The sequence below is a fragment of the Paraburkholderia terricola genome (assembly GCF_900142195.1).
Classification (GTDB): domain Bacteria; phylum Pseudomonadota; class Gammaproteobacteria; order Burkholderiales; family Burkholderiaceae; genus Paraburkholderia; species Paraburkholderia terricola.
This window is the reverse complement of sequence record NZ_FRAB01000011.1, coordinates 55,381-167,795: the sequence shown is the minus strand read 5'-3', so window position 1 is coordinate 167,795 and position 112,415 is coordinate 55,381. Positions and strand designations below refer to the sequence as shown.

The 112,415-nt window shown below is 63.6% G+C and carries 109 protein-coding genes and 1 pseudogene (2 of these 110 only partly in view); 58 read left to right on the top strand and 52 right to left on the bottom strand.

Annotated features, from left to right (window positions below; translation table 11 throughout):
- Window positions 1-541 carry the 5' portion of an SDR family NAD(P)-dependent oxidoreductase gene (locus BUE39_RS12510; protein ID WP_073428971.1) on the bottom strand. 248 nt of this gene lie to the left of the window's left edge, so 541 of the gene's 789 nt are visible here — the first part of the coding sequence; it begins with the start codon at window positions 539-541; its stop codon lies beyond the left edge, outside the window.
- Between the two features lie 67 nt (window positions 542-608).
- Entirely contained in the window at window positions 609-1,703 is a 1,095-nt protein-coding gene (locus tag BUE39_RS12505; protein WP_073428970.1) for an alkene reductase, read from the bottom strand.
- Window positions 1,704-1,931: 228 nt separating this feature from the next.
- Here BUE39_RS12505 and BUE39_RS12500 point away from each other — a divergent pair, with 228 nt between their 5' ends.
- The 11 genes and pseudogenes from BUE39_RS12500 (at window position 1,932) to BUE39_RS36050 (ending at window position 11,987) form a co-directional block, all read left to right on the top strand.
- A complete protein-coding gene (locus BUE39_RS12500) occupies window positions 1,932-2,513 on the top strand; it encodes a TetR/AcrR family transcriptional regulator (RefSeq protein ID WP_073428969.1) in 582 nt (193 codons plus the stop codon).
- Between the two features lie 361 nt (window positions 2,514-2,874).
- Window positions 2,875-3,906, top strand: coding sequence for an ABC transporter permease (locus BUE39_RS12495; protein WP_073428968.1), 1,032 nt, complete (start codon window positions 2,875-2,877; stop codon window positions 3,904-3,906).
- Window positions 3,900-4,733, top strand: a complete 834-nt coding sequence (locus BUE39_RS12490) for an ABC transporter ATP-binding protein (protein ID WP_073428967.1) — start codon at window positions 3,900-3,902, stop codon at window positions 4,731-4,733. Before BUE39_RS12495 ends, BUE39_RS12490 begins: the two co-directional genes overlap by 7 nt.
- Window positions 4,734-4,776: 43 nt before the next feature.
- Window positions 4,777-5,820, top strand: a complete 1,044-nt coding sequence (locus BUE39_RS12485; RefSeq protein ID WP_073428966.1) for an ABC transporter substrate-binding protein — start codon at window positions 4,777-4,779, stop codon at window positions 5,818-5,820.
- 161 nt (window positions 5,821-5,981) lie between these two features.
- The gene (locus BUE39_RS12480; RefSeq protein WP_412534861.1) at window positions 5,982-6,989 is read left to right on the top strand and encodes an aliphatic sulfonate ABC transporter substrate-binding protein; all 1,008 of its coding nucleotides are present in this window, start codon (window positions 5,982-5,984) and stop codon (window positions 6,987-6,989) included.
- A gap of 205 nt (window positions 6,990-7,194) precedes the next feature.
- Window positions 7,195-7,467, top strand: coding sequence for a hypothetical protein (locus BUE39_RS12475; protein WP_073428965.1), 273 nt, complete (start codon window positions 7,195-7,197; stop codon window positions 7,465-7,467).
- Window positions 7,468-7,574: 107 nt separating this feature from the next.
- Window positions 7,575-8,663, top strand: coding sequence for a TIGR03118 family protein (locus BUE39_RS12470; RefSeq protein WP_073428964.1), 1,089 nt, complete (start codon window positions 7,575-7,577; stop codon window positions 8,661-8,663).
- 276 nt (window positions 8,664-8,939) lie between these two features.
- Window positions 8,940-9,458, top strand: coding sequence for a YcbK family protein (locus BUE39_RS34150; protein ID WP_235004868.1), 519 nt, complete (start codon window positions 8,940-8,942; stop codon window positions 9,456-9,458).
- A gap of 162 nt (window positions 9,459-9,620) precedes the next feature.
- Window positions 9,621-10,208, top strand: a complete 588-nt coding sequence (locus BUE39_RS12460; RefSeq protein ID WP_159442562.1) for a DUF1007 family protein — start codon at window positions 9,621-9,623, stop codon at window positions 10,206-10,208.
- Window positions 10,209-10,402: 194 nt separating this feature from the next.
- On the top strand, window positions 10,403-11,326 hold the full coding sequence (locus BUE39_RS12455; RefSeq protein ID WP_159442561.1) for a nickel/cobalt transporter: 924 nt from the start codon (window positions 10,403-10,405) through the stop codon (window positions 11,324-11,326).
- A 113-nt stretch (window positions 11,327-11,439) separates the two neighbouring features.
- Window positions 11,440-11,987, top strand: a pseudogene (locus BUE39_RS36050) (DUF1007 family protein).
- Here the strand turns inward: BUE39_RS36050 and BUE39_RS12440 are convergent.
- Window positions 11,988-12,659 carry a response regulator gene (locus BUE39_RS12440; protein WP_073428959.1) on the bottom strand — a complete coding sequence of 224 codons (672 nt, stop codon included), beginning with the start codon at window positions 12,657-12,659 and terminating at the stop codon, window positions 11,988-11,990.
- Window positions 12,660-13,091: 432 nt separating this feature from the next.
- Between BUE39_RS12440 and BUE39_RS12435 the strand changes: the two genes are divergently transcribed.
- The gene (locus BUE39_RS12435; protein WP_073428958.1) at window positions 13,092-14,219 is read left to right on the top strand and encodes a porin; all 1,128 of its coding nucleotides are present in this window, start codon (window positions 13,092-13,094) and stop codon (window positions 14,217-14,219) included.
- A gap of 609 nt (window positions 14,220-14,828) precedes the next feature.
- On the top strand, window positions 14,829-15,992 hold the full coding sequence (locus BUE39_RS12430) for a pectate lyase family protein (RefSeq protein WP_159442559.1): 1,164 nt from the start codon (window positions 14,829-14,831) through the stop codon (window positions 15,990-15,992).
- 71 nt (window positions 15,993-16,063) lie between these two features.
- Here the strand turns inward: BUE39_RS12430 and BUE39_RS12425 are convergent, their stop codons facing one another.
- Window positions 16,064-18,265: a coiled-coil domain-containing protein gene (locus BUE39_RS12425; RefSeq protein ID WP_090518755.1), complete on the bottom strand. Its 2,202-nt coding sequence runs from the start codon at window positions 18,263-18,265 to the stop codon at window positions 16,064-16,066.
- Window positions 18,266-18,729: 464 nt separating this feature from the next.
- Here BUE39_RS12425 and BUE39_RS12420 point away from each other — a divergent pair, with 464 nt between their 5' ends.
- From BUE39_RS12420 to BUE39_RS12410, 3 genes are all read left to right on the top strand, one after another.
- Entirely contained in the window at window positions 18,730-19,776 is a 1,047-nt protein-coding gene (locus BUE39_RS12420; RefSeq protein WP_073428955.1) for a sensor histidine kinase, read from the top strand.
- 179 nt (window positions 19,777-19,955) lie between these two features.
- Window positions 19,956-20,804 (top strand): oxidoreductase, encoded by an 849-nt coding sequence (locus BUE39_RS12415; RefSeq protein ID WP_073428954.1) that lies wholly within the window; start codon window positions 19,956-19,958, stop codon window positions 20,802-20,804.
- 86 nt (window positions 20,805-20,890) lie between these two features.
- Window positions 20,891-21,277 carry a BON domain-containing protein gene (locus BUE39_RS12410; RefSeq protein WP_083081529.1) on the top strand — a complete coding sequence of 129 codons (387 nt, stop codon included), beginning with the start codon at window positions 20,891-20,893 and terminating at the stop codon, window positions 21,275-21,277.
- Between the two features lie 76 nt (window positions 21,278-21,353).
- On the opposite strand, the gene BUE39_RS12405 is transcribed toward BUE39_RS12410, so the two are convergent.
- Window positions 21,354-22,742 (bottom strand): aminotransferase-like domain-containing protein, encoded by a 1,389-nt coding sequence (locus tag BUE39_RS12405; protein WP_073428952.1) that lies wholly within the window; start codon window positions 22,740-22,742, stop codon window positions 21,354-21,356.
- A 157-nt stretch (window positions 22,743-22,899) separates the two neighbouring features.
- Here BUE39_RS12405 and BUE39_RS12400 point away from each other — a divergent pair, with 157 nt between their 5' ends.
- From BUE39_RS12400 to BUE39_RS12390, 3 genes are all read left to right on the top strand, one after another.
- Window positions 22,900-24,186, top strand: a complete 1,287-nt coding sequence (locus BUE39_RS12400; protein WP_073428951.1) for a hydroxymethylglutaryl-CoA reductase, degradative — start codon at window positions 22,900-22,902, stop codon at window positions 24,184-24,186.
- A 209-nt stretch (window positions 24,187-24,395) separates the two neighbouring features.
- Window positions 24,396-24,893 carry a hypothetical protein gene (locus tag BUE39_RS12395; protein ID WP_083081525.1) on the top strand — a complete coding sequence of 166 codons (498 nt, stop codon included), beginning with the start codon at window positions 24,396-24,398 and terminating at the stop codon, window positions 24,891-24,893.
- On the top strand, window positions 24,893-26,272 hold the full coding sequence (locus BUE39_RS12390; RefSeq protein WP_073428950.1) for a tripartite tricarboxylate transporter permease: 1,380 nt from the start codon (window positions 24,893-24,895) through the stop codon (window positions 26,270-26,272). The genes BUE39_RS12395 and BUE39_RS12390 overlap by 1 nt, the downstream gene beginning before the upstream one ends.
- A gap of 72 nt (window positions 26,273-26,344) precedes the next feature.
- Here the strand turns inward: BUE39_RS12390 and BUE39_RS12385 are convergent, their stop codons facing one another.
- Complete coding sequence (locus BUE39_RS12385) at window positions 26,345-26,908, bottom strand: thioredoxin family protein (protein ID WP_073428949.1); 564 nt, start codon at window positions 26,906-26,908, stop codon at window positions 26,345-26,347.
- A 12-nt stretch (window positions 26,909-26,920) separates the two neighbouring features.
- Between BUE39_RS12385 and BUE39_RS34145 the strand changes: the two genes are divergently transcribed.
- The 3 genes from BUE39_RS34145 (at window position 26,921) to BUE39_RS12375 (ending at window position 30,306) form a co-directional block, all read left to right on the top strand.
- Complete coding sequence (locus BUE39_RS34145) at window positions 26,921-27,130, top strand: hypothetical protein (protein ID WP_143031929.1); 210 nt, start codon at window positions 26,921-26,923, stop codon at window positions 27,128-27,130.
- 111 nt (window positions 27,131-27,241) lie between these two features.
- Window positions 27,242-29,014 (top strand): cytochrome c biogenesis protein DipZ, encoded by a 1,773-nt coding sequence (locus BUE39_RS12380; protein ID WP_073429006.1) that lies wholly within the window; start codon window positions 27,242-27,244, stop codon window positions 29,012-29,014.
- 122 nt (window positions 29,015-29,136) lie between these two features.
- Window positions 29,137-30,306 (top strand): ABC transporter substrate-binding protein, encoded by a 1,170-nt coding sequence (locus tag BUE39_RS12375; RefSeq protein WP_073428948.1) that lies wholly within the window; start codon window positions 29,137-29,139, stop codon window positions 30,304-30,306.
- Between the two features lie 52 nt (window positions 30,307-30,358).
- Here BUE39_RS12375 and BUE39_RS12370 read toward each other — a convergent pair whose 3' ends face one another.
- The 7 genes from BUE39_RS12370 to BUE39_RS12340 form a co-directional block, all read right to left on the bottom strand.
- Entirely contained in the window at window positions 30,359-30,808 is a 450-nt protein-coding gene (locus tag BUE39_RS12370; RefSeq protein WP_073428947.1) for a universal stress protein, read from the bottom strand.
- A 118-nt stretch (window positions 30,809-30,926) separates the two neighbouring features.
- Window positions 30,927-31,256 carry an anti-sigma factor family protein gene (locus BUE39_RS12365; protein ID WP_090518754.1) on the bottom strand — a complete coding sequence of 110 codons (330 nt, stop codon included), beginning with the start codon at window positions 31,254-31,256 and terminating at the stop codon, window positions 30,927-30,929.
- 15 nt (window positions 31,257-31,271) lie between these two features.
- Complete coding sequence (locus BUE39_RS12360) at window positions 31,272-31,787, bottom strand: RNA polymerase sigma factor (protein WP_073428945.1); 516 nt, start codon at window positions 31,785-31,787, stop codon at window positions 31,272-31,274.
- Window positions 31,788-32,022: 235 nt separating this feature from the next.
- Window positions 32,023-32,868: a CPBP family intramembrane glutamic endopeptidase gene (locus tag BUE39_RS12355; protein WP_073428944.1), complete on the bottom strand. Its 846-nt coding sequence runs from the start codon at window positions 32,866-32,868 to the stop codon at window positions 32,023-32,025.
- A gap of 155 nt (window positions 32,869-33,023) precedes the next feature.
- On the bottom strand, window positions 33,024-34,295 hold the full coding sequence (locus BUE39_RS12350; RefSeq protein WP_073428943.1) for an epoxide hydrolase family protein: 1,272 nt from the start codon (window positions 34,293-34,295) through the stop codon (window positions 33,024-33,026).
- A gap of 169 nt (window positions 34,296-34,464) precedes the next feature.
- On the bottom strand, window positions 34,465-34,752 hold the full coding sequence (locus BUE39_RS12345) for a hypothetical protein (protein WP_073429005.1): 288 nt from the start codon (window positions 34,750-34,752) through the stop codon (window positions 34,465-34,467).
- 109 nt (window positions 34,753-34,861) lie between these two features.
- Complete coding sequence (locus tag BUE39_RS12340) at window positions 34,862-35,107, bottom strand: DUF4148 domain-containing protein (protein WP_073428942.1); 246 nt, start codon at window positions 35,105-35,107, stop codon at window positions 34,862-34,864.
- Between the two features lie 692 nt (window positions 35,108-35,799).
- Between BUE39_RS12340 and BUE39_RS12335 the strand changes: the two genes are divergently transcribed.
- Both BUE39_RS12335 and BUE39_RS12330 read left to right on the top strand, forming a co-directional pair.
- Window positions 35,800-36,831 (top strand): alpha/beta fold hydrolase, encoded by a 1,032-nt coding sequence (locus tag BUE39_RS12335; RefSeq protein WP_073428941.1) that lies wholly within the window; start codon window positions 35,800-35,802, stop codon window positions 36,829-36,831.
- 22 nt (window positions 36,832-36,853) lie between these two features.
- The gene (locus BUE39_RS12330) at window positions 36,854-37,363 is read left to right on the top strand and encodes a cytochrome P460 family protein (protein ID WP_073428940.1); all 510 of its coding nucleotides are present in this window, start codon (window positions 36,854-36,856) and stop codon (window positions 37,361-37,363) included.
- A 138-nt stretch (window positions 37,364-37,501) separates the two neighbouring features.
- On the opposite strand, the gene BUE39_RS12325 is transcribed toward BUE39_RS12330, so the two are convergent.
- Window positions 37,502-38,089: a TetR/AcrR family transcriptional regulator gene (locus tag BUE39_RS12325; protein ID WP_073428939.1), complete on the bottom strand. Its 588-nt coding sequence runs from the start codon at window positions 38,087-38,089 to the stop codon at window positions 37,502-37,504.
- A gap of 63 nt (window positions 38,090-38,152) precedes the next feature.
- On the bottom strand, window positions 38,153-39,115 hold the full coding sequence (locus BUE39_RS12320) for a LysR family transcriptional regulator (RefSeq protein WP_073428938.1): 963 nt from the start codon (window positions 39,113-39,115) through the stop codon (window positions 38,153-38,155).
- A gap of 176 nt (window positions 39,116-39,291) precedes the next feature.
- Here BUE39_RS12320 and BUE39_RS12315 point away from each other — a divergent pair, with 176 nt between their 5' ends.
- From BUE39_RS12315 to BUE39_RS12285, 7 genes are all read left to right on the top strand, one after another.
- A complete protein-coding gene (locus BUE39_RS12315; protein ID WP_073428937.1) occupies window positions 39,292-40,626 on the top strand; it encodes an MFS transporter in 1,335 nt (444 codons plus the stop codon).
- The gene (locus tag BUE39_RS12310; RefSeq protein ID WP_073428936.1) at window positions 40,623-42,131 is read left to right on the top strand and encodes a M81 family metallopeptidase; all 1,509 of its coding nucleotides are present in this window, start codon (window positions 40,623-40,625) and stop codon (window positions 42,129-42,131) included. The genes BUE39_RS12315 and BUE39_RS12310 overlap by 4 nt, the downstream gene beginning before the upstream one ends.
- 273 nt (window positions 42,132-42,404) lie before the next feature.
- Complete coding sequence (locus BUE39_RS12305) at window positions 42,405-42,740, top strand: DUF4148 domain-containing protein (RefSeq protein WP_073428935.1); 336 nt, start codon at window positions 42,405-42,407, stop codon at window positions 42,738-42,740.
- Between the two features lie 85 nt (window positions 42,741-42,825).
- Entirely contained in the window at window positions 42,826-43,605 is a 780-nt protein-coding gene (locus tag BUE39_RS12300; RefSeq protein WP_073428934.1) for an alpha/beta fold hydrolase, read from the top strand.
- Window positions 43,606-43,836: 231 nt separating this feature from the next.
- Window positions 43,837-44,679: an alpha/beta hydrolase gene (locus tag BUE39_RS12295; protein ID WP_073428933.1), complete on the top strand. Its 843-nt coding sequence runs from the start codon at window positions 43,837-43,839 to the stop codon at window positions 44,677-44,679.
- A gap of 236 nt (window positions 44,680-44,915) precedes the next feature.
- A complete protein-coding gene (locus BUE39_RS12290; protein WP_084561399.1) occupies window positions 44,916-45,839 on the top strand; it encodes an SMP-30/gluconolactonase/LRE family protein in 924 nt (307 codons plus the stop codon).
- Entirely contained in the window at window positions 45,836-46,774 is a 939-nt protein-coding gene (locus BUE39_RS12285) for a YncE family protein (protein ID WP_073428932.1), read from the top strand. The genes BUE39_RS12290 and BUE39_RS12285 overlap by 4 nt, the downstream gene beginning before the upstream one ends.
- 76 nt (window positions 46,775-46,850) lie before the next feature.
- Here BUE39_RS12285 and BUE39_RS12280 read toward each other — a convergent pair whose 3' ends face one another.
- Window positions 46,851-47,789, bottom strand: coding sequence for a LysR substrate-binding domain-containing protein (locus BUE39_RS12280; protein ID WP_073428931.1), 939 nt, complete (start codon window positions 47,787-47,789; stop codon window positions 46,851-46,853).
- A 177-nt stretch (window positions 47,790-47,966) separates the two neighbouring features.
- Here BUE39_RS12280 and BUE39_RS12275 point away from each other — a divergent pair, with 177 nt between their 5' ends.
- From BUE39_RS12275 to BUE39_RS12265, 3 genes are read left to right on the top strand one after another with little or no spacing between them, the layout of a single operon-like run.
- On the top strand, window positions 47,967-49,142 hold the full coding sequence (locus BUE39_RS12275) for an L-rhamnonate dehydratase (RefSeq protein WP_073428930.1): 1,176 nt from the start codon (window positions 47,967-47,969) through the stop codon (window positions 49,140-49,142).
- A gap of 22 nt (window positions 49,143-49,164) precedes the next feature.
- Complete coding sequence (locus BUE39_RS12270; protein ID WP_073428929.1) at window positions 49,165-50,775, top strand: aldehyde dehydrogenase (NADP(+)); 1,611 nt, start codon at window positions 49,165-49,167, stop codon at window positions 50,773-50,775.
- A 26-nt stretch (window positions 50,776-50,801) separates the two neighbouring features.
- Entirely contained in the window at window positions 50,802-51,800 is a 999-nt protein-coding gene (locus tag BUE39_RS12265; RefSeq protein WP_073428928.1) for a 4-hydroxythreonine-4-phosphate dehydrogenase PdxA, read from the top strand.
- Between the two features lie 60 nt (window positions 51,801-51,860).
- Here the strand turns inward: BUE39_RS12265 and BUE39_RS12260 are convergent, their stop codons facing one another.
- The 5 genes from BUE39_RS12260 to BUE39_RS12240 all read right to left on the bottom strand — a co-directional run bounded on the left by BUE39_RS12260 (window position 51,861) and on the right by BUE39_RS12240 (window position 57,120).
- On the bottom strand, window positions 51,861-52,796 hold the full coding sequence (locus BUE39_RS12260; protein WP_073428927.1) for an amidohydrolase family protein: 936 nt from the start codon (window positions 52,794-52,796) through the stop codon (window positions 51,861-51,863).
- A 94-nt stretch (window positions 52,797-52,890) separates the two neighbouring features.
- Complete coding sequence (locus BUE39_RS12255) at window positions 52,891-54,177, bottom strand: MFS transporter (RefSeq protein ID WP_073428926.1); 1,287 nt, start codon at window positions 54,175-54,177, stop codon at window positions 52,891-52,893.
- Window positions 54,178-54,233: 56 nt separating this feature from the next.
- Window positions 54,234-55,166, bottom strand: a complete 933-nt coding sequence (locus tag BUE39_RS12250) for a YncE family protein (protein WP_073428925.1) — start codon at window positions 55,164-55,166, stop codon at window positions 54,234-54,236.
- A gap of 258 nt (window positions 55,167-55,424) precedes the next feature.
- Window positions 55,425-56,117 (bottom strand): NnrU family protein, encoded by a 693-nt coding sequence (locus tag BUE39_RS12245; RefSeq protein ID WP_073428924.1) that lies wholly within the window; start codon window positions 56,115-56,117, stop codon window positions 55,425-55,427.
- 85 nt (window positions 56,118-56,202) lie between these two features.
- A complete protein-coding gene (locus tag BUE39_RS12240) occupies window positions 56,203-57,120 on the bottom strand; it encodes a LysR family transcriptional regulator (RefSeq protein ID WP_073428923.1) in 918 nt (305 codons plus the stop codon).
- A 125-nt stretch (window positions 57,121-57,245) separates the two neighbouring features.
- On the opposite strand from BUE39_RS12240, the gene BUE39_RS12235 reads away from it, so the two are divergent.
- Window positions 57,246-57,950: an SDR family NAD(P)-dependent oxidoreductase gene (locus BUE39_RS12235; protein WP_073428922.1), complete on the top strand. Its 705-nt coding sequence runs from the start codon at window positions 57,246-57,248 to the stop codon at window positions 57,948-57,950.
- 182 nt (window positions 57,951-58,132) lie between these two features.
- Window positions 58,133-60,697 carry a hypothetical protein gene (locus tag BUE39_RS12230; RefSeq protein ID WP_073428921.1) on the top strand — a complete coding sequence of 855 codons (2,565 nt, stop codon included), beginning with the start codon at window positions 58,133-58,135 and terminating at the stop codon, window positions 60,695-60,697.
- A 124-nt stretch (window positions 60,698-60,821) separates the two neighbouring features.
- Here the strand turns inward: BUE39_RS12230 and BUE39_RS12225 are convergent, their stop codons facing one another.
- Window positions 60,822-61,496, bottom strand: coding sequence for an HAD family hydrolase (locus BUE39_RS12225; protein ID WP_073428920.1), 675 nt, complete (start codon window positions 61,494-61,496; stop codon window positions 60,822-60,824).
- Window positions 61,497-61,641: 145 nt separating this feature from the next.
- Between BUE39_RS12225 and BUE39_RS12220 the strand changes: the two genes are divergently transcribed.
- The 10 genes from BUE39_RS12220 (at window position 61,642) to BUE39_RS12175 (ending at window position 69,437) form a co-directional block, all read left to right on the top strand.
- Window positions 61,642-62,523, top strand: a complete 882-nt coding sequence (locus tag BUE39_RS12220; protein ID WP_073428919.1) for an RNA polymerase sigma-70 factor — start codon at window positions 61,642-61,644, stop codon at window positions 62,521-62,523.
- A gap of 181 nt (window positions 62,524-62,704) precedes the next feature.
- The gene (locus BUE39_RS12215) at window positions 62,705-63,184 is read left to right on the top strand and encodes a carboxymuconolactone decarboxylase family protein (protein WP_073428918.1); all 480 of its coding nucleotides are present in this window, start codon (window positions 62,705-62,707) and stop codon (window positions 63,182-63,184) included.
- Window positions 63,185-63,274: 90 nt separating this feature from the next.
- The gene (locus BUE39_RS12210) at window positions 63,275-63,682 is read left to right on the top strand and encodes a cupin domain-containing protein (RefSeq protein WP_073428917.1); all 408 of its coding nucleotides are present in this window, start codon (window positions 63,275-63,277) and stop codon (window positions 63,680-63,682) included.
- 106 nt (window positions 63,683-63,788) lie between these two features.
- Entirely contained in the window at window positions 63,789-64,811 is a 1,023-nt protein-coding gene (locus BUE39_RS12205; RefSeq protein WP_073428916.1) for a LysR family transcriptional regulator, read from the top strand.
- A gap of 234 nt (window positions 64,812-65,045) precedes the next feature.
- Entirely contained in the window at window positions 65,046-65,801 is a 756-nt protein-coding gene (locus tag BUE39_RS12200) for an SDR family oxidoreductase (RefSeq protein ID WP_073428915.1), read from the top strand.
- 23 nt (window positions 65,802-65,824) lie between these two features.
- Window positions 65,825-66,340, top strand: a complete 516-nt coding sequence (locus BUE39_RS12195) for an Ohr family peroxiredoxin (RefSeq protein ID WP_073428914.1) — start codon at window positions 65,825-65,827, stop codon at window positions 66,338-66,340.
- Between the two features lie 311 nt (window positions 66,341-66,651).
- Window positions 66,652-67,191, top strand: a complete 540-nt coding sequence (locus tag BUE39_RS12190) for a sigma-70 family RNA polymerase sigma factor (protein ID WP_073428913.1) — start codon at window positions 66,652-66,654, stop codon at window positions 67,189-67,191.
- Complete coding sequence (locus BUE39_RS12185) at window positions 67,191-67,976, top strand: anti-sigma factor family protein (RefSeq protein ID WP_073428912.1); 786 nt, start codon at window positions 67,191-67,193, stop codon at window positions 67,974-67,976. The genes BUE39_RS12190 and BUE39_RS12185 overlap by 1 nt, the downstream gene beginning before the upstream one ends.
- Before the next feature lie 132 nt (window positions 67,977-68,108).
- Window positions 68,109-69,053, top strand: coding sequence for a metallophosphoesterase family protein (locus BUE39_RS12180; RefSeq protein ID WP_073429003.1), 945 nt, complete (start codon window positions 68,109-68,111; stop codon window positions 69,051-69,053).
- Between the two features lie 30 nt (window positions 69,054-69,083).
- Window positions 69,084-69,437: a cupredoxin domain-containing protein gene (locus BUE39_RS12175; RefSeq protein WP_073428911.1), complete on the top strand. Its 354-nt coding sequence runs from the start codon at window positions 69,084-69,086 to the stop codon at window positions 69,435-69,437.
- A 69-nt stretch (window positions 69,438-69,506) separates the two neighbouring features.
- Here BUE39_RS12175 and BUE39_RS12170 read toward each other — a convergent pair whose 3' ends face one another.
- The 4 genes from BUE39_RS12170 to BUE39_RS12155 all read right to left on the bottom strand — a co-directional run bounded on the left by BUE39_RS12170 (window position 69,507) and on the right by BUE39_RS12155 (window position 74,321).
- Window positions 69,507-70,694 carry a hypothetical protein gene (locus BUE39_RS12170; RefSeq protein WP_176035743.1) on the bottom strand — a complete coding sequence of 396 codons (1,188 nt, stop codon included), beginning with the start codon at window positions 70,692-70,694 and terminating at the stop codon, window positions 69,507-69,509.
- 445 nt (window positions 70,695-71,139) lie between these two features.
- On the bottom strand, window positions 71,140-71,586 hold the full coding sequence (locus BUE39_RS12165; protein ID WP_073429001.1) for an SRPBCC family protein: 447 nt from the start codon (window positions 71,584-71,586) through the stop codon (window positions 71,140-71,142).
- 187 nt (window positions 71,587-71,773) lie between these two features.
- Complete coding sequence (gene ilvD / locus BUE39_RS12160; RefSeq protein ID WP_073428910.1) at window positions 71,774-73,636, bottom strand: dihydroxy-acid dehydratase; 1,863 nt, start codon at window positions 73,634-73,636, stop codon at window positions 71,774-71,776.
- Window positions 73,637-73,925: 289 nt separating this feature from the next.
- Window positions 73,926-74,321, bottom strand: coding sequence for a response regulator (locus BUE39_RS12155; RefSeq protein WP_073428909.1), 396 nt, complete (start codon window positions 74,319-74,321; stop codon window positions 73,926-73,928).
- 223 nt (window positions 74,322-74,544) lie between these two features.
- Here BUE39_RS12155 and BUE39_RS12150 point away from each other — a divergent pair, with 223 nt between their 5' ends.
- Window positions 74,545-74,853 carry a hypothetical protein gene (locus tag BUE39_RS12150; RefSeq protein ID WP_073428908.1) on the top strand — a complete coding sequence of 103 codons (309 nt, stop codon included), beginning with the start codon at window positions 74,545-74,547 and terminating at the stop codon, window positions 74,851-74,853.
- Window positions 74,854-75,027: 174 nt separating this feature from the next.
- Here the strand turns inward: BUE39_RS12150 and BUE39_RS12145 are convergent, their stop codons facing one another.
- The 4 genes from BUE39_RS12145 to BUE39_RS12130 all read right to left on the bottom strand — a co-directional run bounded on the left by BUE39_RS12145 (window position 75,028) and on the right by BUE39_RS12130 (window position 76,902).
- The gene (locus BUE39_RS12145; RefSeq protein WP_073428907.1) at window positions 75,028-75,507 is read right to left on the bottom strand and encodes a universal stress protein; all 480 of its coding nucleotides are present in this window, start codon (window positions 75,505-75,507) and stop codon (window positions 75,028-75,030) included.
- 111 nt (window positions 75,508-75,618) lie between these two features.
- A complete protein-coding gene (locus BUE39_RS12140) occupies window positions 75,619-75,822 on the bottom strand; it encodes a hypothetical protein (RefSeq protein ID WP_073429000.1) in 204 nt (67 codons plus the stop codon).
- A 68-nt stretch (window positions 75,823-75,890) separates the two neighbouring features.
- On the bottom strand, window positions 75,891-76,184 hold the full coding sequence (locus BUE39_RS12135) for a GYD domain-containing protein (protein ID WP_073428906.1): 294 nt from the start codon (window positions 76,182-76,184) through the stop codon (window positions 75,891-75,893).
- A gap of 262 nt (window positions 76,185-76,446) precedes the next feature.
- On the bottom strand, window positions 76,447-76,902 hold the full coding sequence (locus BUE39_RS12130) for an MEKHLA domain-containing protein (RefSeq protein WP_073428999.1): 456 nt from the start codon (window positions 76,900-76,902) through the stop codon (window positions 76,447-76,449).
- Window positions 76,903-77,151: 249 nt separating this feature from the next.
- On the opposite strand from BUE39_RS12130, the gene nosP reads away from it, so the two are divergent.
- The 3 genes from nosP to BUE39_RS12115 all read left to right on the top strand — a co-directional run bounded on the left by nosP (window position 77,152) and on the right by BUE39_RS12115 (window position 80,763).
- Window positions 77,152-78,312 (top strand): nitric oxide-sensing protein NosP, encoded by a 1,161-nt coding sequence (gene nosP / locus BUE39_RS12125; protein ID WP_073428905.1) that lies wholly within the window; start codon window positions 77,152-77,154, stop codon window positions 78,310-78,312.
- The gene (locus tag BUE39_RS12120) at window positions 78,305-79,477 is read left to right on the top strand and encodes a histidine kinase (protein WP_073428998.1); all 1,173 of its coding nucleotides are present in this window, start codon (window positions 78,305-78,307) and stop codon (window positions 79,475-79,477) included. Before nosP ends, BUE39_RS12120 begins: the two co-directional genes overlap by 8 nt.
- A 119-nt stretch (window positions 79,478-79,596) precedes the next feature.
- Window positions 79,597-80,763 (top strand): hybrid sensor histidine kinase/response regulator, encoded by a 1,167-nt coding sequence (locus BUE39_RS12115; RefSeq protein WP_073428904.1) that lies wholly within the window; start codon window positions 79,597-79,599, stop codon window positions 80,761-80,763.
- Window positions 80,764-80,784: 21 nt separating this feature from the next.
- Here the strand turns inward: BUE39_RS12115 and BUE39_RS12110 are convergent, their stop codons facing one another.
- The 4 genes from BUE39_RS12110 to nhaR form a co-directional block, all read right to left on the bottom strand.
- On the bottom strand, window positions 80,785-83,337 hold the full coding sequence (locus BUE39_RS12110; RefSeq protein ID WP_073428903.1) for an ATP-binding response regulator: 2,553 nt from the start codon (window positions 83,335-83,337) through the stop codon (window positions 80,785-80,787).
- 17 nt (window positions 83,338-83,354) lie between these two features.
- The gene (locus tag BUE39_RS12105; RefSeq protein WP_073428997.1) at window positions 83,355-84,581 is read right to left on the bottom strand and encodes a hypothetical protein; all 1,227 of its coding nucleotides are present in this window, start codon (window positions 84,579-84,581) and stop codon (window positions 83,355-83,357) included.
- Between the two features lie 289 nt (window positions 84,582-84,870).
- Window positions 84,871-85,965 (bottom strand): AI-2E family transporter, encoded by a 1,095-nt coding sequence (locus tag BUE39_RS12100; RefSeq protein WP_073428902.1) that lies wholly within the window; start codon window positions 85,963-85,965, stop codon window positions 84,871-84,873.
- Window positions 85,966-86,130: 165 nt separating this feature from the next.
- Window positions 86,131-87,027: a transcriptional activator NhaR gene (gene nhaR / locus BUE39_RS12095; protein ID WP_073428901.1), complete on the bottom strand. Its 897-nt coding sequence runs from the start codon at window positions 87,025-87,027 to the stop codon at window positions 86,131-86,133.
- A gap of 148 nt (window positions 87,028-87,175) precedes the next feature.
- On the opposite strand from nhaR, the gene BUE39_RS12090 reads away from it, so the two are divergent.
- Window positions 87,176-87,658, top strand: a complete 483-nt coding sequence (locus BUE39_RS12090) for a CBS domain-containing protein (protein ID WP_073428900.1) — start codon at window positions 87,176-87,178, stop codon at window positions 87,656-87,658.
- Window positions 87,659-87,750: 92 nt separating this feature from the next.
- Window positions 87,751-88,746 carry a Tim44 domain-containing protein gene (locus tag BUE39_RS12085; protein WP_073428899.1) on the top strand — a complete coding sequence of 332 codons (996 nt, stop codon included), beginning with the start codon at window positions 87,751-87,753 and terminating at the stop codon, window positions 88,744-88,746.
- Window positions 88,747-88,873: 127 nt separating this feature from the next.
- On the opposite strand, the gene BUE39_RS12080 is transcribed toward BUE39_RS12085, so the two are convergent.
- Window positions 88,874-89,659 (bottom strand): AraC family transcriptional regulator, encoded by a 786-nt coding sequence (locus BUE39_RS12080; protein ID WP_235004865.1) that lies wholly within the window; start codon window positions 89,657-89,659, stop codon window positions 88,874-88,876.
- 77 nt (window positions 89,660-89,736) lie between these two features.
- On the opposite strand from BUE39_RS12080, the gene BUE39_RS12075 reads away from it, so the two are divergent.
- Window positions 89,737-90,273, top strand: coding sequence for a peroxiredoxin-like family protein (locus BUE39_RS12075; RefSeq protein ID WP_073428897.1), 537 nt, complete (start codon window positions 89,737-89,739; stop codon window positions 90,271-90,273).
- 60 nt (window positions 90,274-90,333) lie between these two features.
- Here the strand turns inward: BUE39_RS12075 and BUE39_RS12070 are convergent, their stop codons facing one another.
- The 6 genes from BUE39_RS12070 to BUE39_RS12045 form a co-directional block, all read right to left on the bottom strand.
- Window positions 90,334-90,891 carry a histidine phosphatase family protein gene (locus BUE39_RS12070; protein ID WP_073428896.1) on the bottom strand — a complete coding sequence of 186 codons (558 nt, stop codon included), beginning with the start codon at window positions 90,889-90,891 and terminating at the stop codon, window positions 90,334-90,336.
- Between the two features lie 110 nt (window positions 90,892-91,001).
- A complete protein-coding gene (locus BUE39_RS12065; RefSeq protein WP_073428895.1) occupies window positions 91,002-92,765 on the bottom strand; it encodes a SulP family inorganic anion transporter in 1,764 nt (587 codons plus the stop codon).
- A gap of 98 nt (window positions 92,766-92,863) precedes the next feature.
- Complete coding sequence (gene arsH / locus BUE39_RS12060) at window positions 92,864-93,628, bottom strand: arsenical resistance protein ArsH (RefSeq protein WP_073428894.1); 765 nt, start codon at window positions 93,626-93,628, stop codon at window positions 92,864-92,866.
- Entirely contained in the window at window positions 93,625-94,050 is a 426-nt protein-coding gene (gene arsC, locus BUE39_RS12055) for an arsenate reductase (glutaredoxin) (RefSeq protein WP_073428893.1), read from the bottom strand. Before arsC ends, arsH begins: the two co-directional genes overlap by 4 nt.
- Window positions 94,047-95,132 (bottom strand): ACR3 family arsenite efflux transporter, encoded by a 1,086-nt coding sequence (gene arsB / locus BUE39_RS12050; protein ID WP_073428892.1) that lies wholly within the window; start codon window positions 95,130-95,132, stop codon window positions 94,047-94,049. The genes arsC and arsB overlap by 4 nt, the downstream gene beginning before the upstream one ends.
- Window positions 95,119-95,481 carry an ArsR/SmtB family transcription factor gene (locus BUE39_RS12045; protein ID WP_073428891.1) on the bottom strand — a complete coding sequence of 121 codons (363 nt, stop codon included), beginning with the start codon at window positions 95,479-95,481 and terminating at the stop codon, window positions 95,119-95,121. The genes arsB and BUE39_RS12045 overlap by 14 nt, the downstream gene beginning before the upstream one ends.
- 246 nt (window positions 95,482-95,727) lie before the next feature.
- Here BUE39_RS12045 and BUE39_RS12040 point away from each other — a divergent pair, with 246 nt between their 5' ends.
- The 5 genes from BUE39_RS12040 (at window position 95,728) to BUE39_RS12020 (ending at window position 100,783) form a co-directional block, all read left to right on the top strand.
- Complete coding sequence (locus BUE39_RS12040; RefSeq protein ID WP_073428890.1) at window positions 95,728-96,375, top strand: TetR/AcrR family transcriptional regulator; 648 nt, start codon at window positions 95,728-95,730, stop codon at window positions 96,373-96,375.
- 133 nt (window positions 96,376-96,508) lie between these two features.
- Complete coding sequence (locus BUE39_RS12035) at window positions 96,509-97,171, top strand: DUF3313 domain-containing protein (RefSeq protein WP_073428889.1); 663 nt, start codon at window positions 96,509-96,511, stop codon at window positions 97,169-97,171.
- A gap of 147 nt (window positions 97,172-97,318) precedes the next feature.
- Window positions 97,319-98,584, top strand: coding sequence for a paraquat-inducible protein A (locus BUE39_RS12030; RefSeq protein ID WP_073428996.1), 1,266 nt, complete (start codon window positions 97,319-97,321; stop codon window positions 98,582-98,584).
- Window positions 98,577-100,190: a PqiB family protein gene (locus tag BUE39_RS12025; RefSeq protein WP_412534860.1), complete on the top strand. Its 1,614-nt coding sequence runs from the start codon at window positions 98,577-98,579 to the stop codon at window positions 100,188-100,190. The genes BUE39_RS12030 and BUE39_RS12025 overlap by 8 nt, the downstream gene beginning before the upstream one ends.
- On the top strand, window positions 100,190-100,783 hold the full coding sequence (locus tag BUE39_RS12020) for a PqiC family protein (RefSeq protein ID WP_073428888.1): 594 nt from the start codon (window positions 100,190-100,192) through the stop codon (window positions 100,781-100,783). Before BUE39_RS12025 ends, BUE39_RS12020 begins: the two co-directional genes overlap by 1 nt.
- A gap of 46 nt (window positions 100,784-100,829) precedes the next feature.
- Here BUE39_RS12020 and BUE39_RS12015 read toward each other — a convergent pair whose 3' ends face one another.
- The 11 genes from BUE39_RS12015 to cpaB form a co-directional block, all read right to left on the bottom strand.
- Window positions 100,830-102,296, bottom strand: coding sequence for a sigma-54 dependent transcriptional regulator (locus BUE39_RS12015; RefSeq protein WP_176035742.1), 1,467 nt, complete (start codon window positions 102,294-102,296; stop codon window positions 100,830-100,832).
- A gap of 173 nt (window positions 102,297-102,469) precedes the next feature.
- Window positions 102,470-103,435 (bottom strand): type II secretion system F family protein, encoded by a 966-nt coding sequence (locus BUE39_RS12010; RefSeq protein WP_073428887.1) that lies wholly within the window; start codon window positions 103,433-103,435, stop codon window positions 102,470-102,472.
- A 49-nt stretch (window positions 103,436-103,484) separates the two neighbouring features.
- Entirely contained in the window at window positions 103,485-104,462 is a 978-nt protein-coding gene (locus BUE39_RS12005) for a type II secretion system F family protein (protein ID WP_073428886.1), read from the bottom strand.
- Window positions 104,463-104,513: 51 nt separating this feature from the next.
- Entirely contained in the window at window positions 104,514-105,881 is a 1,368-nt protein-coding gene (locus BUE39_RS12000) for a CpaF family protein (RefSeq protein ID WP_073428885.1), read from the bottom strand.
- A 21-nt stretch (window positions 105,882-105,902) separates the two neighbouring features.
- Complete coding sequence (locus tag BUE39_RS11995) at window positions 105,903-107,111, bottom strand: AAA family ATPase (RefSeq protein ID WP_073428884.1); 1,209 nt, start codon at window positions 107,109-107,111, stop codon at window positions 105,903-105,905.
- Between the two features lie 26 nt (window positions 107,112-107,137).
- Window positions 107,138-107,602 carry a TadE/TadG family type IV pilus assembly protein gene (locus tag BUE39_RS11990; protein WP_073428883.1) on the bottom strand — a complete coding sequence of 155 codons (465 nt, stop codon included), beginning with the start codon at window positions 107,600-107,602 and terminating at the stop codon, window positions 107,138-107,140.
- On the bottom strand, window positions 107,599-108,108 hold the full coding sequence (locus BUE39_RS11985) for a TadE/TadG family type IV pilus assembly protein (RefSeq protein ID WP_084561398.1): 510 nt from the start codon (window positions 108,106-108,108) through the stop codon (window positions 107,599-107,601). The genes BUE39_RS11990 and BUE39_RS11985 overlap by 4 nt, the downstream gene beginning before the upstream one ends.
- Window positions 108,109-108,146: 38 nt before the next feature.
- Window positions 108,147-109,409 (bottom strand): pilus assembly protein TadG-related protein, encoded by a 1,263-nt coding sequence (locus BUE39_RS11980; protein ID WP_073428881.1) that lies wholly within the window; start codon window positions 109,407-109,409, stop codon window positions 108,147-108,149.
- A gap of 24 nt (window positions 109,410-109,433) precedes the next feature.
- Window positions 109,434-109,736: a hypothetical protein gene (locus tag BUE39_RS11975; RefSeq protein ID WP_073428880.1), complete on the bottom strand. Its 303-nt coding sequence runs from the start codon at window positions 109,734-109,736 to the stop codon at window positions 109,434-109,436.
- Window positions 109,737-109,757: 21 nt separating this feature from the next.
- Window positions 109,758-111,770, bottom strand: a complete 2,013-nt coding sequence (locus tag BUE39_RS11970) for a type II and III secretion system protein family protein (protein ID WP_073428879.1) — start codon at window positions 111,768-111,770, stop codon at window positions 109,758-109,760.
- A 104-nt stretch (window positions 111,771-111,874) separates the two neighbouring features.
- On the bottom strand, window positions 111,875-112,415 hold the 3' portion of the coding sequence (gene cpaB, locus BUE39_RS11965; RefSeq protein WP_073428878.1) for a Flp pilus assembly protein CpaB. The gene runs 293 nt beyond the window's last position; the window shows 541 of its 834 coding nt (coding positions 294-834); its start codon lies beyond the right edge, outside the window; the stop codon is at window positions 111,875-111,877.

Genomic DNA, 112,415 nt, shown 5'->3' with positions numbered 1-112,415 from the left:
CGGCTTGCACATAAACGCCCTTGGGCGCCAGTTCCAGACTCATGCCCTGCGACAGGAACAGCACGTACGCCTTGGTCGCGCCGTAGACCGACATGCCGAACTCGGGCGCGAGACCGACCACCGAGCCGATGTTGACGATCGCGCCTTCGCCGGCCTGCGCGAGGCGCGGGGCGATGGCGGCCGCAAGCCGCGTCAGGGCGGTGATATTGAGCGTCACCAGACGGTCGATGGCGTCGGCGGTCTGCTCGACGAAGCCGCCTGATTGAGCGAGGCCGGCATTGTTGATCAGGATGCGGATACCGGCGTCTTCGCGCAGACGGGATTCGACCGCAGCCAGATCGGACGGCTGCGTCAGGTCGGCCCGGAGCACCTCGACGTCGATTTTCGTTTCGTCGCGCAGGCGGGCAGCCAGTGCATCCAGCCGCGCCTTGTCGCGCGCGACGAGAACGAGAGGATGGCCGCGGCGCGCGAGGCGCTCGGCATAGATCGCGCCGATGCCGGAGGAGGCGCCGGTAATGAGGACAGTGGGGAGGGTGTTCATCTTGTCGGTTCCGTGGGTTGGGTGTGGACCGTCGCCGCCCAGCAATCGGGGCGGCCGTGCCGGTTGATTAACTAGTGCTGGCTTCGGCCAGCGTGGGGTAGTCGATATAGCCTTCGGCGCCGCCGCCGTAGAGTGTGGCCGGGTTCAACGTCGCCAGCGGCGCGCCGGCTTTCAGGCGCCCCACCAGATCCGGATTACCGATGAACGGGCGGCCAAAGGCGAACAGATCGGCCTTGCCGTCATTGAGGCTGGCGGTGGCGAGGCCGAGGTCGTAGCCGTTGTTGGCGAGATAAGTCTGCTTGAAGCGGCTGCGCAGTGCGGCGTAGTCGAACGGCGCCACGTCGCGTGGGCCGCCGGTGGCCCCCTCGACGACATGCAGGTAGACGACGCCGAGCGCGCTGAGCTGCTCGACGATGTAGTCGTACTGTGGCTGCGGGTCACTGCAGGCGATGCCGTTGGCTGGCGACACCGGCGAGATGCGCACGCCCGTGCGGTCGGCACCGATTTGCTGAACGACCGCGGCAGTGACTTCCAATAGAAGGCGCGCACGGTTCTCGATGGAACCGCCGTATGCGTCGGTGCGGTGATTCGCCCCGTCCTTGATGAACTGCTCCAGCAGATAGCCGTTGGCGCCGTGGATCTCGACGCCGTCGAAGCCCGCCTCGATCGCGTTGGCCGCAGCCTGGCGAAAGTCGTTCACGATGCCTGGCAGTTCGTCCAGTTGCAGCGCCCGCGGCTCGGAAACATCGGCAAAGCCGTTATTGACGAAGGTCTTGGTCTCGGCGCGGATGGCCGAGGGCGCGACCGGCGCGGCGCCATCCGGCTGCAGATCGACGTGCGAGATACGGCCGACATGCCACAACTGCACGAAGATGCGGCCGCCCTGGGCGTGGACCGCATCGGTGACCTTGCGCCAGCCGTCGATCTGATGCTGGGTGTACAGGCCTGGGGTGTCCTGATAGCCCTGGGCCTGAGCGGAGACTTGGGTGGCCTCGGTGATGATCAGGCCCGCCGAGGCGCGCTGGGCATAGTAGGTGGCGGTCAGATCGGTGGGCACCAGCCCCTGGCCCGCACGATTGCGCGTCAACGGGGCCATGACGATACGGTTGGACAGCGTCAGCGCACCGAGAGTGCAGGAATCGAAGAGCGACTTGTGGGTCATGTCGTGCCTATAGCGTGGATGTCTGGAGAACCCGGGGCGCGGGATGCGCGCACATGTGAGCGCCGGAGTCGTTCTTCCGGCGCCGATAAACGAATGCATCGCCATTCCGATGCGATTCGCTTAATGATGATGCTCGTAATCAAAAATGTCAACGTCTTTGATGATGAGCGACATCAATGTATAGTGAGGACTTTAGCGTGGCGTTAGCCGAAGAGAGAGGCCCTGAACATGAAGGTCACTAAAGCGCAGGCGCAGGCGAACCGGGCGCACATCGTCGAGACCGCTTCGACGCTGTTTCGTGAGCGGGGCTACGACGGGGTGGGCGTGGCGGATTTGATGGCGGCCGCCGGCTTCACCCACGGCGGCTTCTATAAGCACTTCGGCTCCAAGGCCGACCTGATGGCGGAGGCCGCGGCCTGTGGTTTTTCGCAGTCGGCGGCCAAAACCGCGGGCGCCGACATTGCCGCGTTCATCAAGCAGTATTTGTCGCGAGAGCACCGTGACGATGCTGGCACCGGCTGCACGATGGCGGCGTTATCCGCGGACGCCGCGCGTCAGCCGAAGCAGGTCAAGCAAGCCTTTGCCGATGGTATTGAACGGCTGCTGGCGAGTTTTGAAAACGAACATGGCGCCAGGAAGGTGGCGGCTCGGCGAGAAGCGCGAGCGAGAGCAATCGACGCGATTGCGCAGGTCGTGGGCGCGGTCATGCTCTCACGAGCCTGTCCCGATGACTCGCCTCTGGCGGACGAAATTCTCGATGCCTGTCAGTCAGCAGCGCTTTCACGCCTGTGCGCGCCGAAGAAACCCTAGCGCGGTCGCAAGTCGGCAGCCGTGGTCGCTCAGCCGCGCTCCGTTAGAACGGCCTGCAGGTTTGCGGTAAAGCGGAAACCCCGCTTCGAATGATGCGCGTGCCGACCGAAGCACTCAACGAGACGTATGCCGCCGGCTCACAGGCCGTCGGCTCTCACGTTAAGTTCGCCGGTGCTCGAATCCAACCAATCATTGCACATAAGAAAATCAGCGGACGTTCGAATCCTGCTGCTCGCGCAGCGCGAAAAAGGCGCAAACGCGATTGCCGATTTGCATAGTCGAATTCGTCGTTTTGCACGCAGGAACGGCATGGCTACCATGCAAGGCTTCAGCCAAACCGGCAAGGAGGCCGCAGCCTTTTATGTCCACCCAGTTCGATTCGATCGCGGCGCGAGGCGAGGCCGGCGATACGGCTTCACGCGACGTCATCCGCGCCACCCTGATAGCCGGGCTCGCCGCGTTAGCCTGGTTGACCAGCGCGGCGCTGACCGAGTGGTGGCCGAGTCTCGACGACTGGCCGTACACGAACGAATTCATCGCGCTCAAACTGCTGCTCGCGGCATTCGCGGCGGCAACCGCGATCGCGGGATGGCGCGGTCCTTCCGCGACGGCGGCCACGCCCACGCGCATCGGCGCATGGCTTCGCGCGATGCCGTGGCTGCTCGCGCTGGCGCTCGGCGTGAGCGCATGGGAAGCCGTCACGGCGCAACTCGAATGGCTGCCGCGGCCGTTCTTCGCGCCGCCGCAAGCGCTGATCGGCGTGTATGCCGAGGACTATCCGCGGCTCGGCACGAGCGTCGTGCATTCGTTCGGTTTGCTCGCCTACGGCTACGTGCTCGGCGCGGCCGCGGGCTTCGTGACGGGCGTGAGCATCGGCTGGTCGCAGGCGGTGAGTTACTGGGTGCATCCGGTGCTGCGTCTGATCGGTCCGTTGCCGGCCACCGCATGGCTGCCGCTGGCGTTCTTCTTCTTTCCATCGAGCTTTAGCGCGAGCGTGTTCCTGATCGCGCTGGCGACCGCGTTCCCGGTCGCGGTGCTGACCTGGTCGGGCGTGGCCGGGGTGAATCCGGCTTATTACGACATCGCGCGCACGCTCGGCGCGAGACCCGCTTTTCTGATTCTGCGCGTGGCGATTCCGGCCGCGTTGCCATCGGTGTTCGTCGGTCTGTTCATGGGGCTGGGCGCGTCGTTCTCGGTGCTCATCGTCGCGGAAATGATGGGCGTGAAAGCGGGGCTCGGCTGGTATTTGCAGTGGGCTCAGGGCTGGGCCGCGTATTCGAATATGTATGCCGCGCTACTGGTGATGGCGCTGATGTGTTCCGGCCTGATCACGTTGCTGTTCCGTCTGCGTGACCGCTTGCTGGCCTGGCAAAAAGGATTGCTCAAATGGTAGCCGTAGCCGAAGCATTGAATCGGTCCGCCGCTGTCGCGGCTCCGCTCTCCGGCGGCGCGCGCATCGACGTGCGCCACGTCAGTCATCAATTCGCGTTGCGCGGCGCGGCGTTGCCGGTGCTGCACGATGTCAGCTTCACCGTGGAGCCGGGCGAGTTCGTCGCGCTGCTCGGCCCGAGCGGTTGCGGCAAGTCCACCTTGCTGCGGCTCGTGGCCGGACTCGATACGCCGACCCAAGGCAGCGTGCAGGCCGACGGCGCGGCGATCACGGGACCCGATCCGTCGCGCGTGGTGGTGTTCCAGGACCCCACGTTGTACCCGTGGCGCACGGTACGCGGCAACGTGGGGATCGGTCCGCAGGCACAACGCGCACGCTTTGCATGGCGCGGCGGCGCGCAGGAAGAACAGGCGCAACGGCGCATCGACGCCGCGCTCGAACTGGTCGGTCTCAGCGATTTCGCCGAGGCGTTTCCGCATCAACTGTCGGGCGGCATGGCGCAGCGGGTCGCGCTGGCGCGCGCGCTCGTCAACGATCCGGCGCTGCTGGTGCTGGACGAGCCGTTCGGCAAGCTCGACTCTCTCACGCGCATCCGCATGCAAGGTGAACTGGCGCGGCTCTGGCAGGACGCTCGTTTTTCCGTACTGCTGGTGACGCACGACGTGGAAGAAGCGCTGCTGCTCGCCGCTCGCGTGATCGTCTTCAGCGAGCGGCCGGCGCGTGTGATTGCCGAAGTGCGCAACGACGCGCCGTATCCGCGCCACCGCGACGATCCGAAACTGGTGGCGCTGCGCCGCGAGGTGCTCGCGCAACTCGGACTCGACACCTGAACGGCTACCACAATCGATAAACGACCAGAGGAACAACCCGACCATGAACCACCCCTACGATCGATCTCCGCTCAGTCCGGCCCGCCGCGCATGGTTGCGCAACACGGCCTGGCGCGCGGGCGCGGCGGCACTCGGCGGCGCGTCGCTGAGCCTGTCGAACCCGCTTGCGCTGGCGCAAACGCCGCGGGCTCCGCTCAAGCCGCTCAAGCTCTCGTGGAATGCCGGCGCGATCTGCACCGCGCCGGTGGCCGTCGCGGTGAAGCAGGGCTTTTTCGAGCGGCACGGCTTGCAGGTCGAACTCGTGAACTTCTCGGGCTCCACCGACCAGTTGCTCGAGGCAATCGCGACGGGCAAGTCCGACGCGGGCGTCGGCATGGCGCTGCGCTGGATCAAGCCGCTGGAGCAGGGCTTCGACGTGAAACTCACGGCCGGGATTCATGGCGGCTGCATGCGTTTGCTGGCGACGCGCGCGTCGGGCATCGTGGATCTCGCGGGATTGAAGGGCCGTACGATCGGCGTCAGCGACATGGCGAGCCCGACCAAGAACTTCTTCGCGATCGTGTTGAAGAAGCTCGGCGTCGATCCCGAGCGCGACGTGAACTGGCGTCAGTATCCGGCGAATCTGCTGGGCGAGGCGCTGAAGAAGGGCGAAGTACAGGCCATCGCGGACGGCGATCCGACCATCTGGACGATCCGCGAATCCGATCATCTGCATGAGGTGTCGAACAATCTGTGCGGCGAATACCAGACGCGCTCGTGCTGCGTGCTCGGCGTGCGCGGTTCGCTGGTGCGCAAGGATCGCGCCACCGCGCAGTCGTTGACGCAGGCGTTGCTCGAAGCCACCGAGTGGACCGCCAATCATCCGGACGACGCAGCCGCGATCTTTTCGGCCTACACGCCGTCCGCCGATGTCGGGCAATTGGCTGCTATGCTGAAGAGCCACACCGATCGCCATCATCCGGTAGGCGATGCGTTCAAGAAGGAAATCTCGCTCTATGCCGACGATCTGAAGGCGGTCGGCGTGCTCAACAGCGGAACGGATTCGAATCGTCTGGCGGAGCGGGTGTTCTCGAACGTGCTGGCGTAGCGTCGCGTTTCGAGCGGCATGTTTCATATGCCGCTGTTTGACGTTATGCGTTCCCCTGCTAAGCATAGTTGAAACGCTCGCTTATCCGCGCGGCCCGGCATTGCTACGATCGCAGCTTCATCGTACCCATCAGAGCGGAATTTCGAGCCGTGACATTTTCCATCTTTCGATTGCTCGCGCGAGCGGCGCTGATTTCGCTGCTCGTCGTGGGCGCCGCCCATGCGCAAACCGCCGGCACTGCCGCAACGCCGGTCAAGCTGCGGATCGGCTATCAGAAGTCTTCGACGCTCATCACCATCCTCAAGGCGCGCGGCTCGCTGGAGCAGGCGCTCGCGCCGCTGGGCGTGAGCATTAGCTGGAACGAGTTCGCGAGCGGCTTGCCGCTGACCGAGGCGCTCAACGCGGACGCGGTCGACTTCAGCGCCGACGTGGCCGATACGGTCCCGGTGTTCGCTCAGGCCGCTCACGCAAACTTCGTGTACGTCGCGCAGGAAGCGCCGTCGCCCGGCGCGCAGGCCATCATCGTGAAGCGTGACGGGCCGCTGCATACGCTTGCCGATCTCAAGGGCCGGCGCATCGCGGTGACCAAGGCCGCGGGCAGCCATTATCTGCTGCTCGCCGCGCTCGCCAAGGCGGGTCTCGCACCCGCTGACGCGCGCATCAGCTATCTGACGCCCGCCGACGGACGCGCCGCGTTCGAGCGCGGCAGCGTGGATGCGTGGGTCACCTGGGACCCGTATGTCGCGGCGGTCGATAAAACGCCGGACGTGCGCATTCTCGCAAACGGCGACGGGCTCGCGTCGTATCAGCGGTACTACCTCGCGTCCAGCAGCTTTGCCGCGGCACACCCCGAGGTGATCAGCACCGTGTTCGCGCAGTTGTCGTCGGCGGGAGCCTGGGTTCGCAGCCACCCCGAGGATGCGGCGAAGCTGCTCGCGCCCATCTGGGGCCTGGACGCGGCGACGATCGAGCGTGCGAATGGACGCCGCAGTTATGCGGTGCATGCGGTGGACACGCGGAATTTCGGTGAGCAGCAAAAGATCGCCGACACCTTCTATCGAGCGGGGCTCTTGCCGGCGCCGGTCGAGACGGCCACGGCGCTGCGCTGGAACTTCACCACGAAGCGGGCCGAAGCGGCGGGCGCCGCGGTCACCGCTTCCGGCGGATAGAAGCGCAAGGGAACATAACGCACACGATGCGCTGAGGCGCATCGCACGTCGAGCGATGGAGCGGTGGAGTGTGCCGCGTCGTCAAGCATCCGGCGCGATTAGCGTTCGACAGGTTCTCCGAATAACAATCCACAAAAGCTTGTTTGCGCTCGCGTTTCCGGCTGGCTAGATTCGTTCGCATGGCAATGAATCGACGGAGGCCGCCGTGACCGCACTTTCAGCGACGCTTATCTGGGGCGCGCTTCGACATCCTGTGCGAAGCCTCGCGAAGCACTGGCCGAAGCGAGCGGCCTATACGGTTGCCAAGTCTGAATCATCTTCCGACGTGACAGCCGCGGCCTATCGTTGCCAATTGCCCGAGCGGCCCGAGCGGCCCGAGCGCCTCGAACGCATCGCCGCTTACGCACGCTGCGGCTATTTCCATATGGCGTACATGCCGGGCCTGTTTGTCGTGCCGCTCGAGATTCCGCCGGAGTGACGTGCCATCGGCGGCGGCAGCGTTCGAGCATTTTTCCTTGCTGACGTAACTTTTAGTAAGTTGGGCGGTACTTACGCACGCGACAACTTATTAAAAAGGAAAAACTCATGGCTCTCGTGCGTTCGACGCTATTCAAATTGACCCTATCCGCCGCGCTCGCTGCAAGCCTCGCCGGCTGCGGCGGCGACGGCAATTCCGTTCAACCGGTCGGCTACAAGTCGAGCGTCGTGGTATCGGACGGCGGTGTTCCCGCTTCGAACACCGACGCGAACCTCAAGGACGGCTGGGGGATCGCGTTCAACCCGCAAGGCTTCGTGTGGGTCGCCGACGCGGGCTCGCAAAAGTCCACGCTGTATGACGGCAACGGCGTTCCGCAACAACTGGTCGTTTCGATCCCGGCGGGAACGAACGGCCCGGCAGGACCGACGGGAATCGTGTTCAGCGGGGCGAACAACTTCGCGGTGAGCCAGAACGGCGTGTCGGGAACGAGCGCATTTGTCTTCGCGACGCTCGCGGGCACGATCGCCGCGTGGTCTCCGACAGTCAATCTCACGTCGGCAGTCACTGTCTACGATGACGCGGCCGGCGCAGCCGAGTACACCGGTCTCGCGATCGGCGCCGACAACGGCGCCGGCCGTCTCTACGCTGCCGATTTTCACAACAACAAGATCGACGTGTTCGACAGCGCGTTCAACAAGCTCACGACGAGCGGCCGCTTCGTCGACCCATCGTTGCCCGCCGGTTTCGCACCGTTCGGCATTCAGGCCATCGGCAACAGTCTCTTCGTTGCATACGCGAAGCAGGACAGCAGCGCCAGGAGGTCCGTGCACGCGGCGGGTCAAGGCGTGATCGATGTATATGACATGAGCGGCGCGTTGCAGAAACGTTTCGCAACGGGTGGCGATCTGAACGCACCGTGGGGCATCACGATCGCGCCGTCGAACTTCGGGCCGTTCAGCAACAAGCTGATCGTCGGCAATTTCGGTGACGGCACGCTCCATGCCTTCGATCCGCAGACCGGTGCGGCAGCAGGCGCGTTGACGCAAAGGAGCGGGGCGCCGATCACGATTGCGGGTCTGTGGGGCATCGCCTTCGGCAACGGATTGAACGCTCAACCCACCAATACGCTGTTTTTTGCCGCCGGTCCCAATAGCGGCAGCAACGGCGCTTACGGACGACTCGACGTCGATCAGTAACGCTCGCAAGCATCGGGTTCAAGGTTAGAACCTGGCAGCCGGTCTCGGCGTCGCAGTGCGGGCGCCGGCCGGATCTGAGCTGTTTTGCATAAGCAAACCGACACGCCTAACCTTCGCGGCAAGCACACAAAATTCGCCCGTCCGTTTCGCACAGCGCATTGCGCGCGATACGGTTGGAAGCCTCGACACCCTGTTCAATAACACGGAGGCGTCGATCAGTAGATCGGCGAGCAGAATAAAGTGATTTCGCGGCGGGAATTTGTCAGGAAGTTCGCCTTGGCGGCCTGCGCGGCGCCAGCTTTGGCGCCCTTCGATGCGCGAGCCGACAATGCGGCTAATGCGACGAATGCTGTGCCGACTCTTCTCTGGCTGAGGCGGGGTAGCGAGGAACGGCAGATCGACTATTCGACCGCCGAGGGATATCGCGCGGTTTCCTGGTTGATGCGGGATGTGAAAGCCAACGTGGTCGGCAATCCGGACTGGAGGCTTTTGCAGCAGTGGTCATGGATGCAGGCCTGGCTCGCCGCGTATGGCCATCATGCGCGATTCGACGTCCATTCGGGCCTGCGGACACCGGCCACGAATACTTATTTCGAGGGTAAGCGGGCATCCTTCCATCTGCCTGACAGGAATATGGTTTTTCGCGCAGGCGACTTCAGCACGCCCGCGGCGCCGAGCGAATACATGGGGCGGCTGGCTTACCTTTCGCAACAGGGTGGCGTGGGTTTCTATCAAACGCGTGACTTCATTCACACTGATGTGCGGGGTCGAGTTGTAACGTGGCGCGCCAGGTAGCAATCAAAATCGCGGTTCCCTACCTATGCGTGCACTGCCAGTGGAAAAATGCTGCTACAGTGCCGCGCTATTACTTCGTCATCCCTTCGACGACACATAACGTTCCGACGGATGTTCATGCGCAACCGTGTTGCCCGCTCTCTGCGTGAGCGAGTGCTTCCTTTGATCCATGCGATTGCCGCTGCATGCTGCGCGGCTGCCGCGGCGCCGCTCGCCGCTCACCCGCATGTGTGGATCACTTACGAGAGCGTCGCGCGGATGAATGGCTCATCACTGGACGCCGTGCAGGAGAAATGGACCTTCTCGCAAGGGTTTCCGGTATCGATCGTCGGCGATCTGAAAGATATGCCGAAATCGGGACCGCTCGGCCCGAAGTACATCCGTATCTTCAGGCAGCAGGCGTTTGATTCGCTGAAGGGGGCCGACTATTTCGTGCATGTCTTTATCGACGGCAAGGCCGCGCGTTTCGGCGAGGTCCGCGACTTCGCCGTCTCTATCGAAGGCGGACGGATTGTTTACACGTTTGTGTTGCCGCTCGCGGATAAGGTCGACGTGAAGTTCGCTCAGGTGCAACTCGGCACATGGGACGAAACTTTCTTCGTCGATTTTCAGGCGCCGTCCAGAAACGGGGCGCCCGTCGTCTTCGATGCGACAGCGCAAAAGAACTGCACCGCGCAACCGTTCGAAGACAAGGTTCACACGCTATTCGGCGGCGCGATTTCTCCGCTTTCCACGAGGCTTTCATGCTGATCCCTGACGGGCGCCGCGGTATTCGCCGTGGTGCGTTCGCGCTCATGTTCCTCATGATCACGGTCGTGCAGACCGCGAGTGCTGAGACAGTCGATGTATTTGGCAGGACATCGTCAGGGGCGCCAGGCGCCGCCAATGTACCGGCGCCGATGTCGCACAGAGGCGCTGAGCAGCCTGTCGCGATGCCGGAGCCCGTGCGACGCGCGATTGCGGCAAGTGTCGCGCTGCAAGGCCGCCTGAACGCCCAGCTTCAGGAACAACTCGTCGAGCAGCGCAACGGCGCGAGCATGCTGGCCGCGTGGACCCTCATGCTGCTGTCGTTCGGCTACGGCGTCCTGCATGCGCTCGGACCGGGGCATGGGAAGATAGTCGTGAGCGCGTATCTGATGTCGCATCGCGCTCGCGTTGGGCATGCCATCGCGCTAAGCGTATGGAGCGCCTGCGTGCAGGCGATCTCCGCGATTTGTCTGGTCGGCGGTGCGGCGTGGCTCGCGCGCGAGGGCGTGGGCGGCGTGCTGACGCGAGCGGCGGCGCTGGATCTCGTCAGCTATGTCTCGCTGCTTTGCGTCGGCCTTATCACTGTCTGGTCAATCGTCACGCGTCGCGACTGCTGCGACGAGCGGCGCATCACGCTGATCCCCAAACGTCGCGCGGGCCTGTTTGCAACCAGGCGCGACGATAGCAACCTTCAGCACGGCCGTTACCTTGGTGCAAGTTCGCTGACGAGCCGGCGCGCGCAAGCCTGGACGAATGTCAACGAAAACGCGGGCAACGTCTGGATCGCGCGGCAGATTGTCATGACGGGACTGGCGGTGGGCGTGCGGCCCTGTGTCGGCGCGATCTTTGTACTCATTGCGGCGCTCGCCAACGGCATTTTCATGGTGGGCGTGTTGTCGGCGCTCGCCATGGCCGCAGGGGTTTCGCTAACGGTATTGGCCGTGGGCCTGGCAAGCCTCGGCATCAACCGGGCGGTGTCGAACCGTAGCCTTGCTCGCAGGCAGGTACTGGAAACGATCCGCACGCGCTTCGCGCTCGCGGGCGCACTGATCATCACGCTGTTCGCTGCATGGCAGGTGTTCGCGTTGCTGTCCGGCTTACAACTGGCTGCGCTCGCCTGAAAATCCGCAGCGCTTGCAGCGCACTCCCCGGTAAAATCCCGGACCTCTAAGCGGAGTAATTCTTGCGGAAACTGCTACCGTCGATCGTGCTGGCTATCTTGACTGCGTCGGCGATGATGTTGGGCCCGGTCGAGGCAGAAGCGCATCCTCACGTCTGGGTGCTGTACGCGCTGAACCTGCAGATGAACCGCGGTTCCGTGACCGCGATCGACGTGGAGTGGATGTTTACGAACGGCTTCCAGGCGCTGCTGCCGATCGACCTCTCCCGCTATCCGAAGAACGGTGTGCTGTCGGCGAAGGACATCGAATCGCTGCGTGCTTCGGCATTCCAGTCGCTCAAGAACGTTGGCTATTTCACGCATGCCTATGTGCAAGGACGCCGGTTGCGCTTGGCGAGCCGCAACGCTTCAGCATTGCGATGCGCGACGGCAAGCTCGTGTATACGTTCAGGATGATGCTTGCGCAGCCTGTGGACACGACGCGCACGCCACTAGAACTGGGCGTCTGGGACGACGAGTTTTTCGTCGACTTCGAAATGAAAAAGGACGGTGTGAAGCCCGTCGCGGCCAGTGCGGCATGCCGGGTCTTCTATACCCCGGACGCCGATCACGCCGTCTATTACGGCACTTATGCGCCGATGGCCGCGACCGTGGCCTGCTGATCAGGCATCGCGCGTTCGCAAGATATAGCCCAATCCTCGCAAGGTCATGATCTGCGCGGTCGAAACGGACAGATGCTTGCGCAGGCGGTGAATATAAACGTCGATTGCGTCGACGCTCGGCTCATCGTCGAGACTGAATACGTTCTCCATTAGCGTCGCCTTGGATACGGTTTTCCCATGTCTCAGCATCAGCGTTTCGAGAATCGCATGTTCCCGGCGGCGTAATGGCAGCGGTGCGTCGTTATGACGGAATTCGCGGCTATTGAATTGATAGTGCAAATCGCCGCAAACGAGCGACACGTGTCTTTCGGAACACTGCCTTCGCACCAGCGCCTTGATGCGCGCAACGAGCTCGCGCGCATCGAACGGCTTGACGACATAGTCGTCCGCACCGGCTCCAAAGCAGTCGACCTTGTCGTCTATCGATCCATGCGCCGTCAGCATCAGTACAGGGACATTATCGCCGCGCCGTCGCAAACGGGTGAGCAAGTCCTTTCCGCTCATGGCGGGCAAGCGCATGTCGAGCAGCACGACGTCGTAGCTCTGGTTGGCCAATATCGCCTCGGCTCGCTCGGCATCGGGCACGCTGTCCATCACGAAGTTCTCCGCACGCAACAGTTTGACGATCCAATGTGCGAGTTCGGCGTTATCTTCCACGAGCAATAGTTTCATCGCGATGTCCTCAATGGCGCCATGCCGCCCGAGTCGATCGCGCGCGCAAGCTCAGCGTCAATCCAAATCTCCGTTTCATTTCTCGACCTTGATCGCTGAAGATCGCATGCCTCGCGTCCATGGCGCGATTCTATGAGGCCGAACCCTTCTCGATGCTTTCGCATGGCAACGCTTTTCGTACGGGATTTCCATGACGCGGTTTCTTTCATTTAGTAATTGGAATTAATGCTGTCGTTGCGACGCAACCAGAGCCTTGTCACGTCTATCAGTGAAATCACCGAGCGATACAAACGGCGCGGGAAAGGCGGGTGAAGGGTTGGCCTATTTAGGATTGCGCACTGCGATGCCGAGCCGACTATCAGCGGAGCGGCCACACGCAGAGGCCTGAATAAAAAGAGCAGGCTTTCAACGTAGCAATTCGAGGAGACGGACTTGAGGAAAACATACTTCACGCTGGCTGTCGCGGCCACCGTATTCGGGGCGAGCGGCGCGTACGCTCAATCGAGCGTCCAGCTCTATGGTCTGATGGACCTGAGCGTGCCGACTTACCAGTCGCATGCGGACGCGAACGGCAATCATGTCATCGGCATGGGGATCGGCGGCGAACCGTGGTTCAGCGGCAGCCGTTGGGGCCTCAAGGGCGCGGAGGATATCGGCGGCGGCACCAGGATCGTCTTCCGTCTGGAAAGCGAATACGTCGTGGCCAATGGCGAAATGGAAGACCCCGGCCAGATTTTCGATCGCGACGCATGGGTCGGCATTGAAAACGACACGCTCGGCAAGATTACGGCAGGCTTCCAGAATAGCATCGCGCGCGACGCAGCCGCGATCTATGGCGACCCGTACGGCAGCGCGCAGTTGACGACGGAAGAGGGCGGCTGGACGAACGCCAACAACTTCAAGCAGATGATTTTCTACGCGGCCAGCGCGACTGGCACGCGCTATAACAACGGCGTGGCGTGGAAAAAGCTCTTCGGCAATGGCATTTTTGCGAGCGCCGGTTACGCGTTCGGCAATTCGACCAGCTTCGGCGCGAATTCCAACTATCAGGCGGCGCTGGGTTACAACGGCGGCCCGTTCAACGTATCGGGCTTCTACAGTCACGTGAACCGTGCCGGCATAACGAATCAGTCGTTTTCGGTGGGCGGCAACTACACGTTCGGTATTCTGCGCGCCAATGCCGGCTACTTCCGCTATCTCGGCAATCAGGCCGCGCTGGGTCAGCGCCAGGACAACGCATGGACCGCGTCGCTCAAGCTGTCGCCGAAGGGGCCGCTCGATTACGAGCTTGGCTATCAGCAGATGCGCGTGAAAAACGCCGCGTACAACGCCGACGGCGATATTCCGAACGCGAACATCGGCGCCTTCGACCCGAGTTCGGGCTTGCATAACGGTTACAAGGAAACGCTGTACTGGTCCGCGTTCTATCATCTGTCCAGGCGCACGGAGGTGTACCTGGCCGGCGACTATATGAGGCTGCATGGCGGCTATACGGTCGGCGGCACGTTCGGCGCGTCGAACCAGGTTGAGTTGACCACGGGGGTTCGGACACGCTTCTGATCAGGCTTCGCGCGGCGGTGCCGGCGTAGCGTTTCGCTACCTTCGCCAACTCTTCGTCGCGCGAGCGGAAAAGGAAAGACCCGTCCGTCATTGTCATCATCAGACGAAAAAGGCTGGGCGTCCGCTCAGCCCCGGCGGAACCCCGACGCTACCGACACTCGAGGCAGAGTAAGGGTCCCGAATCCCAACTGCTGCCTAACGAGGTGAATGATGAGTCTGCAAATCAGTCCGACCAAGGTCGTCCCCACATCGGAGAACTGGCATTCCAGTGCTTCGAGATCCGGCGGCGCCGGTAACCAGGGGATCGAAGCGATCCTCCAGAAAATTTTGCGCCTTCTCCAGCAATTGGCATCGAATCAGAATGGTGGCAGCCAGTCGGGCGAATCCAATGGAGGCGGAAGCAAGGGGCATCATTCGCACGCATCGCACCACGAACACAAATATGCTCGCGATGCCAATCAGGACGACGCAAGCTCGGGCGACAACGGCAATCGGACGTCCGCGAATAACGGCGCCGCGAATGATCCGAACACCCATTCGAGCAAATCGTCAGCCTCACCAACCGACAACGCGCACGGCAACAAGAACTCGGGCGCGAACGACCGGCGAGTGTCCGCCACTCCCACGACCAGCACCGCCGCGCCGCAATACGTGGCTTCCGGGCCGCAAGCCACGCCGTCCTCCACGGCGGCAAGCTCGGGCGATCATTCGCGCGAAACCCTGGCGGCGGGGCACGGCTGGGGCGCACAGAACGGTGGCGTCACGGGCGGGTCGAAGGCCGATGCGGCGCACGTGTACACGGTGTCGACGCGTGAGCAACTGCTTGCCGCGCTCGGTGGAAACAATGCGACGAACGGCTCCAACGCCACTCCCAAGATCATCCAGATCAAAGGCAACATCGATCTGAACGTCGACAGCAACGGCAAGGAATTGGCTAAGGGCGATTTCGCGAACGAGAAAGCGCAATTGGCGCACGACATGCTGAACGTGGGCTCCAACACCACGATCATCGGCCTGGGCGCCAACGCGGGCATCAGCGGCGGCGGATTCAATCTGAGCAATCAGCACAACATCATCGTGCGCAATCTGGCGATGACCTCGCCATTCGATTTCTTCCCCGGCAAGGACGCTGAAGGCAATCCGCATGGGCGCGTTTACAGCATCGAGGCGAAGGGCACGCAGAACCTGTGGGTCGACCACAACACGTTCAAGGACGGCGCGACGCCATCGGGCGCCATCAGCGGAGATCAACTGGATTTTACGGACGGCGCGAACTATGCAACGGTCTCCTACAACCAGTTCCAGAGCCATAACAAATCAATCCTGATCGGATCGAGCGACGGCATGACGAGCGACCGCGGCAAACTCAACGTCACCATCGATCACAACCTGTTCGCCGGCGTATCGCAGCGCGATCCCCGCGTGCGCTTCGGCAACGTCGAGGTCGCCAACAATCTCTACCAGGACAGCTCATCGCAAGCGAATCGCTTCCAGTACAACCTGGGCGTCGGTGTCGAGTCGAAGATCACGTCGCAGAACAATGCGTTCGAAACGAACGGCGTCAATGAGGAAAATCTCGTGAAGCGCTTTGGCGCCTCGGGCCATCTGACCGATTCGGGTTCGCTGGTGAACGGCCGGTCCGTCAATCTGTCGTCTTCGCCGACTGGAAGCGGCCCGGGAGCAGGATCGATCGCGCATCTCGATCCCACCAACGAGGTTGCGGCAATCGTGTTGGCTCAGTCGGGTGCGGGCAAGATCGACCTTGGAGCATAAGTAAAGATCAGAGCCGCGCGGACACACGCAATGTTTATCCGCGCGGCGTCGCCGCAAAACAACGGCGCACGTCAGTACGGCGATATCCACGGATGCAAATGGCTGATACGCGCGCCTTGGCCGCGCACCCATTCGAGTGCGTACTGGCTCGTGCCGGTGCGCGATTCCTCGACGCCGCGCGTGCTGTTGCGCACGCCGTGGCCGATGGTTCGGCCGTGATGGCACAGCGCGTCGATGCGCCCGCCCGGATAGCCTTGCGCAATCTGCTCGAAGGCTCCACGGTCTTGCGCAAGCAGCGCCGAGCGGGGCTGTTCGATCTCGTGACGCGCGACTTCGGCAATGACACGCAGCACCCCGGCGCGTGAAACGAAGGTGCCCGTGCGCATCACCTTGTTCATCCGCGTGTGCATCTGTTCGGTTGTCTGCCCGACGTGCACCTTGACCACGCGTTCAAGCGCGCCGCGTGAGATCACCTGCAATAGCGCCGGCTCGCGTGTGGCTTTGTCCCAGAGTCGACCGATGCGGTTTTCGAGCTGTTCGCTCTGATTGCTCCGGGCAGCGCGCTCGCGTATTTGTGTCTTGCTTCCTTCGCGCAGATGCTTCAGTGTCTGGTGGTGAGCCGACAGTTGCTGACCGATATCCTCCACTTCATCGGATACGGTCATATGGCGTGCGCTGAGCTTTGCGTAATGCTCGAACTCTTTCTTGTGCTGCTCCGCGTATTGAAGTATTTCGCCTTGCAGACGCCCGATGCGGATTTCCAACTGATCGATATCGACACGGCTCGGACCTGCTCCAACCGTATCGAGCTCATCTGTCTTCGGCTTCGGCGCGCCTTCGCGCGTGAGCCTGTTGCGCTCGGCGTTCACTTCGTTGATCTTGTCTTTGTAGTAGGCGTCGAGCCGGGGCGCCACGCGCTGGCCCAGCGCTTCAATGTCGTCGATGTCGATGATCCCGGCGAAGCGTTTCTCCACCGCCTCGATCATGGCCTGAAACGCCGGGCGATTCGCGGTGAGCGCGGCGGTCACTCTCTCGACCTGCTCCGCCGCGAGCGCGATGTCCGGACCGATCAGGCGCAACTCACCGAACGTCACGCCGGGCGATTGACGTTGCACCGCGGCCTGGAGGTTCTGCTGCGCGTTCCTGAACGAGCGAAGTACCTCGCGTGTCGCGATTTGCGCGGGTGTCACGCCCAGCCAGCGGCGAAACCCATTCATGTAGTCCATTGTCTTGCCTTGCCGCCGCGCAACCGTCGCCACGCGCAAGCAACGGGCGAAGTCCTCCACCAGTAAAGCCTCGACGACGGGATACAACGGCTTGAGCCGCGGATGCAACACGAGCGCCATGAACGCCTGCAACGCTTGTTCCGCGTCGACTTGCGGTTGCGCAGCACCGCTTTGCGCGATGCGATCGAGCGCGGTGGCGAAAGACTCCTCGAACTGGCGCTCGAGATCCACCGGACGGCGCGACCTTCGGCCTTGCGCGGGCTGCAGAGCGTGCAGCCATTCGGTGACCTTGCCCGCAAGTTCGGGACTCACGGTATCGATCATTTCGAAGGCGCCGACGTCCGCCAATGCGCGCAGCGCGTCGCGGCTCGCGACGGCTTGCACTTCATGCGCCGCCTTGCCGCGGCTGCTCTTCAGGAGTTGGGCCTGTTGTCCCAATGCGGCGATGCGTTGCTCGTGCGCGGCGCGCAGCTCGGCGCGGCTCGTGGCGACTGGCGACGGACGAGGTGCGGTGGGCGCGTCGGCGGTACGGGCTTCATGCAATTGTTCGAGGCGGCTCGACTTTTCCTCGAGTGACGCGTTCAGTTTTTCGACGGCCGCACGCGCGTGTTCGCACTGTTTGCCGAGCGTGTCGACCGTGCGCCGCGCAATGTCGCGGCGGGCTTCGAGCCGCGTGATGGCCTGCTGCACGTCGGCTTGCGACATCTCGGGCGCATCGGGCGCATCGGCCGCATCGGCCTGAGGCGGCGCCTTCAAAGCGAGCAATTGAGCCTCGGCTTCGCGGATTTCGTTGGCGAGTGCCAGCACCGCGTCGATATCGCGTTGCCTCGCCGCGAGCACGGTCGCACGGCTCGCAGGCTCCGGCGCTTGCTGCGCGAGGGGCGTCGCGTCGATCGAGGACGATGACGACGCGCCTTCAGCCGCCGGCGCACGCGCCGGCAAGCCGGCGATGAGCGGGTTTGCGCCGGCGCGCAAGCCGCGTCCCCGTGGCGTGGGCTGCCGCGCGCCGGGTTGTGCTCCGCTCGTCGCGGCTTCTTGCTCCGGCACTTCGTGAGGTCGTTGCGGTGATCGAATCGGCTGAACCATATGCATCCTTTCGTCGGGCGGCGGCTCACCGATGCTGCCGCCCGAAAGCAGAGATATCCGCGACGCATGAGCCTATGACGCGCCCATTGTGATGGCCGGCATTCCGCAAGCAACGAAGAGGCGGCGAACAGGCGGCGACGGTGGCGAACCGCCGAGCGAGCATCGGGCGGCATCTTTGCCGACAGCGCAGCCGTACCGCGTCCGCACCAGCACCGAATAACGAACTGCGCACTGGAACTGTCCGCGGCCAATGCGAACGGCATGCCCCGGAATCCAAGGTTTACCTGCGCTGCATGGCCAAGCCGTGAACTGTCACAGGTACAGTTGGCTGTCTGTAGTCGCTAACTGTACCTTTCAAAAGGGTACAAACCACCTATTATTCGCGCATCCACTTCCGGCAGAACGAGAGCACCAGGAGAACGAAGATGATCGCGTATCCGACCCATCCATGTGACGCGCTGTTGGAATCATTCGAGCGGGATCGCGCCAGTTCGGCTCGCCTTCCGCGAAGTCTGCCGGTGCGGGTATGGGGCGTGTGCGCGGTACTGTTGGTGGCCGGCATGGGCGTCTATTGCGTGCGTCTGGAGGAAGTGTCCGCGTGGCCGGTGCGGGCGAGCATTGCTCTGCCGCTCATCGTGATGACTGTTCTCGCGATGAGCGTTGCCACTCTGGCGAGCCTGAAGGTGTCCGAGCTTCTGGACTGTCTGAAGCAGCTCACCGCCGCAATCGAGGCGGAGGATGGCGAGGGTACAGGGGCGGCGCTATCCGAACACGGTCCGCGGGCCGTTGCGGATCTGGCTCGCGCGATCAACCGCTCCGCACGTCATCGCGCGGGGCGACAGGCGGAATTGCTTCAGGTGCTCGCCGCCTACGCGCACGATCAGCGCACACCGCTGACACGGATGGGCATGCGCTGCGAACTGCTCGACGACCCGGCGGCGCGGGAAGCCTTGCAACGCGATCTCGCGGAGTTGGCCGAACTGGTCGAGGCCAGCCTCTCCTGCGCGCGCATGCAGTGCAGCGCTGGAGAAAAGACCCAGCGCGTCGACGCGGACGATCTGCTGGGCGCACTGATCGGCGACTACCAGGACGCGGGCCGCACGGTTGCGCTGGAGGGACGCGTGGGGCGTCCGGTCGTCACCTGCCCGCATGCGTTGCGCCGTGTGCTCATGAATCTGATCGACAACGCGCTGCGCTACGGCGGCGACGCGCGCCTGTGCGTCCGGGTCGAAGCGCGCCGGCTGGTGCTGGCCGTGGTGGACTCGGGACCCGGTATCGTCCCCGCGCAGATGGATGCGGTGTTCGCGCCGTGGTACAGGTCGCCGGAGACCGCCGCGCGTGCGCCGGGTTCGGGATTGGGGCTGGCTATCGCACGGCGTCTGACGCTGGCGATGCGCGGCGAGCTTCAACTGGAAAACCGGCGCACGGGAGGTCTCGAAGCGCGGCTCACCTTGCCGCTGGTCGCCGCCTGAGTGCGCTCGCTTCAATTCTTTTTATCCTGCTTTGTCACGCGATACGTTTCGATACGCCGCGGACATACACGAGATACATGACCCACTTCTAATGGCTACATGGCGTCGGTTTAGCCAGATCGACAACGGCTCCGCGCATTCTCAGCAATATCGATCGGAACAGATAAGGGAGCTTAAACATGAGTGGCAGCAAAACCTGGTTCATCACCGGCTGCTCAGGCGGCTTGGGTCGTCAGCTTGCCGAGGCCGTACTCGCTAGCGGTCATACGCTGGTGGCAACGGCGAGGGACGTGGCGCGTCTGAATAGTCTGGTGGACGCATATGGCGATCGGGTTCGCGTGATTCCATTGGATGTCACCGATCCCGCCGCGGCGCGCGGTGCTCTTAATGTCGCCGTGGAGCAATTCGGCCGCCTCGACGTGCTGGTGAACAACGCGGGCTACGCCGATCTTGCGTCGATAGAAGATGTCAGCGACAAGGCGCTGCGCGACCAGATGGAGGTCAACTTCTTCGGCGTGTGCAATGTCAGCCGCGCGGCGCTGCCGATCATGCGCCAGCAACGAGCCGGCCACATCATGCAGATCTCCTCGGTCGGCGGACGAGTGGCGGGTCCCGGACTCGCCGCCTATCAGGCAGCCAAATGGGCAGTGGGCGGTTTCTCCGAAGTGCTGGCCAAAGAGGTGCGCGATTTCGGCATCAAGGTAACGATCGTCGAGCCGGGTTCGATGCGAACCCAGTGGGCCGGTTCGTCGATGAACATTGCGCCGATCAGCGACGCGTACAAGCCGGTCATCGAACCGGTTGCCGCACGGCTGCGCCGCATCGACGGAAATCAGCCCGGCGATCCTGCGCGGATTGCCCGGGTGCTGCTCGACATTGCCGGCTCGCCGACGGCGCCCTTGCGATTGCTGATGGGCAGCGACGCCGTCGCGGCTGCCGGCGAAGCGGCAAGATTCCGCGCGGAAGAGGACGCCCAATGGCGTGAAGTGAGCGAATCGGTTGCGTATCCGCCGGTTCACGCTGAATGAAGCTGGCCGGATGATTTGCTGGTGGCAATGGTGTACTGGAACTCGAACGACTTTTTCTCATACCTCGAATAAAGGATCATGAAATCATGAAACTCAGACTACTCGCCATGAGCAGCGGCCTTGCTATCGCTGTCGCGGCTTTCGCGTACACGCCGGCATTCGCGGCGGACGCGGCGGCTGCCGCATCGGATACCACCGTTGCGGCCGGCACGCAGGCAACGCCGACCAGGAAGTCGGTTCGCGCGGCCAATCGCGCATTTTCCAAAACGGTCCAGAAGGCTATTTTCAAAACCGCGGGTCTGCAGGACACGACGATCGCCGTTTTCGGCAATGCGAAAACCGGGCACGTGACGCTGGCCGGTCAGATCTCAAGCGAGGATCAGGACGCGCTGGCTGTGGATGCCGCCAGGAAAGTGCAGGGCGTTAGCTCGGTTAGCAGCAAACTGACGTTGCGCGAGCAAGGCGGCGGTTAAACGGTAGCCGCGGCGGTAGCGGCGTCACCGATACGCGATATCCGCAACTGCAATTGCGGATATCGCGTTGCGCCGTTTACGGCGCCACCGCACGCAGAGCGTTGACGAATCGTTCGTCGGCGAGATAGCTGACGTTGAATCTGCAATATGCCGACACCTGATCCGATGCCGGCGAAAAAACGGCGCCGGGCGCGAGGATCACGCCCCGTTCGAGCATGGCCTTCGCGAGCTTCATCGAGTCGGGCCATTCGGGCAAGGACGCCCACAAGTACATGCTTTGCTCGCTTTCCTTGAAGATCTCCGCGCCCAGTTTCTTCAATGAATTCTTCGCGCTCGCTGTCGCGCGCCGCAGCTTTTCCTGAAGCTGATTCGTGTGCCGCAGGAAATGACCGTCGCTGACGATAGCGGCCAGGGTTCGCTCGCTGTATTCGGAACTGCTCACGTGAATCAGCATTTTCACGTCGGCAAGATCGCTCGCGAGTGCCGCATTGCATGCCAGAAAGCCGACGCGCAACGCGGCGGAGACCGACTTCGAAAAGCTGCCGATGTAAATGGTGCGGCGTAACTGGTCGAGTGTGGCGATGCGCGTCAATGCGCGCGGTTTCAGATCGGCGAACGCGTCGTTCTCCACAATCACGGTGTCGTGCATTTCGGCGAGTTGCAGAATGCGATATGCCTTTGCCGCGCTCGTATCCGTGGCCGTGGGATTGTGTCCCACCGATTGCGTGAAGAACAGCTTCGGCCGATATTCGATCATGCAGCGCTCGAGCTCGGCGAGGTTGGGGCCGTCGACTTCGCGCGGCACGCCGATGATGTTGGCGCCGCTCAATTTCAGTTTGCCGAAGAGCGGGTAGTAACCGGGATCGTCCACCAGCACCGCGTCGCCAGGCCGCACGAAGTAGCGCAATACGAGGTCCATTGCCTGATTCGCGCCATGAGTGAGGACGATCTGCGAAGGCGGGGCCTCGATTTCGTATCCCGACAATTTCTGTTGCAACGACTGGCGCAGCGGCAGATAGCCGTAGCGGCTCCCGTATCGAAAGAGCGACGCGACGCCGGTGCGTACCACCCGTTGATGGTACTGATCGAGACGGGTCGCTTCCAGCCATTCGATAGGCGGGAAGCCTTCGCCAAGATTGAGCACCTCGGGCTTGACCTGCAATTGTTCGCGCATCAGCCAGACGGTATCCATCGCCCGGTCGAGCACGCCTGTTTCATCGGCCTCGGTGGCGGCCTTCACTCGCCGCGCGACATAGAAGCCCGAGCCGCGACGCGGTTCTATCAAGCCCCTAGCCGTGAGCATTTCGAATGCGCTGATGACGGTGTTCTTGGAGCACCCCGATGCGTCGGCATATTCCCTGATCGAGGGTAGCTTGGCGCCGGTGGGAATAACGCCTTCTTCAATCTGTTTGGCGAGATTGTCTGCGATGGAACCGGATAGGCTGACATTGGCGCGCAGGCTCATCGTCGCTCCGCGGGAAATGGAAAGTGTTATGGGTATGGCGCTGGAACTGTAAGCTCAAACTGTACCTTTAAAAGGGGTACGGTCTGCCTATTATTGATCCTTTAATTCATGGTCGCAAGCGCGAATCAATTCAGCGACCGTCACCGGAGGACAATTAATGGCAATCGATTCGACGCTTCCGAATTTCCGCTCACTCAGTCCCGAAGAACGTCTTGCGCAGGTCTGCAAGGCGGCCGGTCTCGACGCTTCGCAGCACGCGCAATTGGCCGGGCCGGGTGCGCTCTCGCTCGAAACGGCCAACGGAATGATCGAAAACGTCATCGGCACTTTCCAGTTGCCCATGGCGGTAGCCGGCTATTTCCGGATCAACGGAAAAGACGTGATCGTGCCGATGGTGGTCGAGGAACCTTCCATCGTCGCCGCTGCTTCATTCATGGCGAAGCTCGCGCGAGTGGGCGGCGGCTTCCATACCTCGAGTACGGGACCACTGATGCGCGCACAGGTACAGGTGGTCGGCATAAGTGACCCGCATGGCGCGCGACTCGCGATTCTCCAACGCAAGAACGAACTGATCGGCCTCGCGAATAGCCGCGACAAAGTACTGCTCGGTTTGGGCGGCGGCTGTCGCGACATCGAGGTACAGGTCTTTCCGGATACGCCGCGAGGCCCGATGATCGTCGCGCATCTGATTGTCGACGTGCGCGATGCGATGGGCGCCAACACGGTCAACACGATGGCGGAGTCGGTCGCCGAGCGCGTCGAGATCATCACCGGCGGCAAGGTGCGCTTGCGCATTCTCTCCAATCTCGCCGACTTGCGACTCGCGCGCGCCTATGTGCGGTATTCGCCGGACACGCTCGCCACGAAAGAGTATTCAGGCGAAGAAGTCATCGACGGCGTGATCGAAGCGTATCTGCTGGCCGCCATCGACCCCTATCGCGCGGCGACGCATAACAAAGGCATCATGAACGGCATCGATCCGGTGATCGTCGCGACCGGGAACGACTGGCGCGCGGTGGAAGCGGGGGCTCACGCCTATGCGGCCCGGAGCGGCCGTTATTCATCGCTCACGATATGGGAGAAAGCGGAGAACGGCGATCTCGTCGGGACGATCGAGATGCCGATGGCGGTCGGGCTGGTTGGCGGTGCAACGAAGACGCATCCGCTCGCGCGTCTCGCGCTCAGGATAATGGACGTCGACTCCGCGCAGGAACTCGCGGAGATTGCGGTCGCCGTCGGCCTGGCCCAAAACATGGGAGCCCTGCGTGCACTGGCGACCGAGGGCATTCAACGCGGTCATATGACATTGCATGCGCGCAATATCGCCTTGGGCGCGGGCGCGACGGGTGGGGATGTTGACTGGCTAGTCCAGAAAATGATAACTTCAATGGACTTTCGCACCGACTTCGCAAAAGAAGTACTCAACGGTCCACGCGATGCATGACATTTTCGACGGCTCGATTTGCCGGCGTCCGCAATGGGCGGTCTCCGGCAAGCGGGCGCGGCCAACGCATGGGTCGCGTTCGTCACCCATCACGATTTCCGATGGTGTTGTATTCAGCAGGAACCGGAGAGCAATGTAGCGAAGTGTTTGTCCGTCTCCGCGAAGAATGCGTACGCTTTGAATAAACACTTCGATCAGGAGAGAGACAATTGGAACAACCCAGTGCCAGTGCAACGCCGGCCGCGAGAGACGGTTCCGGCATTCGCGCGCGCGCCGACGCATCGGCTTTCGTGCTCGCCGAAGTATGGGGCGACACGGTCGACCTCCGGCATCTGGCGTGGTCCGTGGTACTGGGTGTAGCCCTGAGTGTCGCGGCGTTCGAGGCCGGTCAAGCGGTGTTGTCCTCGGCTGCGCGCGATCCGGCAATCGTGCGTGCCTATGCCATGCTGATCGGACTCGGCGGATGCGTGGCGGCGGGCGCGCTCAGTGCCGTTTTCTTCCCGCCAAAGCGCGTCGTGATCGAACACACGGTCGACGAATCGGACCGGCTGCGGGTGCTCGATCAACTCGGTGAAGAATGCGGCGGCATCGGATCGCTCTCCGATCTTCCGGCTAGCGCCGTGGCCGAATTGAGGGAGCTGGGGCTGTACGATCCGTTTGCCGCCTACGAGGCTTCCCGAGTAGCCGGGCACGAGGGGAAGCGCTGATGGACTCGCTGCTTCACGCGCTACCCGTGGCTCTCGCAATGGGACTGATAGGCGCCGTCGTGTTCGCCGCGATCGGCCTCGTCTCAGGCACCGACGAAACCACGACCATCGCGCCGCTGACCTTGCTCGTGGCCTTGCTCGGCGTGCCGCCGGCCGGGGTATTCACATTTTTCATGTCGGGCGCGATAGCCAAGCATATGACGCACGCCATTCCCACCGCGTTGCTGGGCATTCCGGGCGACACGATGGCTGCGCCGCTTCTGCAGCAAGCCGCGATGCTGCGCTCGCTGGGCGTGCCGCATATCGCCTTGCGCAAGATGATATCCGGCGCGATCGTGGCGGCCCTGGTCGCGGTGCCTTTCGCCGTGCTGTTCGCGGTCATGCTCGCGCCCTTCGGCGGGGTGATCGCGAGCGCCGCGCCGTGGGTGTTCCTGTTCGCGGCAGTGTGCATCGCCTATTGTTCGATGGGTCGATGGGCTTCGGTGCTGTTGCTGATTCCGTTTGTCTTGCTGATCGTCGGGCTTCAGGCGCTGACGCGCAGTCATGGGGTCAACCTGAGCGTGAGCTATTTTCTCGGCATTGCCATTGGTCCCTTGATTACCGACCTGTTCTCGATACTCTCGCCGGCGGAAAGGCGGCGCATGCGTCGCGATAGCATGTCGAGATTCGCGCTGGCACCGGACCTCAAGGGTTGGCGCGGGTACTTTCCCAATCCGCTCAAGGTGCTCGACCGGCAGCAGATTGCCTATACCGTGGCGACGGCAGCAGTGTCGAGTGCAACGTTTGTTTTCAGCCCGGTCGCAATGACGGTGCTCATGGGCGAAGTCGTCGGCGCGCGAATCCGGCACGCGTACCAGCGTCTGACCACCGTCATCGCCGTGCGGAACGGCGTGACCGAAGCCACTTATATTGCCGAGGCGCTGATTCCGCTCATCGCGTTCGGCTTGCCGCTCAGCCCGGTGGCGGCGGGGCCCGCCGCGCCGCTCTTCAATGCGCCTCCGCGCTTTACTGTGAATGAAGCAACCGGACACATCGACAACCTGCATACGCTGATGTCGACGTGGCAGTTTCTGGTGTTCGGCTTGCTGTCGGTTCTTCTGGCGGCATTGATCGCTTATCCGCTCGCCACGAACCATGCGCACCGCGCGGCTTCCTTCGTCGCGCGCAAGCTGAGTCATGAGGCGATAATCGCGACGTTTTCCGGCCTGATCGCGGTGATCGGTCTCTGGGAAGGACAGTTGCTCGGGCTTGCCGTGATTCTCACCGTCGGCCTTTTTGGCGGATTGCTCGCCCGGCTGTTTGCGTTTAATACCGGCGTCCAGTTCATGGGCTATTACGCCGCCGTGCTAAGCGTGCCGGCGATCAGCAAGCTGTTCTGACGCGCACGCCTCACGCCGCTGGCGGAGGCGCTTCGTGCGCGTTCATCGGTTCGATTCGATACCGCTGCGAAATCAGCCTTGTTTTCTGTCGAGGCCGAGCAAGCCGCGGATCTTGCCTTCCGTTTCCGCATAGCGGCCCTCGCCGAAATGGCTGTACACCAGTTTGCCGTTCTGGTCGAACAGATACAGCGCGGGCCAGTATTGATTGCCGTACGCATCCCATGTCGCGTACTGGTTGTCCTGCGCGACCGGGTACTCGATGCCGAAGCGTTTCACCGCATTCTTCAGATTGCCGGTGTCGCGCTCGAACGAGTATTCGGGCGTATGCACGCCGACGACCACCAGTCCCTTGTCGTGATAGCGGGCGTACCAGTCCTTGACGTGCGGGAGCGTGTGCGCGCAGTTGATGCAATCGAATGTCCAGAAGTCGACGAGCACGACCTTGCCGCGCAATTGCGCCTTGTCGAGCGGCGCACTGTTGATCCAGGTGCCAATGCCCGTGAAAGCCGGCGCGGACGCTCCGGTTTGCAGCGAGGACGTCTGGCCGGTCGCGCCGCCGGTATAGGCGAAGCCGGCGAGCAAGGCTGCGCCGGCCACGCCCGCGACGATGGCGGCCATCTTGAGACGATCGAACATGAAGAATCTCCAATGAGTCAGTACCTGAGCGTATTGGAGCGCATGGAAGTATCTGGCTTGTGTCTGCCGCGGGCCGGTGTGAAATTCTTCGTGTCGCCAGCGCGGGCAGATACGTTCGGATACAACGAGGACGGCGGCCCGCGGCCGGATGGCGGCGCTTTGTATCGCCATGTATCGCGGGCCGCAATCGATACATTGCGTTGCGCGTTGCCCGTTTGCTGAAATCCTCCTGATACATGAGAGCGGTGGAATACGGCTCATGGCCCGTTACGCCGTTTCACGCGGCGTTCGATGCCGGTCCGTCCAATTGCCTACTGTCTGGATACCGATCTCATGTTACTCATCGTCATCGCATTCCTCGCGGGCGTGTTCACTATCCTGAGCCCCTGCATTCTGCCCGTCGTGCCGTTCGTGTTCGCACGCTCCGACCGGCCGTTCGTGACGGACCGCCTGCCTCTTCTTGTCGGCCTCGCGGGCACCTTTGCGCTGGTGACCGGGCTCGGCACGGCCGGTCTGAGCGGCGCGGCGCAACTGAGCGAGTACGGGCGCTGGATATCGCTCGCACTTTTCGCGGTATTCGGCGCGGCGCTGCTGTTCCCGGAGATTGCGTCGCGCCTGTCGCGCCCGCTCTCCGGTCTCGCCGACCGCTTCGTCGCGAGTTCGCAAGGCCAGGGCGCGACGCGCCGGATCGGCTCGGCGGTGTTGCTCGGCGCGGCGACTGGCCTGCTGTGGGCGCCGTGCGCGGGACCCATTCTCGGCCTGATCCTGACCGGCGCCGCGCTGCATGGCGCGAGCTGGCAAACCGGGGCGGCGCTCGCCGCCTACGCCGGCGGCGCAGCGTGCTCGCTGGCGGTCGTGTCCGGGTTGGGCAAGCGCTCGCTGGATCTGCTCAAGCGTTCTTTCGGCCTCGGCGAGGGATTGCGCCGTGCAATGGGCGCACTGGTGCTGCTCACCGTGGGAGCGATCGCGCTGGGCATCGACACGCGGATTCTCGCGTACGTTCCGTCGGCTCCGACCAACGCTATCGAGAGCAGGCTGGTCAATCTGCTCGCAACGAAGAAGCCGGTGCCCGCAGCCGCGCAAGCGGACCGCATCGTGCGCGTGTCGAGTACGTCGAACGTGTCGACGCCTGCCGCTCTGCCCGTGCAGGGCCGCCTGCCCTCGCTCGACGGCGCGACCTCATGGCTGAACAGCGCGCCGCTTTCGAGCGACGCGTTGCGCGGCAAGGTTGTCGTGGTCAACTTCTGGACCTACTCGTGCATCAACTGTTTGCGGACCTTGCCGTATCTGAAGACATGGGCGCAGCGCTATCAAGACGACGGCCTCGTCGTGATCGGCGTGCATACGCCGGAGTTCGGCTTCGAGCACGACGCGGGCAACGTCGAACGCGCCCTGGGCGACCTGAACATCCACTACCCGGTGGCGATCGATAACGGCTACCGCATCTGGCAGGCGTTCGGCAACCAGTACTGGCCGGCGTTTTATATCGTCGATGCGCAGGGCCGCATCCGCTATCACCACTTCGGCGAAGGCGGCTATGACGAAGCGGAACAGGCCATCCGGCAACTGCTGGCCGACCACGGCGGTTCGCTGCTCGCTGCGGCCCGGCAGCCGGTGCAAGCAACCGGCGCGCAAGCCGCCGCGGACCCGGCGGATGTCGGCTCGGGCGAGACCTACGTGGGTTACCGGGAGGCGCAGGGCTTCGCATCGCCACAGCGCGTGAAGCGCGATGCCGCGTTCGCCTATACGCTGCCCGCGCAACTGCCGCTCAACAACTGGGGGCTGGCGGGCGAGTGGAACATCGGCGCGGAGTCCGCCGTGCCGACCGCGCGGCAAGGGCGCATCGCTTATCGCTTCCATGCGCGCGACCTGCACCTGGTGCTGGCGCCGACCGCGGATGGCAAGCCCGTGCGCTTCCGTATCACCGTCGACGGAGCGGCGCCCGGCGCGGCGCACGGTGCGGATGTCGCCAGCGACGGTACGGGTGTGGTGACGAGCGCGCGTCTGTATCAGCTCGTGCGTCAGTCGGGTCCGGTGAATGACCGCACGTTCCAGATCGAATTTCTCGATCCAGGCGTGAAGGTGTTCAGCTTCACATTCGGTTGATCATGCGGCAGCCTGGCAATCGAGGTGCCGCGATGGAATAAACCGATACGCTCGATTGTTATACGAGGCTCGATCCGCGCTTTCGCGACACGGGACTGTCTATTTAAATGAGAGCAATCAACATGAATTCGTTTTTTTCGTCCGTGCTCAGGCCGCTCCACGCCGCTTGTCTGATCGCCGGCGTATGGGGTCTTCAGGCGCATGCCGAAGTGAAAATCGGCGTAACCGTGTCGGCTACAGGGCCGGCTGCGTCGCTCGGCATTGCGCAGAAGAACACGATCGCCTTACTGCCAAAAGAAATCGACGGGCAGAAGATCGACTACATCGTGCTGGACGACGCTTCCGATCCTACCCTCGCGGTCAAGAACACCCGCAAGCTCACTAGCGAGGATCACGTCGACGCATTGATCGGCTCGACCATCGTGCCCAATTCGCTGGCGATGATCGACGTCGCGGCGCGGAGTGAGACGCCGATGATCGCATTGGCCGCCGCTGCATCGATCGTCGAGCCGATGGATGCGAAGCGTGCGTGGGTCTTCAAAACCCCGCAGAACGACGCGCTCATGGCCGGCGCGATCGTGCAGAACATGGTGGCGCATCACGTAAAGACCGTGGGCTTCATTGGTTTTGCGGATGCGTATGGCGAAAGCTGGCTCACTGAATTCAGAAAGGACGCTGAAAAGGCCAACATCAAGCTTGTCGCAAGCGAGCGCTTCGCGCGCAACGACACGTCGGTAACGGGACAGGTGCTGAAGATCGTCTCGCAGAACCCGGACGCCGTGCTGATCGCCGCGGCCGGCACACCCGCCGCGCTGCCGCAGAAGACGCTGAAAGAGCGCGGCTATAAAGGCGTCTATTACCAGACGCACGGCATCGCCAATAACGATTTCCTGCGGGTTTGCGGCAAGGATTGCGACGGCACGTTGCTGCCGGCCGGCCCGCTGCTTGTCTCCGATCAACTGTCGGATTCGAATCCCGTGAAGCGCAGCGCGCTTGCCTACCGGCAGGCATATGACACGGCATACGGCGCCAACACGGTATCGACGTTCGGCGGCAACGCATGGGACGCGGGCTTGCTGCTGCAACATGCCATACCGCAGGCGCTGAAAAAAGGCCAACCCGGTAGCGAGGCATTCCGCGAGGCGCTGCGCTCGGCGCTTGAAAACACCACCGATCTCCATACATCGCAGGGCGTCGTGAATATGACCGCGGCCGATCATTCCGGCCTCGACGAGCGAGCCCGCGTGATGGTGCGGATCGTTGGCGGCGCGTGGCGGCTCGCTGCGAACTGACGCCCGATGATCTATGTGCACGGCTCGGCGGGCAGACCGCTTCGGCGCGACGCTACGCCAATGGCAGCGTCACCGTGATGATGGTCGATCCGCACAGACGTTCGGCCAGATCGAGATGAATCGGCCGTTCTCTCCACCAGCGGGCCAGTCCTTTCTGCGTGCGATGTCCGACTACGACGATGTCCGAATTGAAGCTCGCCGCATGCCGGGAAACCGCGTCGACGGTTCGTCCGAAAACGATGTGCCCATGCGCGGTAATGCCGTTGTCGGCCAGCTTGCAGATCGCGGTTCCCAGGGTATGGCGGGCGAGTTCCTCCAGGCGACTATAGGCAAGCTCGCCGAGCATGCCCGCGGAATGCGCGTTCGCGCTGACCGAATCGACGACCGACACGACCTCGACCCGTGCCGACAACGCCAGGGATAGCTCCGAACAGCGTGTCAACGCGGCTTGCGCTTCTTCTGTTCCGTCGTACACGAGTAGCATTTTCGAAAAGGGTGACATGTTCTGTGTCTATTGCAGGTTGGGGCCGAGATCTGGCCGGAGCCCGATTTTTTGCCGGTGCTTTTTTCGCCGGCGCAAAGCGCGCGGTGGCTGACACAAAACACGTGATCCAATGGATTTATTCCCGACTGACCGAAGCCCCGCCGCAGAGCCCGCCCGCCATGAATGCCACCGCGAGCCACGGCGCCGCGGTGCGAAGGCGCGAGCGGTTCGAACGCACGGTGTGCGCCTGTGCGAGTTCGTCGATCTTGCGCGCAAGGCTATCCCGAACCGGCGGCAATGCCTGATGTTGAAACGCGCGTTGATACGGCAGCACCGACGCTTCGAGCAACGCAACGCGTTCCGCAATATCAGCCGATGTACTCATCGCCTTTTCGACTTCCTCGCGCTCCAGCGACGTAAGCTCGCCATCCACATAGGCCATGAGCACGATGTCGTCCATTTTCATGCCCCTTGGTCCTCGCTATCCGCCGCGCTTTTTTTGATCGCTGAACAGGGCGCCGATGGCCTGGCGAGCCCGCGACAGCCGGCTCATGATCGTGCCGATCGGCACGTCGAGCGCTTCGGCCGCCTCGTTGTAGCTGAGTCCCTCCACGCCCACCAGCAGCATCACCACGCGCTGCGCGTCGGGCAATTGCTGCACCGCCTTGACGATCTGCCCATGCATGGCCTGCTGTTCCGGCGTCCGCGCAGCCGGATCGGCGACGGTTTCGAGGAAGTCGTCGTCCCAATCGCTGCCCGAGCGGCTACGCACGCTACGCGCGCGCAATTCGTTGATCCAGGTGGACTGCACGATCGAGAACATCCAGCTAAGCGGCGCGGTGCCGGGTTGCAATTGATGTGCGCGTTCGAGCGCGCGCACGCAGGCGCGTTGCACGAGATCTTCAGCGTCGTGACGGTCGCCCGAAATGCGCAGCGCAAACGCCCAAAGACGCGGGAGCATCGACGGAAGCATGGCGGACAGGTCGGCTGCGGTCATCGACGTTGGCCCTCGTCCGATGCACGGCAGCCGGCGTTCATCGGCCCTGCGGAGATACGCCTGTCCATGAGGCGAAAGCACCGCTGTCGGCTTGATTCATGTTGCGGGCCCGGCGTCGGCTTCGAGCTTCGACGCATTGGGACTGGTTGCAATATCGGGTGAGTGTCCATGAGTTCAGACGAGTGGGGCGCGCTATCCTGCCTGGCCGCGAGTGCCGCGTTCCTATTCGCCGCGCTCAGGCGTGAGCGAGGAAGGGATAGGTGAACAAGCCGAACTGAAGCAGGTTCAGTCCGAAGTGCGTGAGCATCGCGGATTGCAACCCGCCGGCGCGATAGGCCAACCCGTAGCCGATGCCGGACAGGCCTGCCAGCAGAACCAGTTGAGCGCCGCCCTGATAGTGCGCGAGACCGAATAGAACCGCGCCGGCGACGAGCCCGAACCACTGGGCATGGCGTCGCGACTTCATCAGGCGGGTTATGCCTTCCTGGATATAGCCACGGAAAAAAGCTTCTTCGGCAAAGGCAACCAGCAGCAAATTGTTGAGTGCCCACAGCCACGCAAGATGCTGCCACTTCGGCGCCCACGCAACCGATCCGGCGTAAAACGCGATGGAGAGGCAGACAGCGGAAGTGACGGCGCAGGCAACAATCGCCGACATCGCCATAACGGAAAGTGGTTTCCTCGACTGCACCCACGGATAGGTCAGAAGCAGCCAGAATCCGATCAGCGGCTTGTCAAAGTTGAGGTACATCGTATAAGGCGCGGCATCCGGCGTGAAACGTGCGGCGTCGATGACTTTCAGGTTATGAAAGCCCGGCAGCCCATGTTGAAACAGACCGATTGCAACGACGACAAAAACGGCGTTGCAGAGCAACCTGCCGACCGGCGATGGATTGCGCCGCAGCAGAACGCCCGTGCCAACCAGAAGCGCGAGAGGAATAACCGCGAGTACCTGCAACTGTCCCAAGGCGAAGGCGAGTCCGTAGCCGATTGCCAGAAGAACCATCGTCAGTGAGCGAGGCGCTTGAAAAACCGCCGCGAAAGCGGCAAGAAACACGGCAATCCACGGCAATGCGGCCATTTGAAAAAACGTCCCGAGATTGATTAAGCGCTATTGATCGATCCGCGCCGTGTTGCCATGCGGCAAGACGGTCGTGCGATGGTAGCCGACTCCTTCATGAACCGGAGCGCTCACTCCAGCGCCGGTCGCGGCGATCGCCGCGACCGGCTGCCGGCCTAGCGCAGCGTGCGGAATGCCGCGCGCACTTCGGTGGCGAACAACTGCGGCTCTTCCCACGCCGCGAAGTGTCCGCCCTTGTTGACCTCGTTGAAATAGATGAGGTTGTGATACGCGCGCTCCGTCCAACTGCGCGGCGCCTGATAGATCTCTCCGGGGAAGATCGTCACGGCAGCCGGCATGGAGATGTCCACGGCATTGAAGTTGTTGGAATGATCTTCCCAATAGATTTGCGCCGCGGAGGTAGCGCTGTCCGTCAGCCAGTAGAGCGAGATGTCGTCCAGAATCTCGTCGCGCGTGAGTGAGCGTTCCGGTACGCCGCCGCTATAAGTCCATTGCGAAATCTTGTCGTACATCCATGCGGCCTGGCCCACGGGCGAATCGGCGAGCGCGTAGCCGACGGTCTGTGGCCGCGTCACCATCATTGCGGAATAGCCGCAATTGTCGCGATAGAAGACGTTCAGCGAGTCATAGGCGGCCTTCTCTTTCGGCGACAGATTGCGCGGCGCGGGTTCTCCGAGAGCCAGCAAGGTCGCGATATCCGGTGGCACGGTCGCGGGCATGTTCACATGAATGCCGATCAGCCCTTTCACCTTCTGCATGGCCATGCGGTGCGAAATCACCGAGCCGCAATCGCCGCCTTGCGAGACGAAGCGCGTATAGCCGAGCCGCGCCATCAGTTCGCCCCATGCGCGCGCGATATGGTTCGAGTCCCAGCCGGTGGTCTTCGGCTGTTCGGTGAAACCGAAGCCGGGTAGCGACGGCACGACGATATGAAACGCGTCGTCGGCGCTTCCGCCGTAGGCAGTGGGATCGGTCAGCGGCGCAATGACCTTGATCAGTTCGAAAATCGAGCCGGGCCAGCCGTGCGTCATGATCAGCGGCAGAGCATGCTCATGACGGGAACGCACGTGAATGAACTGCACGTCGAGGCCGTCGATTTGCGTCATGAACATCGGCAGCGCGTTCAGTTTCGCTTCGCCCTTGCGCCAATCGTAGTCGGTGCCCCAATACTTCGCGAGCGCCTGCATTCTGGCGAGCCGCACGCCTTGCGACTCATCGTTGACGGTCTCCTTGCCGGGCCAGCGCGTGGCCGCGATACGGCGGCGCAAATCGACGAGGTCGGCTTCGGGCACGTTGACCTTGAACGGGCGGATCGTGCTGTCGCCGGTGGCGGCGAACAAGGAGCCCGGAATCAGTCCCATCGCGCCGACTGCGACCGAAGCGGCGAGAACGTGACGTCGAGTTGGAGAAAACGGTGTTGATGACATGTTTGAAATCCTGGCGCTATGAAGGAGCCGGCGCACCGATCGCGACGCGCCGTGATGTTCACGAGGAGAGCGCCCCACTGCCGGGCTTGCCGATGGTCCGGCCGGCGTGGAGCGCTAGTCAGGCAACAGACGAATCGGCCGACCGTGACGAACGACCGGCGATCGACGATCAGTGATGCGCATACGACGAGAGCGACGCGTCGGGCCCGATGCGCGCACCCGATTGCGACGTGGTGTCGTGCATGCCGCCATAAGATTGCGCGGCGGCATCCGCACTGGCCATCGACTCGGCCTGTTCGGCGCGGACGGTCAGCGCGCTTTGGCCGCGCTGCGACGCAGGTGCGCCGACGAGCGGATCGTAGTGAGGGGCGGGACCGTAGCCGCTGCTGGCGAAAGCGGGGGAGACGATTGCAGCGCCGGCGGAGAGAACCGCGGCGAGAACGAGACGCTTGATCATGATGAAACCTCCACGAATCGAATCGAAAGAGAAGTGCTTGGTGATGGGATCGGACAAGGTTGAAAAGACACTGCCCGATCGTGAATGAATCCCCCTGACGGGGCGCGACTCAACTGCCTTGATAGAGCTTGTTGAGCGCCGCGAGTTGTCCGTCTTTCTCGGCGCGCACCAGTTCCTGACGAACCTCCGCACGCGTCTTTATTTTTTGAGCGCTCTGAACCGGCGCCCATTGATGAACTTGTTGAACGTCGTTCGCGCCGGCATTCACGTCGACGGAATTAGCCGCATAAGCGGAGGCGGTCGTGGCGAAAGCGGCAAAAGCGGCAAAAGCCAAAACGATCATCGATACTTTCATGTCATTCTCCTGAAGCAAATCAAGTGGGAAGATCCGCCCGGGCATCTGGGAAGCGGCGGCATGCGGTGATGTCTGCTTGCGCCTTGATCAGATTCCGTCGTTGGATGCATTAGAACCAGGCGACGTATCTGGCTTGTGTCGTGAGAACGGGCTATTGCAATGCTGTGTATCGCTCGGAACGTCGTACACATTGAGAAACAAATCGGGCGATTGCCGAGGGGCGAATAGATCGGGAATAGATATTCGGCGGCGCGTTGAACGAAGTCCGAACGGCCGCGTTTGTATCCCAATGTATCTGAGCACCGGCGCGTTACATAACGTTGCACCGGCGCGCATTGCGGACATAAGCCAGATACGTCCGCCGGGTTTAATTCATCCATGCCAGTTGATCTGGCCTGGCTAACCCGAAACGCAAACGGGCGTTTGCGTGAAAAGAACTTCTTTTGAGGCGGACATCATGAAAGTCATTCAATCGCTTATCGTCGCCGCGGCTGTTGCCGGCCCGATTTACGCCCGGCCGTAACGGCAAGCCTCGGGTTCAAACGCCGGCGCGCCGCGCCGACACCGTTCATATTCTTTCGCCCGCTTGTACTTGATTCGACCATCGGCTTGCTTCACCGCCCTGGTGGAGCGGGTCTCTCTCAAGTCCATGCAGGCTTTTCGAAGCTCTCGTACATAAGGGGAAATAAACCATGTCTGAACAGATCAATACCCGGAGACGGCGTCTCCTCGGCACGACGGTTGCGGGCGTCGGCCTGATGGAGCTGGGATTGAGCGGACTCGCGCAGGCGCAGTCCAGCGGCACGAAGTCCGGGGCGAGCGCCGCTTCGTTCGACGACCTGCGGCTGATCAACGCCGGCACGCTCAACGTGGGCTACGCGGAAGCGGGTCCGCGCAACGGGCCCGTCGTGATTCTGCTGCACGGCTGGCCGTACGATATCTACAGCTACGCCGAAGTCACGCCGTTGCTGGTCGCCGCCGGCTATCGGGTCATCGTGCCGTATCTGCGGGGCTACGGCTCCACGCGGATTCTTTCCGCGGACACGCCGCGCAACGGCCAGCAGGCGGTTATCGCGGTCGACATCATCAACCTGATGGACGCGCTGAAGATCGACAAGGCGATCTTCGGCGGCTTCGACTGGGGCGCGCGCACGGTGAATATCATCGCCGCGCTGTGGCCGGAGCGCTGCAAGGCGATGGTGTCGGTGAGCGGTTATCTGATCGGCAGCCAGGCCGCCAACAAGGGACCGTTACCGCCGAAAGCGGAACTGGCATGGTGGTATCAGTTCTACTTCGCCACCGAGCGCGGCTACGCCGGCTACGATGCGAACCGCCGCGATTTCAACAAGCTGATCTGGCATACCGCTTCGCCGAAATGGGATTTCGACGAAGCGACCTACGGGCGCTCGGCTGCATCGTTCGATAACCCGGACCATGTCGCGATCGTGATCCACAACTACCGGTGGCGTCTGGGGCTGGCGACGGGCGAGGCGAAATACGACGAGCTCGAAAAGCGTCTCGCGACCGGGCCGACCATCTCGGTGCCGACCATCACGATGGAAGGCGACGCCAACGGCGCGCCGCATCCCGAGCCGTCGGCCTATGCGAAAAAATTCACCGGCAAGTACGCGCACCGGAACATCGGCGGCGGCGTCGGGCATAACCTGCCGCAAGAAGCGCCGAAAGCATTCGCCGACGCCGTCATCGACGTCGCCCGTTTCTGAGCAGCGAACGGGAGACCGACAAATGCGAAGAATCCGGACTGCGCATGTCGTGCTCAACGCGGCGCTTCTGCTTGGCGCCGTGGCGAATCACGCCGTGGCCGAACCCGCGAAATCGGCGCCTTCGCCGATCTATGGCGTGACGATTCCCGAGGGTTATCGCAAGTGGCAAATGATCGCGCCGGCCGAGGAAGCCGCGCCGCTCGACGAGCTACGCGTGGTGCTCGGCAACCCGGCCGCGATCAAGGCCATCGAGAACTCGACGCTGCCGTACCCTGACGGGACCATCCTGGTGAAACTCGCGTACAAGCGCAAGCAGTCGCCCGAGTTCCCATCGGCAACGATTCCCGGGGCGCCCACCACGGTGCAGGTGATGGTGAAGGACTCGCGTCGTTATGCGTCGACAGGCGGCTGGGGCTTCGGCCGGTTCGTCAACGGACAACCGGTCGACGCCGCGCAACATCAAACCTGCTTCGCGTGCCATGCGGCCAGGGTGAAGGACCGCGACTACGTGTTCGCACGCTTTGCACCGTAGCCGCAGCGGCGGGAAAGCGGCGGCGTTCGCAAGAGCGGCGCCGCGGCGACCGGCGGCGTGCAGCGACAAGCCGCCGCCGATCGTCAGGCTCGCACCGCTCAGGAACGCGAGGTGCGCGACGAACGCATTACAAGCGCACTACGAGCGCGCGACCAGCCGCTCGAGCGCGAATTTCGCTATGCGCCGAAGCGCGGCCGGCGACATGCCTGCGCGGGCATTCAACTGAATGCCTTGCAGGGTGCTGCCGATGAACAGCGCCACGTCTTCCGCGTCCATGTGCGGATCGATCTCGCCGTTGCGCTGCGCTTCTCCGATGCGAGCCAGAAGAGGCTCCCTCAGCCGCTTCGCGCCCGCGGCCCGGATTGCGTTGACCTCGGCATCCGTTGCGCCGAATTCAGCGGCGCTATTGACGCCCATGCAGCCGTTCGCGCGCTCGGCGGCGTCGGCCGGTATCACGCCCAGCAAAAGCGACTTGATGCCGGCCAGCGCGGACGAACTGCGCGTCAACCGTTCGATGTGGGCCGCGACGCTGTATTGCTGATAACGATCGAGCGCTTCAAGGTACAGCTTGCGCTTGTCGCCGAACGCGTTGTAAAGACTCTGCCGGCCAATTTGCATGGCCGCGAGCAGCTCGTCCGTGGACGCTGCCGAATAACCCTTGGACCAGAACACGCGCATGGCGCGATCCAGGGCTTCGTCTCGATCGAATTCACGTGGTCTCACCATTTATCAAGCCCGATACTTGTGGACGATGCAGTCAATAAAGGGAAATTATAGGCGCGGCGACAGTTAGTCGTTGCCGCGGCGGCCGGCCTTTCGCTTGCGCGATCCTTGCGCTCGCGCACTGGCGAACATCGGCATGCGCTCCTGAATCCACTTCAGCAATTCGAGCGGCCCGGCGGCAAGCGGCCGGTCGGTCTTGACCAGCACCCTGGCCTGCGCGCTGTCGAACAGGGGATGTGCAATCGGCACGGTGGTCAGTTCGTTGTTTGCGAGTTCACGGTACGCGGCGAATTCCCCGATCAGCGTCATGAAATTTTCCGCTGTCACGAAGCGCTTCAGCGCGCTCAGCGAGTTGGTCGTGAGGGTGGGGCGAATCTTCACGTTCTCGGTCAGCTCCGCCATTGCCACGACATGGCCGATGCCGAATGTGGATGGCATGAGCGCCAGCGGATAGCTTTGCAGATCGTCGAGGCTCGCCGGACCACCCCGCCTGGCAAGAGGATGATCTTTTCTCAGCAGCAGCACAACCGGCTGTCGCGAGCTGGCCCGATACGCGATTCGCGCATGAGGCGGCGGATTAAAGGCGAGGCCGATGTGCGCCCGGTTTTCCGCCACTTCGTCCAGCAAGGCGTCCACCGCCAGCATGGTCATGCCGATTTCCAGGCCGGGATAGCGCGTGCAGAACGGCGCCAGCACGTCGTCGACGAAGGTATCGACGAAGCCTTCGCTCACAGCCAGTTGAATCTGCCCGGTTTGAAGACCTTTCAACGCATGTAGCCGGTCTTCGAGCTTCTCCTGCTGCGAGCGGTAGCCGCGCCAGAATTCGAGCAGGTGAGCGGCGGCTTCCGTCGGCCGGACTCCGCGCGCCTCGCGTTCGAACAGCACCGCGCCCAGTTCGTCTTCGAGCAGTTTGATCTGCCGCGTGATGACCGATGGCGACGTGTTGATGTGCTCCGCCGCGCCGCGGATGGTGCCGTGGGTGAGCACCTCGTGGAAATACCGCAGGCGCTGCTGGTTGATCTCGCGCATTTGATTGCTCCGACGCCGGAAATTTTCAGGGTCCAAGGCATGGGCCGAGTGACGGCCAAGCGTTGCTCAGAAGGCAACGATACGTGAACTTAGTTGCTCTTGCTAGTCCCGTTTTGCCCTGCCACCATCGACTCAACCCCCTGCGACGGGTCCAGTGAGGCAATCGGGAGACACCTATGTCAGCAATCCATCCATCGACCGCCGGCGATCCCGCCTCAGCGCTCTATAGCAAGCTCAACTGGCGGCTTCTGCCGTTTCTGGTGACCTGCTACATGTTCGCGTACCTGGACCGCGTCAACGTCGGGTTCGCCAAATTGCAGATGCAAACGGACCTCGGCTTTTCCGATGCCGCTTACGGTGTGGGCGCGGGGATTTTCTTCATCGGCTATGTGCTGTTCGAATTGCCGAGCAATCTGATGTTGCCGAAAGTCGGCGCCCGCAAGACCTTCAGCCGCATTCTCGTGCTGTGGGGCATCACGTCGGCCTGCATGCTGTTCGTGCGAAGCGTGCCGGCGTTTTACGCCATGCGCTTCCTGCTCGGCATATTCGAGGCGGGCTTCGCGCCGGGCATGATCTATTACCTGTCGCGCTGGTACGGGCCTGCCCGCATGGCGCGCGCCATTGCGCTGGTGTTCGTGGCCGGACCGCTCGGCGGCATTGTCGGCGGCCCTGTCTCGGCGTGGCTCATGACGAGTCTTGCCGGGGTCGGCGGTCTTGCCGGCTGGCAGTGGATGTTTCTCGTCGAAGGTCTGCCGTGCATCGTGCTCGGCGTGCTGACGCTGCGGGTGCTGTCCGACCGGCCCGCGGACGCGCGCTGGCTGACCGACCACGAAAAAGGCCTGCTCGAGCGCGAAACCGCACCGACCCGGCATGGCACGGATTCGTTCAGGGCGGTGCTGAAGAACCCGCGGATCTATGTACTCGCGCTCGCCTACTTCAGCATCATTTTTCCGATCTACGCGATCAGCTTCTGGCTGCCGACGCTGCTCAAGGAGCAGGGCGTCAAGGACACCATTCGCCTCGGCTGGTACACGGCGATTCCCTACGTGGCGGCCGCGGTCTGCATGTATCTCGCGGGCCGCAGTTCCGACCGGGCGGGCGAGCGGCGCTACCACTGCGCGATTCCCGCGCTCGGCGCGGCGCTCTGCATGATCGCCGCTGTTTTCGCCGATGGAAGCGCGATGCTCACGCTCCTCGCGCTGACCGTTGGAACCGCATGTCTGTGGATGGCCTACACGGTTTTCTGGGCGATACCGGCCCAGCTCGTCGAGGGGACGGCCGCGGCCGGCGGCATCGCGCTCATCAATACCGTGGGATTGTCCGGCGGATTCTGGGGGCCGGCGGTGGTCGGCTGGACCAAGGCCGGCACGGGCAGCATGCATGCCGGTCTGCTGGTCATGGCCTGCGCCGCCGCGCTGGCGGCCGTCCTGATACTGAAGTTCAAGCTGACGCTCAGGCGGGAACAGCCGGTTTTGCCACAACGTGCATTCGAGCAAGAGGTGAACACATGAAAATCCTGATCGCGGGTTTCCAGCATGAAACCAATACCTTCGCGCCCACCAAGGCGTCTTACGAGAGCTTCGTTCAAGGCGAGGGCTTTCCGCCGATGGTTCGTGGCGCCGACGTGCTCGGGCTGCGCGACGTCAACGTGCCGATCGGCGGATTCATCAAGGTCATGCAAGCGCATGGACGCGAACTGAGACCGGTGATCTGGGCCGGCGCGAGCGCGTCGGCGCACGTCACGACGGATGCGTTCGAGCGGATTGGCGGCGAGATCATCGCCGCCGTCGAGCAAGGCGGTTTCGACGCGATCTATCTCGACCTGCACGGCGCGATGGTGACCGAGCAGCACGACGACGGCGAAGGCGAGTTGCTCGAACGCGTGCGGCGGATCGTCGGCGATCGCATGCCGGTGGTCGTGTCGCTGGACCTGCACGCCAACGTCACCGCGCGCATGTTCGCGCATGCCAGCGCGCTCGTGGCTTACCGGACCTATCCGCACGTCGATATGGCGGAAACCGGCGAACGCGCCGCGCGGATTCTCGAGGATCTGATGTGGGAGCAGCGCCCGTTGCATCGCGCGATGCGTCGCGTGCCCTTCCTCATTCCGGTGAACGGCATGTGCACGCTGGTCGAGCCCGCAAGGGGGATGGTTGGCATGCTGGCGGATCTGGAGACGCGGCCGGTCGTGTCGGTGTCGTTCGCGCCGGGCTTTCCGGCGGCCGATTTTCCCGAATGCGGTCCGACCATCTGGGCCTATTCGTTCGAGGAAGAAGTCGCCGAGCGAGCCGCCGACGCGCTGCTCGCGAAGATCGTCGGCGAGGAGTCGCGCTGGGAGGTGCCGTTTCTCGCGCCCGACGAAGCCGCGCTCGAAGCGATCCGGCTGAGCGCGTCCGCATCGCGACCGGTCATCATCGCGGACACGCAGGACAACCCCGGCGTGGGCGGCGATTCGAACACGATGGGGATGGTGCGCGCGTTGTTGCGCAACGGCGCAACGGACGCGGCGGTTGGTGTGATCTGGGACGCCGAGGCCGCGGCCGCCGCGCATCGGGCCGGCGTGGGCGCGCGCATTGCGCTGCGCCTCGGCGGTCGGTCGGGTGTCGAGGGCGATTCGCCGCTCGAGGCGCTGTTCGAAGTCGAACACCTGTCGGACGGCCGCTTCCGTTTCGACGGCCCGATGCTCAACGGGATGGAAGGCGAGTTGGGACCGGTCGCCTGTTTGCGCGTCGAGGGCGTGAGGATTGCCGTGAGCTCGGTGAAGATGCAGGTGTTCGATCGCAACCTGTTCCGCGTGGCCGGCATCGAACCCGAACGCATGAAGATTCTCGTGAACAAGAGTTCGGTGCATTTTCGCGCGGACTTCGAGGCTATCGCCGAGGCCATTCTGGTGGCGAAAGCGCCCGGACCGATGGCCGCCGATCCGGCCGATCTTCCGTGGGAACGTCTCGATCCGGCCATGCGTGTCCGGCCGCTGGGGCCGTCGTTCAGCGAGTTGAGTCCGGTAGCCGGTTGATTCACATGCGACGCGCTGGGGTCGGCAATCGTCCGCTGCATGGCGGCCGATTTGTACCGCAATGTATCCAGGCCGTACCGGGATAAACACGCTTGCATTGGAGGCGTCGGCGAAAACATTCCAGATACGTCGGCAGGTTCAAATGTCTACACGCAAGGTTGATTCGCAACACTGCGTTCAAGTCCGGTGACACGGCGGCGCGCAGGTTTCGGCTTCCGCGCTTGTCATCCGAACTTCCGACCTTTGAATGCCGTCGTTTTCTGGAGAAAACTCATGAAGCTCGTTCAATCCCTGTTGGTGGCAGCGCTCGTTGCCGTTCCTGTCGCTTCGTTCGCCCAGTCGAATCACGCGTTGACGCGTGCCGACGTGCGCGCGGAACTGGTCCAGCTTCAGAAGGCCGGCTACAACCCGGCCAGCGACAACACCCAATATCCCCAGAACATCGAAGCCGCCGAGGCGCGTATCAATGCGCAGAAAGATTCGGCGACAGCGGCATATGGCGGCGCCGGACAAGGCAGCTCGACTGCTGGCGCGCGCTCGACAATGACCCACACGTCGGCACCGGAGCAAGCCGTTGTCGGTCTCGGTTCGATCTATGCGCACTCGTAATCTCCATGACGACGGCGCGCGTTCGAGTGCGCCGTCATGGGGATGGTCGATTCAAAACCCATTCAAACTCAGTCGAAAAATACCCATGACCACGCTTCTCACGAAATTTCTCGGTTCTGCGCTGTTGCTCGGTGGACTGTTCGCATTGCAGGCTTCGCACGCGGCGCCGCCGCAGGATTTGAAGGGCAAGAACGTCGTGCTGGTGCACGGCGCATTTGCCGACGGTTCCAGTTGGGAGAAAGTGATTCCGTTGCTCGAAGCGCGCGGCCTTCACGTGGTGGCGGTTCAAAACCCGCTGAGTTCGCTGGCCGACGACGTTGCCGCGACGAAACGCGTGATCGACCAGCAGACCGGCCCGGTCGTTCTGGTCGGCCACTCGTGGGCGGGCGTCGTGATCAGCGAAGCCGGCAACGACGACAAGGTGAAGAACCTCGTCTATGTAGCCGCGTTCGCGCCCGACAGCGGCCAATCCATCGACGACGTGACGAAAGGCAAGCCGGCGCCCGCATGGGCCAGCGAACTGCAGAAGGACTCGGCCGGCAATCTGACGCTGTCGACCAAGGCGGTGCTGGAAGATTTCGCTCAGGACGTGCCTTTGCCGCAACGGCGTGTGATTGCGGCAACGCAAGGGCCGTGGGCTGCCGCATGTATCGGCCAGAAGGTCACGACGGCGGCGTGGCACGACAAGCCGTCCTACTTCGTGGTGGCCGGTCAGGACCGGATGATCGATCCGAACCTGCAACGGAGCATGGCGAAGACCATCGGCGCGCACGTCACGATGGTCGATGCGAGCCACGTCGCGATGGTCAGCCAGCCGAAGGCAGTCGCCGACACGATCATTGCCGCTGCGAAAGCCGCGCAATAAGCGCGGCGAGATTGCCGTAGCGAGCCGCCAACGATCGACACCGCGCCCGGAAGAGCGCGCTCTGCATTCCGACGCCGGGGAATCATCTGCTTCTGACGTCGATACAAGTGCTGGATAATCGGCAGGTCGCCGATAGGTAGGTCCGCACATGAAGGCTCGTTTCCGCATTCCCCGCTCGATAGTCCGTCTCACTCGCCTGTCGCCTCGCGCTGTCGGCCGGGCGCGGATGCGATGAGCGCGCCGATCTACGTGTGGCTGCTCGCCGTACCGCTTGCCGGGTTGATCGCGTATGGCGTCGCGATCGTGCTTGTGTTCTGGCTGCAAGGGCGCCTGATTTATCCGCCCGAGCGAGTGCGCCGCCCCTCGGGTGCGCCGCAGGGCGATGGGCGCATCGGCAACGTTCGCTTGCGAACCGTCGACGGCGTCGAGTTGATGTGCGGCTACGCAGCCCCGGCGCGCGCGGATTCCGCCATCGTCGTCCTGTTTCATGGCAACGGCGAGGACATCTGGCAGCGCGAGCACATTGCTCATGATCTGCTCGACGCCGGATACGGCGTTCTGCTTGCCGAATACCGCGGCTACGGCGGCTCGGCGGGGCGGCCGCACGAGGCGGGTCTGTACGCGGACGGGCGCGCCGCGCTGGAGTTCGCCGCGCAACGCGCGCGCCGCGTCGTCGTGCACGGGTATTCGCTCGGCACGGGCGTGGCGGTGCAGATCGCGATCGAATACGCGCTTACGGCGCTGATTCTGGAGGCGCCGTTCACCAGCATCGCCGATGTCGCGGCGACGTGGTTTCGCTGGCTGCCGGTCCGGCGCCTCGTGCGCGACCGGTACGACAGTCTGTCGAAGATCGGCGCGGTGCGCGCACCGGTGCTGATCTACGGAGGGAGCGCGGACGGTGTGATTCCCCCCGCCCATTTTTCGCGGCTGCACGCGGCGCTCGACGCGCCAGGGCGGCTCGTGATGCTCGACGACGCAAACCATGTCGACGCATGGGAGCGCGGCGGCCGCGACCATGTATTGCGCTTCCTGCACGAACACCGTTCGCATAGCCCGCGCGCGCCGCGAACCTGATCGCGCCGCGGGTCGACCGGTCGACTCCCGACCTATGACCGCTGGCTATCACCCCATGCCATCTTTTGATTGGCGCGGTAAGTCTTCGTCGCTCACACTTGCGAAATTCGGCACACCAGCAAAAACGGCGGAGACATCGTGAACAGGAAAGCGGGCATGTATCGCCCCGGCGGGGTTCGCGCATGACGCCGCGAGACACACAGCGAGCACACAGCGAGCACGCAGCGAGAAGCGCAATGCACGATGACATAACGATCCACGATGCACGCGCAACCGGCCTCGTGCCGGCGGGCGCGGCGTTGGAACGGCTTTGCACCGGCGCGCAATGGGGCGAGGGGCCGGTATGGCTGCACGAGGACGCCTCGGTGCTGTGGAGCGACATTCCGAACAACCGCATCCTGCGTTGGAACGAGGCCGACGGCATGACGGTATGGCGCGATAACGCGGAATTCACCAACGGCCATGTTCGCGAGCAGGACGGCTCGATCCTGCATTGTTCGCATGGACAGCGGGCGATCGTGCGCACGCGTTTCGGCGCCGGCCTGTCGAATCCGCTCGACGAGATCGTGGTGGACCGCTACATGGGCAAGCGGCTGAATTCGCCGAACGACGTGGTGGTCAAGCGCGACGGCACGATCTGGTTCAGCGATCCGCCGTATGGCATCGTATCGGACCGCGAGGGACATCGGGCCGAGTCGGAGTTGGGCGACAACTACGTGTTCCGGTTCGATCCGCGCACCCGCGAACTGACGATTGCGACGGACTTCGTCGAGGAACCCAATGGCCTCGCGTTCTCGCCCGACGAAACGGTGCTGTACGTCTCGGATACTTCGGCGGCGCTCAGAAGCGACGGCGGCGGCCACCATCACATTGTCGCGTTCGACGTCGTCGATGGACGCACGCTTCACCATCCACGGATTGTCGCGGTGGTGACGCCCGGCCTTGCCGACGGTTTCCGCGTCGACGAAAACGGCTGGATCTTTACAAGCAGCGCCGACAGCGTGCAGGTCTATCATCCCGACGGCACGAGGCTCGCGCGCATCGGCGTGCCGGAGAAAGTGGCGAATCTCACGTTCGGCGGAGCAAACGGCAACGTGCTTTATATCTGCGCATCCACCTCCCTATACCGCATACGCCTGAACACGCGAGGAGCGACGTGAGTACCAATAACACCCTGCTGCTAGTGGAAAAATGCAGTCATTGCATTAGCTGGTACGACATCGAATCCGGCCGCCGTGTGCATTCGGTGGCGCTGCCCGATTTCCCGCACGAGTTCGTCACCGACCGCGACAATCGCCACGCCTGGGTCGGGCACTACGGCGTGGAGACGTCCGGCCATGCGGGCCCTGGAGGCCACGCGTTGCTGCAGATCGACATTGCCGCGGGCAAGCTGGTGCGCACCATCGACCTGTCGCCGTTCAATCGCATTCACGGCTTGCAGATGGACGAGGCGGACCGCCTCTATGCGCTGAGCGAGGAGAAGGCCGCGCTCGTCGTGCTCGATCACCCGGCCACGGACGAGGCGCCGAGGCGAGCCGTGCCCTCGGGCGGCATCAAGAGCCATCTGTTCGCACTCACGCGCGACGGCCGGACGGCCTACTGCATGAACCTGCTCTCGCATACGGTCACGAAGGTCAAGCCGTGGGACCCGCTGGCCGTTCCGCTCGCCTGTCATCCCGGACAAAAGCCTGAGGGTTATTGCCTGAGCGGCGATGAACGCACGCTGTATGTGAGCAACCGCTGGAGCCGTTCGCTAACGGCGATCGATACGGAGACGATGCAAGTGGTGCGCTCGGCGCCGTCGCGCGACGACCCCACACGCATTTACCGTTGGAGCGATACGTGTCTCGTCGTGACCAACTACGGAGAACGCAGCCTGTCGATCGTCGATCCGGCGACGCTCGCGGAGATCGATCACATTCCCCTGCAAGCGCGCGCGATTGCGCTGTCGTTCGATTTCGAAAGAGGCGTCGCATTCGTCTCGCAGGACGACGATCGGGTAGGCGTGTTCAACATGCATGCGCGACGCTTCGAACGGTATATCGCGACCCAGCGCGAACCGGACGTCTCGAAGGTCGTGCGCACGGCGCTCTAGGTCGTTCGCGCGGACCTGCGGATCGCCGGCCGGCATTCGAAGCCGCCGGCGCGCGTTGCAACCGATCGGCCACCGATCAAAAACCAGCCTTGGCGGCGGCGCGGATCGCGTCGATGACGATTTGCGTGGCGGGCGTGGCGCGGCGATTGGACCGCAAGATCAGGCCATACGGCGCGAGGCGTCCGCGAAAGCGTGCGGGAACGACCGCGAGCGTGCCTTGCTCCTGATAGTAGCGGGCCACCGATGTCGGCAACACGGCGATCATGTCCGCCGCGAGCAACAGCGACAAGGTGGTGAGAATCGATGAGGTTTCGATCGTGTTTTCCGGCAGCGCGACGCGGCTATGACGAAAGGTTTGATCGATGATCTCGCGCATCGGGCTCGGATGCGGCTGAATGATCCACGGGTACTCCGCCAGCTCGCCGAGCCGAACCGGCGGCGTTCTCCCGCACACCGGATGCCGCGGCCGCGTGACGAGCGACAGCGGCTCTTCCCCCAGGGTCTCGAACGTCAGGTCGTCCGCCGGCCAGCCGTTGGGAACGCGCCCGACCACCAGATCCAGTTGATCTTCCTGTAGCGCCTGCACCAGCACGTCGCTCGTATCGATCTGCACGGTGATATGCAGCTTCGGGTGCGCTTCTTTCAACGCCACGATCGTGGTGGTCAACAGATCGGGCGACGGCGCCATCACCGCGCCGAGGCGGACCGCGCCGACATTGCCCGACTCGATCGCCACCAGTTCCTCGCGCAAGGTGCCGAGGTCGGCGAACACCACCCGCGCATAGCGGATGACCGCTTCACCGAAGATGGTCGGGTCGATGCCCCGGGCGTGCCGCTCGAACAAGGTCACGCCCAGCAGATCCTCGAGTTCGTGCAGGGCCTTGGTGGCGGCCGGCTGGGTCATGCCGATCTCGTCCGACGCGCGGCGCAGCGACCCGTGCTCCCACACCGCGAGAATCAGTTGAAGGTGGCGCAGGCGCAGCCGGGTTCGAATACTGGCGGTGGCTGGAATCATGGAGCGATAACTGGCATGAATCGGTATATAGCATTGTTTCATTGGTAAGTTATTGGGCATTCTCGCACACTACGAAGATGGCGCCACAGGGGACAACCCGTAAGCGCCCGCCAGCATGCGCTCTCACGAGCATGCAGCCGCTATTCAACCCGGTTCCTCGAACCCCGGAGACTTCGCATGAAAATCAAACATATCCGCACTCGCGTATTCGAATGGAAAGGCAAGGTCGTGCCGCCGCAGGCGCATTTCTGCACCAACGCGGTCGACATCCTGTATGAGCGCGGCGACGCGATGGGCTCGTTCCGCTTTCACGGCTGGCTGGTGGTCGAGATCGAGACGGATACGGGTGTCGTCGGCATCGGCAATTGCGCGCTCGCGCCGCGTATCGCCAAGCAGATCATCGACGAATACCTCGCGCCGATCGCGCTCGGCGAAGACCCGTTCGATACGGAATACATCTGGCAGAAAATGTATCGCCGCACGCTCGCGTGGGGCCGCAAGGGCATCGGCATGGCGGCGATCTCCGCCGTCGACATCGCCTTGTGGGACATCATGGGCAAGGTGGTCGGCAAGCCGGTGTTCAAGCTGCTCGGCGGGCGGACCAAGGAAAAGATCTGGTGCTACGCGTCGAAGCTGTACAACAACGACGACCGCGACGCCTTCCTCGGCGAGGCGCAGGGCTACCTCGACGAGGGCTTCACGGCCATGAAGATGCGCTTCGGCTATGGACCGAAAGACGGCCCCAAGGGCATGGCGAAGAACCTCGAACAGGTGCGCTTGCTGCGCGAACTGGTGGGCGACGAAGTCGACATCATGCTCGAGTGCTACATGGGCTGGACGCTCGAATACGCCCGGCGCATGTTGCCGCGCCTCGCGGAATTCAATCCGCGCTGGATCGAGGAGACCGTGATCGCCGACGATGTCGAGGGTTACCAGGAACTGAAGAAGATGAACATCATCCCGATCTCGGGCGGCGAACACGAGTTCACCGTGTACGGCTTCAAGGATCTGCTGGAGCGGCGCGCGGTCGACGTGATCCAGTACGATACCAACCGGGTCGGCGGCATCACGGCGGCGCGCAAGATCAACGCAATGGCCGAGGCGTGGTCCGTACCGGTGATTCCGCATGCGGGCCAGATGCACAACTACCATCTGACGATGGCAAGCACGGCGAGCCCGATGGCCGAGTACTTTCCCGTATTCGACGTCGAGGTGGGCAACGAGCTGTTCTATTACATTTTCGAAGGCGAACCGCAGCCGCAGCAAAGCTTCCTCCAATTGTCGGACGAGACGCCGGGGCTCGGTTTGCGCCTGAGCGACAAGTATCTGAACGACTTCAACATCATTGAATGAGCCGGCGCCCGTGCCTATTGATATGACCGACCCGACCACGATCACCGGCGAGATGCCGATCGGCGCACGCATGCTGCGAGGGGAAGCCGGATTTTTTCGCGCGCTCGATCCGGCCACCGGCGCGATGCTCGAACCGGCGTTCGGCTGCGCGACAGAAGCCGACGTGGCGCGCGCGTGCGAGTCGGCTCACGCGGCGTTCGACGCGTATCGCCGCACGCCGCCCGGCATACGGGCGGCTTTCCTCGAAACGATTGCCGCCAACATGCTCGCTTTGGGCGATGTGCTCATAGAGCGCGCCTGTGCGGAAACCGGCCTGCCGCGCGCGCGCATCGAAAGCGAACGCGGGCGCACGGTGGCGCAGTTGCGCCTGTTCGCGGCGCGAGCGCGTGAAGGCGATGGGATCGATGCGCGCATCGACGGCGCGCTGCCGGAGCGCAAGCCGCTGCCGCGCGTGGATATCCGCATGCAGCGCATTCCGCTCGGACCCGTCGCGGTGTTCGGCGCGAGCAACTTTCCGTTGGCGTTTTCGGTGGCCGGCGGCGATACCGCTTCCGCGCTCGCGGCCGGATGTCCGGTGGTGGTGAAGGCGCATGCCGCGCATCCGGGTATTTCCGAACTCGTCGGCCGGGCAGTGCAGGCGGCCGTGCTCGCGAACGGCTTGCCCGAGGGCGTGTTCTCGCTGCTGTTCGACGACGGCTTCGCCGCCGGCGCCGCGCTCGTCGCGCATCCCGCGATCAAGGCCGTCGGCTTTACCGGTTCGCGGCGCGGCGGCGTGGCGCTGATGAAAATCGCCGCCGCACGCGTGGAGCCGGTTCCCGTCTATGCGGAGATGAGCAGCGTCAATCCGGTGTTTCTGTTGCCGGCCGCATTGGCCGCGCGCGGCAAGGCATTGGCGACCGGCTTTGTCGAATCGCTCACGCTGGGCGTCGGACAGCTTTGCACCAATCCGGGTGTCGTGCTGGCCGTGGCCGGCGTGGCGTTCGAGCAGTTCAAGGACACTGCGGTCGCGCTGTTGGCCGCGAGGCACGCGGGCGTGATGCTGACGCCCGGCATTGCGGCTGCGTACGCAAGCGGCGTCGACCGTCTGCACGAGCATCCGGCCGTGCGCGCGGCAGGGCGTGGCGAAGCCGAGGGCGAGGGCGCCGCCGGCAGCCGGGCGCAGGCGGCGCTGTATGCGGTCGACGCCGACGCGCTGCTCGCCGATGCATCGCTTGGCGAGGAAGTATTCGGGCCGTGTTCGCTTCTGGTCGCGTGCCGGGATCTCGCGCAGATGCGTGAAGTCGCCGAGCGCCTGGAAGGACAACTCACCGCGACGCTGCACTTCGACGCCGCCGATCACGATGCCGCGCAAACGCTGCTGCCGGTATTGGAGCGCAAGGCCGGCCGCATTGTTGGAAACGGCTGGCCGACCGGCGTGGAAGTGTGCGACGCAATGGTGCACGGCGGTCCGTTTCCCGCGACGTCGGATGGCCGCTCGACGTCGGTCGGCACCGCCGCCATCGAGCGGTTCCTGCGGCCCGTCTGTTATCAGAACCTGCCGCAGCGCTTATTGCCCGATGCGTTGCACGATGCCAACCCGCTGGGCCTGCCGCGCCGCGTCGACGGCGTGCCGACGCAAGCGCCAATCAAATAACGCAATACCGTTCGAAGGAGTTTGAAATGAAACCACGCATTGCAGTGCTGCTGGGAGACCCGGCCGGCATCGGACCGGAACTGATCGCCAGGCTGCTGGCGCAGCCCGACAATCGCGAGCGCGCCGAACTGCTGCTGATCGCGGACCGGCGCGAGCTGGACGAAGGCATGCGCATCGCCGGCGTCGAATTCCCGTACACGGTGGCCGCGGATGCGCAAAGCGCGCGCTTCGCCGAGGGCGTGCCCGCGCTGATCGATTTCCGTCTGCCCGACGACGTACCGTACGCGCGAGCCGAAGCGAGCGAGCGCGGCGGCCGCTACTGTCTGGAGGCGTTCAAGCTGGCGCTCGCGCTGACGCAGCGGAATATCACCCAAGCCGTGCTGTTCGCGCCGCTCAACAAGACCTCGTTGCATCTTGGCGGCATGCGGGAGAGCGACGAACTGGAGTGGTTCGCGCATCAGTTGGCGTATCGCGGCAGGTATTGCGAGTTCAACGTGATCGACGAGCTATGGACTTCCCGCGTGACGTCGCACATGGCGCTCAAGGATGTCAGCGCGAGGCTGTCGGTCGAGCGCATCGTCGAGGCGATCGATCTGATCGACGGCGGGCTCAAGGGCGCGGGCATCGCGCGTCCGAGAATCGCCGTGTGCGGCTTCAATCCGCACAACGGCGACAACGGCGCGTTCGGACGCGAGGAACTGGACGTGATCGCGCCGGCCGTCGAGTTGGCACGCATGCGCGGTTACGCGGCCGAGGGGCCGTACCCGGCGGACACGATTTTCGTGCGTGCGTTCGAGCAGCAAGCGTTCGACGGCGTGGTGACGATGTATCACGACCAAGGACAGATCGCGATGAAGCTGATGGGATTCTGGCGCGGCGTGACGGTTCATGGCGGCTTGCCGGTGCCGATCACGACGCCGGCGCACGGTACGGCGTTCGACATCCACGGTCAGGGGCGCGCCAATGTCGGCGCGACGCAGAAGGCGTTCGATATCGCTTGCAGGATGGCTTCGCAACGTCTTTGATGTGTTCGGGGACGCTCGTCCTCGTTGTTCCCACGATTGCCGATCGGACCCGCGAGCGGGTCAGTCGCCGATCCGGTAGAAGGCGATCGCATTGTGAGAGAAGATCCTTGCGATCGCCGCATCGTCATAGTCGGCCAGTGCTTCGAGCACGGCCTCCACGATAGCGGGAAAGCTCGCGCTGAGCGACGACACGGGCAGGTTGCTCGCGAACATCGCCCGCTCGGGGCCGAAGATCGCGACGGCGTCGCGAATCACGCGGCGGTTGCTGTCGGCGTCCCATCGTCCGCCCGCGAGGCCGAACTCCGACAGCTTGACGTAGACGTTGGGGTTCGCCGCGAGTGCTTCGAGACCGCGACGCCACTCCGCCAGCCCCGCTTCCGATCGATCCAATGGCAAGCCGGTGTGATTGACCGCCATGCGGATGCGTGGAAACGCCGCCGCGACTTCCGCGGCTTGCGCGAGATGCCAGAACGGTACGCGCAAATCCCACGACAGGTTGTACCGTTCCAGTGCGGCGAGTCCGTCGAGCCAGCGCGGATCTTGCATCGTGCCCGCCTGGCCCGTCACGCGCTCTTGCGGCGAACGCGCGGTCACGGGCTTCGAACGGATGCCGCGCACTCGCGGCCAGGCCATGTGAGCGGCCAGCACCTCGTCACGATCGGGCTGCACGAACGACACATGCGGCACGACGACCGAGGGCGTTCCGCTGCGCTCATGCACCTCGTGCAGCCAGCGCGTTTCGTCGACCTGCTGCATGCGCGAGCGTTCCGCCTCGATATGCACGCTGGCGACGACGCGGTACGGGTACGTGTCGCGCTGGTAGTCGTCCGCGAGATAGTCGCGGCGCAGCTTCTCGTATTCGCCGAGAAAGAATGCGGGACCGTGATAGGCGTCCTGCAGCCAGGGATAGTGGCCGCTTGCGAGATCCCAGAGATGGTGATGCGCATCGACGATAGCCAGTTGCGTTCCGGCGCGATGCGAGGGTTGCGTTGACATGACGGGAGCCGACTGAATCGAAACGGGTTGGGCTGGGGTTGGCTTGCTGTTGACGCATTCGGCGCGCTTTCGCGCGCCGGGTTCGGGTTGCGATCTACTCGTCGCACTTCGCGGGCAGCGTTGCGGCAATCAATCCTGCCAGCACCAGCGCCGCCGCGAGACTGTAGACGCCGATGCTCGCGTTGTACTTCTGTATCAGCACGCCGACGAGGTAGGGTCCGCAGAAGCCGCCCAGATTGCCGAGTGCGTTGATCACGCCGCGCGCGCCGCCGGCCACCTCGGCGCTGAACAGTCGGGGTGGAATGGTCCAGAACACGCCGGCCGCGGCCTGAAGGCAAACGCCGCTGCCGATCAGGAACGCGTACGAGACCCAGGGCGTGCCCTGAAACCAGACGGAACCGAACATGCACAGCGCAAACGCGACGATCGGCAAGGCGACGAACAGTTTCCGCTTGCCCAGGCGGTCGGACAGATTCGAGATCGCCAGCATGCCGATCATCGTGCCGACGTAAGGCAGGATCGCCAGCAAGCCGACCTTCGTCATGCTGCCGTGCGTGAGATTTTTGAGGATCGTGGGCAGCCAGAGCGTGTAACCGTAGATACCCATCTGGTAGAAGAAATTCAAGCCGATGAGCCGCCACATCACGCCGTCCGCGAGAACCTGGCGCAATGACGCGCTCTTTGCCGCGTGGCCTGCGGTGCGTTCCTGCTCCGCGCGCAATTCGCCGAGAATGTACGCGCGCTCCGCCTCGGAAATCCACTTGGCGTCGGCGGGGCGGTCGCTTGCGAAGGCCCACCACACGAACAGAAACAGCAGCGACAGAATGCCTTCCACGATGAACAGGTAACGCCAGTTCAACGTTGCGATCAGCATGCCGGAGAGCGGCGCGGTCACGATGCCCGCTATCGGCACGAACAGGATCACGAGGGCGTTGGCGCGTCCGCGTTCCTTGTCCGGGAACCAGTTGCTGACCATCGTCAGCACGACCGGCAGCATGCCGCCTTCGGCCACGCCGAGTAGAAAGCGCAAAATCAGAAGCTCGGTATTGCTGCGCACGAAACCCGTGAGCACGGAAATCACCGCCCACGACACCAGCGACCACGCGATGAATTTCTTGCCGCTGCCGTGCACCGCCAGCCGGCCTCCGGGAATCTGCAGGAACAGATAGCCGAGAAAGAAAATGCCGCCCGCCATGCCGACCATGCTCGCGCTGATGCCGAGTTCGGCGCTCATGCCGCCCGGCATCGCGAAGCCGATATTGACGCGGTCCATATAGGAAATGATGCAGGCCATCAGGATCGGTGGAATGATCCGTGCCCAGCGCCTGCTTGGAATGGCCTGCGCGTGTTCCATCGGTACTGCGCTGCTGAAAGCGTCCATGTTGTCTCCTCCTGCGCGCCGTCGTGATTTGATATCCGCGGCGCTGGTTAGGGTTTTTACAGCGCGAGTATCGCGAGTCCGTCCGGTTCCTTGCCGACCGCGAAACCATGACGCAGCGTCAGCGTGGCGAGATCCAGCACGCCTACGCTGTTATCGTTGAACGCGACGTAGGCGAGCCCGCCGTCCGGATGAAACGAGACGGCGATCGGCTTGGCCACCGTGTCGACGCGGCCCAGCGCCTCCAGCGATTCGGGATCGAACACGCGGATGCTGCGCTCGCCGTAGTTGACGACCAGCAAGCGTCCATCGCGAGTGAGATAGAGGCGGGTCGGGTCTTCGCCGGTTGCCACGGTGCGCGTGACCTTCATGGTCGCGGCGTCGATCATCGAGAGCGTGTGATCGTCGCGGCTGGCGACGAACAGCACGGTTTCATCGCGGCTGAGACAGCATCCTTCGGGACGGCCGCCCGCATTGACCGCGAGCGGCGGCAAGCTGGCGTCGTAGGGATGCACGCGCGTCACCGTGTGCGACAGCAGGTTGCTGATGTAGGCCCGTTCGCCATCGCGCGACACGACGAACAGGTGACTCTTCACGCCGCCGCTCGGCACAGCGCGATCGGGCACCTGGCGTGCGTGCGGATCGGCGAACACCAGCAGCATATTGTCGTGCTCGCTCAACGCGTAGACGCGGTCGCGGCTGTCGATCTGCAAGCCGTGAATTCGCGAGTACGGTTCGCAATCGAGTGTCAGCACGTGCTTGCCGCGTCGAATGTCGATCACGAATACCTGATGCCCGCCGCGGCCCGGATGCGCGAATGTCTGCACGCCATAGTGCCCGACGTAGCCGAAACGTCCTTCACGATCGACGACGAATTCATGGGGATACTCGGGAAGCGCGACGCTGAACCGCTGTTCGCCTGTTGTAAGGTCGTAGCCACTGAACGCGTGGCCGAATTTCTCCACCAGAACGGCGGTGAGTGTGTGCGGCATGCCTGTCTCCTGACGTTGCGCGTATTGCTCACCCCTCTTGCGTTGCCTGTTCAATGAGGGCATACGGCGGGGGTAATGGATGCAGGCAAAGTATCGCCAGTTTCGCAATGAGCGACCACTGAATAATTTGGATCGAGATAGTCGCGGAGGTTATCGCTCGCGAGATGGAGAGGAAGGAGGAATGAACGCAAACCGACGATCGGCTCGCCACTCGCGAACCGGTCGCGGGTAGTCGGATCTTCGACAGGGAGATTGCAGCTACAGCCAGCGCCAGATGCCCGCGGGCCAGCCTGAAAGTGGAAGGTGAGCCCAGCTCGCCGCGAGCCAGACAACGACGCCGCCTAACAGCGCGTGCAGGCCAAATCCGCCTAACCGCGCGCGGCCGGCAGCGATCGCCGCAAACGGCAGATAGCTCGTTTTCGCTTCCCACGCCGGCCAAAGATCGGGCTGGAGCCGCTGCTTCTTGCGGTCCTGTAATGCCGAGCCGACGAGCGCGAGCACGGCGATCGCCACGGCAACGACGATGTTCTTCGCGACCGGGAACACCGCGACGTGACACAGGCCCCAGAGCGCGAACGACCACATCATCGGATGGCGCGTCACCGCGTACACGCCGCGCGCCGCGTCCGGGAACGAACCCGGCCGGCCGCCGGTGGGAAACGCCGGGTTGCGGATAAAAGAGCCCATGAGCAGGATCGAGGCGATCAGCATGACCACGGTCACGACCGCCCACAGACCGTCTCCGACCGGCCAAAGCGGCGCCGTGAGCGGCGCCTTTCGATAGGCCACGACCAGCCAGGCGAACGTCAGGAGTGCAACCACCGAATAGACGCCCTGGAACGGCGCTTCGCCAATGGCATGGACCAGCCGCCGGCGCAGCAGATGGGATAGGACCAGGTGACTGCCGACGAAGGCGGCTGCCGCCGCGACCACTGCATCGATGCTTCCCATTGACTCGGCTCCTCAAGTCACTCACCAGCGGATCGTATTGCCCTGAAGAATACTAGTTGGTGCGCGGCAAAAGTCCACCCGCCGGTCACACCAGGGGCACCTGCTGACGACACACGCCGAGAACCAATTGCCGAAGCCAACGATGCACGGGGTCATTTTCCAAACGCGGATGCCACATCTGGTAAATCGTGAAACCGTCGGTCGCCACCGGAAGCTCGAACGAATACGCGTCGACGGATGCCGCGTGTTGCCTGTTCATGAAGGAGGCGGGCAGGAGCGCCACCAGATCGGACGCGCGAGCCACCGTCAACGCGGCCGGAAAGCTCGGCACGATCGCCACGGTGGTTCGTTCCAACCCTAGCCGGGCAATCGCGGCGTCGAGAGAATCGATGACCTGGCGACCGTGCGGCGCGACTACGTGGCCGAACGCCGCGTATTGCTGCGGGGTCACGTGTCGTGTCGCTTCGAGCGGATGCCCCTTTCTGACCACCCCCAGGTAGCGGTCGCGAAACAATGCCTGAACGCGTATTTCGGGCCCGGCTTCCTCCAGCACGCCAATCTCGAGATCGGCCGAACCGTTGCGCAGATACTCCGCGTTCCTCTCCCATCGCGATGAAAAGTGCAAGCGCACGAGCGGCGCAACGGCGGTCACTTCGGCGATCAATGGCGCACCGAAGGCTTCCACGAAAGCTTCATTGGCGCGAATCGTCAGCGTTCTGCGCAACGTTGAAAAATCCGGCGCGACCGGCGAAGGACGGAGCAGGGCACGCGCCTCACGAACCATGTTTTCGGTTCGCTCGCGAATCTCCTCGGCATACGGCGTCAGCACCATCTGGCGTCCGGCGCGGACCAATAACGGATCGCCGGTTACCGCGCGAAGTCGAGTCAGCGTGCGACTCATGGCTGACGCACTCAAATGCAACGACCGTGCGGCACGTGTCACGTTTTTTTCGCTGAGCAACGCATCGAGCGCGAAAAGCAGATTGAGGTCCGGTTCAGGCATGGGTTGATCGTAGTAAGCCGAGGGGGATAGGGCGTCCGATGCATATCTTAGTTGCATTCGGCGCGGCTTCCGCCATTGCTCATGTACCGCTACATTGGCTTTGACGATTTGCTCAAGAGGACCCCATGCAAAACACACTTTCACGGAAAACCGTTCTTTTGATCGGCGCTTCCCGCGGCCTTGGATTGGCGATGGTTCAGGAATATTTGAAGCGCGGCTACCGGGTCATCGCCACCGGGCGAGCCGCGTCCACGGAAAAGCTTCGGCATATCGCGGAAGCCTCGGCCGGCGCGCTCGAAGTGGACACCGTCGATATCACGATTCCCGAGCAGGTCGCGGCTTTGCGCGCCCGCCTTGCGGATCGGCGCATCGACGTGCTGTTTGTGAACGCGGGCGTCAAGAACGACGATCGCGAAACGATAGCGGACGTCTCGACGGAAGAATTCATCCGGGTGATGGTAACGAACGCGCTGAGTCCGATGCGCGTGATCGAGGCGTTTCAAGACCTTGTTCCGCCGACTGGAACCATCGGCGTGATGTCGTCGGGGCAGGGCAGTATCACCAATGCCGCCAACGCGAATTACGAAGTCTACCGAGGGAGCAAGGCCGCGCTCAATATGTTCATGCGCACCTTCGCGGCTCGCAGCGCCAGCCATCCGCGCAGCCTTCTGATCATGGCGCCCGGATGGGTCCAGACAGACATGGGTGGTCCGACCGCGCGCTTGACCATCGAGGAAAGCATTCCGAACCTGGTCAATACGATCGAGGCCTATGAAGGGCGCTCCGGCTTGCATTACCTCGACTACCTCGGGAGAGCCGTTCCGTGGTGACGAGCCACATCACGGAAAAGCCTGCGCTGATTGCGGGCCTGTCTTTGCCCGTTGCAATGATGTGCGCCTGTCGTCGCGTACTGCTGCTTCTGTTTTCGCTTGCGCGCTTAATGTTTCGTCGGCATCCGCGGTGAGCCACGCGGCACGCTGATAGCGTGGGGTCTTTCCTGGATTCCCCGGCTATGACGCGAATCTCCGGCACTGGCGGCTCTCCGCATGGACCCGCTTCCTCCCGCGACGAACAGCGGCCGCAGTCGACGTCCGCCTCGGGTTCTCGCCGGCTCGCGTCCGCCGCGTCGTCCGCTTTACCCGCGAGGCGTGTCGCGCGCGCGCAGGCCGGCGCGTCGCAGCCCGCAACGGCGAACCTGCCGCCGCGCGGACGTGCGCCCGCAAAACGCAGCCGCGACGAAAGCGGGCTCGACGCCGGGGCGGGCGCGAGCGGTTCGGGGCCCGCTGGCGCGAAGATGCGCCGCCGCATGGGCTGCGACGTGCTTGCCGCGTCGCTCAAGATGCTGGCCGACAATCCGCTGAACGGACTGGCCAAGGTCGCGAAACAACTCGAAGTGCCTGCTAATTTCATCGCGCGTTACGTCGGACGCGACGGGCTGAGAAAGGGTCCCGAAGTGTTTCAGGCATTTCCCGACTATCCGGAGTACGCCGCGTCGATCCAGGATTCGTTGCGGCGCATGGGTCGTCCCGAGGACGCCGAAGCGCTCGCGGCCGAACCCGCAACGGAGGGCCGGGGCCGTGAGCGCAAGCAGGTTACCGCGCAAATGGTGTTCGACGCCTTGTCGGCCTCGCAGCGCGACGGCGGCCGCAAACCGGCCGGCACGATGCGCGAATGGGTCACGGTGGAAGGCTGGCAGCAGCGCAATCTCGCCGACCGCCTTGCAAAGACCGCGGACTACCCCGAGTGGCGCGAGCAAATTCAGGCTTGCGCGCGGGCCCTGGGCATCCTGCCCGCCGGCCATCAACTGCCCGAACCGGCGGCCAAAACCCGGCGAGGATTCGGCGCGGATCAACTGGTCCGCGCGCTGCGTCTCGTGCTGGAACGCAGGCAGGCGGCGGCCGGAGGCGGGCCTCGTCTGCCGGCGTGGAAGCAGCATCTGCGCGACAGTCTCGGCCTCGACACGGACACCGTGTTCAACTGGATCACCTCCGAAGGCCGGTTGCGCCGACCGGCGTCCAGCGTGTCGCAACTGCCGGGCTACGAGCAGGCCAGTGCCCGGATTCGCCAATTGTTGACCGAGCTGGGCCACGCCGACCTCGTCACGGCGCTGCCCGATGGGGCGGGACAGCGGCAGCGGATGTGCGCTTCGAAGATCGTGGAGGGACTGGCGGCACTGGCCGACAACCCCGGCATATCGATGAAGGCCCTCGAACTGACGCTGGGCATTACCTATACGCAACTGGTCCGTTACCTCGGCATCGACGGCGCTCCGATGCCGCTCGAGCAGATCGCCGATATGCCGGACTACGCGTCCAACGTGGGAGCGCTTCGCGACGGCCTGCTGCGGCTCGGCCGCCCGGAAGTGGCGGCCGCCTTGCCCACGCCGCGAAGAGTCGCCGACGTCGCGGGTTCTTCCGGCATGTCCGCGCACGAACTGCTCAGCGTGGCCGACGCGCGTCTGCACGACGTCGTGGACGTCGCGCGAGCGCTGCGCGCCGAATCCGGCAAGCCGTTGGAGGACATCACGCGCGCGGGCGGCAGCGTCAGGCCGCTCGCGCGCATCCTGCTCGACGAACAGGGGATGGTGCGTGAGGTCTCCCATATCGAGCCGATGCTGACGGGCACCGACGCCGGCACGCGCATGCGTCTTAACCGTCTGCTCGACCGGCTCGCCGCGGCGATCGCGCCTGCCGCCGCGGCGTCCCCGGCCCAGCATGCGCCGATGAAGCCGGTCCTGCTCACGGCCTGGGGCAATGCGCCGGATCGCATGCTGATCGTGGACCGCGAGACCACTCAGCCGACGGCCGGCTCGCGCGCCCGGCTCAGGGGAATCTACGCGGCGAACCCTGGCTTGATCCAGGCACAGCGCAGCTATGAAGGCGAGCGCGTTCCCCAGGTGTTGCGTTGGCTCAGCACGGTACTCAAGCGGAGATTCCCCGAAGGTCACGAGATCCAGTGTTTTTTCCGGCCCGCCACCGGGAGCGGGCCGGGGACGATCGTCGTGTCGTCGAATGTGCGGGAGGTCAATGAGCGGCTTCAGGCCTTTCTCCAAAGCGAGGATCTGGAGGTGCTGCTCGACGAAGCAGGCGCGCACGGTCCCGCGGATCAGACGGATCGCGGATGGCGTCATGGCACGAAGCTCGCGACCCGTATCAATCCGGCGGCGGACCCGCATCCCACGCCGGAATCCGACGAAGTTTTCGCGGCGATCGCGGCCCGCCATTTCCATGTGCCGTTACGCGGCGAAGTATTCAACGGCATGTCGGTCAATCTGCACGCCGAGCGGCGCATTCAGAACGAGCTTGGCAAAACGTTTCAGGAGTCGGTCGACCTGAAGCGGCTGGCGGGCACCATGCGGCCTTGCGGCAGTTGCGCGGACGAACTGGGCGCCGCGCCGGAGGTTCATCGCGGGCCGTACTGGATGAACCGCTCCGCTCGGGCCGGCACGTCGAGCGACGAAGCGATGGCGCGTGACGCGCAGGCAGGCGCGGGCACGTCGATCACGCTTGCGCGCAACGGCCGGCTGACCTTCGAACACGACACGGACAGCGATTCGGATGCCGAGCCCGCCGAGTGAGTGACGAGGTTCGTCGCCGCTCGCCGACGTGGCCGAACTGGATGCACGACAGAACCGCTTGGGGCAAATACATCAGAACAAGCTCGGGACAAGCTCAACCGACAGCGGCATAACCGCCGCGCCTTCACGGCCGCGCGGCAACTTCGTCCAGGTGCTCCAGCAAATCGGCGGGATCGTCATAGACGCGCAGCGCGCCGGCGCGCTCCAGTTCATCGGTGCCGTATCCGCCCGACAGCAATCCGACGCCTAGCGCGCGGCACCGCTGGGCGGCGAGCATGTCCCAGATGCTGTCGCCCACCACCACCGCTTGCTCGATCGGTACGCCGAGGCGCGCCGCGGCGGCGATGAACAGGTCCGGGTCCGGCTTCGCGTATTTGACGTCGTCGCGCGTGACGACAACCGCCTTCGCCGGATCGACGCCCAGCGCTTCCAGATTGATCGCCGCGGTTTCCATGCGGCCGCTGGTCGCCACGGCCCACGGCGTGCCGGCCTGCGTCAGCGCGGCGAGCAACTCGCGCGCGCCCGGCAGCGGACACACCTGGGCGCGCAGCCGTTGATAGGCGTCGGCGTGAGCGCGGCGCAGCCGTTCGCCCAGTTCGGCGCTGATTTCGTGGTGCGTTTCCCGCAAGAGCTGGTTGGTGAAGAGGCCGCCGCTCATGCCGATCTTGCGATGAATCCGCCACACGGACAGCGGAATGCCTTCGCTGTCGAGTGCTTCCTTCCAGGCCAGCACGTGCTGATAAACACTATCGACGAGCGTTCCGTCGAGATCGAACAGAAACGATGTCTGAATTCGCATGATGGGCTCCGTGGGTAACCGTTTGCGCCAATAATAGTGCAGCATTCCGGCTGAAGCATACAGGCTCCCTTCGGCGACACGTCGCCGCCAGTGTCGATTCGCGCGCGCAGGCTGCGCTGGTTTTCATGCAAGAGGACATCCGTTCATGGACAACGACGCACATGCCTTTAACGGGCTGCGCCCGCGACTGCAAAAGATTGCGTATCGAATGCTGGGGTCGGTCGCCGAGGCCGAGGATATCGTGCAGGACGTCTGGCTGCGTTGGCATGCCGCGGCGCGAGAACATATCGAAAACGCGGAAGCGTGGCTGGTCGCCGTCACCACGCGCATGTCGATCGACCGGCTGCGCGCGGCGAAGATTCAGCGCGAACACTACACGGGCATCTGGTTGCCCGAGCCGCTGTTGACCGACTCCCCGGCTACGCCCGAGGAAGCCACCGAGCGCGCCGACGAGGTCTCCGTGGCTTTTCTCGCGCTGCTCGAGCGGCTGACGCCGGAAGCACGGGCGGCCTTTCTGTTGCGCGAGGTTTTCGACGCCGACTACGACGAAGTCGCGCAAGCCATCGGCAAAACGGAGGCGGCGTGCCGTCAACTGGTGAGCCGTGCCAAGGCGCAACTGCGCGACGAACGTCCGCGTCACATGGTGCCGCGCGAAACGCATCTTCGCCTGTTGCGCATGTTCGCGCAGGCGCTGGAGCGCGGCGAGTTTCCGGCGATCAACGCATTGCTGGCCGAGGACGCGACGCTGTTCGGCGACGGCGGCGGCAAAGTCCAGAGTTTCCCGAAACCGCTGGCGGGCGGCCGGCGCATCGCGCAGCTTTTCTACGCGTCGTCGCGGCGTTATGGCAGCGAACTGAGCGTCAAGCTCGTGGTGCTCAACGGCCAATGGGCGCTGCTGCGCTTTATCGAAGGCCAACTCGAATCGGCACAGTCGTTCGAAACGGACGGCGAGCGCATCGTTCGCATCGACGTGCAGCGCAACCCCGAGAAGCTCGCGCGCATCGCGGCGGTCCACGCCGGCGGCTGAGCGCCGGGCCGCCCGTGAACGCGCGTTTACTTTCGAATTGGTGCCTGGCGGACAACACTGTGAGCCCGCTCGCCCGCCTACCGCGATGCCCCGCGGCCACCTACGATGACCTCGTGCGGCTCATCGCCGCTCAGGTCACCCGCCATGCAGGGTGTTCGCTCATCGTCGCCGGGAGAAAATCATGTCGCAGCGCCTCAACTATATTCAGCAATCGCCCGAACTGTTCAAGAAGTTTTTCGAAGTTAGCAATTTGCTCAAAGATTGCGCGATCGAGGAATCGATCCGCGATCTGGTATCGATCCGCGCATCGCAACTCAATGGCTGTGCCTTTTGCCTCGACATGCACGTGAAGGAAGCGCATATCCACGGCGAGCGCGAACTGCGCCTCCATCACATCGCGGCGTGGCGCGAGTCCACGCTTTTCGCACCGCGCGAACGCGCCGCGCTCGCGTGGACGGAGGTGCTGACCAGGCTGCCCGAACACGGCGTGCCCGACGAAGTCTACGAGCGCGTGCGCACCCAGTTTTCCGAAAAGGAACTCTCGGACCTGACGTTCGAAGTGATGGCGATCAACGGCTGGAACCGCGCCAATGTCGCGTTCAGGACGGTGCCGGGTTCGTCCGACAAGCTCCTCGGTCTGGACAAGGCGAATCTCGCCTGAGCGGACGCGCTTCGCCGTCTCCGCCGCTCTTTCCCTGGTTCAGGCCCCCAGGCCCGCATGGGCGGGCCGCGTCGTTCAGGAACAACCATCATGCGAAATTTGAAACATACCGCTCTGGCAGCGCTCGTCGTCGCGGGCTTGTCGATGGGCGTGGCCCGCGCCGAGGCGCCTCACGCAATCGTCACGCCGTTGACGACGCAGCCGCTTGCCGACTATCCCGGCAAGGAAGTCACGATGATCACCGTCGAATATCCGCCGGGTTCCGTGGACCCGGTTCATCGGCATCATGCGCACGCCTTCGTGTACGTGCTGGAAGGGTCGATCGTGATGCAGGTGAAGGGCGGCAAGGAAGTCACGCTGACGCCCGGCCAGACCTTCTATGAAGGTCCGAACGACGTGCACACGGTCGGACGCAACGCAAGCGCGACACAGCCGGCCAAATTCGTCGTCGTGTTGCTCAAGGACAAGGGCGCGCCTATCCTCGTTCCCGAAAAGTGAGCACGTCGGCAAGCCGCATTAAAACCGGCGGCGTTTTTCACCGGGTCTGTCACAAACAGTAGCGCTGGTACGTCTAGTCGCTATGGACTTCACGACTCGCGCTCCCATGCCAGATCAATCACCACGCCGCCCCCTGGTCGGCGCCGACGACCCGTTCGCAAGCAGCTTCGCGACCAGCTATGCCGGCGTCGTTTCCTTCCTGGCCGTTGCCAACGAAGGCAGCTTCGCCCGCGCGGGCGACCGGCTCGGCATCGGCCGCTCGTCGGTTAGCCGCAACGTGCAGAAACTCGAGGCCCAGCTCGACGCGCGCCTTTTTCTGCGCACCACGCGCAGCACGTCGCTGACGCGCGAGGGCGAACTGTTCTACGAGAACTGTCAGCCAGGCATAGCGCGCATCGCACAAGCGCTGGAGGACATGCGCGAACTGCGCAACGGGCCGCCGCGCGGCCATCTGCGGATCGCCTCGACGCCGGGCTTCGGCCGCAAGATCGTCGCGCCGCTGTTGCGGGGCTTTCATGCGGGCTATCCTGAGATCGCGCTGGAATTACTGCTCAACGATCGGCCCGCCGACTTCACCGCCGATCGCGTCGACGTGTCGTTTCGCGACGGGCGCATGGAAGACAGCGGAATCGTCGCGCGCCAGTTGATTCCGATGCAGATGCTCGTCTGCGCGTCGCCCGCTTATGCACGCGTACACGGCTTGCCGCGGCATATCGACGAACTGGACAAGCATCGTTGCATCAATTTCCGGGCCGCGTCCGGTCGTATCAGGGAATGGGCGTTCAAGGTCGACGGCCTGTCGCAGCGGCGCCAGCTCGCCGCGCAGCACACGTTCAACGACCCGGATCTGATCGTGCAGGCGGTGCTGGATGGACTGGGCATCGCGCAGTTGCCCGCGTATCAGGTGTGCGACCTGCTGCGCGACGGACAGTTGCTTAGCTGTCTCGCGCAGCATGCGCCGGACGACGGCGGACATTACCTCTGCTATCTCAGCCGAAAGCAGCTTCCCGCGCGCGTTCGCGTGTTCATCGACTACATGACGGAACACACGCGAGCGCTCGATTTGCAGTGCCTGACGACGATGGCAATGACAACGGCAACCACAACCACGTTATCGACGGTCGAATGACGGCGCCTCGCCCGCGATGCCTGGATTGATGCGCCTGATGCAACACGGTGCGTGCCTCGGCGGCGCTACCGCATGACGCAATACATGCCTACGATGCTTGGTGTACGGATGAGACGCGCGTCGCGGACCATCCGGCAAAAGCACCGGCAGGCGCATCGCGTAAGGCGCCGCGAAGCCGGAGTCGACAAGTTGGCGGCGGCGCAAGAGCCGCGCGCAAACTCATGGAGAAGCATCATGAAGATCGTCGTGATCGGTGGAACCGGGCTCATCGGCAGCAAAGTCGTCAAGAACCTTCGCGCGCGCGGTCATACCGTCGTCGCGGCGTCGCCCGCATCGGGCGTGAACACCATCACTGGCGAAGGTCTAAACGAGGCGTTGACCGGCGCGAATGTGGTGGTCGATCTGGCCAATTCGCCGTCGTTCGAAGATGCCGCCGTGCTCGAATTCTTCGAGACTTCCGGGCGCAATCTGTTTGCGGCGGAACTTGCCGCGGGCGTACAGCACCACGTCGCACTCTCGATCGTCGGCGCGGACAAGCTGCCGCAAAGCGGCTATATGCGCGCCAAGGTCGCTCAGGAAACGCTGGTCCGCGAATCGGGCGTGCCGTATACGATCATCCGTTCAACCCAGTTCTTCGAATTCCTTGGCGGCATCGCGCAAGCGGGCAGCGAGGGCGAGACCATACGGCTGTCGTCCGCCTTGTTTCAGCCGATCGCATCGGACGACGTGGCCGCGGCCGTCGCGGACTTCGCCGCCGGCGAGCCGCGCAACGGCATCGCGGAGATCGCCGGCCCGGAACGCGCTCGAATGGCCGACATGGTGCAGCGTTTTCTTTCGGCGACGCACGATTCGCGCAAGGTCGTCGCCGATGCGCACGCCCGGTATTTCGGCGCCGAGTTGCAGGACGACTCGCTCGTGCCAGGCGCCGCCCCGCGTCTTGGCAAGCTGAATTTCGACGCGTGGTTCAAAGAGACGCAAGCCACGCAATAAGCCATGAGCCGACGAGGCGCGCCATGACCACCTTGCGTCCACCGCCGCTGTCGCTGCTAGACAAATATCACGGGCAAGACACGCAAACGCTCTATTCGACCACGGTCACCGTGACGGGCGGCGACGCGGGTCACGGGCGCGCGTCGGGCATCGCCCGTTCCGACGACGGCAATCTCGCCGTCCACTTGCGATTGCCGAGGGCGCTGGGCGGGCCTGGCGGCGGCACCAATCCCGAGCAACTGTTCGCGGCGGGTTACGCCGCCTGCTTTCACGGCGCGCTGAGCTTGCTGGCCGCGCGGGCGGGTATTCCGGTTCCCGACGCCTCGGTGGATGTCACCGTCGATTTCGGCCGCGATCCGATGGACGGCCTGTTCATCCTGACCGCGCGCACCTTGATTCGCCTGCCCGGTGTCGAGCGCGCCGTCGCGGAGGAACTGGTGCGCAACACCGAACGCTTTTGCCCTTACACCAAGATGGCGCGCCAGGGAATCGAGAATGTCGTCGCGCTCGCGCAGCCGGACGACGCCGGCCGATCATGACGCCAGCGCCGCTGGAGCGGCTTGGTTCAACGTTCGGGCTTCACCCGAGCGAGGGCAAAGGCCGATGCCGCCGCCGCTTACGCCGCGCATGAACCGAATTCCATCGGGTCTGGACGCGGCTACAATGCGCCTGAGTTCAGTCCTCCTCGTCGCTCGCCGAGGACATAGGACAGTGCGCAACAATGCGTCGAATGGCGTATCGGGTTAACACGCGATGCCTTCACGCGACCGTCCGGGAATAAAAATCACATGCCGGCGGTTGTAGTCACTGTCGGTCACGGATTGCGGTTACTGCGGGAATTCATTTCACAATGGCCGATCCCCTCATCGCGAAGCGCTTCGAGACGCTCGTATTGCCTCATATGAATTCGGCCTTCAACGTCGCGCGATGGCTGACGCATGACGACCAGGACGCTCAGGACGTGGTCCAGGAGGCGTATCTGCGCGCGTTCAGGTTTTTCGGCGGATTCCGCGGCGACGATGCCCGCGCATGGCTGTTGAGCATCGTGCGCAACACCTTCTACACGTGGTATCAGCAGAACCGGGGTCATGCGCCGGACACGCTGGAGTTCGAGGAAGACATGCACAGCCTCGAGGCCGGCACGGCCAACCACGACGACGGCCCCGAAGCCATGCTGATACGCAGCCAGAGTCAGAAGCGCGTGCATCAGGCGTTGCGGGGCTTGCGTCTGGAGTACCGTGAGGTGATCGTGTTGCGGGAGCTGGAAGAATTGTCGTACAAGGAAATCGCCACCATCGTGGGCATCCCGATGGGGACGGTGATGTCTCGCCTCGGGCGCGGCCGTCAGCAACTCGCGGCGCTGCTCGCGCCGACGGACCAGGAGGCGTGATGGATCACGAACAGGCGTTCGAACTGCTGCCCGGCTATCTCGATCAGGAATTGAGCCTCTCTGAAGCGCTCGAATTCGAGCGTCATCTGGCCGGCTGCGAACAGTGTCAACGGGAATGCGAACGTCACCGTCAGGTGAGTGCGCGACTCAGGCAGGCCGACTTGCGCGTCGAGGCGCCGGCGGAACTGGTCAAGCGCGTCAAGGCGTCGTTGCCGGGACGGCCGACGCCGTGGCAAAGGCTGGTTGAGCGTTTCGGTTGGCGCAGTGGCGATGGCGCCGTGCAATGGGCGCCGCTCGGCGCAATGGCGATCAGTCTGATCGCGTTGAGCTGGAGCGCGGGTTTGTATCTTTCGGTGCCCTCGGGCGAGACGCGTTTTACCCAGGAACTCGTGGACAACCATATTCGCTCGCTGCAGTTCGACCATCTCTCCGATGTGATTTCAACCGACCGGCATACCGTCAAGCCGTGGTTCGACGGCAAGCTGGATTTTGCGCCGCCTGTCGTCGATCTGGCGCAGCAAGGGTATCCGCTCGTCGGTGGGCGGCTCGATTACCTGAACGGGCGGCCGGTCGCGGTGATGGTCTATCGCTACAAGCTGCATCCGATCAATCTTTATGTGTGGCCGGGCAACGACGCGGGCGCGGCGCCTCGCGTCTACCAGCAGCGGGGCTATCATCTCGCGCACTGGAGCGCGGCGGGCATGAATTACTGGGCGATTACCGATGCCGGCGACGCGGAACTGAACGGCTTCGTCACCGACTTGCGTGCGCATCCTGCTTCGTAGCCGTTGCATCCGGCGTGCTTCCCGGTCGCGGAATAAAACGAACGAGGCGGCAGTCTACCTCTTGCAAGCAGACAGGAAGTGCCGTTGGATGATCCGGCGGTCAACCTCCTGACTTTCAGCCAGGAGGACATCATGTCGTCAGATTCGCCGTTCGATCCATCGCGCCGCGGCGCGTTGAAATGCCTCGCCTTCGGTGGCGTGGGCACGCTGTTTGTTTTAGCCGGCGGTGTGCTCACGCCGGTCGAGCTAGCGCTCGCCGCGGGCGCGAAGGATTCGCCCGCCGCTTCGGGCGTTCCGCTGTTTCTGCAAATCAGCGACACGCACATAGGCTTCAGGAAGGAAGCGAATCCGGACGTTGCCGGCACGCTCAGGCAGACGATCGACTTCGTCAACGCGATGCCGGTGAAGCCGGCGCTGACGATTCACACCGGCGACATCACGCACCTTTCCAGGCCCGAGGAGTTCGACCTGGCGGCCCAGTTGCTAGCGGGTTTGAATATCACCGAGTTGCATACGGTGCCGGGCGAGCACGATGTCACCGACGGCCCCGGGACCGAATACTTCAAGCGTTTCGGTCAAGCCTCCGACAACAAGGGTTATTACAGCTTCGACCACCAGGGCGTGCACTTCGTCGGTCTCGTCAACGTGATGCATTTCAAGCCTAACGGTTTGGGCGGGCTCGGCGGCGACCAACTCGCCTGGCTGGAAAACGATCTGAAGGGCCGCTCGTCCAGCACACCGGTTGTGGTCTTCGCGCACATGCCGATGTGGACGATCTACGAGCCGTGGGGGTGGGGCACCGGCGATGCCGGCGAGGCGATGAGCTACCTGAAGCGCTTCGGCTCGGTCACGGTGCTGAACGGCCATATTCACCAGATCGTTTCGAAGGTGGAAGGCAATATCACTTTCCATACCGCGCGTTCGACGGCCTTTCCGCAACCCACCGCCGGCAACGGCCCCGGACCCATGCCGCTGACCGTGTCGAGCGATCAGCTTCCCAGGATGCTCGGCGTGACCAGCATCAGGATCACGCGTCATCCGCTCAAGGCCGCGCTCGCCGATACGACGCTCGTCTGATTCCCGATACCTCGCTGACAGGATTCGCTCATGTTCAAGACTATCTTTCGCCGCGCCGCCGTGGCCGTGACCGTGCCCGGGATTGCGGTGCTCATCGCGGGGCTGGCTTTCGGCTTCACTGCCGCGCAAGCCCAAAACACCGATACCGTGGTCATCAAGAATTTCATGTTTTCGCCGATGTCGATCACGGTCAAGGCGGGGTCGACGGTGACCTGGAAAAATCTCGACGGCGAACCGCATACGGTGGTCAACGATGCCGGCATCTTCCGTTCCGCCGCGCTCGATCAGGACGACACGTATCAGTTCAAGTTCGATAAGCCAGGTGTGTACAAGGTGTTTTGCGGCATACACCCGAATATGAAAGAGACGATCACCGTGCAATAGCGGCGCGTGGTCGAACGGCGCGCGGCTGCCGGCGGCACATCGACGCCGGTAGCCGGGCATTGCGCTCGATCACTGCTTCTCGTACCAGGAATAGGTAGCCAGCGTGCTAACCGGCGTGCCGATCTGCAAGGTGACGTCGCGCAGCGAGGTCAACTCGATGTCGCGCACGTCGCCCATGTAGCGGCGCGAGTCGCCATTGTCGTTGATATAGGCGACCACCGTTCCGCTCACACCCGCCACGTTCGTGCTGGTCAGCGGCTGGCCCCAGATGTCGAAGAACTGGCCGAGCGTGAAGGTCTTGAAAGTGGGCGTTTCGATATGGATGATGCCGGTCTGGTCGTGCGTATGCATCTCATAGTTGCACTGCGACAGGACGCCCACGTTCATGGGCAAGGCGAGCCACTTGCCGTCCTTGAAGATCGCGAGATGAGCATGCACGTGATACAGCGCGCTCATGTTGGGCGCGCAGGTCAGACCATCCACCGGCGCTCCCGTGCCGCCCGTCGACGTATTGCCGTTCGGCCAGAAGGCGTCGCCCAATACACCGCCGAAGGCGAGCGTGATCGGCTTCGGATCGATCGGCGGCGGATCGGTCCATGCGTAGGAGGGAATCTGGGTCAACGGCGTGCCGATTTCAATGGTCACTTCGCCATGCGCGGGTAGCACGAGGCCGGCGAGGTCGCCCGTGTATTGCGTGAGGGTGCCGCCATCGTTCACATGGACCGTGACGGGCGAGCCGCTTACTCCGGCAACGTCGGACGTGCCGAGCGTTTCGCCCCAGATCGAGAAGAACTGACCGAGCGTGTACGACGCGCCGCCGCTTGCGTCCATGCGAATCTTGCCGCTCGAATCGTCCGTGTGCAGCGGATACACGCAGCCCGTCTGCGCCGACATGGTCGGCCTCACCACGCCGATGTTGGCCGGCAGCGCGAGCAGGCGGCCGTTCTGATAGATGGACAGATGCGTGTACGTATAGGCATTGCCGGGCAGGGCGCAGTTGAGTCCGCTCACGCTTTGGCCGAGTCCGCCCGATGACGTGGACCCCGAAGGCCAGAAGGCGTCGCCGAGCGTCGTGCCGTCGATCACCGGAGTGGCGGCGGCCAGCTTCGGCTGGCTAGTGCCGGGGCTGGATGCGCCTGAGGCGGGAGCGGCCGCGCCCGTCGTACTGCTCGCGCCGCCGCCGCCACCGCCGCCGCAAGCCGTCAGTATCAGGAAGACGCCGATAGCGAGGAATCGTGAACCCAGCCCTGCCAACATGTCGTACTCCGCCTTGTTGGTTAAAAGAGGAATTCGTACAAGCCGATTTATTCGGAAGCTGGCGCCCCGCGAGTAACGATGGGTTGACCGGGACGACACACGGTCACGCGTCGCGGACGGCAATCGAATGCCGCCAGAGGGGTCACGCATTCACGCGAAATTGCGTGACACATGCGGACTTAGCGTAACAGATGCGCTCACGAACCGAACCAACTGAACCACAACGTTTCGCGCCTTTTCATGTCGCATTTACGCGTGTCGGAGGTGGGTTCGCTGCGAGGCGGTGAAATACGATGGGTGTGACTGAACATATGCCCGGCGCGCCTCGATGGCGGCCGGCATTTTCTACTGGCTGGCGTGCGTGGGAGATCCCACGGCGCGCAATCGCTTCGCCGACGAAGGCGTGCCGGAGCAACGGCTTTGCGCGCGCGTGGCGGCGTGCTGGTCAGTCGGGAATCTCAGGCTCGACCAGTCTTGCCAACTGAACCAGCGACTCCTGCCAGCCGAGGTAGCACATTTCCACGGGAATGACCTCGGGCACGCCCTCCTGCACGATGGTCAGGTCGGTGCCGCACGACACCTGCCGCAATGAAACGGTGACCTGCATCTGGCCGGGCAGGTTCGCGTCGTCGAAGCGGTCCGAGTAGCGGATTTTCTCGAACGGCACCAGTTCGAGGTACTCGCCGCCGAACGAGTGGCCGTGGCCGGTGCTGAAGTTACGGAAGGACATCTTGTGCGTGCCGCCCACGCGCGCATCCATGTGATGGACCTGACAGGTGAACCCATAGGGAGGCAGCCACTTCGCTATCGCATCGGGTTCGAGAAAGGCCCGATAGATGCGTTCGGGAGTAGCGCGCAAGACGCGGTGCAGATGGATGGTTCCGGTAGTCACGGTGAGATCGCCTTTCACTGGAGAAGTTGGACACACTCCTACGACGATTCATGTACACCGATATCGACATGGATCGAGATCGGGAGAAACCCGCAGGCGCCGCCAGGCGACCTCGGCGCTGCGATGCAGCACATGGCATATCGGTCGCGCGGACAGCGAACAAGGACGCCGCTGCCCGCGCGCGATCTTACTTGCGCTTGAGTTGCGAGAGATCCCGCACCGCGCCGCGGTCGGCCGAAGTCGCCAGCGCGGCGTAGGCCTGCAACGCCTGCGACACCACGCGCTCACGGTTCAGCGGCAGCCAGGCCTGGTCGCCGCGTGCCTCCATGGCTTGCCGGCGGCGCGCCAATTCCTCGTCCGGCACCGCGAGGTGCATCTTGCGGCTGGGAATGTCGATCTCGATCACATCGCCGTCTTCCACCAGACCGATCGTGCCGCCTTCGGCTGCTTCCGGCGACGCATGCCCGATCACGAGCCCCGACGACCCGCCCGAGAAACGGCCGTCGGTAAACAGCGCGCAGGTCTTGCCCAGGCCCTTGGATTTCAGATACGACGTGGGGTACAGCATCTCCTGCATGCCGGGGCCGCCCTTGGGGCCCTCGTAACGGATCACGACCACGTCGCCCGCCACCACCTTGTCGCCGAGAATGGCCTCGACGGCGTCGTCCTGGCTCTCGAACACGCGCGCGCGTCCGGAGAAAATCCATTGCGATTCGTCGACACCCGCGGTCTTGACGATGCAGCCCTTCTCCGCGAGGTTGCCGTAGAGCACGGCGAGGCCGCCGTCTTTCGAATAGGCGTTCTGCTTGCTGCGGATGCAGCCGCTCTTGCGGTCGGTATCGAGCGACGCGAACGTGGCTTCCTGGCTGAACGCGACCGTGGTCGGAATGCCGCCCGGCGCCGCGCGGAAAAAGGTCCGCGCTTCGTCGCTCGCGTCGCCGGCGACGTCCCATTTGGCGATGGCGTTGCCCAGCGTGCCGCTATGCACGTTGCCGCACGACAGATCGAGCAGATCCGCGCGTGCGAGTTCGCCGAGAATGCCGAGAATGCCGCCGGCGCGATGCACGTCCTCGATATGGTATTTGTCGGTGGCGGGCGCCGCTTTACACAAGCACGGCACTTTGCGCGAGATGCGGTCGATGTCGGACATCGTGAAATCGACGCCGGCTTCCTGCGCCGCCGCCAGCAGATGCAGCACGGTATTGGTCGAGCCGCCCATCGCCACGTCGAGCGCCATCGCGTTCTCGAAGGCCTGCTTGCTGGCGATGCTGCGCGGCAGCACCGAACTGTCCTCTTCCTGATAGTAGCGGCGGCACAGGTCCACCACCAGGCGGCCGGCCTGTTCGAACAGGCCCTTGCGCCATGCATGCGTGGCGACGATCGTGCCGTTGCCGGGCAGCGCCAGGCCGATCGCTTCGGTCAGGCAGTTCATCGAGTTTGCGGTGAACATGCCCGAGCAGGAGCCGCAGGTGGGGCACGCGCTGCGCTCGACTTCGGCCACTTCGGCGTCGCTGATCCTGGGGTCGGCCGCCTTGATCATCGCGTCGATCAGGTCGATCTTGGCGATCACCTGGCCGTCGGTCGGCGATTTGACCTTGCCCGCTTCCATCGGACCGCCGGAAACGAACACGACGGGAATGTTCAGGCGCATGGCTGCCATCAGCATGCCCGGCGTGATCTTGTCGCAGTTGGAGATGCAGACCATCGCGTCGGCGCAGTGCGCGTTGACCATGTATTCGACCGAGTCGGCGATCAACTCGCGCGAGGGCAGCGAATACAGCATGCCGCCGTGACCCATGGCGATGCCGTCGTCCACTGCGATGGTGTTGAATTCCTTGGCGACGCCGCCGGCCGCTTCGATCTCCTTCGCCACCAGCGCGCCAAGGTCGCGCAGATGCACGTGGCCCGGCACGAACTGGGTGAACGAGTTCACCACCGCGATGATGGGCTTGCCGAAATCGCCGTCCTTCATGCCGGTGGCGCGCCACAAGGCGCGGGCGCCGGCCATGTTGCGGCCATGCGTCGAAGTTCGTGATCGGTAATCAGGCATCCAGGTTCTCGCGTATTGGGGTGATTGGAATGGGTATCGCAGTCGACTCAGCCAACGCGCCGTTTTGAGCGCTGCCGAGGGCTCGCGGCCCGGAACGGCGTGCGGGGCGTGCGTTGGGAAAGTACGAATAGTGCGAGAGTACCGTTAAGACGTCCAATATCTTTTTCGGGGGCGATTAGGTCGAAAAAGGTATTAATTGGCCGCTGCGACCCGCGCGAGCGCAAACCTCTCGTTCATGTGAGCGCTGGCGTGAAGGCGGTGTAGCGCGGATCGAGGTCGCGCGCCGGACTCAATGCGTCCAGATGTGCCCCGGCGCGGCGGCATGGTCGGCGGCATGTTCCGCGAGCAGCCGGCGCATGGTCGCCAGCAGTTCCGGCACCTCGACGGGCTTGCGCAGAAAGCCGTCGTACCGCACGAACGCGGGCGGGCTCGGCTCGGCCGACACCAGGATAAACACCGTGTCGGCGAGACCGGGCGTGTTGCGGATTTGCTGGCACAGCGCACTGCCGGACATCACGGGCATGCGCCAGTCGGCAACGACGACATCGACGTTGGCCGAGCGCAGGATATCGAGCGCGGCCCTGCCATCCGGCGCGGCTTTCACATCGAATCCGTCATGCTCGCAGCAGATTTCCCAGGCTGCCAGCGTCTCGGGTTCGTCGTCGACCAATAGCACCGTCGTCATGTTTCACTCCGTCCTGGGCGGTATCCGCGTGGACGTCAGGAAGGGTTCCTGGCTGCTGCGATCCGTGGCTGCGATACCTTTGTACATACTAATAAATCCAGCATGTTTTTGAAGCGAAATTTTTCGCGCGACGACGGCCCGAACAATCGGAACGGGGCGCGGAACCGCGCCACGATGCGCGCATAATGCAGAGATTCCTTTCTTTGGAGAGGTGGAGGCACATATGGCTACGTTTGCTATCGACGGCGTGCGCATCAACCCTGCAACCGACCGTGTCACACACGTGCGCTGGGCTCCCATCGACCTGAAGACGCACGACTCGCTATCTCCGAGCGCGGTGGTCGAGGTGGCTGAGGTGGTCAGGGCGATTCAGGCGGGGAACATTTGCTGGTCCCTGTTCACGCTTGGCGGCGCGAGATTTCTGGGTCCCAAGATCAAGATCGTCGCGCATACCAACGGCCCTGACGGGATCGACACCGAGGTCCCCGATGGGAGCATCGAAAAGTCCATCGACGATCTTCCGCAGGTCTGACGCGGCGCCGATACCGGCAGCCGGTCCGTAGGGAAGTCACGCAAGCGCGGGTTGAGGAGGAGGCCGGCTCAAGCCGGGCCGCTTCCTTGATCCGCCGATTGACGCGGCCGGCTCCGCCGGCGGTGTCGATCCGTCGCGGCACGCCGTTCCGGCGGGGCGATCAAACCTCGAATTTCAAGCGGGTTTTCGTGCTGGCGGTACGCCGGTTTGCGCCGGCTGCCGGACGACGAGCACCGGGATCTGACTGTGCGTCAGGACCTTCTGCGTCTCGCTGCCGAGCAGGAACGCGCGCATGCCGCTTCGACCGTGGGACGCCATGACGATGAGATCGCAGTTTTGCCGCGCTGCAACGCTGATGATTCCCTCGTAGGGATGCGCGCGGTTCATCGCCACGGTATCGCACTCGACGCCGGCATGCGCAGCCGCTTCCGCGACGACCGCGAGGTAGCCGTCCGCCTGCTGCCGGGCGATCTGAATGATGCGTTCCTCGTTGTCGGCGATCATTTCGGTGCCGTAGGCGAGGACGTGAAATTCAGGAATGACATGAAGCCCCGTGAGCTTGGCTCCATTTTCCACGGCGAGCGACACCGCCATGCGAATGGCGGCCTCGGAGAGCGCCGAGCCGTCGGTCGGCACCAGCAGATGCTTGAACATACGTTTTCTCCCCGCGCCTGGACCCTTCGCATTGACAGCGTGTTTCCGGCCCTAGCTACTGCTTCAACTGTAGTTCGTCCGCGCGCGAAAACAAGGCGGCACGCGCGCTCGCTAACGGTCGTGCTCGAGCGCTTTCAGATAGGCGTCGCCGGCGTCCTGAGCAGCAGCGCGCATCGCGTAGGTCTCGTTCGACACCAGCGAACGCTTGACCTGTTCGGCGCCGAAGTCGACCAGTGTGATGACCCACACATAGGCGCCGGACTGCTCGGCCGTTTGCACGAAAGCACGCACGTGCTTGCTGTCGTTTGCCTTCATTTTCATGGTGAGCTCCTGAGCAAGAACCGCGCAACGAAAGCGGCTCTCGCAACGTGTGCCCGCTGGATTTACGGGAGTTTGCCGATAACCGCGCCGATTTCGCTCTTCGTGAAGGCACGCAGCGTTTGCGTGCGAACATTGCCCGCGGAGCCGAGCGCGAAGCCGAACGCGGCGAAGTTTTGCTCATCCTGTGCCTCGACGATGGTGACAATGTCGTATTGCCCCAGCGTCCAGAAGACCTCTTTCATTTCGCAGCCAAAGCTTTTGGCCAGCTCCGCCACCTGGCCGGCGCGCTGCGGGCTGTTCTTGATGGTGCGGATACCCTGATCGGTGAACTGTGCAAGAACCACATACGTTGCCATGACGATTCCCCTTACGATTAGTACGAGTCGGGATTCATACGCGCAAGCACGCCCGATCGTCATACTCGAAAGCGTTCCGCGCGTAACCTGATTTTAGGCAATCGAAGCGTGTGTCACGGCGGTTTGGCTTGCCTCGCAGTGGGGAAGGCGTGAAGCGCAGACACAGGGCCCGCGCGATGCTGCCGGCCCAGCGGGAACGTTCGCCGCGCCCTCGCATCGGTTCATGGCGCGATGCCGAAGCCGAAGTAAGCTCGCTGCGAACTCACACGGTCGACGTTGCCGGAATCAGGGCGGCCTGGCCGCGATGCGCGCCGGTCTCATCGCGCAGTTGCCAGACCACCGCGTTTTCGATCCAGAAGCGCTTGCCCGACCTGGTCACGCGCATGCCGCGATAGGCGGCGACGAATCCATCGCGTTGCACCTGTTCGAGAAAGGCTTGACGTTCGTCGCGATCGGGTGCTTCCGCCGATAAGCGCGACGGCAGCGCCGTCAATTCGTCCCAGTCGTATTCGAACAGTCTCTGAGCCGTCAGGTTGCCGTACACGAACACCGGGTCCGCTTCGGTGTTGTGCGCGAGCACGCCGAATGACGCACTTTCGTAAAGCCATCGTGCCGCGTCTTCGATCGGCACCTGCGCGGGAACAAGCGGCTTGCCGAGGAGGCGTGCGTAGCTATGGGAAAGCAGGTTAAAAAATTCGCGATCAGTCTGTAGGTTCATGTTCGTCGTTCGCTGCGTGGCGGTCATTTGCATCTTCTCCTTGAGGCGCTCCAGGCCGACGGCAGTATAACGGCGTGCCCGTGCGCTCGCGCGGCATCCGATTCGCATAAGTCATGAGGATGGAACCCCACGCTTTCGACTAGGGGTTTCCGCTTATCGCGTGAGCCGCCCAACGCGTCGTTAACCGAAATATGCGTAGGGCCGGCCAGATATCGGATGTGCCCCGCGCGCAGCAACAGGAGAGATGTCATGAGCTTGCCCGTTCGTACCGCCGCCGTCGCTCAGTCGACCCATTCCGATGCGCGTGAAGCCGTTCGGGAAGTGCACGCCGCGCTCAATGCGTGCGAGGGCGCATTGGTTTTATTCTTCTGCTCGAGTCATTTCGACCTGGAGTCGCTCGCGGATGAAATCGGCCATTGCTTTGAAGGCACCGAGGTCATCGGTTGCACGACGGCCGGAGAAATCGGCCCGGCCGGTTATCTGGACCACAGTCTCGTCGCGGCCGTGTTGCCGCGCGCTTCTTTCACGGCCGTGACCGGGCGTCTGGATAATCTGCGCGACTTCACGATCGCACGCGGCCAGGCCTGCGCGCTCGACGCGCTGCATGACCTCGAAGGCCGGGCGCCCGAAGCCGACAGCACCAATACGTTCGCGCTACTGCTGATCGATGGGCTTTCCGTGCGCGAAGAACCGGTGACGCGCACGCTGCAAAGCGCGTTGGGCGATATTCCGCTGGTCGGCGGCTCGGCGGGCGACGATCTGAAGTTCGAACAAACGCGCATATTCCGCGACGGGCGGTTCCATCGCGACTGCGCGGTGCTGGTTCTCGGGTCGACGCCGCTGCCGTTCAGGATCTTCAAGACGCAGCATTTCCGTTCCGGCGATGAACGGCTCGTCGTGACGGGCGCGAATGCGGAGTTGCGCACCGTGAGCGAAATCAACGGACTGCCTGCCGCGGCGGAATACGCGCGGCTGATCGGCGCGCGCGTGGAGGATCTTTGCCCCGGCCACTTCGCGGCGGCGCCCGTTGTCGTGCTGATCGACGGAACCGACTATGTGCGTTCGATCCAGAAACTGAACGCCGACGGCAGCCTCACTTTCTATTGCGCGATCGAGGAAGGCCTCGTCCTGCGCGTCGCTCGTGGGCTCGATCTCACGGAAAATCTGCGCACCATGTTCTCGGGGCTTCGCAGCGAACTCGGCGAGCCTCAACTCGTGCTCGCGTGGGACTGCATTCTGCGACATCTGGAAATGGTGCAACAGGGTACGCGCGATGTGGCCGGGCGTTTGTTCCAGGACAATCGATCGGTGGGCTTCAGCACGTATGGCGAGCAATACGGCGGCGTGCACGTCAACCAGACCTTGACCGGCATCGCGTTCGGTGGCGGAGGGGAGGTTGAACGTGCCTGACGCCTCGGCTGTCGCCGCCGTATCGGATGAATGCGTTGCCCTGCAAGCGGAAATCGTGCGCTTGAACAAGATGGTCCGATCGTTGATGGACCGCGCGGAGCGCAGCACGATTGTTTGCGGGTCGGACTTCAGCCTGTTCCAGATGGCCGTCACGCTCGAGGACCAGGTCCGGCATCGCACCCGCGAACTCGAGGACGCCCTGCGCGACAACAAGAAGATCACGCATGCGCTGGAACGCACCCAGCTTTTGATGAAGCAGGAAATCGAGGAACGCCGGCGCGGCCAGGTCGAACTGGAGCGGGAAAAAGAGGCGCAACGGCGCCTGATCGACCAGTTGGCCGACGCGCATGTCAAATTGCTGCAATCGGAGAAGCTTGCGTCGATCGGACAGCTCGCTGCCGGCGTCGCGCATGAAATCAACAATCCGATCGGCTTTGTCGATTCGAATCTTGGAACGTTGAAGAAGTGGGTGCGCAGTCTGCTCGACGTCATGGCGCTGCAAGATTCGCTGCTGACCGGGCTCGATCCCGAGAGCCGGGCTCGCCTCGATAAAGCGCGCAAGGATGCCGATCTCGAGTACCTGATCGAGGACATCAGCGTGTTGATCGATGAATCGATCGAGGGCACCTCGCGCGTGAGGCGGATCGTGCAGGATCTGCGCGATTTTTCCAGGGCGGGCAGCGAGGACTGGTGCGTCGTCGACTTGCATGCGGGTCTGGAAGCGACGTTGAATGTCGTGCGCAACGAGATGAAATACAAGGCGGAGGTCGTCAAGGATTACGGGGACTTGCCTTCGATCGAATGCATGCCCTCGCAGATCAACCAGGTGCTGATGAACCTGCTCGTCAATGCGACGCAGGCGATTTCCGAGCGCGGCACCATCATGATCCGCACGCGTCGCGACGGCGACGGTGTGTCGATTGCCATCGCGGATACCGGCATAGGCATGTCCGCCGAAGTGCAGGCCAAAATATTCGATCCGTTCTACACCACGAAACCGGTTGGACAGGGCACCGGGCTCGGTCTCTCGGTTTCGTATGGCATCGTGGAAAAGCACGGCGGCAGGATCGCCGTTGAAAGCAAGCCGGGGGAGGGAGCGTGCTTCACGGTGTGGCTTCCGCTCACGCAGAACCGCGAGACCACCGGGCAGCCTCGACCCCTTTAGCGGGATGTTTGGCAAGATCCCTAGCCAAACCCGGATGGTAGAATCATGTCCCACTCCGCCGATCACTCGCGAGAGGAATTCTCTTCCCATTCGACTTGCCGCGACCCGCCAGGAATGCGATGAGTGACACTCTGCAAGCGCCGTTTGCCGTTCTCTTCGTGGACGACGATGAGATGTCGCGCCAGCACTTCACCCGCGCGGTGAGCGAAGACTATCGCGTGCATATCGCCCGTGGCGCCGACGAGGCGATGGCGGTGCTGAAAGAGCACGCGGCGGAGATTGCGGTACTGGTCACCGACTTCCGCATGCCGGGCCGCGACGGCGACGATCTGCTGCGCCAGGTGGCGCAGGACTATCCGCAAATCGTGCGCATACTCGTGACCGCCTATGCCGACAAGCACATGTTGTTGCAGACGGTCAACAGCGGCGATGTATTCCGCATCCTCGAAAAGCCGCTGCGAACGGAAACCGTGTGCGAGGTTCTGCAATTGGCAATGGCGCGCTACACCGAGCGCGAAACGCGTCAACAGCGGCTATCGGCGATGGACGAGACGCTTGCCTTCCTCGCCCACGAACTGAATACGCCGTTGGCGACGATCTCGCTTTTTGCGCGCGCCGTCGAAGCCGATGTTGCCGAGCAGTACGACCCGGAACGGCAAAAAGAAATCGCCCACGCGGCGAGATCGATGCTCAGCAACGCGCAGTATTGCCTCACGCTGATCTCGTCTTTCTGGGCGACGGTGCATAAAAGCGGCGGCCAGCAGTCCTCGGCGGGCGGTGGTGTCCGCGAGGTGAAAGCGACGCGATTGATCGCCACCTTGCTCGATACCTATCCGTTCGTCGCGTCGCAGCGGGAGTGGGTACAGGTCGACGTGCAAGGCGATTTCGTCGTGCACGCAATGCCCAACTGCGTGGCGCTCGTGCTCTCCTCGTTGTTGTCCAACGCGCTGCGCGCACTCGACGGAACAAGCGCGGCTTCGTTGCGCCTCGAAGTCGTGGCGAGCCCCGAACCGGAGATCCGCATTCGCGACAATGGGCCGGGAATCGCACCGGAAATCAAGGCGCGTCTTCTGCTGGACCCCGTCACGACGTATGCAGGAGCCGGCGGGCACGGCATGGGCATGATCTTTTGCAACCGCATCATGCGATCCTTCGGCGGCAGTCTGCGAATCGAATCCACCTTGGGCGCGGGCACCACGGTCACGATGGTTTTTCCCGCTTCGAAAAGCCGGGCGCGGGCCGCTGACGAAAAGCAATCATCCGGCAGCGAGATTGCGTCGCCATGAGATCGAAGTGACGGTCGTGAGTTATCTGTCGCTCAACACGTCGCGCTGACCGCCGCGTGCTCTCGCCGAAACGAAATACGCATGCAGCGCGTCGGCCGAGCGCTCGCCCAACATCGAAATCCGCGCGAGCCAGTCGGCCTCGACGGGCCATTCGCCTTCAATCATCCTCGGATAAATCTGCCGCGCGAATTGGTGCAGCGCCTTTGCGCCGATATTGCCGCTGACGCCAAGAAGAAGATGCAAGGCTTCGTGTGTCGATTTGAGATCGTGGGCCGCGGCGCTCGTGGCAAGCCGCGCCACCAGCAGGCGAATCTGTTCGATGCCGTTGACGAAGGTTTGATCCAGCAAATCGAGCGCCACCAGTTCGTCGAGATGTTTCTCGTCGAGCAGCGCGCTGTCCGCGATTGTCTCGTGCTTGCCGATCGGCATGGTTGGCGGCTGTGAAGGATCAGCCCGCGTCGGCGCCTTCAATGCGCGTTGCCGGGCAAACTGCCTTGCAAGCGAGGCATACAGGGAACCGACCTGCACGGGCTTGACCATGACCTCGTTCATGCCCGCGGCGAGGCATGTCTGCACGGCCTCGATATCCGATTGGCTGGTCAACGCGATGATGGGAACGTCGGCATACGAGTCGGCGCGAACGCGAATCAGCGCAGTGGTTTCCACGCCGCCCATTCCCGGCATGTTCATATCCATCACGATGGCGTCGATGCTGCTGTGCTGCTGCAATCGAGCCAGCACGGCCTGTCCATGTTCGGCTTCGACGACGGTCGCGCCGCATCGCTCCAGATACGCTTTGGCAACGAGCCTGCTGTAGGTGTCGTCGTCCGCCACCAGGATCGATTTGCCGGCGAAGCCGTCGAAGCGCTGGCTCAACGGGTACTTTCGACTGCCGTTTTCCAACAGCGTATGCAAGGAGGTGATCAGTTCGGGCACGCTGCTGGATTTGCTGATGACTTCGTCCATGCCCGCTCGGCGGGCGAGGGCCCGTGCCACGTTTCCGGGCTCGGCCGTATAGGCGGCGATCAGCACATTCCAGTTCGGATACGCATGCCCGGCGCGAATCTTCTCGGTAGTCGTGTAGCCATCGGGAACCGGCATGTTGATATCCATCAACACGAGGTCGTAGTGCGAGGGCTGCCGAAGCGTGGTCAATGCCGCTTCACCGTTTTCCGCCTCGCTCACGTGGGCGCCCACTTTCGACAATGCGCGCGCGGTTTTCGCCCGCTGGGCGGCGTCGTCGTCCACGACCAGAATGCGCTTGCCGGTAAACACCGGCTCGGCGCGTTCAAAGATCTTGCGCTCGTAGTCCGCGACTTCGCTTTCGGAGACGACGGGAAATCGCAGCGTGAATTCGGTGAATTCCCCGACTTCGGACCGGCAGCCGATCGAGCCGCCGAAAGCGCGCATCGCACGCTGACAATAGGCGAGTCCCAACCCCGTCCCCGCGGAATTGCCCGCGGTGCGGAAAGGCTCGAAAAGATGCGGCATGATCTCGGGCGAAATGCCGGGGCCCGTGTCGCGAACCATGACCGTCTGCCTGTCGACCGTCAGCGTGAGCGTGGCCGTTGGATGCGTGGCGATGTGATGCAGCGCGTTCTTGATCAGATTGAACAGCGTGAACAGATAGACGGTTTCATCGACCTTGAAGGTGAAGTCTTCCAGCACCACGAGCCTGACCTTGCGGCGCTCGTTGTCATCGCCGAAACCATATTCGTCCAGCGCTTTACGTGTCGTGGCCGCGGCGCTCAAATAGGTGAGGTGATCCGAGCGGATGGGTTTTGCGCTGACTTCGTCCAGCGTCATGGCGATAATGCGCAGGCCCCGTTCGATCGACAATTGGCCGTGGGCCAGATGACGATAAAGCGCGGCCGCATTGTCTTGCGACGACACCGGCGAGTGGTTGGATCCGGTCGCCGCGGGCAGCGCCTCTTCCACGCGATCCAGAACGTGCCTCAACTGGCTGAGGGGATTGCGCATTTCATGGGCAATCGAGCCCGCGAGGGTCTGCAATGCCCGGTTCTTTTCGACAAAGATGCGTCCCTTGCTGATCGCATGACTGAAGGCCATGCTGCACAAGACCACGACCGGCAGCAGTGCGAGGTCCGACTGATTGGCCGCGGTGAGAACGATCGGCGCGGGAGAGGTGAGCACCGCGGCGAGCGAGCCGGCAAATACGCCTATGCCGATGCAGGCCATCAGCAAAAATGGGCTATCGATGCACAGCGCCATGATGAAGATCATCATGACCTCGGTCATCATCCACATGGTGGAGAATGAGTTTCGGATCGCGAGGAACGTGCAAACGAATGGCAGGACGTAGATCAGACAGCAATGCCAATAGATCAGCAGGTAGTGGTTGAACCGCCTCGGCCAATGCGCCTGGAAAATCAGGGGAATGCAGATGAGCGCCGCGCTTAGTCGAAGGAAGAGGTTGTCGTAAGGCTGCGGCAGGACATAGGTCCAGACGAGGTAATAGATGGGATGGCACAGGAGGCCCAGTGCGCCGCCCCATCGAATTGCAAACCGGCTTCGTTCCAGCACATCCCGCATGCTCTCGCGCGATATCACCATCAGGCCTCCAATGACACTCACGATCCCATCAGTTCATGCTTGCCGCGATGCTGGGCGTCCAGGACGATCGGCGAACCGTCTTTGCCGTGAAAAGGCCCGACCGAAAACCCGTACTTCTTCAGAAGACCGTGCGTATAGGAAACCGACCACACGGGAGGGCTGCCGATAATGAAATCGGAAGCGATGCCTTCCTGCCAGGCGGCGTAGCCTTCGGCGAAACAGGTGTAGCAATCGCGGGTGGTCGGCAGTCTGAACGGGAACGTGGTGTCGAGTCCGGCGGGGCCACGCGCGAAGCACTCAATATATAGCGTATGGTCGCGTGACGCGAGTTCCGCTTCGACGCTCGCGGCCCGCGGATGCGAATCGTCGATCCAGAACTGCGCCCGCTTGAGATCGGCGGCGGTGAGGTAGGGCACGCTGGTACTGCTGGCGAGGATCGCGCCGTCGAATTGCGGCAACGGAGTGTCGGGACTGAAGGTGTGCACCGAAACCCGGGTTTTACCGAGCAGATCCGCTGCCAGCAGCTCCCTGGCTTGTTCCGCGAGCAGGTTCGCCTTGTCCGGCAAGTCGATCAGAACGAGTTCTTTCGGCGCGTCCTTGTAAAGCATGTACTTGGCCACGGTAGTGCCGAGCCGTCCGGCCGCGCCGAATAGCGCGAGCTTCGTTTTGCCGAATTCGAGGTCGAGTTCATTGCAGCAGTGAACCGCCCAGTCTTTCAGCATCGCCGCGGTGGCCGCATGGCCCGTCGTGATGTGAGGCGGCTTGGTATGGCGGGGAAGCGCGCCGTAGTTGCAGGCATAAGGCGTGGAGGCGCCCATCGCCACCATGTTCAATCCCGCCTGCTTCGCCAGTTCCAGAGCCGGAAAAAATTGCGTCTCCCGAAACCGTTTGATGCCGCGCGGGCTTCCAAGCCACAACTCGAGTGGAACCGGACACGCAATATTCGCCCCTATGACTTGCGATGCCGAATAGATGGGCGATGCAATAAAAGGCTCGGTTCTCCAAAGCTCTTCTTCGAATGACGCGTTTCGGTGTTTTACGTTGTGAAATGAAAACGACAGCGTATCCCAGTCTGTAGCGTGAAATAGAAACCCGACGCCGCCTTGTCCGGCCGGCAGATTCTCTCGTATCTCTTCCGGGCGAATGACGCGTTTCAGCGCCAGCGGTGCACTACTCATGTGCGGATCGGAGCCGGCCCGTTGAGCGAAATCGGTCGGCGCTTCTTTGTAAAGAGAAGTTCTCATTTGGTTTTCCCGTGGGTTGAACTCGCGCTGGAAAATCAGCGCAGCGGCGCCGGTCAAGATGGACCGGCGCTCCTTCAACTTTAGAGAAATCCGCTGCTGTGCGTCCGTTTGTTCGTTTGCGAGCATGCCGGCGCCGGTATCCCGCTGCCGGCCGCCGTGCCCGCCGGGTTGCGGATCGCGACAGAGGCCGTCGCGCTCGCGGAGGTGGGCGCTTATTGGACGGATATCGACAGTCTGCGGCGCACCGTTTTCATTCCCCGCCGCGACGATTGACGGCAGGGCCGCACACTCATGGGTTCCCGTTCGACTGGACTCGCGGCCCGGCATTCGCGCTTGCCTGCTCCTCCAGCCACTCGTGCCACACGGCCATCAGGACCGCCAGGATGACAGGCCCCATGAACAGGCCGACCAGGCCGAAGGCCGCAAGCCCGCCCAGTACGCCGAACACGACCAGCAGAAACGGGATCTGGGTCGCGCTGCTGATTACGAGCGGACGGATCAGGTTGTCCACCCAGCTCACCACCAGCGCGCCCCACAGCAAAAGGCCCACGCCGGCGATTGTTTTTCCGGTGACGAGGAGCCATACGCCGATCGCCCCCCAGACGAACGGCGTGCCGAACGGTATCAACGCGATCAGCACGGTAAACGCGGCCAGCAACACCGGCGCCTCCATCCCGGCAACCCAGTAGCCGAGGCCGGCAAGCGCGCCCTGCGCCAATGCCGTCAGCACGAGCCCGTAGACAACCGCCTTGGTCGTGCCGCCGATGGAGGCGAGGTAGGCGTCGAGACGGTTGCCGAGAAAATGCCGTAATACGCGGCGCACCTGGTCCAATGCGCTTTCGCCGTCCCGATACATGAAAAACAGTGTCAACAGGGCAAAGCCCAATTTGGTCGCATTGCGGCCCACGCCGCCGACCAGTTGGCCGGCCTCGCCGGTCCACTGCCCGGCCCACTCCGCGACTTGTGCGCGAAACGCCGCAGGATCGGTCGATACCTGGTTCAGTAGCTCCTGGAGCCACTGCCCGAGCCACGGAATGCGAGCAATCAGTTCCGGCAGTTGGTGCGGACCGTGAGCGAGGAATACCGCGACGGCCTGATAGGCGGCGACCAGTTCGCCTCGCAACAGCACGATCAGCCAGATCAACGGCACGACGCACGCCGCCGTGAGCACGATGGTCATCAGCAGCGCGCTGGCGTTGGCGTTGCCGCGCATCAGCGAGCGCAAGCGGCGATAGGCGGGCCAGGTCACGTAGGCCAGAATGGTGGCCCATGCCGCGGGCACGAGGAACAGGTGCAGCACCACGTAGCTCAACACCACGAGCCCGCCGAGAAGAAACGCGAGGATGATGCGCTTGACCAGCGGCATCGGATAACTTTCGTCCATGAAACGCCTTTGCTGTGTGTCCGTTCTCATCACGTGCGGATGAGAGCGAACCTGTGTCCGGCAACGAGCAGCCGCAAATCGAGCGGCATCCCATTTCTTCGATGTCGTTGATGAAAGGTTATCGTAATGACAGTGGACCGGGAAGGGGCGACGCTCAGGGACGATTCAAGCGTTGAACAATTCGCTGCGCGCCGCGTCGATGATCATCGCGACCGCCGGATGACTGATGCGGCGCTCGATCGAGATCGCAAAGAATTCCTCGACGATGGTGTTGATCTGCCCGACCATCGTCAGCTTATGTTCCGCCTGTAACTGGTTCTCCAGCACGGTTGGCGCGAACAGCAGGCCGCGGCCCTCGCGGCCGAACGCCATCGCCATTGCGCCGTCGTCGAATTCGCCGACGATGCGCGGCGAAATCGCGCGCGACGCCAGCCAGTGATCCAGCTTGCGGCGCACCGCCGATTCCGTGCCGGGCAGCAGCAGCGGCAACTGGCCGAGCGACATCGGAAAGCGTTTGCGGCCGCCTTGCAACAGCGCCTTGGCGCCGAAGCAGCTAAGCGTCGAACGGCCGAGCCGGTGATTGAACGCCTTGATGTTGACGTCGGCGGGAATGGGCGCGTCCGCGATGATCAGGTCGAGGCGGTGCACGGCCAGTTGCGCGAGCAGCGCATGCAATTTGCCTTCGTGACAGATCACACGCAGCGAAGCGGGCGCGCTCAGCGCCGGCTCCAGCAGCCGGTACGCGATCGCCTTCGGCACCGAATCCGCGATGCCGACGCGGAACCGCGATTGCGTGCCGACCTCCTTTTCGCGCCGCACCGCGCTTTCGAGTTCCGAGCCCAGCGAGAAGATCTCATCGGCGTAATCGAGCGCCAGCCGGCCCGCGTCGGTGAGTTCGATCGAGCGGCCGCTCTTCTTGAAGAGCTTTTTATCCAGCGCTTCCTCGAGCAGTTTGATCTGGCCGCTAAGCGTCTGCGGCGTGATGTGCAACTGCTCGCCGGCGCGGACGATTCCGCCCGCATGCGCCGCGACCCAGAAGTAATACAGATGCTTGAAGTTCACACGTGCCTCCCTTGACCACGCCACGTTACGTTTTTCTCGAAGCATCAGCAACAAAAATACGAATTTTCCGTTGTCTCGGATTCGGTTAGATTCAAGCCTCGCCCCGAGGCGTCAGCGGGCGGCTAATGACAGATGACAGAGGTGACATATGGCATCGGTTGCACAATTTCTGCGGTCGAAGGCTTCCCAGACCGTGTGGTCGACCCAGGCATCGGCGTCGGTGTACGACGCGATAGCAATCATGGCGCACCGCCAGGTCGGCGCGCTCATCGTGGCGCACGAGGGGCGCATAGCCGGCATCGTCACGGAGCGGGACTACGCGCGAAAAATCGTGCTGATGGACCGTTCATCGCGCAATACGCCGGTGCGCGACATCATGTCGACGGCGGTGCGCTACGTCAGCCCGGAGCAGACAACGGAGGAATGCATGGCGCTCATGACGGCGCACCGCATACGTTATTTGCCGGTGATCGCGGCGGGGCAGGTGATCGGCATGGTGTCGATCGGCGACCTGATCAAGAACCAGATGTCGGAACAGGAACACACGATCCGGGAACTGGAGCATTACATCCACGGCAATGGTTTGCAGACCGCGCATGGCGGATTGCAGGCCAACCGGCTGCAAGTTTAACGACCGAAAAAATATTACTGTCCGTAAGGTCGTCGCGAGGAAGGATGACGCGCAATGCGGGCAGCCCACAGGCACATCAAGAGAGGTTTTATATGTACACGCATACCATCGATCAACTGCGACGAGTTGCCAGTAAGGTGACGCGCGGGACCGCGGCGCTCGGTCTCGCGGGCGTGCTCGCACTCGGCGCGGTGGCGTCGAACGACGCCGAAGCGAAGCGGGTGGGCGGAAGCCAAAGTATCGGGCGCCAGTCGCAAATGGCGTCGCCGTCTGGTCAAGGGCAACGAAGCCAGCAGGCTCAACCGGCGCAGCAGTCCGCTGCGCAGGCGCCTGCCGCCGCGCCGGCGCGTAATCGCTGGATGGGCCCGCTCGCCGGCCTCGCCGCCGGCTTGGGCATTGCCGCGCTGCTGTCGTCGCTCGGCCTGGGTGAGGGGCTCGCGCAAATGCTGTCGAATGCGCTGCTGATCGGCGCGGTGATTTTCGCCGGCGTCATGCTGTTCCGCTTCATCGCCAATCGGCGTCGTCCGGATCTGGCGTATGGGCACGGCGCGGGACATGGCGCAGGGCAAAGCGCTGCGAACCGGCAGCAGACCAACGGCTCGCCGTTTCTGAATCGAACCGGTGAGACGCGGCCCGATACGAACTTTTTCGGTTCGCAACGCGCCTCGACGGGAGCGATCGGAATGGCGGGCGCGGTGAATGCGCCGGCGAATTCGCTCCCGTTGGACCAGGCCGAGTTGCTGGTTTCGGCAAAGACCATGTTCATGCGCCTGCAAAGCGCATGGGACCGCAACGAGCAGGGCGATCTGTTCGAGCTGACCACGCCGGAGATGTTCGCGCGAATCAAGCAGGATCTGGAAAGCCGCGGTAGCCAGCCGAACCGTACCGAGGTGCCGCAACTCGACGCCGAAGTGCTGGGTGTGGAGAACAATGCGGATGAGACTTTGGTCAGCGTGCGCTTTCACGGCCAGATGCGCGAAGACGGCGCTCAGAACGCCGAGCCGTTCCAGGAGGTTTGGAACATTGTTCGCGGCACGCATGGCGACCAGGCGTGGCGACTGGCCGGCATCCAGCAGTTGGATCGCTAACGGCGGCATTGCGCTCGATAGCAGGTGACGGATCGAACGCGGCGGCGGGCGTGCATCAATGGATGGACGCCCGCCGCTTAACTAAAAGACTGGCCAGCGAAATGGCCGCATTCCTGATGAACCGCGCTCATTCGTGACGCGCTCCCGCCGGTGGGTAACCGAACTCGCGCGAATACGCTCGCGAGAACGCCGCCGCGCTGCCAAATCCCACACGCAGAGCCACCGACTTGACGCGGGCGCCTTCCGCGAGCGCCCGATGCGCGAGCTTCAAACGCCACGCGCTCAGATAAGCGGCGGGCGTCGTCCCCACGGTTTCACGGAACGAAACCATGAAGCGGCTGCGGGACATACCCGCGATTTCCGCGAGTTCCTCGATCCGCCAGATGCGCGCAGGCGCGTCATGCAGGGCGACCAGCGCCCGATGAAGCGCAGGATGCGAGAGTCCCGCGAGGAGTCCCGGTTGCGTCGCGCCATTGTCGATCGCGCGTCTGAGGATCATCAATACGATCACCTCGCATAGACGGCCAAGGGCGGCCGTTCGTCCGCAGCGCGCGTCCAGCGCCTCTTCCACAAAAGCGTCGGTAATCGCCCGAAGCGTTGGCGCTTCGCTCAGGCCTACCTGAATGTCTTCAGGCATTGCCGAAACGATCGGATTGACCGCGCCGCCGAAGTACACGGACGCGGCCACGAGCACGTTGGATGGCGACGCCTTGACCGCCCGTTCACCGGTAAGAAGCGCGACCTGTTCGGCTTGCCGATGCGAGTTGCCGAGAACGAGCAGCAGGGCATCGGCATCCGGCTCGCGCGATTCCGATAGCTGAACGGAGAGATCGAAAGCGCGGAAGAAAGCCGACAGACGATCGACTTTGGGTGTCGGGCTGGGACGTTCGATCATGTAATGTGGATTTTTCATGCGTTTGAGTGTGAGAAAGTCTAACTCAGGCGCCGATCCGGCGCGTGCCCGCCACCCACTGTCGAAGGAGATTCTCCATGCTGGTTCCCCGTCAGAAAGCCCCCGAACTGACTGTCGATACGCTGGCCCACGGTCCATTCCGTCTCGCCGCCGAGAAGCCGGAACGCATGACGCTGATCTGTTTCTATCGGGGCCTGCATTGCCCCATCTGTGCGACCTATCTGAAAGAACTGGAGCGTCTGACGCCCAGCTTCGCCGAACGGGGCGTCGCAACGATTGCGATCAGTTCGGACGACAGAGACCGCGCGACGGCGATGGCCGACAAAATTGGCGCAAGCCATTTGCGTATCGGCTTTGGACTGCCGCTCGCCGACGCCCGCCAATGGGGCTTGTATCTATCGACGTCGCGAGGCAAAACCTCGATCGGCATCGAGGAGCCCGCGCTGTTCTCGGAGCCCGGCGTGTTTCTGTTGAAGCCGGATCAGACGGTCTACTACCTCTCGATCCAGTCGATGCCGTTCGTGCGGCCCAATTTCAGCGAGCTATTGCAGGCGCTCGATTTCATCATCAAGAACGACTACCCGGCTCGCGGTGAGTACGTGGGCGAGGTGTGAGGACATGAGCCAGGCCCGCGTTCCGTGTTGCTGATCTACGGCGCACGCGCCGCGCCGCATTCACCCGGCGATCGGCTCCGCGCTATCGCCGGGGAGCAGCAATTGCGGGACTTGCGAGAACGACCATCCGTCCGGCAGGCGATCGAGTATCCAGACCATGTCGAACCGGTCGCTGGGCCAGATGGCGGGAACCGCGGGCGCTCGGGGCAGGTGTTCGATCAGCGACGGCAGCACTTTATGCTCCCACGCGATCAGCACGATACCCGGTTGAGCCAGCACGTCCCGCATGAGCGCTGGCCCGTCGTCCTTCTGATGCGCCGTGACGTACTTCACGCGCGAGGTTGCCCGCAGCAGCGCAACCAGCGGCGCGACGGTCTGCATCGCGCGCTTGCTCCTGCTCGCCGGGCCGGTTCCCGGAGCAAACACGGCGGCCGGCGTCAGTCGCGCCGCACGCGCCTCGTCGATCGGACAGAAAAAGCGCGCCAATGCGCCGGCACGCTGCCAGCCGCGAACCGCGAGGCTTTCCTCGTCCGACGTACCGTCCGCTTCGACGCCGATGCCTTCGTCGGCGCCCGGCTTTTCCGCGTGCCGAATGAAGATGATCCGCTCAGGTGCCATGTTGCCTCCGCGATATGACTGGCTGGGCGCATGGGTTGCGAACGCCGCCGCCGCATTTGAAGCACGAAGCGCAAGCCACGTGCCACGTAAGCTCGGCGGCGCGACAGCGTCTACGCTTCATCTTCCCAATCGCGCCATTCGACGTCGTGCGTCTCGAGGTAGCCGTTCACGGCTTGTCCGACGGTGGGGAAAAAGTGCTCCTCGCCGATCGCGTCGAACAGGCCATAGTGTTTCAGGCTGTCCTTCACGGGGCCCTTCATCTCCGCGAAGCAGAGCGTCACGTTCAACGCGAGCAGTTCGTCGCGAAGCCGCGCGAGCGTGTCGGCGGCGGTGAGGTCGACGTCCGTCACCGGTTCGGCGGCGATCACGATCCACGCGGTCTGAGTCGGCGCCTCGCGGACCGCCTGTAGCATGCGCTCGCGAAAAATCTCCGCGTTGGCGAAGAAAAGCGGCGCGTCCCATCGCAATAGCACGAGCCCCGGAATGCGGCGGGCCTCCGGATGCCGGGCGAGGTCGTGATAGCCCTTGATCCGGTCGACGCGGCCGAGCACGGCGGAATACGGACGCCAGCCGCGCCACAGGAACCCGAGTATCGCGAGCGCCAGCGCAATGCCGATGCCGTTCACGACGCCGATCAGCGCGACGCCGGCGAGGCACGCGATGGATTGCACGAACTCGCTCGGTCTGAGCCGGTAAAGCCGCCATACGCCGCGCACTTCCAGCAGTCCGAGGCACGCGGCGATCACGACTGCGGCAAGCGCCGCCTGCGGTGTGTCGCGCAGCGCCTGCGGCGCGAACAGCAGCAGTCCCGCGACGACCAGCGCGGCGACCACGCCCGTCGCCTGGGTCTTCGCGCCGGCTGCTTCCGCGACCGGCGTGCGCGAGCCGCTCGCGCTCACGGCGAAGCCATGCGCGACGCCCGCCGCGATGTTGGCGAGCCCGAGCGCGACGAACTCCTGATTGCGGTCGACGGCTTCGCCGCTGCGCGCCTCGTAGGTCCGCGACAGGATGCTGATGTCGGTGAACGAGACGAACGCGATCGCGGCCGCGCCGCCGGCGAGCGTCGTCCATTCATCGAGCGCGAGCGCGGGAAGGTGCAGCGCCGGCAGGCCTTGCGGCATGTTGCCGATCACCGCCAGCCCGAAGCGCGGCGCGAGGCCCAGCGCGGCGACCGCAAGCGTCGCCCCCCCGACCGCGACGAGCACGCCGGGCACCTTCGGCCAGTAGCGCTTGCAGCCGAGGATCACGGCCAGCGCCGCAACGCCGATCGTCAGCGCCATGCCGTTGATCTTGCCCGCGGCCACGCCGCTCGCCAGCTCGCGCACTTGCGCGAGGAACGACGCGCCCTGCACCTGGAAGCCCAGCAGCTTGGGTATTTGTCCGACGACGATGGTCAGCATGATGCCGTTGAGGTAGCCGTAGCGAATCGGCAGCGACAGCAGTTCGGTGACGAAGCCCAGCTTCAGCATGCCGACCGCCAGGCAGATCGCGCCGGAGAGTAGCGCGAGGCCGCCGGCGAGCGCGATCGCGTGTTCCGTGTTGCCGTGCGCCAAGGGCGCGACGCTCGCCGCGATCAACGCGACCAGCGCCGAGTCGGGACCGAGCACGAGAATCCGGCTCGGGCCGAACAGCGCGTAGGCGAGCAGCGCCGCGAGCGACGCGTAGAGTCCGGAGACGACGGGCAGGCCGGCGGCTTCCGCGTAAGCCATGCCGGCGGGCACCAGCACGGCGCTGAGACTGAGGCCCGCGATCGCGTCGTGCGGCAGCCATGCAAGCCGGTAGCCGCGCGCCACCGCCAGCCCGTTGACCCAGCGCGAGACGATACGCCCGGTACGGCTCGACGGCCGCTCGGGCCCGCCGGTGTCAGGTTTCATGAAAACCCTCTCACTCGAAATTGATTCGATGGTCGCTCAATTTCTTGCGTGAGGCGAGACGTATCGCTAGCGGACCGGTTGCACCGCAGCGAGCGCTGTTACTCCGTTTCGCTGTCGTCGGTGTCCGCATTGGCGCTGACCGACTCCTGATTCATTGCCGCGGCCGCGAGTGTCGTTGCAAGCTCGGGATGCGCCTCCTTCCGCTCGCTGTAGCGATCGGTCAGATAGTCGGAACGGTCGCGCACCAGCAGCGTGAACTTGTACAGCTCTTCCATCACGTCGACCACGCGATCGTAGTAAGCCGAGGGTTTCATTCGGCCGCTGGCGTCGAACTCCTGCCACGCCTTCGCCACCGACGACTGATTGGGGATCGTCACCATGCGCATCCAGCGGCCCAGAACCCGCAGCGCATTGACCGCGTTGAACGATTGCGAGCCGCCGCACACCTGCATCACCGCGAGCGTGCGGCCTTGCGTGGGACGCACGCCGCCGCTTTCGAGCGGCAGCCAGTCGATCTGGTTCTTGAAGACGGCCGTTAGCGTGCCGTGACGCTCGGGGCTGCACCACACCTGTCCTTCCGACCACTCGGAGAGCTTGCGCAACGCCGCCACCTTCGGATGATCGGCTGTCACGCTGTCCACGATCGGCAGATCGTGCGGATCGAACACGCGCGTGTCGGCGCCGAAATGACGCAGAATGCGTTCGGCTTCGAGCGTGAGCAGCCGGCTGTATGACGTGGGGCGCAGCGAGCCGTAGAGCAGCAGAATCCGCGGCGCGTGTCGCGAAACCACGGGCGCTTCGAGCTTTTGCAAGTCCGGCGTGTCGAGGTGCGGGGCGCTGACGTTGGGAAGATCCTGCGTCATGAGCGGGTTCTCCGTCCTTCGCTATCGATGACCTGTTCGCCGTCTTCCTTCGTGAAAGAACCCTTTTGCGCGGCGGGCAAAATGTCGAGCACGATTTCGGACGGCCGGCACAGACGCGCGCCGAGCGGCGTCGCGACGAACGGGCGATTGATCAGGATCGGATGCGCCAGCATCGCGTCGAGTAGTTGCTCGTCGGTCAACGACGCGTCGTCGAGTCCCAGTTCCGCGTAGGGCGTGCCCTTTTCACGCAGCGCGGCGCGTACCGTGAGGCCGGCGCGGGCGATCAGATCCTTCAGCGTCTCGCGATTCGGCGGCGTTTTCAGGTACTCGATGATTTCCGGCTCGATGCCGGCGTTGCGGATCATGGCCAGCGTATTGCGCGACGTGCCGCAATTCGGGTTGTGATAAATCGTGACGCTCATAGCGGTTGTCCCTTGTTGCCGAGTTTAGCTTCGTACCAGTGCTGCGAACGGTTGACGACGCCGACCACCAGCAGCATGACCGGCACCTCGATCAGCACGCCGACCACCGTCGCCAGCGCCGCGCCCGAATGAAAGCCGAACAGGCTGATGGCCGTGGCCACCGCAAGCTCGAAGAAATTGCTCGCGCCGATCAAACTGGATGGACCCGCGACGCAATGCGCGACGCCGAGCCGGCGATTGAGCAGATAGGCGAGGCCTGAATTGAAGAACACCTGGATCAGGATCGGCACCGCGAGCATGGCGATGACGAGCGGCTCATCGACGATCGCCTGTCCTTGAAAAGCGAACAGCAGCACGAGCGTCGCGAGCAGCGCGCTGATCGAATACGGGCCGAGGCGCGCGACGGTCCGCCGGAAATGCGCCTCGCCTTTCGCGAGCAGATGCCGGCGCAGCCATTGCGCGAGCACGACCGGAATGATGATGTACAGCGCCACCGAAATGATCAGCGTGTCCCACGGCACCGTAATGGCGGACAGCCCGAGCAGCAGCGCGACGAGCGGCGCAAACGCCACGATCATGATGGAGTCGTTCAACGCCACTTGCGAAAGCGTGAAATACGGATCGCCCTTGCAGAGTTGCGACCAGACGAACACCATCGCCGTGCAGGGCGCGGCCGCCAGCAGGATCAGGCCGGCGATGTAGCTGTCGAGTTGATCGGCGGGGAGCCACGGCGCGAACACATGGCGGATGAAGATCCAGCCGAGCAGCGCCATCGAGAACGGCTTGACGAACCAGTTCACGAACAGCGTGACGCCGATGCCGCGCCACTGGCTTCTCACCTGCGTCATCGCGGCAAAGTCGATCTTGACCAGCATCGGAATGATCATCACCCAGATCAGCACGCCGACCGGCAGATTGACCTGCGCCACTTCCATGCGGCCGAGCGCCTGAAAGAGTTGCGGAAGCATTTGCCCGAGCGCGATGCCGCCGACGATGCACAGCGCCACCCACACCGTCAGATAGCGCTCGAAAAAACCGATCGCCGGCCGAGCGCTGGCGTTCGCCGTTTCAGTGCTGCTCATTGGGTTCCTTTGCGGGTTTTTCGCCGATGGCGCAGCAATCGGACAAATCGCTCGCGGCACAGGTCGCGCCGGCGCAGCAGTTGTCGGTGAGAAAGCCGATCAGCCCCGTCATCGCGTCGAAGTTCGCCGTATAAATAACGAACCGCCCCTCTTGCCGCGGCTTCACCAGGTCTGCGTGAGACAGATCCTTCAGGTGAAACGACAGGCTCGATGGAGAAAGGCCGACTTGCTGCGCAATCTCGCCGGCGGCCATGCCGCCCGGGCCGGCGACCACCAGCAGGCGAAAGATCGCGAGGCGCGAGTCATGGGCGAGGGCGCCGAGGGCGCGGACGACGAGGTTCGAGTCCATGCCCGCCACGATAAGCCATTTGTTTCGTCATTTCAAGAGTTCTTGAATTGACGAATCGAAGAGGCGATGCAGGCCATTGACGACCGGCGCGGCGCCGTTAAGCGAACATCGTTCACGTCCTCAGCAATAAAACAAACCATCTGGACGGTTTACACAGGGAGTCGCCGATGTTAGTCTGCGTCCTCGGATGCTCGCGCATGTTTTGGCGCGGCTGCGTGAACCTGCAATCGCGCTTCCAGAGGAACAATGGACAACCCCACCCGCTCAGAACGTTCTCGCCACGCGGCCATTCAGGCGGCGCTCACCATCGTCGCTCGCGACGGTCCGGGACGTCTGACGTTTGATGCTATCGCGCGCGAAAGCGGCATGAGCAAGGGTGGATTGATGCATCAGTTCCGCACCAAGAGCGAGGTGCTGAGAGCGTTGCTCGACCACCAGACCGAGTACTTCGAGCAATTCTCCCGAGACTATCTGGCTGCGCTCGGCTCCGCCGCGCGCGAAGCCGATCTATTGGCGCAGATCGCGACATTGCGTGAAACGGTTACCCAGCCGCACTCCGTCGCCCTGGCCGTACTTGCCGCGCTCGTGGAAGATCCGACGCTTTTGTCTCCCGTTCGCAAGGGCAATGCGGCGAAGGTCAAACGTATCAGGAGCGAGGCAGCCGATCCCGACCTGGCGCTGCTGCGCTGGGCCGCGGCCAATGGCCTCGCATTGACGGCTCTGCTGGGGCTTTGTCCGTTTTCGGTAAAGGAGCGTGCGCGGTTGTTCGATCGCCTGCTGGATGAACGCCAGTGGTCGGCTATTGCTCACGTCAAAGGCGGGCCACGCGCCGTACCTGTATCGCGCCGTTCCAGCACTTCGCCAAACGAACGCGAATTGATTGTTGAGCGTTAAAAACTTCTGACTCAGGCGTCGCCGGGCATCAGCCACGGGCAAATCCCAAGCTTCAGATACAAAACAAACCGTATAGCTGGTTTTAACGAAGTAATTTGCCGTACCCCACAGGGAATCGAAACTGGAGATCTGAATGTATAAGTCAATGAAGCCGCGGCATCTGCTGATTGCCGCCATTTGCACCGCCTTGATCGGCTGTTCGAGCGTGAAGCCCGTTGCGTATTCGGGGATCGCCTCGTCGTCCTCGTTGCAACCGAATCAGCAGGATGAGTCCGGGCGAGTGCCTTATCGCTTTGCGACTCAGGTGGATTGGCGCAAGTACGGCCGGGTGATCATCGATCCGGTCGTGATCTACCGTGGCGCCGACAATCAGTTCGGCGACATGCAAGACAAGGATAAAGCGGCCCTCGCCGGTTACATGCAAACAACGTTTGCCGACAAGCTGCGCACGCGTTTCGAACTGGCGAACGAGCCGGGCCTGAGCACGCTGCGCGTGAAGCTGACGCTGACGGGCGCGGCCACCACGACGCCGGTGATCAGCACCTTTTCGCGCTTCGACATTGCGGGCGGCATTTACAACGTCGTTCAAACGGCCCGTGGCAAAGAGGGCGCTTTCACGGGCTCCGTCAGCTATGCGGTCGAAATCTACGACGCCTCGACCAACCGCCTGCTCAATGCCTACGTAACGAAGCAATACCCCAATCCGTACAACCTGGGCGCGAGTTTCGGATCGCTCAGCGCGTCGAAAACCGGCATCGATAAAGGGGCCGACGCGCTCGTCGCGCAATTCAAATGAACCAGGTTTGCCACGCGACATAACCGGCCGAGGCGGCCGGCTCGCGCGGCATTGACCGGTCTCCACGGCGCTGCATGAACGTGGCCGCGCCGGCCGGGTATAAGGCGCGCGCTTCCCGGAGCGTGCGGCCGCTAGCGAATGCAAAAAATGAAAAAAGCCAAATTGATTGCATGTCACGAATGCGACTTTCTCCAGTGGGAGACGCCGCTCGTCGAGGGTGGTGTCGCGCGATGCCAGCGATGCAATGCAACGCTCTACCGCTGCTTGCCGGCAACCTATGATCGCGCGCTCGCCCTCACCCTGGCTGCCGCCGTGCTGTTCGTGGTGGCGAACTGCTTTCCGATCGTGGGCCTATGGGTCAATGGCGTGCTGGTCGAAACCACGCTTTTCGGGGCGGCCTATTCGCTCTACCTGGACGGCATGTGGCCGATTGCCGGCCTCGTGTTCGTGACAACGCTTCTGATGCCGGCATTGAACATCGCGTCCGTGATCTATGTGCTCATACCGTTGCATATCGGAGGCCTGCCTCAACGTTCCGAGATCGTGCTTCGCGTGCTCCGCCATGTTGCGCCGTGGGGAATGATCGAAGTGCTCATGCTCGGCATGCTGGTCGCGCTCGTCAAACTGCAGCACATTGCCTCGGTAGTGCCCGGCGTCGCGATCTGGGCATTCGGCGCGGTCATGGTGCTGCTCGCGGCAGCGGCCGTGACATTCAATCCGCGCGATATATGGGCGCGCCTCGATGCGGTGCAGGGCCGCGGCATGCCGCCTGCGCTCGCTTCCCACGCCACACAAGTGACCGCCGCGCGTGCGGGTCTGTTCGTGTGCCACGATTGCGGCTTGCTGTCGAAGCCGCTCGCCCGCGGTCACTTCGGAACCTGCCCGCGTTGCAGCGCCGCGCTGCATTTGCGCAAGCCCAATAGTCTTTTGCGCACCTGGGCATTTCTGTTTGCCGCGATGATCCTTTACATCCCGGCCGTTCTGTTGCCGGTCATGGTCACCAGTACGCTGTTCGGTGCGCAATCGGACACCATCCTCAGCGGCGTTGTTTATCTCTGGACCTCGGGGTCGTGGCCGCTTGCCGCTATCGTTTTTGTCGCAAGCATCGTGGTGCCCATGCTCAAGATTCTGTCGTTGGTCTACCTCGCGTGGAGTACCCAGTTGCGCTCTCCGCTGATTCCACACACGCGAACGCGTATTTACCGCGTCGTGGAGAGGGTCGGCCGCTGGTCGATGCTCGATATTTACGTCATTACCATTCTGGTTGCGTTCGTGCAGTTCGGCACCGTTGCCACGGTCGATGCGGGTCCTGGCGCCATCGCATTCGGCGCGGTCGTGGTGCTCACCATGTTCGCCGCGCTGTCGTTCGATCCCCGGCTGATATGGGACGCCGTGGAGCCGGAAGGTGAATAGATCGTCAGCGCAGAACGGAACCGCTATTCCCGAAGCCGTCGCGATTGAACCACCGAAGTGGCGCATTCAACTGATCTGGCTGGTGCCGCTGATCGCCGTACTCGTTGCCGGTTGGCTGATGGTGCGTTCCGTGATGCAAACGGGCCCGACCGTCACGATCCGCTTTTCCACCGGTGAGGGCATCGAGGCCGGCAAGACCAGGATCAAGTTCAAGAACGTCGACGTGGGCATCATCAAAAGCGTCGAGCTTTCCGACGACCACAAAACCGTGCTGGCCAGCGCGGAGATGTCGCGCAACGCTTCCAGCATGCTCGTCGACGATACGCGGTTCTGGGTTGTCCGGCCGCGCATTGCCGGCGGTACGGTATCGGGTATCGGAACGATATTGACCGGCTCTCGCATCGGCATGGATATCGGCACTTCGAAAACAGCGCGTGGCGATTTCGTCGGACTGGAGTCGCCACCGGTTCTCGCATCGGGCACGCCGGGGCGGGAGTTCGTGTTGAAGAGCGAGAACCTCGGTTCACTCGATATCGGCTCGCCGGTTTTTTTCCGGCGCCTTCAGGTCGGGCAGATCGTTTCATACGCGCTCGACGCGGACGGCGTCGGCATGACGCTGCACGTTTTCATTAATGCGCCCTACGACAAGTACGTCACCAGCGACAGCCGCTTCTGGCACGCCAGCGGCGTGGATATGACGCTGGATGCGAGCGGCGTGAAGATCAACACCGAATCGATGGTGTCGCTTCTGATTGGCGGCCTCGCATTCGAGACTCCGCCTGACGCGACGCCCCGAATCGAAGCAGAGGCGCGGCACGAGTACAAACTTTTCGCCGACCGTGCCGAGGCGATGAAACGGCACGACGCAATCGTTGATAAATACGTGCTGAACTTCAAGGAATCCGTGCGCGGCTTGACCCTCGGCGCGCCGGTTGACTTCCGCGGTATCGTCATCGGCGAGGTGTCGGCGATCAGCTCGCATTTTGATCCGGCGACAAAGGCGTTCGATATCCCGGTGGAAGTCAGCATTTTCCCCGAGCGTTTGATTTCTCGCGATGACGCAGGAAGCGCCGTCGGGCGAATACCGTCGGAGCGCAAGGCGTTTGCGGACTACCTCGTGACAAAAGGAATGCGTGCGCAACTGAGAACAGCGAGCCTGCTGACAGGCCAACTCTATGTCGCGATCGATTTCTTCCCCGCGTCACCGAAGGCGAGCATGGACTGGAGCAAAAAGACGCCCCAATTGCCGACCGTGCCGGGCAACTTGCAGAGTTTGCAAGACTCGATCACCACGCTCGTGGCGACGTTGAACAGGATTCCATTCGAGGGCATCAGCCATGATCTGCGCAAAACGCTCACTGACGCGGACACGCTGATGAATACGATCAGCACCGATCTCGCGCCCGACGCCAAGGCGACGCTAAGCGCGGCGCGCGAAGCGCTCACGTCGGCGAATCGCGCGTTGCAAAGCGACTCGCCCTTGCAGCAGAGCAGCGCCGAGACCATGCGCGAGTTGTCGCGCACCGCGGCCTCGTTCCGCTCGCTGGCGGAGTACCTGCAACGCCACCCGGAAGCGCTGCTGCGCGGCAAGGTCGAGGACAGGTAATGCGTCGATATGCAACGCTACTGCTGGGCGTGTTCGTGCCGATGCTTCTGGCGGGATGCGCGACCTCGCCGGCGTCGAGGTTCTATACGTTGAGTCCGGTTCAGGCTGTCGCGCCGCCGCAAGGCGCCAATGCGATCGCGATTCAGATTGCTATCGACCCGGTTACAGTGCCCGACCTGGTCGATCGGCCGCAAATCGTTTCGAGGCTGGATGCGAACCGCGTGTCGATAAACGAGTTCGCCCGCTGGGCCGAGCCATTGAAGAGTCAGATTCCGCGCGTGCTCGCCGCGGATCTCACGCGGCTCATGCCGGGCGCGATGATCTCCACGTATCCGCAGCGCGTGGACGATGACGCCTACCGCGTGTCGATCGACGTGCAGAGCTTCGATTCCTTGGCGGACGGCACGGTAACGCTGGCCGTGATGTGGTCAGTGCGTGCGCCGAAGGGAGCACGGAGAGTGAACGGGCGCTCGGTCGTGCGCGAGTCGGCAAATGGGCCAGGCTACGACGCGCTGATCGAGGCGCACAGTCGAGCGCTCGCGTCGGTGGCGAGAGATGTCGCGGTGGCGGCGCAATCGCTCATGCCGTCATGAACTTCTGAAGCACTTGCGCACCAGCGAGCAACCAACCAGCAACCATTCACGCGGACATCTTCCCATCGGACTCGTCATCCGCATGGTCCACCGCCGCGCCCGCCGCATCGCGCATGCCATACGCGGTCATCAGCCGATACAGCGTGACGCGCGAGATGCCGAGCGCCGTCGCGGCTTCGCCCAGCCGGTTGTTGTAGCGCCGCAAGGCGGTTTCGATCGCGCCGCGCTCGGCCGTTTCGCGGATATGGTCGAGCGTCGCGGTTCTCCTGTCGGCAGGCGATTCGAGATCGAGGTCGTGCGGCGTCAGCAGCCGGCCTTCGGCCATCACGAGCGCATGGCGCACGCGATTGATCAACTCGCGCACGTTGCCGGGCCAGTGATAGTGGCACATGGCCTCGATCGCCGACGGCGTGAAGCCATGAATCTTGTGCGTGCTGTCGGTCTTGTACTTCTGCAGAACGTGGTGCGCGAGCACTTCGATATCCGCGCCGCGCTGGTTCAGCGGCGGTTCGTCCACGCGCAGCACGCACAGGCGATGGAACAGGTCGGCGCGAAAGCGTCCGTCTTCTATCGCCGCTTCGAGGTCGACGTGAGTCGCTGAAATGATGCGGATGTCGACCGCAATCGGCTCATTGCCGCCGAGCCGCTCGATCTTGCCTTCCTGCAGGAAGCGCAGCAGGCTCGCTTGCGCTTCGAGCGGCATGTCGCCGATTTCGTCGAGAAACAGCGTGCCGCCGTTGGCCGATTCGATGCGGCCTATCTTGCGCCGGTCCGCTCCCGTAAACGCACCGCGTTCATAACCGAACAACTCGGACTGGAGAAGATTGTGGGCGATCGCGCCGCAATTGATCGCCACGAACGGCGCCTTGCGGCGCGGCGAGCGACGGTGGATCGCGAGCGCGGTGAGTTCCTTGCCGGTGCCGGACTGGCCGGAAATGAACACGCTGGCGCTCGTGTTGGCGACCTTGCGGATGGTGCTGAATAGCTGCCGCATGGCCTCGCAATTGCCCACCATCTCGTCGTCGTCCGCGAGCGGGGTTCCGGCGGCGGTGTCGAGGTAATCCAATGCCGCCATGCCCCGAGCGTGCCCGAGCACGCGCGCGATCGATTCGCGCGGCAGCGGCAGCGTGACGTAGTCGAAACAGTAATTGCGGATCAGCTCGCGCACCGGCTTGCTGGCCGCCTGACCATCGGCCGTGACCGCTACCCAGCCGATCGCGGTTTGGCTCAGGCAGGCCTTGAGCACGGAAAAGTAGCGCAGCGTGAAGCCGTCGAAATCGATGAGTCCGGCGGCGGCGCCGGTCTTTCTCGTCGCGGCCTCGGCGCTGGCGGGGGTTTTCGCCACGACCACGTCCCAGCCGGCCGCGCGCAGGTCCGCGAGAAGCGCGTCGTCCGGCGTGCGAGCAACACAGATCAGACGGCGCCGAGTGTCGGGCAGGCGCGCGGGAGCCGGCTCGGCCGGACCGGCCGTCGCGCAGACGACCGTTGCAGCGCGCTCGGATGACTTTCGCACGGTACGTCCCCCTTCATTCTCGCGTCGGTGCGCGCCCGCACACCTGTTGCCGCGAGGAGCGTGAAACGCCCCCTCAGCAATAACGTCCGGATTCGCCCCTGGACGTATCGGTACTTTCCCCGGCGACCTGCGATGCACGAACACCCGATGCACACCGCCGGTTCGAGCACCTTCTAACCGCCGCCGCTCAACGTGGGCAGCAACACCCGGTAGATGTGGATGAACGCGGGCCCGAGCAGAACCGTGAGCAGCGCGGGAAAGATGCAGAAGATCAGCGGAAACAGCAATTTCAGCGCGATCTTCGCAGCCTGTTCCTCGGCCCGCATCCGCCGGCGCGTGCGCAGCGTGTCCGACAGCACGCGCAACGACGAGCCGATGCTGGTGCCGAACCGTTCGGCCTGCACCAGCATCGCGCAAAACGAATCGACATCCTCGACGCCCGTGCGCAGCGAGAGATTGCGTAGCGCCTTTTCCTTGGTAAACCCGGAGCGCATTTCGAGCAGCATGAGTTGCAGTTCGCTCGCGACCACCGGGCTGCGCAATTCGATTTCTCCCGCCACTTTCATCAAGCCCGCGTCGAGGCTGAGACCCGCTTCGACGCACACGGTCAGCAGATCGAGCGCGTCGGGGAAATCCTCGAAGATGGTTCGCTTGCGCCACGCGATGCGCCGCGTCAGCACCACGTTCGGCAGGTAGTAGCCGAACGCGGCGAGCAGCGCGAGCGTGCCCATGAACATGTACTGTTGCGCGAAGAACGACGTATTGGACAGCAACACGAGCGCGATCAGCGGCAACGCGAGCGCAAGGATGGTCTTGGCGGCGAAATAAAGCGCGGCGGCTCCCTGCGTGCGCCAGCCCGCGTTCATCATTTGCACGCGCAGCGCCGAGTTTTCCCAGCCTTCGGCCGGGATCGACAGCTTCGAGATCGGCTGCGAAATCTCCGCGAGCTTTTCGAGCCAGGCGGACCCGGTCGACGTACTGCCGGGTTCGGACATGGGCAGGTTCGCGCCGCCCGCCTGCTCGATGCGCCGGCGCATATCGCGTGGCGAGAGCAGCAGCATCGCGGCGAATGCCGCGCCGAACACCACGGCGAAAAGACCGGCTAGCAACAGCATATGCATCGAGTCGAGCGTTTGCATGACAACTCCCTGGTATCTTGTTACGCGACACGCCTGCGAGGCGGGCGCGTCAGACGCGAATCTTCACGATGCGCCGCATCCACATCACGCCGAACAGCATGGAGAAGGCCAGCGTCTGCAGCATCTTGATGCCGGCCGGGTCCTGCCACAGCACGTCGAGAAAGCTGGGGTTCAGGACCATCATGAAGCCGGCGGTGACGAACGGCAGCAGGCCGAGGATCCACGCCGACAGCTTGCCCTCGGCCGACAGCACGCGGATCTTGTCGAACAGCTTGAGGCGCTCGCGGATCAGCGTCGCGATGCCGTCCAGCACCTCGGCGAGATTGCCGCCCGTTTCCCGCTGGATCAGCACGGCGATCACGAAGTAGCGCAGATCGCGAACCGGCACGCGCGTCGCCAGATTCAACAGGGCTTCGTTCAGCGAGACGCCGTAGTTGATCTCGTCGAACGTGATGCGGAATTCGCCGCCCATCGGCTCGGCGAACTCGGTGCTCACCATGCCGATCGCGCCCGAGAACGCATGCCCCGCGCGCAGCGCGCGGCTGATCATGTCGGCGACGTCGGGCAACTGGCGTTCGAGTTGACGCAGCCGCTTGCTGCGCCGCCGGCTCACGTACAGGAACGGAATCGCCGAGGTGGTGAGCGCGCCGAGCGCGGCGAACAGCGTCGGCACCGGTGCGAACGTGGCCGCCCCGAGCACGGCGGCCGGCAGCACGAGGCTCGCGCCGAACAGCCGCGCGATCGACCACTTGAGCCCCGACTGCTGGATCCACAGGTCGAGCGTCTGGATGCGCGGCAGCCGCATCAGCAGCTTGTCGAGCGTTTGGGACTCGCTCAGCATGCGGTTCTTCAGGATCGTGAGGCGATCCTTATGCACCTGGCCGCCGGCGGACAACGCGCGGATTCGCGATTCGATCCGGCGCGCGGAAGGGCCGTGACGATTGTTCCACCACTGGTAGCCGCCCTCGAGCGCGAGCACGACAGCGAGGAACAGCAAGATGGCGAATGCGTAGAAGATCGGGTTCATGCAGGTCTCCTGAGACCGCGACGAGTCAATGAGCGGATCGGCCTCGCCGGATCAACGGGTTTCGAAGTGCCGTCCCGGATCGTAGGTCTGATCGGGCAGGTTGATGCCGAACGCCTGCAGGCGCTCGGCGAATTTGGGCCGCACGCCGGTCGCGCAAAAGTACCCGCGCACCGAACCGTTTTCGTCGATGCCGGTCCGCTTGAACGTGAAGATTTCCTGCATGTTGACGATGTCGCCTTCCATGCCGGTGATCTCCTGGATGCTGACGATCTTGCGGCGTCCGTCGGTCAGGCGGGCCGCCTGTACCACCACCGAGATGGCCGACGAAATCTGCTGGCGCATGGTTTTGGTCGGCAGCGACAGGCCGCCCAGGTTGATCATGTTTTCGAGGCGTGTGAGCGCATCGCGCGGCGTATTCGCGTGGATCGTGGCGAGCGATCCTTCGTGACCCGTGTTCATCGCGTTGAGCATGTCGAGTGCTTCCGGCCCGCGCACTTCGCCGAGAATGATGCGGTCGGGCCGCATCCGCAGCGCGTTGCGCACCAGCGTGCGCTGCGTGATCTCGCCGCGCCCCTCGATGTTCGGCGGGCGTGTTTCGAGCCGCAGCACGTGCTGCTGGCGCATCTGCAGTTCGGCGGCGTCCTCGATCGTGACGATGCGTTCGTCGTCGGGAATGAAGCCCGACAGCACGTTGAGCAGCGTGGTCTTGCCGCTGCCGGTGCCGCCCGACACCAGCACGTTGACCTTCGCGCGCGCCAGCGCATCGAGCACCTCGGCCATCGGCGGCGTCAGGCTTTGCAACTCGATCATGTCGGAGACCTGCAACGGATTGACCGCGAAGCGCCGGATCGAGAGCAGCGGTCCATCCACCGCCGAGGGCGGAATGATCGCGTTCACGCGCGAGCCGTCCGGCAGACGCGCGTCGACCATCGGGCTCGATTCGTCGATGCGGCGCCCGACGCGCGACACGATCTTCTCGATCACCTTCATCAGATGCGTGTCGTCGTAGAACGTCACGTCGGTCAGTTCGAGCCGACCCTTGCGTTCGACGTAAGTGTGCTGGTACGTGTTGACCAGAATGTCCGACACGGTCGGATCGCGCAGCAGGCTTTCCAGCGGACCGAAGCCGAACATCTCGTCGTACACGTCGATCACCAGTTGGCGGCGTTCAAAATCGTTGGCCGGCGCTTTCTCTTCTTCGAGAATGCGCGTGATGAGCGTGCCGATTTCCTGGCGGACCTGATCGGTCGGCAGGCGAGCGAGACGTTCGAGTTCGACGCGCTCGAGCACGCACTGATGTATTTCGCGTTTGAGCTTCTGGTAAGCGCCCCGCGCCATCTGATTCGACGAATGGTGGCTGCTTTCGCGCTCGGCGAACGGCTGCACGCGTTGAGCGGAAATCTGTTCACGCAGCGACATGGTGTGTCTCCCTGTTGTGTATCACATAGCCTTGAGTTTCGGCGCCGGCTGGCGGCCGAAGAAGCGGCTCAGCAGCGGCTCGCTTTTGACGCGGCTGCCTTCGGGTCCCGCCGAGAGGCTGACGATGTTGCCGGCGAGCGCGAGCAGGCTGCGCGACACGCTGCTAGTGCGGCTCACCTTGGTGATCGGCACGCCGTGATTCACCGATTCCAATACCGTGTCGGTATCCTCCGGGATCACCTGGTACGGCCGCATGCCGAGCACTTCTTCGAGCGCGGCGCGCGCGCGTTCGCCGTGGCGCGTGTAGCGGTTCAGCAGCAGCCGCGTGCGGTCGGCCGGATAGGCGAGCGACGCGAGGATTTCCTGCAGACGCCGGCCGGCTCGCACGTGCGGCATGCTTGCCTGCAGCACGAGATGAATCTGGTCGCTGCGATCGAGCGCGAGGATGGAGAGCGCGTTCACGGACTGGCCGAGGTCGAAGATCACCATGTCGTAGCGCGGAACGGCCACGCCCAGGATCCATTCGAGCCTTTCTTCCTTGATCTCCGACGCCTTGATCGGATCGCCCGCGCCGGCGAGGATGTGGAACGTGTCGCTCACGTGCACGAGGCAGGCGTCGAAGAAAGCCGCGTCCATGCGCTCGACCTGCGCGCACATTTGCGGCAGCGTGGAGGGCGCTTTTTCCTCGGTCACGAGAAACGCGGCATCGCCGAAAAGCTGATTGAGGTCGATTAGCAGCACGCGTTTTTTTTGCGTTTCGGAGATCGCATGCGCGACGTTGCTGGCAATGAAGCTGGTTCCCGCGCCGCCCTTGCAGGACAGGAACGAAACGATCTGCGTCTCGTGCGCGCCATTGAGCGCCCGCTGACTCTCGATGCGCGAGAGCGCGTCGCCGAGCGAGGCGCGATCGAGTGGCCAGCCGAGCACGTCGCGAAAGCCCGCGCGCATGGCTTCGATCAGCGTCTGCGGCGACGCGTCGGGAATCAGCAGAATGCTGGTGACGTGGGTGCGCCCGCTGCAGAGCCTCGCGACGACCGGCAGCTCCGCGGCATCGAGCGACGCGGCGTCGACGATCAGCACGTCGAACGCGTCCAGGCTGTCGCCGCGCTCGATCAGCAACGACGGCCTGCCTGCCACGCGCGTGGTGCGATAGTTGCCGCACTCGCCGATCAGACGCACGATTTGCGCGAGCCGCGTGGCGTCTTCCGAAGTGATGAGAATGTTGATCATGATCGTGGTGGCCTGGTTATAGGAAGTTATTGACAGACGGTGCCGCCGGTCGACGTCGCGAGGCTTTCGCGCGGCAGCGTGGTGGTGAGCGGCGGCATCGTGAGCGTGAGCGGCACGAACGGAATCATGGTTTGCACGCTGACGTTGGTGACGCTGACGGTAACGAGCCGGCACGTGTTGCGCGCCGTGGCGGGGTCCGCGTCGCAGCCGGTCGGCGTGTACGCGACGTTCACGTTGGACGAGGCGAGCAAGGGCAATAGGCTGGTCATCTTGCTCTTGATCACCGCCGCGTTGGCATCGCACACCACGGCGGTGCGCGCGCCGAGACGCACGGCCTCGCTCGCGGTGTTCCAGTAAAACAGCACGCGGCTGAATTCGCAGATGCCGATCAGCACCGTGCAGAGAATGCCGGCAACCAGTGCGAACTCCACGACGGCGGCGCCGCGCTGCTTGCGCAGCCGCCTCGATACGGATAACGGTAGCGGGTTCATGACACTTGCCTCATCACGGTAACGATGTTGCCGAACGTCAGGCCCACCAGGTTGAAGTAGGTGAGGAGCGGCGAGTACGGATACCCGGCGATCTTCACTTCGACCAGGTTGATGCTGCCGGCGGCGTTCGAGGGGCCGACGCCGTTGTCGTTGTCGTAGGTCGGGACGTTGGCGAACTGCGGCGGGTCGGACGGATCGGTGCAGCCGCTCGTGTGCGCGCTGTCGCATACGACCACCATCGAAGTCGTCAGGCCCGACACGAGTTCGGTTCCGCTGCCCGACGAGGGGCACGTCGTGCTGCCGTAGACGGCGAGGCACTGAGCCTGCGCGAGCGGGTACGCGCTATCGGTCGGCAGGTAGGTGGACAGATAGCGGGCCGCGTCGCGCGTCGCCTTGGTGAGCGCTTCGTACTGGTAGATCGCGTGACCGAATTCGGCCACGCCGGCCACGAGCGTGACGAGCGGAATCAGCACGATGGCGAATTCCACCGCGGCCGCGCCGCGCATGCGCGCCAAACGGGAAGAGTGTTTTTTCATGACGGCCCCTATTGCAACAGCACGGGAACTTGCGGTCCGACCGAGCTGCCGGAGCCCGGCACGCCCTGGGTCGCGCACGGGCTTCCCGCCATCGACGACGAACCGCGGTACTCGAGATGGACAGGCCCGGCGGTGCCGGTGGAGCCCATCGGATCGAGCATCAGCACGCAATCCCACGTCACGACCGGGGCGCTGTGGGCGCTTGCCAGCGTGCCGCAATCCAGTTCGGGGGCGAGCGCGAGACGCCGGTCGGCACCGAGCGGATAGTTGCCAGCGCTGTACGTGCCCTTGGTGTCGACGCCGGAGCCATTGGGGCCACTGTCCCCCTGATAGCTCTGAAACGTGTTGCGCTTGCTGACGAAGTCGCTATAGGCGTTGAACTGTGCGCCAAAGGTGCTCGCCGTGTACGCATATCCCGTGAAATCCGGCGCACCGTCCTGAGGTCCCTTGAACGAGGTGCCGTAGATCCCGAAGCGCGTATTCCATGCACCCGCGTCGGCGACCTTGTTGCCGGTCGAGCCGATGCTCGCGCCGACCGCGGGCAGGCTGCAAAAATTCCCCGTCAATTCGTTCTTGATCGCGACCGCATTGCTGCTGCCGTCGAGGGCGGCCCAGCCAAAATTGCCGGGGCCGCTGGCCGGCGAGGAGCCGCTTTTCGACGCGATCCACTGCCCGATCGTATAGCTCGCGCCCACGATGGGCGGCGTGACCTCCGTTCCCGGCTTGCAGATGAAGACCGGAATCGCGCAGGTGGTTTGCGCCGCGCCGACGGTCGCGACCGCCGAAGCGGAAACCGTCGCGTTGGCGATGGTCGCGCCGGTGAATGCGCCGAGCACCTGGATGAACCAGTGCGCGATGTTCGACTTCGACGTCGTGCATTTGGCGTACTTCATGCTCGCCGGGCTGGCGACGGCGCTCTTCGGCAGGAACGGGTTGCTCAGCGAATCGCTGAACAGCACGCTGCTGTCGGTCGTCAGTTGCACCGCGCCGCTTTGAAACAGCGCGTAGTTGAGGTGGCCGGCCGTGATGCCGGCGGCCTCGGGCACGGACAGATTGACGGTGGCGCCGGTGAGATCGCGCGCGGCCGCCAGCGCGCAGGCATCGGCGCTGTTCTGCAACTCGCTCTTGGCGACGTACAGCTTGCCGAGATCGAGTGCGAGACCCACGAAGCCGATCAACGCCACCAGCGACACCGCGACGATGATCGATACCGCGCCGCGTTCGCCGCGGCGAGCCGCGCGGTATCCCCCTGATTGTTTTACGCGATACATGACGCCCCCCGGTGCATGGTGTCGTTACTGGCTGCCGCCCCCGCTGCCGACGCCGATGACGAATGCATTCGGTGTCGGCACGGGTTGTTGAAACGACTTGTCGTAGGTGTTCATCGCCGAGGCCGCGGCCTTGCCGTCCACGCCCTGTGCCGCTTGCGCGTGTTCCGCCGCGTGCGGATCGATGATCTGCGCCTGGGTGACGCTTTTCAGCGCCTCGCCGATATGCGCATCCCAGATCGGCGTGCTGGTCATGCAACCGCTGAGCGCCGCGCAGACCGGCACGATGAGCGCGGTCCAGCGTGCGAAAGCAAAGTGTTGGTGTTTCATGAGATTCCCCTTGGCATCACATCAATGTTGGAGCGCGCTGCTCGAAGCGTCCGCTTTCGCGACTTCCTGCTTCGCCGTGCGCGCGGCGATCCGTGCCGCCGCGCTTTCGATGCGGGCGGCGCGAGCGGCCTGCGCGGAGTCGGCGGATGGCGTCGGCGTCTCCGCCAGCGGTTCCACGGTGACCGTCGTCGCCGGCACCGCGGCCGACGTGACCGGTGGCGCGTCGGGCTGCCGCAGCACGGTTTCCGTCGGTTCCTGACGCGCCGGCGCGGGCGTGGGCTGCGGTGCTTGCGGCTTCACGGAAGCCGGCGCGGTAGCGGGTGCGGTAGCAGGCGCGGCGGCGGGTGTGGCGTTGGCAGGCGCGGCGGCGGATGCGGCAGGTGTGACATTGCCAGGCGCTGCGTTCTCCGGCGTCGCGGCGCTGGGCGCGGTGGTCGCTGCCGGCGCTTTCAGCTTCGGATGACGGCCTTCCATGTTGCCGGTGGCGTAGACATCGACCGCGTTGGCCGGCGAGAAGCTGTCGGTCGGCAGCGGATAGTCCGCGGTCTGCAGCGGCTTGACGAGGTGCGGCGTGATGATGAACACCAGCTCGGTCAGGTCCTGCTGGAACGACGTGCTGCGGGCCAGCGCACCGAGCACCGGAATTTCGCCGATGCCGGGCACCGCCTTCAGCGCGCCGGTGACGTTGCTCTTCATGAGCCCGCCGATTGCGAACGATTCGCCGTCGCTCATCTGCACGACCGTGGACGCGCGGCGTGTCGTGATGAGCGGCAGGATCGACACGCCGCTCACGTTGGTCGCGCTGAGCGTGATGCCGGTCGGCGAGAGCTCGGAGACTTCGGGCGCGACCTTCAGGCTGATGCGGCCATTGGCGAGCACCGTCGGCGTGAACTTCAGGCCCACGCCGAATTCTTCTTCCTGCAGCGTGATGGTCGTCGCGCCCGTGCTGCTGCTCTGCGGCACCGGAATGAAGATCTTGCCGCCCGCGAGGAAGGTGGCTTCCTGTCCGCTGATCGCGACCAGATTCGGCTCGGCGAGAATCTTCACGAGGTCGTCGGTCTTCTGCGCGTCGACCGCGAAGCCGAACGGCCGGTTGTTCGCCTTGTTGCCCGCGGCGAAGCTGGTTACGCCGGCCAGCAGATTGCTCACGAGCGCGCCGCTCCATGAACCGAAGCCGCCCTGAATGTTGAATGCGGCGCCCATCTGATTGATGAGCGTCTTCGACACCTCGGCGACCTTCACTTCGAGCATCACCTGTTGCGGCGCATCCACCACCATCATGTTGATGACGTCGGCGGGTTTGCTGGTGCTCGAGCTTTGCTGGGCCACATTGTTGCCGTTGCCCATCGTGCCGGTGCCGCTCTGCGATTGCTGCGTGGGCTGGGCGCTCGCGTGAGCCTTGGCGATTTCCATCGCCTGCTGGGCAGCCGGCGAACTCGACACGTGGCCGCCGAGCACCAGGTTGCCCGCCGCGGTCGACACGCGGATGCCGCGCTCCGCGGGCAACAGTTGCCCGAGCGATTGCTGCACGCCGTTGGCGTCGATGTTGACGATCACGTCGATGATCTGGCAACTGCCGCTGCGTCCCTGCACGATCATGTTGGTCGTGCCGACCGCCATGCCGACGAGGTACAGCGTGCGGGGCGATACCAGCGTCGCCTGCACGATCGTCGGATTGCCGAGCGTGCGGTTGCGGACCGCTTCGGCGAGCGGCAGCAGGGCCGACTTGCCGACCGGTACGACGACGCTGGTTTGCTCATGGACCGCGCCGGTGCAGTCCGGGCCGCGCAGCGGCGCGGCCGATCCGCCGGCCGGCGTCGGCGCCGCGGCGAGCATCATCTGCCCCGGCACGCGGCCGCCCGGCAAGGGCGTGTTCGGCCGCGCTTTGGCGAGCGCCGGACCCTCGAATGCTTCCTGCGCCATGCTGCCTTGCGCAACCAGTAATCCGGCGCACAGTGCCGAGGCGACTACGACGCCACCCAGCGAGCGGCCACGCTTTGCGCCGCCGGATGAGAACCCCAGTTTCGTTTTCATTTCTTCATCCCCCATTCCCGACATCTTGTGAATCGAGATTTCTGATCTTTGCTTGGTGGTGTCAGCTGCGGCGTTCCGTCTTCGCGGATGCCGCCGCGTCCGGTTTAGAAACATTCGACACTGCCCAGCACACCCGAGAGCACGCCGACGCAATCGCGCTTGACGGCCGGCCGGGCGGCGTAACGCACCTTCGCCGGCTGAACCGGCAAGGCGGCCGGCGCCGAGGCGGGCACGGCGGCGGAGGTGCCGAGCAAGGTGAATTTGGTGGCGCCGACGGTCGGCAGCGTGGCCTTGTCGATCTGATTGCGCAGCACGAGCGAGAGCGTGCCGACGCTGCGCGCCAGATCGAGTTTTTCCGCCTGCACGGGCGAGACTTCGAGCGTGACGGCGTTGACGACCTTCGGCGCGGTATCGTCGCGATTCACCTGCTGCGCCACCGCGAGCACCAGGATCTTTTCCAGCACGATCTTCGAGATGCTTTGCTGATCGGCCTTGCCCGGCTCCTGCGTGTTCACGATCACGTCGACGTAATTGCCGGGCAGCGCGAAGCCCGCGACGCCGACCACGTCGTTCACGCGCACCGTGATCGCGCGGTTGCCTTCGCCGATCACGGCCGACAGGCCGCCCTTGGTGCCGATCGGCGCG

What these genes read in the sequence shown, in the direction of transcription:
- BUE39_RS12410 (WP_083081529.1), top strand. Translation starts at nt 20,891, where the DNA reads ATGAAACTCAGACTACTCGCCATGAGCAGCGGCCTTGCTATCGCTGTC.
- BUE39_RS12265 (WP_073428928.1), top strand. Translation starts at nt 50,802, where the DNA reads ATGAAACCACGCATTGCAGTGCTGCTGGGAGACCCGGCCGGCATCGGA.
- BUE39_RS12310 (WP_073428936.1), top strand. Translation starts at nt 40,623, where the DNA reads ATGAAAATCCTGATCGCGGGTTTCCAGCATGAAACCAATACCTTCGCG.
- BUE39_RS12115 (WP_073428904.1), top strand. Translation starts at nt 79,597, where the DNA reads ATGAGTGACACTCTGCAAGCGCCGTTTGCCGTTCTCTTCGTGGACGAC.
- BUE39_RS12040 (WP_073428890.1), top strand. Translation starts at nt 95,728, where the DNA reads ATGGACAACCCCACCCGCTCAGAACGTTCTCGCCACGCGGCCATTCAG.
- BUE39_RS12100 (WP_073428902.1), bottom strand. Translation starts at nt 85,965, where the DNA reads ATGGACGAAAGTTATCCGATGCCGCTGGTCAAGCGCATCATCCTCGCG.
- BUE39_RS12340 (WP_073428942.1), bottom strand. Translation starts at nt 35,107, where the DNA reads ATGAAAGTATCGATGATCGTTTTGGCTTTTGCCGCTTTTGCCGCTTTC.
- BUE39_RS11975 (WP_073428880.1), bottom strand. Translation starts at nt 109,736, where the DNA reads ATGAAACACCAACACTTTGCTTTCGCACGCTGGACCGCGCTCATCGTG.
- BUE39_RS12365 (WP_090518754.1), bottom strand. Translation starts at nt 31,256, where the DNA reads ATGAAAATGGACGACATCGTGCTCATGGCCTATGTGGATGGCGAGCTT.
- BUE39_RS11985 (WP_084561398.1), bottom strand. Translation starts at nt 108,108, where the DNA reads ATGCGCGGCGCGGCCGCGGTGGAATTCGCCATCGTGCTGATTCCGCTC.
- BUE39_RS12185 (WP_073428912.1), top strand. Translation starts at nt 67,191, where the DNA reads ATGGATCACGAACAGGCGTTCGAACTGCTGCCCGGCTATCTCGATCAG.
- BUE39_RS12405 (WP_073428952.1), bottom strand. Translation starts at nt 22,742, where the DNA reads ATGAGCCTGCGCGCCAATGTCAGCCTATCCGGTTCCATCGCAGACAAT.
- BUE39_RS11995 (WP_073428884.1), bottom strand. Translation starts at nt 107,111, where the DNA reads ATGATCAACATTCTCATCACTTCGGAAGACGCCACGCGGCTCGCGCAA.
- BUE39_RS12130 (WP_073428999.1), bottom strand. Translation starts at nt 76,902, where the DNA reads ATGAACCTACAGACTGATCGCGAATTTTTTAACCTGCTTTCCCATAGC.
- BUE39_RS12320 (WP_073428938.1), bottom strand. Translation starts at nt 39,115, where the DNA reads ATGCGCGAGATCAACCAGCAGCGCCTGCGGTATTTCCACGAGGTGCTC.
- BUE39_RS12205 (WP_073428916.1), top strand. Translation starts at nt 63,789, where the DNA reads ATGCCAGATCAATCACCACGCCGCCCCCTGGTCGGCGCCGACGACCCG.
- BUE39_RS12045 (WP_073428891.1), bottom strand. Translation starts at nt 95,481, where the DNA reads ATGGACTCGAACCTCGTCGTCCGCGCCCTCGGCGCCCTCGCCCATGAC.
- BUE39_RS12155 (WP_073428909.1), bottom strand. Translation starts at nt 74,321, where the DNA reads ATGACGACGGTGCTATTGGTCGACGACGAACCCGAGACGCTGGCAGCC.
- BUE39_RS12245 (WP_073428924.1), bottom strand. Translation starts at nt 56,117, where the DNA reads ATGGGAAGCATCGATGCAGTGGTCGCGGCGGCAGCCGCCTTCGTCGGC.
- BUE39_RS12470 (WP_073428964.1), top strand. Translation starts at nt 7,575, where the DNA reads ATGGCTCTCGTGCGTTCGACGCTATTCAAATTGACCCTATCCGCCGCG.
- BUE39_RS12380 (WP_073429006.1), top strand. Translation starts at nt 27,242, where the DNA reads ATGTTACTCATCGTCATCGCATTCCTCGCGGGCGTGTTCACTATCCTG.
- BUE39_RS12070 (WP_073428896.1), bottom strand. Translation starts at nt 90,891, where the DNA reads ATGGCACCTGAGCGGATCATCTTCATTCGGCACGCGGAAAAGCCGGGC.
- BUE39_RS12210 (WP_073428917.1), top strand. Translation starts at nt 63,275, where the DNA reads ATGCGAAATTTGAAACATACCGCTCTGGCAGCGCTCGTCGTCGCGGGC.
- BUE39_RS12335 (WP_073428941.1), top strand. Translation starts at nt 35,800, where the DNA reads ATGTCTGAACAGATCAATACCCGGAGACGGCGTCTCCTCGGCACGACG.
- BUE39_RS12010 (WP_073428887.1), bottom strand. Translation starts at nt 103,435, where the DNA reads ATGCAAACGCTCGACTCGATGCATATGCTGTTGCTAGCCGGTCTTTTC.
- BUE39_RS12085 (WP_073428899.1), top strand. Translation starts at nt 87,751, where the DNA reads ATGTACACGCATACCATCGATCAACTGCGACGAGTTGCCAGTAAGGTG.
- BUE39_RS12190 (WP_073428913.1), top strand. Translation starts at nt 66,652, where the DNA reads ATGGCCGATCCCCTCATCGCGAAGCGCTTCGAGACGCTCGTATTGCCT.
- arsC (WP_073428893.1), bottom strand. Translation starts at nt 94,050, where the DNA reads ATGAGCGTCACGATTTATCACAACCCGAATTGCGGCACGTCGCGCAAT.
- BUE39_RS12145 (WP_073428907.1), bottom strand. Translation starts at nt 75,507, where the DNA reads ATGTTCAAGCATCTGCTGGTGCCGACCGACGGCTCGGCGCTCTCCGAG.
- BUE39_RS12485 (WP_073428966.1), top strand. Translation starts at nt 4,777, where the DNA reads ATGAACCACCCCTACGATCGATCTCCGCTCAGTCCGGCCCGCCGCGCA.
- BUE39_RS12090 (WP_073428900.1), top strand. Translation starts at nt 87,176, where the DNA reads ATGGCATCGGTTGCACAATTTCTGCGGTCGAAGGCTTCCCAGACCGTG.
- BUE39_RS12220 (WP_073428919.1), top strand. Translation starts at nt 61,642, where the DNA reads ATGGACAACGACGCACATGCCTTTAACGGGCTGCGCCCGCGACTGCAA.
- BUE39_RS12180 (WP_073429003.1), top strand. Translation starts at nt 68,109, where the DNA reads ATGTCGTCAGATTCGCCGTTCGATCCATCGCGCCGCGGCGCGTTGAAA.
- BUE39_RS12150 (WP_073428908.1), top strand. Translation starts at nt 74,545, where the DNA reads ATGGCTACGTTTGCTATCGACGGCGTGCGCATCAACCCTGCAACCGAC.
- BUE39_RS12275 (WP_073428930.1), top strand. Translation starts at nt 47,967, where the DNA reads ATGAAAATCAAACATATCCGCACTCGCGTATTCGAATGGAAAGGCAAG.
- BUE39_RS12260 (WP_073428927.1), bottom strand. Translation starts at nt 52,796, where the DNA reads ATGTCAACGCAACCCTCGCATCGCGCCGGAACGCAACTGGCTATCGTC.
- BUE39_RS12200 (WP_073428915.1), top strand. Translation starts at nt 65,046, where the DNA reads ATGAAGATCGTCGTGATCGGTGGAACCGGGCTCATCGGCAGCAAAGTC.
- BUE39_RS12215 (WP_073428918.1), top strand. Translation starts at nt 62,705, where the DNA reads ATGTCGCAGCGCCTCAACTATATTCAGCAATCGCCCGAACTGTTCAAG.
- BUE39_RS12305 (WP_073428935.1), top strand. Translation starts at nt 42,405, where the DNA reads ATGAAGCTCGTTCAATCCCTGTTGGTGGCAGCGCTCGTTGCCGTTCCT.
- BUE39_RS12035 (WP_073428889.1), top strand. Translation starts at nt 96,509, where the DNA reads ATGTATAAGTCAATGAAGCCGCGGCATCTGCTGATTGCCGCCATTTGC.
- BUE39_RS12350 (WP_073428943.1), bottom strand. Translation starts at nt 34,295, where the DNA reads ATGTCATCAACACCGTTTTCTCCAACTCGACGTCACGTTCTCGCCGCT.
- BUE39_RS12440 (WP_073428959.1), bottom strand. Translation starts at nt 12,659, where the DNA reads ATGAAACTATTGCTCGTGGAAGATAACGCCGAACTCGCACATTGGATC.
- BUE39_RS12330 (WP_073428940.1), top strand. Translation starts at nt 36,854, where the DNA reads ATGCGAAGAATCCGGACTGCGCATGTCGTGCTCAACGCGGCGCTTCTG.
- BUE39_RS12005 (WP_073428886.1), bottom strand. Translation starts at nt 104,462, where the DNA reads ATGAACCCGATCTTCTACGCATTCGCCATCTTGCTGTTCCTCGCTGTC.
- BUE39_RS12030 (WP_073428996.1), top strand. Translation starts at nt 97,319, where the DNA reads ATGAAAAAAGCCAAATTGATTGCATGTCACGAATGCGACTTTCTCCAG.
- BUE39_RS12105 (WP_073428997.1), bottom strand. Translation starts at nt 84,581, where the DNA reads ATGAGAACTTCTCTTTACAAAGAAGCGCCGACCGATTTCGCTCAACGG.
- BUE39_RS12315 (WP_073428937.1), top strand. Translation starts at nt 39,292, where the DNA reads ATGTCAGCAATCCATCCATCGACCGCCGGCGATCCCGCCTCAGCGCTC.
- BUE39_RS12390 (WP_073428950.1), top strand. Translation starts at nt 24,893, where the DNA reads ATGGACTCGCTGCTTCACGCGCTACCCGTGGCTCTCGCAATGGGACTG.
- BUE39_RS12235 (WP_073428922.1), top strand. Translation starts at nt 57,246, where the DNA reads ATGCAAAACACACTTTCACGGAAAACCGTTCTTTTGATCGGCGCTTCC.
- BUE39_RS12080 (WP_235004865.1), bottom strand. Translation starts at nt 89,659, where the DNA reads ATGAAAAATCCACATTACATGATCGAACGTCCCAGCCCGACACCCAAA.
- BUE39_RS12000 (WP_073428885.1), bottom strand. Translation starts at nt 105,881, where the DNA reads ATGTCGCTGCGTGAACAGATTTCCGCTCAACGCGTGCAGCCGTTCGCC.
- BUE39_RS12420 (WP_073428955.1), top strand. Translation starts at nt 18,730, where the DNA reads ATGATCGCGTATCCGACCCATCCATGTGACGCGCTGTTGGAATCATTC.
- BUE39_RS12345 (WP_073429005.1), bottom strand. Translation starts at nt 34,752, where the DNA reads ATGATCAAGCGTCTCGTTCTCGCCGCGGTTCTCTCCGCCGGCGCTGCA.
- BUE39_RS12250 (WP_073428925.1), bottom strand. Translation starts at nt 55,166, where the DNA reads ATGCCGCACACACTCACCGCCGTTCTGGTGGAGAAATTCGGCCACGCG.
- BUE39_RS12490 (WP_073428967.1), top strand. Translation starts at nt 3,900, where the DNA reads ATGGTAGCCGTAGCCGAAGCATTGAATCGGTCCGCCGCTGTCGCGGCT.
- BUE39_RS12360 (WP_073428945.1), bottom strand. Translation starts at nt 31,787, where the DNA reads ATGACCGCAGCCGACCTGTCCGCCATGCTTCCGTCGATGCTCCCGCGT.
- BUE39_RS12110 (WP_073428903.1), bottom strand. Translation starts at nt 83,337, where the DNA reads ATGGTGATATCGCGCGAGAGCATGCGGGATGTGCTGGAACGAAGCCGG.
- BUE39_RS12020 (WP_073428888.1), top strand. Translation starts at nt 100,190, where the DNA reads ATGCGTCGATATGCAACGCTACTGCTGGGCGTGTTCGTGCCGATGCTT.
- arsB (WP_073428892.1), bottom strand. Translation starts at nt 95,132, where the DNA reads ATGAGCAGCACTGAAACGGCGAACGCCAGCGCTCGGCCGGCGATCGGT.
- BUE39_RS12140 (WP_073429000.1), bottom strand. Translation starts at nt 75,822, where the DNA reads ATGAAGGCAAACGACAGCAAGCACGTGCGTGCTTTCGTGCAAACGGCC.
- BUE39_RS12065 (WP_073428895.1), bottom strand. Translation starts at nt 92,765, where the DNA reads ATGAAACCTGACACCGGCGGGCCCGAGCGGCCGTCGAGCCGTACCGGG.
- BUE39_RS12195 (WP_073428914.1), top strand. Translation starts at nt 65,825, where the DNA reads ATGACCACCTTGCGTCCACCGCCGCTGTCGCTGCTAGACAAATATCAC.
- BUE39_RS12400 (WP_073428951.1), top strand. Translation starts at nt 22,900, where the DNA reads ATGGCAATCGATTCGACGCTTCCGAATTTCCGCTCACTCAGTCCCGAA.
- BUE39_RS12500 (WP_073428969.1), top strand. Translation starts at nt 1,932, where the DNA reads ATGAAGGTCACTAAAGCGCAGGCGCAGGCGAACCGGGCGCACATCGTC.
- BUE39_RS11980 (WP_073428881.1), bottom strand. Translation starts at nt 109,409, where the DNA reads ATGTATCGCGTAAAACAATCAGGGGGATACCGCGCGGCTCGCCGCGGC.
- BUE39_RS34145 (WP_143031929.1), top strand. Translation starts at nt 26,921, where the DNA reads ATGAGTCAGTACCTGAGCGTATTGGAGCGCATGGAAGTATCTGGCTTG.
- BUE39_RS12385 (WP_073428949.1), bottom strand. Translation starts at nt 26,908, where the DNA reads ATGTTCGATCGTCTCAAGATGGCCGCCATCGTCGCGGGCGTGGCCGGC.
- BUE39_RS12325 (WP_073428939.1), bottom strand. Translation starts at nt 38,089, where the DNA reads ATGGTGAGACCACGTGAATTCGATCGAGACGAAGCCCTGGATCGCGCC.
- BUE39_RS12370 (WP_073428947.1), bottom strand. Translation starts at nt 30,808, where the DNA reads ATGTCACCCTTTTCGAAAATGCTACTCGTGTACGACGGAACAGAAGAA.
- BUE39_RS12355 (WP_073428944.1), bottom strand. Translation starts at nt 32,868, where the DNA reads ATGGCCGCATTGCCGTGGATTGCCGTGTTTCTTGCCGCTTTCGCGGCG.
- BUE39_RS12295 (WP_073428933.1), top strand. Translation starts at nt 43,837, where the DNA reads ATGAGCGCGCCGATCTACGTGTGGCTGCTCGCCGTACCGCTTGCCGGG.
- BUE39_RS12375 (WP_073428948.1), top strand. Translation starts at nt 29,137, where the DNA reads ATGAATTCGTTTTTTTCGTCCGTGCTCAGGCCGCTCCACGCCGCTTGT.
- BUE39_RS12300 (WP_073428934.1), top strand. Translation starts at nt 42,826, where the DNA reads ATGACCACGCTTCTCACGAAATTTCTCGGTTCTGCGCTGTTGCTCGGT.
- ilvD (WP_073428910.1), bottom strand. Translation starts at nt 73,636, where the DNA reads ATGCCTGATTACCGATCACGAACTTCGACGCATGGCCGCAACATGGCC.
- BUE39_RS11970 (WP_073428879.1), bottom strand. Translation starts at nt 111,770, where the DNA reads ATGAAAACGAAACTGGGGTTCTCATCCGGCGGCGCAAAGCGTGGCCGC.
- nosP (WP_073428905.1), top strand. Translation starts at nt 77,152, where the DNA reads ATGAGCTTGCCCGTTCGTACCGCCGCCGTCGCTCAGTCGACCCATTCC.
- BUE39_RS12270 (WP_073428929.1), top strand. Translation starts at nt 49,165, where the DNA reads ATGACCGACCCGACCACGATCACCGGCGAGATGCCGATCGGCGCACGC.
- BUE39_RS12280 (WP_073428931.1), bottom strand. Translation starts at nt 47,789, where the DNA reads ATGATTCCAGCCACCGCCAGTATTCGAACCCGGCTGCGCCTGCGCCAC.
- BUE39_RS12255 (WP_073428926.1), bottom strand. Translation starts at nt 54,177, where the DNA reads ATGGACGCTTTCAGCAGCGCAGTACCGATGGAACACGCGCAGGCCATT.
- BUE39_RS12075 (WP_073428897.1), top strand. Translation starts at nt 89,737, where the DNA reads ATGCTGGTTCCCCGTCAGAAAGCCCCCGAACTGACTGTCGATACGCTG.
- BUE39_RS11990 (WP_073428883.1), bottom strand. Translation starts at nt 107,602, where the DNA reads ATGAACCCGCTACCGTTATCCGTATCGAGGCGGCTGCGCAAGCAGCGC.
- BUE39_RS12240 (WP_073428923.1), bottom strand. Translation starts at nt 57,120, where the DNA reads ATGCCTGAACCGGACCTCAATCTGCTTTTCGCGCTCGATGCGTTGCTC.
- BUE39_RS12135 (WP_073428906.1), bottom strand. Translation starts at nt 76,184, where the DNA reads ATGGCAACGTATGTGGTTCTTGCACAGTTCACCGATCAGGGTATCCGC.
- BUE39_RS12170 (WP_176035743.1), bottom strand. Translation starts at nt 70,694, where the DNA reads ATGTTGGCAGGGCTGGGTTCACGATTCCTCGCTATCGGCGTCTTCCTG.
- BUE39_RS12225 (WP_073428920.1), bottom strand. Translation starts at nt 61,496, where the DNA reads ATGCGAATTCAGACATCGTTTCTGTTCGATCTCGACGGAACGCTCGTC.
- BUE39_RS12505 (WP_073428970.1), bottom strand. Translation starts at nt 1,703, where the DNA reads ATGACCCACAAGTCGCTCTTCGATTCCTGCACTCTCGGTGCGCTGACG.
- BUE39_RS12175 (WP_073428911.1), top strand. Translation starts at nt 69,084, where the DNA reads ATGTTCAAGACTATCTTTCGCCGCGCCGCCGTGGCCGTGACCGTGCCC.
- BUE39_RS12415 (WP_073428954.1), top strand. Translation starts at nt 19,956, where the DNA reads ATGAGTGGCAGCAAAACCTGGTTCATCACCGGCTGCTCAGGCGGCTTG.
- arsH (WP_073428894.1), bottom strand. Translation starts at nt 93,628, where the DNA reads ATGACGCAGGATCTTCCCAACGTCAGCGCCCCGCACCTCGACACGCCG.
- BUE39_RS12290 (WP_084561399.1), top strand. Translation starts at nt 44,916, where the DNA reads ATGCACGATGACATAACGATCCACGATGCACGCGCAACCGGCCTCGTG.
- BUE39_RS12495 (WP_073428968.1), top strand. Translation starts at nt 2,875, where the DNA reads ATGTCCACCCAGTTCGATTCGATCGCGGCGCGAGGCGAGGCCGGCGAT.
- BUE39_RS12230 (WP_073428921.1), top strand. Translation starts at nt 58,133, where the DNA reads ATGACGCGAATCTCCGGCACTGGCGGCTCTCCGCATGGACCCGCTTCC.